Origin of the sequence: Alicyclobacillus sp. SO9 (genome assembly GCF_016406125.1) — a bacterium.
GTDB lineage: Bacteria > Bacillota > Bacilli > Alicyclobacillales > Alicyclobacillaceae > SO9.
This window is the reverse complement of sequence record NZ_CP066340.1, coordinates 1-90,030: the sequence shown is the minus strand read 5'-3', so window position 1 is coordinate 90,030 and position 90,030 is coordinate 1. Positions and strand designations below refer to the sequence as shown.

Annotated in this window: 97 protein-coding genes, 5 pseudogenes and 2 riboswitches; of the genes and pseudogenes, 28 read left to right on the top strand and 74 right to left on the bottom strand. The window is 45.9% G+C overall.

Features of this window, described 5'->3' with window-relative positions; all coding sequences use genetic code 11:
• Positions 1–254: 254 nt before the first annotated feature.
• A complete protein-coding gene (locus tag GI364_RS24780; protein ID WP_198852342.1) occupies positions 255–3,227 on the bottom strand; it encodes a Tn3 family transposase in 2,973 nt (990 codons plus the stop codon).
• Positions 3,228–3,433: 206 nt separating this feature from the next.
• Between GI364_RS24780 and GI364_RS25600 the strand changes: the two are divergent.
• Positions 3,434–3,999 (top strand): annotated as a pseudogene (locus GI364_RS25600) (site-specific integrase).
• A 90-nt stretch (positions 4,000–4,089) separates the two neighbouring features.
• Here the strand turns inward: GI364_RS25600 and GI364_RS24770 are convergent.
• A complete protein-coding gene (locus GI364_RS24770) occupies positions 4,090–5,997 on the bottom strand; it encodes an APC family permease (protein ID WP_198852340.1) in 1,908 nt (635 codons plus the stop codon).
• Between the two features lie 93 nt (positions 5,998–6,090).
• Positions 6,091–6,219: riboswitch (cyclic di-AMP (ydaO/yuaA leader) on the bottom strand.
• Positions 6,220–6,467: 248 nt separating this feature from the next.
• Here GI364_RS24770 and GI364_RS24765 point away from each other — a divergent pair.
• Complete coding sequence (locus GI364_RS24765; protein WP_198854239.1) at positions 6,468–6,857, top strand: hypothetical protein; 390 nt, start codon at positions 6,468–6,470, stop codon at positions 6,855–6,857.
• 128 nt (positions 6,858–6,985) lie between these two features.
• Here GI364_RS24765 and ytaF read toward each other — a convergent pair whose 3' ends face one another.
• Positions 6,986–7,603: a sporulation membrane protein YtaF gene (ytaF, locus tag GI364_RS24760; RefSeq protein WP_198852338.1), complete on the bottom strand. Its 618-nt coding sequence runs from the start codon at positions 7,601–7,603 to the stop codon at positions 6,986–6,988.
• Positions 7,604–7,978: 375 nt separating this feature from the next.
• Positions 7,979–8,143: riboswitch (M-box (ykoK) riboswitch) on the top strand.
• A 194-nt stretch (positions 8,144–8,337) separates the two neighbouring features.
• Here ytaF and GI364_RS24755 point away from each other — a divergent pair.
• Positions 8,338–9,956, top strand: a pseudogene (locus tag GI364_RS24755) (NRAMP family divalent metal transporter).
• A 536-nt stretch (positions 9,957–10,492) separates the two neighbouring features.
• Here the strand turns inward: GI364_RS24755 and GI364_RS25055 are convergent.
• From GI364_RS25055 to GI364_RS24720, 9 genes and pseudogenes are all read right to left on the bottom strand, one after another.
• Positions 10,493–11,071: a transposase gene (locus tag GI364_RS25055; protein WP_233096220.1), complete on the bottom strand. Its 579-nt coding sequence runs from the start codon at positions 11,069–11,071 to the stop codon at positions 10,493–10,495.
• 1 nt (position 11,072) lies between these two features.
• A pseudogene (locus GI364_RS25050) lies at positions 11,073–11,626 on the bottom strand (Tn3 family transposase).
• A 45-nt stretch (positions 11,627–11,671) separates the two neighbouring features.
• Positions 11,672–13,480, bottom strand: coding sequence for a DUF4158 domain-containing protein (locus GI364_RS25045; protein WP_233096219.1), 1,809 nt, complete (start codon positions 13,478–13,480; stop codon positions 11,672–11,674).
• Between the two features lie 23 nt (positions 13,481–13,503).
• A complete protein-coding gene (locus tag GI364_RS24745) occupies positions 13,504–14,391 on the bottom strand; it encodes a tyrosine-type recombinase/integrase (protein ID WP_198851248.1) in 888 nt (295 codons plus the stop codon).
• Between the two features lie 158 nt (positions 14,392–14,549).
• Positions 14,550–15,638, bottom strand: a complete 1,089-nt coding sequence (locus tag GI364_RS24740) for a GerAB/ArcD/ProY family transporter (protein WP_198851249.1) — start codon at positions 15,636–15,638, stop codon at positions 14,550–14,552.
• 14 nt (positions 15,639–15,652) lie between these two features.
• Positions 15,653–15,871 carry a hypothetical protein gene (locus GI364_RS24735; protein ID WP_198851250.1) on the bottom strand — a complete coding sequence of 73 codons (219 nt, stop codon included), beginning with the start codon at positions 15,869–15,871 and terminating at the stop codon, positions 15,653–15,655.
• Positions 15,868–17,091: a Ger(x)C family spore germination protein gene (locus GI364_RS24730; protein WP_198851251.1), complete on the bottom strand. Its 1,224-nt coding sequence runs from the start codon at positions 17,089–17,091 to the stop codon at positions 15,868–15,870. The genes GI364_RS24735 and GI364_RS24730 overlap by 4 nt, the downstream gene beginning before the upstream one ends.
• Positions 17,088–18,668, bottom strand: a complete 1,581-nt coding sequence (locus GI364_RS24725; RefSeq protein ID WP_198854238.1) for a spore germination protein — start codon at positions 18,666–18,668, stop codon at positions 17,088–17,090. The genes GI364_RS24730 and GI364_RS24725 overlap by 4 nt, the downstream gene beginning before the upstream one ends.
• A gap of 88 nt (positions 18,669–18,756) precedes the next feature.
• Positions 18,757–18,972 (bottom strand): hypothetical protein, encoded by a 216-nt coding sequence (locus GI364_RS24720; protein WP_198851253.1) that lies wholly within the window; start codon positions 18,970–18,972, stop codon positions 18,757–18,759.
• 262 nt (positions 18,973–19,234) lie between these two features.
• On the opposite strand from GI364_RS24720, the gene GI364_RS24715 reads away from it, so the two are divergent.
• Positions 19,235–20,443, top strand: coding sequence for an NRAMP family divalent metal transporter (locus GI364_RS24715; RefSeq protein WP_198854237.1), 1,209 nt, complete (start codon positions 19,235–19,237; stop codon positions 20,441–20,443).
• Between the two features lie 116 nt (positions 20,444–20,559).
• On the opposite strand, the gene GI364_RS24710 is transcribed toward GI364_RS24715, so the two are convergent.
• A complete protein-coding gene (locus GI364_RS24710; RefSeq protein ID WP_198852336.1) occupies positions 20,560–20,751 on the bottom strand; it encodes a hypothetical protein in 192 nt (63 codons plus the stop codon).
• A gap of 206 nt (positions 20,752–20,957) precedes the next feature.
• Here GI364_RS24710 and GI364_RS25040 point away from each other — a divergent pair.
• The 3 genes and pseudogenes from GI364_RS25040 to GI364_RS24695 form a co-directional block, all read left to right on the top strand.
• Positions 20,958–21,126, top strand: a pseudogene (locus GI364_RS25040) (hypothetical protein); the annotation flags it as partial.
• 30 nt (positions 21,127–21,156) lie between these two features.
• Positions 21,157–22,497, top strand: a complete 1,341-nt coding sequence (locus GI364_RS24700; RefSeq protein ID WP_198854236.1) for an MATE family efflux transporter — start codon at positions 21,157–21,159, stop codon at positions 22,495–22,497.
• 277 nt (positions 22,498–22,774) lie between these two features.
• On the top strand, positions 22,775–23,617 hold the full coding sequence (locus tag GI364_RS24695) for a tyrosine-type recombinase/integrase (protein WP_198854235.1): 843 nt from the start codon (positions 22,775–22,777) through the stop codon (positions 23,615–23,617).
• Here the strand turns inward: GI364_RS24695 and GI364_RS24690 are convergent.
• The 7 genes from GI364_RS24690 to GI364_RS24660 form a co-directional block, all read right to left on the bottom strand.
• Positions 23,614–24,513 (bottom strand): DUF6788 family protein, encoded by a 900-nt coding sequence (locus GI364_RS24690; RefSeq protein ID WP_198854234.1) that lies wholly within the window; start codon positions 24,511–24,513, stop codon positions 23,614–23,616. The genes GI364_RS24695 and GI364_RS24690 overlap by 4 nt on opposite strands.
• 359 nt (positions 24,514–24,872) lie before the next feature.
• Positions 24,873–25,424, bottom strand: coding sequence for a hypothetical protein (locus GI364_RS24685; RefSeq protein ID WP_198854233.1), 552 nt, complete (start codon positions 25,422–25,424; stop codon positions 24,873–24,875).
• Positions 25,425–25,560: 136 nt separating this feature from the next.
• The gene (locus GI364_RS24680) at positions 25,561–25,890 is read right to left on the bottom strand and encodes a hypothetical protein (RefSeq protein ID WP_198854232.1); all 330 of its coding nucleotides are present in this window, start codon (positions 25,888–25,890) and stop codon (positions 25,561–25,563) included.
• Positions 25,891–25,907: 17 nt separating this feature from the next.
• Complete coding sequence (locus GI364_RS24675; RefSeq protein WP_198854231.1) at positions 25,908–26,516, bottom strand: hypothetical protein; 609 nt, start codon at positions 26,514–26,516, stop codon at positions 25,908–25,910.
• A gap of 130 nt (positions 26,517–26,646) precedes the next feature.
• Positions 26,647–27,015, bottom strand: a complete 369-nt coding sequence (locus GI364_RS24670) for a hypothetical protein (protein WP_198854230.1) — start codon at positions 27,013–27,015, stop codon at positions 26,647–26,649.
• Between the two features lie 328 nt (positions 27,016–27,343).
• On the bottom strand, positions 27,344–27,751 hold the full coding sequence (locus tag GI364_RS24665; RefSeq protein WP_198854229.1) for a hypothetical protein: 408 nt from the start codon (positions 27,749–27,751) through the stop codon (positions 27,344–27,346).
• Between the two features lie 77 nt (positions 27,752–27,828).
• Positions 27,829–28,863: a hypothetical protein gene (locus tag GI364_RS24660; protein WP_198854228.1), complete on the bottom strand. Its 1,035-nt coding sequence runs from the start codon at positions 28,861–28,863 to the stop codon at positions 27,829–27,831.
• Positions 28,864–29,041: 178 nt separating this feature from the next.
• Between GI364_RS24660 and GI364_RS24655 the strand changes: the two genes are divergently transcribed.
• A complete protein-coding gene (locus GI364_RS24655) occupies positions 29,042–29,233 on the top strand; it encodes a hypothetical protein (protein WP_198854227.1) in 192 nt (63 codons plus the stop codon).
• 1,316 nt (positions 29,234–30,549) lie between these two features.
• On the opposite strand, the gene GI364_RS24650 is transcribed toward GI364_RS24655, so the two are convergent.
• Complete coding sequence (locus GI364_RS24650) at positions 30,550–31,017, bottom strand: Rha family transcriptional regulator (RefSeq protein WP_198854226.1); 468 nt, start codon at positions 31,015–31,017, stop codon at positions 30,550–30,552.
• 75 nt (positions 31,018–31,092) lie between these two features.
• Positions 31,093–31,242 carry a hypothetical protein gene (locus GI364_RS24645; protein ID WP_198854225.1) on the bottom strand — a complete coding sequence of 50 codons (150 nt, stop codon included), beginning with the start codon at positions 31,240–31,242 and terminating at the stop codon, positions 31,093–31,095.
• 573 nt (positions 31,243–31,815) lie between these two features.
• Between GI364_RS24645 and istA the strand changes: the two genes are divergently transcribed.
• The gene (gene istA / locus GI364_RS24640; protein WP_198854224.1) at positions 31,816–33,285 is read left to right on the top strand and encodes an IS21 family transposase; all 1,470 of its coding nucleotides are present in this window, start codon (positions 31,816–31,818) and stop codon (positions 33,283–33,285) included.
• The gene (gene istB, locus GI364_RS24635; protein ID WP_198854223.1) at positions 33,285–34,061 is read left to right on the top strand and encodes an IS21-like element helper ATPase IstB; all 777 of its coding nucleotides are present in this window, start codon (positions 33,285–33,287) and stop codon (positions 34,059–34,061) included. The genes istA and istB overlap by 1 nt, the downstream gene beginning before the upstream one ends.
• Before the next feature lie 884 nt (positions 34,062–34,945).
• Here istB and GI364_RS24630 read toward each other — a convergent pair.
• The 3 genes from GI364_RS24630 to GI364_RS25595 all read right to left on the bottom strand — a co-directional run bounded on the left by GI364_RS24630 (position 34,946) and on the right by GI364_RS25595 (position 36,785).
• Positions 34,946–35,611, bottom strand: coding sequence for a DUF6338 family protein (locus GI364_RS24630; RefSeq protein ID WP_198854222.1), 666 nt, complete (start codon positions 35,609–35,611; stop codon positions 34,946–34,948).
• Positions 35,612–35,671: 60 nt separating this feature from the next.
• Positions 35,672–36,418, bottom strand: a complete 747-nt coding sequence (locus tag GI364_RS24625) for a hypothetical protein (RefSeq protein WP_198854221.1) — start codon at positions 36,416–36,418, stop codon at positions 35,672–35,674.
• Positions 36,419–36,533: 115 nt separating this feature from the next.
• The gene (locus GI364_RS25595) at positions 36,534–36,785 is read right to left on the bottom strand and encodes an FxLYD domain-containing protein (RefSeq protein WP_370541874.1); all 252 of its coding nucleotides are present in this window, start codon (positions 36,783–36,785) and stop codon (positions 36,534–36,536) included.
• 413 nt (positions 36,786–37,198) lie between these two features.
• Here GI364_RS25595 and GI364_RS24620 point away from each other — a divergent pair, with 413 nt between their 5' ends.
• Positions 37,199–38,986 carry an IS1634 family transposase gene (locus GI364_RS24620; RefSeq protein WP_198850960.1) on the top strand — a complete coding sequence of 596 codons (1,788 nt, stop codon included), beginning with the start codon at positions 37,199–37,201 and terminating at the stop codon, positions 38,984–38,986.
• 238 nt (positions 38,987–39,224) lie between these two features.
• Here GI364_RS24620 and GI364_RS24615 read toward each other — a convergent pair whose 3' ends face one another.
• The 8 genes from GI364_RS24615 to GI364_RS25590 form a co-directional block, all read right to left on the bottom strand.
• Complete coding sequence (locus GI364_RS24615; protein WP_198854220.1) at positions 39,225–39,434, bottom strand: hypothetical protein; 210 nt, start codon at positions 39,432–39,434, stop codon at positions 39,225–39,227.
• A 334-nt stretch (positions 39,435–39,768) separates the two neighbouring features.
• Positions 39,769–39,987: a hypothetical protein gene (locus GI364_RS24610; protein WP_198854219.1), complete on the bottom strand. Its 219-nt coding sequence runs from the start codon at positions 39,985–39,987 to the stop codon at positions 39,769–39,771.
• A 175-nt stretch (positions 39,988–40,162) separates the two neighbouring features.
• Positions 40,163–40,507 carry a hypothetical protein gene (locus GI364_RS24605; RefSeq protein ID WP_198854218.1) on the bottom strand — a complete coding sequence of 115 codons (345 nt, stop codon included), beginning with the start codon at positions 40,505–40,507 and terminating at the stop codon, positions 40,163–40,165.
• Between the two features lie 219 nt (positions 40,508–40,726).
• Positions 40,727–40,954 carry a hypothetical protein gene (locus GI364_RS24600; RefSeq protein WP_198854217.1) on the bottom strand — a complete coding sequence of 76 codons (228 nt, stop codon included), beginning with the start codon at positions 40,952–40,954 and terminating at the stop codon, positions 40,727–40,729.
• Positions 40,930–41,415 (bottom strand): hypothetical protein, encoded by a 486-nt coding sequence (locus tag GI364_RS24595; RefSeq protein ID WP_198854216.1) that lies wholly within the window; start codon positions 41,413–41,415, stop codon positions 40,930–40,932. The genes GI364_RS24600 and GI364_RS24595 overlap by 25 nt, the downstream gene beginning before the upstream one ends.
• 102 nt (positions 41,416–41,517) lie before the next feature.
• Positions 41,518–41,778: a hypothetical protein gene (locus GI364_RS24590; RefSeq protein WP_198854215.1), complete on the bottom strand. Its 261-nt coding sequence runs from the start codon at positions 41,776–41,778 to the stop codon at positions 41,518–41,520.
• Positions 41,759–42,574, bottom strand: a complete 816-nt coding sequence (locus GI364_RS24585) for a ParM/StbA family protein (RefSeq protein WP_198854214.1) — start codon at positions 42,572–42,574, stop codon at positions 41,759–41,761. Before GI364_RS24585 ends, GI364_RS24590 begins: the two co-directional genes overlap by 20 nt.
• A gap of 312 nt (positions 42,575–42,886) precedes the next feature.
• A complete protein-coding gene (locus GI364_RS25590) occupies positions 42,887–43,042 on the bottom strand; it encodes a transposase domain-containing protein (protein ID WP_198854213.1) in 156 nt (51 codons plus the stop codon).
• An 887-nt stretch (positions 43,043–43,929) separates the two neighbouring features.
• On the opposite strand from GI364_RS25590, the gene GI364_RS24575 reads away from it, so the two are divergent.
• Positions 43,930–44,430, top strand: coding sequence for a hypothetical protein (locus GI364_RS24575; protein ID WP_198854212.1), 501 nt, complete (start codon positions 43,930–43,932; stop codon positions 44,428–44,430).
• Between the two features lie 326 nt (positions 44,431–44,756).
• Here the strand turns inward: GI364_RS24575 and GI364_RS24570 are convergent.
• Positions 44,757–45,804: pseudogene (locus GI364_RS24570) on the bottom strand (transposase); the annotation flags it as partial.
• Between the two features lie 508 nt (positions 45,805–46,312).
• On the opposite strand from GI364_RS24570, the gene GI364_RS24565 reads away from it, so the two are divergent.
• Positions 46,313–47,041 (top strand): hypothetical protein, encoded by a 729-nt coding sequence (locus GI364_RS24565; RefSeq protein WP_198854291.1) that lies wholly within the window; start codon positions 46,313–46,315, stop codon positions 47,039–47,041.
• Between the two features lie 697 nt (positions 47,042–47,738).
• Here the strand turns inward: GI364_RS24565 and GI364_RS24560 are convergent.
• Positions 47,739–47,897: a hypothetical protein gene (locus tag GI364_RS24560; protein WP_198854290.1), complete on the bottom strand. Its 159-nt coding sequence runs from the start codon at positions 47,895–47,897 to the stop codon at positions 47,739–47,741.
• A 717-nt stretch (positions 47,898–48,614) separates the two neighbouring features.
• Here GI364_RS24560 and GI364_RS24555 point away from each other — a divergent pair.
• The 4 genes from GI364_RS24555 to GI364_RS24540 all read left to right on the top strand — a co-directional run bounded on the left by GI364_RS24555 (position 48,615) and on the right by GI364_RS24540 (position 52,283).
• On the top strand, positions 48,615–49,814 hold the full coding sequence (locus GI364_RS24555; protein ID WP_198854289.1) for a hypothetical protein: 1,200 nt from the start codon (positions 48,615–48,617) through the stop codon (positions 49,812–49,814).
• Between the two features lie 657 nt (positions 49,815–50,471).
• Entirely contained in the window at positions 50,472–51,452 is a 981-nt protein-coding gene (locus GI364_RS24550; protein WP_198854288.1) for a tyrosine-type recombinase/integrase, read from the top strand.
• A gap of 197 nt (positions 51,453–51,649) precedes the next feature.
• Positions 51,650–51,907: a hypothetical protein gene (locus tag GI364_RS24545; protein WP_198854287.1), complete on the top strand. Its 258-nt coding sequence runs from the start codon at positions 51,650–51,652 to the stop codon at positions 51,905–51,907.
• A complete protein-coding gene (locus GI364_RS24540) occupies positions 51,897–52,283 on the top strand; it encodes a retropepsin-like aspartic protease (protein WP_198854286.1) in 387 nt (128 codons plus the stop codon). Before GI364_RS24545 ends, GI364_RS24540 begins: the two co-directional genes overlap by 11 nt.
• Before the next feature lie 156 nt (positions 52,284–52,439).
• Here GI364_RS24540 and GI364_RS24535 read toward each other — a convergent pair whose 3' ends face one another.
• Both GI364_RS24535 and GI364_RS24530 read right to left on the bottom strand, forming a co-directional pair.
• Positions 52,440–52,658 carry a helix-turn-helix domain-containing protein gene (locus GI364_RS24535; protein WP_198854285.1) on the bottom strand — a complete coding sequence of 73 codons (219 nt, stop codon included), beginning with the start codon at positions 52,656–52,658 and terminating at the stop codon, positions 52,440–52,442.
• Between the two features lie 376 nt (positions 52,659–53,034).
• A complete protein-coding gene (locus GI364_RS24530) occupies positions 53,035–54,312 on the bottom strand; it encodes a helix-turn-helix domain-containing protein (RefSeq protein ID WP_198854284.1) in 1,278 nt (425 codons plus the stop codon).
• A 523-nt stretch (positions 54,313–54,835) separates the two neighbouring features.
• Between GI364_RS24530 and GI364_RS24525 the strand changes: the two genes are divergently transcribed.
• The 3 genes from GI364_RS24525 to GI364_RS24515 all read left to right on the top strand — a co-directional run bounded on the left by GI364_RS24525 (position 54,836) and on the right by GI364_RS24515 (position 57,482).
• Complete coding sequence (locus GI364_RS24525) at positions 54,836–55,294, top strand: DUF2180 family protein (protein WP_198854283.1); 459 nt, start codon at positions 54,836–54,838, stop codon at positions 55,292–55,294.
• A gap of 271 nt (positions 55,295–55,565) precedes the next feature.
• A complete protein-coding gene (locus tag GI364_RS24520; RefSeq protein WP_233096224.1) occupies positions 55,566–56,471 on the top strand; it encodes an NYN domain-containing protein in 906 nt (301 codons plus the stop codon).
• Between the two features lie 771 nt (positions 56,472–57,242).
• Positions 57,243–57,482 carry a hypothetical protein gene (locus GI364_RS24515; RefSeq protein WP_198854282.1) on the top strand — a complete coding sequence of 80 codons (240 nt, stop codon included), beginning with the start codon at positions 57,243–57,245 and terminating at the stop codon, positions 57,480–57,482.
• On the opposite strand, the gene GI364_RS24510 is transcribed toward GI364_RS24515, so the two are convergent.
• Entirely contained in the window at positions 57,465–57,707 is a 243-nt protein-coding gene (locus tag GI364_RS24510) for a hypothetical protein (protein WP_198854281.1), read from the bottom strand. The genes GI364_RS24515 and GI364_RS24510 overlap by 18 nt on opposite strands.
• 453 nt (positions 57,708–58,160) lie before the next feature.
• On the opposite strand from GI364_RS24510, the gene GI364_RS24505 reads away from it, so the two are divergent.
• On the top strand, positions 58,161–58,394 hold the full coding sequence (locus GI364_RS24505) for a hypothetical protein (protein WP_198854280.1): 234 nt from the start codon (positions 58,161–58,163) through the stop codon (positions 58,392–58,394).
• Between the two features lie 33 nt (positions 58,395–58,427).
• Positions 58,428–58,715: a helix-turn-helix domain-containing protein gene (locus tag GI364_RS24500; protein WP_198854279.1), complete on the top strand. Its 288-nt coding sequence runs from the start codon at positions 58,428–58,430 to the stop codon at positions 58,713–58,715.
• A gap of 320 nt (positions 58,716–59,035) precedes the next feature.
• On the opposite strand, the gene GI364_RS24495 is transcribed toward GI364_RS24500, so the two are convergent.
• From GI364_RS24495 to GI364_RS24395, 21 genes are all read right to left on the bottom strand, one after another.
• The gene (locus GI364_RS24495; RefSeq protein WP_198854278.1) at positions 59,036–59,683 is read right to left on the bottom strand and encodes a hypothetical protein; all 648 of its coding nucleotides are present in this window, start codon (positions 59,681–59,683) and stop codon (positions 59,036–59,038) included.
• Between the two features lie 104 nt (positions 59,684–59,787).
• Positions 59,788–60,366 (bottom strand): phage baseplate protein, encoded by a 579-nt coding sequence (locus tag GI364_RS24490; RefSeq protein WP_198854277.1) that lies wholly within the window; start codon positions 60,364–60,366, stop codon positions 59,788–59,790.
• Positions 60,363–62,006 (bottom strand): hypothetical protein, encoded by a 1,644-nt coding sequence (locus tag GI364_RS24485; RefSeq protein WP_198854276.1) that lies wholly within the window; start codon positions 62,004–62,006, stop codon positions 60,363–60,365. The genes GI364_RS24490 and GI364_RS24485 overlap by 4 nt, the downstream gene beginning before the upstream one ends.
• Before the next feature lie 14 nt (positions 62,007–62,020).
• Positions 62,021–62,287 carry a hypothetical protein gene (locus tag GI364_RS24480; protein WP_198854275.1) on the bottom strand — a complete coding sequence of 89 codons (267 nt, stop codon included), beginning with the start codon at positions 62,285–62,287 and terminating at the stop codon, positions 62,021–62,023.
• Complete coding sequence (locus tag GI364_RS24475) at positions 62,256–62,681, bottom strand: hypothetical protein (RefSeq protein WP_198854274.1); 426 nt, start codon at positions 62,679–62,681, stop codon at positions 62,256–62,258. The genes GI364_RS24480 and GI364_RS24475 overlap by 32 nt, the downstream gene beginning before the upstream one ends.
• 55 nt (positions 62,682–62,736) lie before the next feature.
• Positions 62,737–63,108: a hypothetical protein gene (locus GI364_RS24470; RefSeq protein ID WP_198854273.1), complete on the bottom strand. Its 372-nt coding sequence runs from the start codon at positions 63,106–63,108 to the stop codon at positions 62,737–62,739.
• 13 nt (positions 63,109–63,121) lie between these two features.
• On the bottom strand, positions 63,122–63,325 hold the full coding sequence (locus GI364_RS24465) for a hypothetical protein (RefSeq protein ID WP_198854272.1): 204 nt from the start codon (positions 63,323–63,325) through the stop codon (positions 63,122–63,124).
• Positions 63,326–63,795: 470 nt separating this feature from the next.
• The gene (locus tag GI364_RS24460; RefSeq protein WP_198854271.1) at positions 63,796–64,056 is read right to left on the bottom strand and encodes a hypothetical protein; all 261 of its coding nucleotides are present in this window, start codon (positions 64,054–64,056) and stop codon (positions 63,796–63,798) included.
• A gap of 83 nt (positions 64,057–64,139) precedes the next feature.
• The gene (gene trxB / locus GI364_RS24455; RefSeq protein WP_198854270.1) at positions 64,140–65,183 is read right to left on the bottom strand and encodes a thioredoxin-disulfide reductase; all 1,044 of its coding nucleotides are present in this window, start codon (positions 65,181–65,183) and stop codon (positions 64,140–64,142) included.
• 40 nt (positions 65,184–65,223) lie between these two features.
• On the bottom strand, positions 65,224–65,658 hold the full coding sequence (gene arsC, locus GI364_RS24450; protein WP_198854269.1) for an arsenate reductase (thioredoxin): 435 nt from the start codon (positions 65,656–65,658) through the stop codon (positions 65,224–65,226).
• Positions 65,659–65,690: 32 nt separating this feature from the next.
• Positions 65,691–66,128, bottom strand: coding sequence for an arsenate reductase ArsC (locus GI364_RS24445; protein WP_198854268.1), 438 nt, complete (start codon positions 66,126–66,128; stop codon positions 65,691–65,693).
• A gap of 34 nt (positions 66,129–66,162) precedes the next feature.
• On the bottom strand, positions 66,163–67,455 hold the full coding sequence (locus GI364_RS24440; RefSeq protein WP_198854267.1) for an arsenic transporter: 1,293 nt from the start codon (positions 67,453–67,455) through the stop codon (positions 66,163–66,165).
• A 21-nt stretch (positions 67,456–67,476) separates the two neighbouring features.
• A complete protein-coding gene (locus GI364_RS24435; protein ID WP_198854266.1) occupies positions 67,477–67,809 on the bottom strand; it encodes an ArsR/SmtB family transcription factor in 333 nt (110 codons plus the stop codon).
• A gap of 17 nt (positions 67,810–67,826) precedes the next feature.
• Positions 67,827–68,480, bottom strand: coding sequence for an FmdE family protein (locus GI364_RS24430; RefSeq protein ID WP_198854265.1), 654 nt, complete (start codon positions 68,478–68,480; stop codon positions 67,827–67,829).
• A gap of 69 nt (positions 68,481–68,549) precedes the next feature.
• Positions 68,550–68,903, bottom strand: coding sequence for a hypothetical protein (locus GI364_RS24425; protein WP_198854264.1), 354 nt, complete (start codon positions 68,901–68,903; stop codon positions 68,550–68,552).
• Positions 68,900–69,829: an ArsA family ATPase gene (locus tag GI364_RS24420; RefSeq protein ID WP_198854263.1), complete on the bottom strand. Its 930-nt coding sequence runs from the start codon at positions 69,827–69,829 to the stop codon at positions 68,900–68,902. Before GI364_RS24420 ends, GI364_RS24425 begins: the two co-directional genes overlap by 4 nt.
• Positions 69,813–70,688 carry an ArsA family ATPase gene (locus tag GI364_RS24415; RefSeq protein WP_198854262.1) on the bottom strand — a complete coding sequence of 292 codons (876 nt, stop codon included), beginning with the start codon at positions 70,686–70,688 and terminating at the stop codon, positions 69,813–69,815. Before GI364_RS24415 ends, GI364_RS24420 begins: the two co-directional genes overlap by 17 nt.
• A gap of 2 nt (positions 70,689–70,690) precedes the next feature.
• The gene (arsD, locus tag GI364_RS24410; RefSeq protein WP_198854261.1) at positions 70,691–70,990 is read right to left on the bottom strand and encodes an arsenite efflux transporter metallochaperone ArsD; all 300 of its coding nucleotides are present in this window, start codon (positions 70,988–70,990) and stop codon (positions 70,691–70,693) included.
• A gap of 27 nt (positions 70,991–71,017) precedes the next feature.
• On the bottom strand, positions 71,018–71,293 hold the full coding sequence (locus GI364_RS24405) for a carboxymuconolactone decarboxylase family protein (protein WP_198854260.1): 276 nt from the start codon (positions 71,291–71,293) through the stop codon (positions 71,018–71,020).
• Positions 71,294–71,397: 104 nt separating this feature from the next.
• Positions 71,398–72,618 (bottom strand): NAD(P)/FAD-dependent oxidoreductase, encoded by a 1,221-nt coding sequence (locus GI364_RS24400; protein ID WP_233096223.1) that lies wholly within the window; start codon positions 72,616–72,618, stop codon positions 71,398–71,400.
• A 376-nt stretch (positions 72,619–72,994) separates the two neighbouring features.
• Positions 72,995–74,311, bottom strand: a complete 1,317-nt coding sequence (locus tag GI364_RS24395; protein WP_198854259.1) for an IS1380 family transposase — start codon at positions 74,309–74,311, stop codon at positions 72,995–72,997.
• A gap of 368 nt (positions 74,312–74,679) precedes the next feature.
• On the opposite strand from GI364_RS24395, the gene GI364_RS25025 reads away from it, so the two are divergent.
• Genes GI364_RS25025 through GI364_RS24380 form a run of 3 tightly spaced genes read left to right on the top strand, consistent with a single transcriptional unit; the run spans position 74,680 to position 75,706 of the window.
• The gene (locus GI364_RS25025) at positions 74,680–74,907 is read left to right on the top strand and encodes an ArsR/SmtB family transcription factor (RefSeq protein ID WP_233096222.1); all 228 of its coding nucleotides are present in this window, start codon (positions 74,680–74,682) and stop codon (positions 74,905–74,907) included.
• Complete coding sequence (locus tag GI364_RS24385; RefSeq protein ID WP_198854258.1) at positions 74,897–75,259, top strand: carboxymuconolactone decarboxylase family protein; 363 nt, start codon at positions 74,897–74,899, stop codon at positions 75,257–75,259. The genes GI364_RS25025 and GI364_RS24385 overlap by 11 nt, the downstream gene beginning before the upstream one ends.
• Before the next feature lie 39 nt (positions 75,260–75,298).
• Positions 75,299–75,706 carry a hypothetical protein gene (locus GI364_RS24380; RefSeq protein WP_198854257.1) on the top strand — a complete coding sequence of 136 codons (408 nt, stop codon included), beginning with the start codon at positions 75,299–75,301 and terminating at the stop codon, positions 75,704–75,706.
• On the opposite strand, the gene GI364_RS25585 is transcribed toward GI364_RS24380, so the two are convergent.
• From GI364_RS25585 to GI364_RS24365, 3 genes are all read right to left on the bottom strand, one after another.
• Complete coding sequence (locus GI364_RS25585) at positions 75,654–75,848, bottom strand: DUF4158 domain-containing protein (RefSeq protein WP_198854292.1); 195 nt, start codon at positions 75,846–75,848, stop codon at positions 75,654–75,656. The two genes, GI364_RS24380 and GI364_RS25585, sit on opposite strands and share 53 nt — an antisense overlap.
• Before the next feature lie 121 nt (positions 75,849–75,969).
• Positions 75,970–76,926: a cation diffusion facilitator family transporter gene (locus GI364_RS24370; RefSeq protein ID WP_198854256.1), complete on the bottom strand. Its 957-nt coding sequence runs from the start codon at positions 76,924–76,926 to the stop codon at positions 75,970–75,972.
• Entirely contained in the window at positions 76,919–77,311 is a 393-nt protein-coding gene (locus GI364_RS24365; protein ID WP_233096221.1) for an ArsR/SmtB family transcription factor, read from the bottom strand. The genes GI364_RS24370 and GI364_RS24365 overlap by 8 nt, the downstream gene beginning before the upstream one ends.
• A 157-nt stretch (positions 77,312–77,468) precedes the next feature.
• Between GI364_RS24365 and GI364_RS24360 the strand changes: the two genes are divergently transcribed.
• Both GI364_RS24360 and GI364_RS24355 read left to right on the top strand, forming a co-directional pair.
• Positions 77,469–77,843, top strand: a complete 375-nt coding sequence (locus GI364_RS24360; RefSeq protein WP_198854254.1) for an ArsR/SmtB family transcription factor — start codon at positions 77,469–77,471, stop codon at positions 77,841–77,843.
• The gene (locus GI364_RS24355) at positions 77,815–78,456 is read left to right on the top strand and encodes a cation efflux transmembrane domain-containing protein (RefSeq protein ID WP_198854253.1); all 642 of its coding nucleotides are present in this window, start codon (positions 77,815–77,817) and stop codon (positions 78,454–78,456) included. The genes GI364_RS24360 and GI364_RS24355 overlap by 29 nt, the downstream gene beginning before the upstream one ends.
• 298 nt (positions 78,457–78,754) lie before the next feature.
• On the opposite strand, the gene GI364_RS25580 is transcribed toward GI364_RS24355, so the two are convergent.
• From GI364_RS25580 to GI364_RS24340, 3 genes are all read right to left on the bottom strand, one after another.
• The gene (locus GI364_RS25580; RefSeq protein ID WP_198854252.1) at positions 78,755–79,213 is read right to left on the bottom strand and encodes a putative iron-sulfur cluster-binding metallochaperone; all 459 of its coding nucleotides are present in this window, start codon (positions 79,211–79,213) and stop codon (positions 78,755–78,757) included.
• A gap of 55 nt (positions 79,214–79,268) precedes the next feature.
• Positions 79,269–79,589, bottom strand: coding sequence for a YnfA family protein (locus tag GI364_RS24345; RefSeq protein ID WP_198854251.1), 321 nt, complete (start codon positions 79,587–79,589; stop codon positions 79,269–79,271).
• Positions 79,590–79,669: 80 nt separating this feature from the next.
• Positions 79,670–80,236 carry a site-specific integrase gene (locus tag GI364_RS24340; protein ID WP_198854250.1) on the bottom strand — a complete coding sequence of 189 codons (567 nt, stop codon included), beginning with the start codon at positions 80,234–80,236 and terminating at the stop codon, positions 79,670–79,672.
• Between the two features lie 250 nt (positions 80,237–80,486).
• On the opposite strand from GI364_RS24340, the gene GI364_RS24335 reads away from it, so the two are divergent.
• Positions 80,487–83,462: a Tn3 family transposase gene (locus GI364_RS24335; protein WP_198854249.1), complete on the top strand. Its 2,976-nt coding sequence runs from the start codon at positions 80,487–80,489 to the stop codon at positions 83,460–83,462.
• On the opposite strand, the gene GI364_RS24330 is transcribed toward GI364_RS24335, so the two are convergent.
• The 9 genes from GI364_RS24330 to GI364_RS24290 form a co-directional block, all read right to left on the bottom strand.
• Entirely contained in the window at positions 83,459–83,911 is a 453-nt protein-coding gene (locus tag GI364_RS24330; protein WP_198854248.1) for a hypothetical protein, read from the bottom strand. The genes GI364_RS24335 and GI364_RS24330 overlap by 4 nt on opposite strands.
• 27 nt (positions 83,912–83,938) lie before the next feature.
• Entirely contained in the window at positions 83,939–84,337 is a 399-nt protein-coding gene (locus GI364_RS24325) for an ORF6C domain-containing protein (RefSeq protein ID WP_198854247.1), read from the bottom strand.
• Complete coding sequence (locus GI364_RS24320) at positions 84,322–85,221, bottom strand: DUF3102 domain-containing protein (protein WP_198854246.1); 900 nt, start codon at positions 85,219–85,221, stop codon at positions 84,322–84,324. The genes GI364_RS24325 and GI364_RS24320 overlap by 16 nt, the downstream gene beginning before the upstream one ends.
• A 244-nt stretch (positions 85,222–85,465) precedes the next feature.
• Positions 85,466–86,278 (bottom strand): ATP-binding protein, encoded by an 813-nt coding sequence (locus GI364_RS24315; RefSeq protein ID WP_233096226.1) that lies wholly within the window; start codon positions 86,276–86,278, stop codon positions 85,466–85,468.
• Positions 86,235–87,191, bottom strand: a complete 957-nt coding sequence (locus GI364_RS24310; RefSeq protein WP_198854244.1) for a replication protein — start codon at positions 87,189–87,191, stop codon at positions 86,235–86,237. The genes GI364_RS24315 and GI364_RS24310 overlap by 44 nt, the downstream gene beginning before the upstream one ends.
• A gap of 359 nt (positions 87,192–87,550) precedes the next feature.
• Entirely contained in the window at positions 87,551–87,796 is a 246-nt protein-coding gene (locus GI364_RS24305; protein WP_198854243.1) for a hypothetical protein, read from the bottom strand.
• Between the two features lie 103 nt (positions 87,797–87,899).
• On the bottom strand, positions 87,900–88,940 hold the full coding sequence (locus GI364_RS24300; protein ID WP_198854242.1) for a hypothetical protein: 1,041 nt from the start codon (positions 88,938–88,940) through the stop codon (positions 87,900–87,902).
• 48 nt (positions 88,941–88,988) lie between these two features.
• Positions 88,989–89,279, bottom strand: coding sequence for a hypothetical protein (locus tag GI364_RS24295; RefSeq protein WP_198854241.1), 291 nt, complete (start codon positions 89,277–89,279; stop codon positions 88,989–88,991).
• A complete protein-coding gene (locus GI364_RS24290) occupies positions 89,272–90,030 on the bottom strand; it encodes a ParA family protein (protein ID WP_198854240.1) in 759 nt (252 codons plus the stop codon). The genes GI364_RS24295 and GI364_RS24290 overlap by 8 nt, the downstream gene beginning before the upstream one ends.

Here is a 90,030-nt window from a genome sequence, read left to right as displayed (position 1 = left end):
TGTGTCCCCTCCTTACATGTATACGTACACGTTTACGTTTATGATTACTATTATAATTATGAAAATGATGTCTTGTCCAACTTTATTGAATGTATACGTAAACATAAACGTATCTGTTTACATCAATATTGAGTTGCGCAGAATTTGACTTCTACGCATGTTTAGGATTATTATTATTATGGGGTACCGCCGACATTTTAACGAAAATATACGCTAAGACATTTATTGGAACAAAAATATCGCTTTTCTTTACTCTAAGGTGCTGCTGCTTGAACACGAAGCGGACGCAGTGAGTCCAGATCTCTTGGTTGACTTACGTTGAATGTGTATTCGCCTAAGAAATTAATGTGTTCCCAGCCTAGTGGGGAAATATGATGCAATAGTTCCTCCCGGAGACCACCTTGTGCCTTTTTGAATTCCATTGCTTTGGTCAAGTAAACCGTATTCCACACGCTGATCGCATTGATTAGAATATTGAGCGCACTAGCCCGTTGGAGTTGGTCTTGGAGTGCACGTTCGCGCAGTTCTCCACGCTTGCCAAAGAATATCGCTCTGGCTATAGCGTTCATCGCCTCGCCTTTATTCAATCCACGATTGATTTTCCTTCGTAGGGCTTCGCTCGAAATGTAGTCCAAAATGAAGATCGTCTTTTCTATCCGACCCATTTCCCGAAGCGCCGTGGCCAAGCGATTCTGCCGTGCGTAGGATCCGAGCTTCCCCATGATGAGCGAAGCAGAGACGGTGCCCTCCCGAATCGAATACGCTAATCTCAATACATCGTCGTAATTCTCCCGAATGACTTTTGTATTGATTTGACCACGCAGCAGCTTCTCAAGTTTGGGGAAATCAGCTGCTTTACCAAAGGAGAAGAGCTTGGAATCCGATAAATCACGTAAGCGAGGTGCAAAATGAAATCCAAGCAGGTGCGTCAAACCAAAAACCTGGTCCGTGTAACCGGCTGTATCCGTGTAGTGTTCTTCAATAGCCAAATCCGTTTCATGGTGTAACAGCCCATCAATGACATGCACCGCGTCCCTTGCGTTTGTGTTAATCACCTTGGTGTAAAAACTTGAAAACTGGTCGCTGACAAAGCGGTAAATGGTCGCTCCCTTACCATGGCCGTAATGAGGGTTGGCATCTGCGTGTAGTGCAGATACTCCTATCGGTACGCGCATGCCATCTGATGACGACGTGGTTCCATCGCCCCAATAGGACGGTAGGGCTAAGCGGTGATGAAAATTCACCAGTACAGCTTGAGCTTTATTCATCGCATCCTCGTAGAGCCGCCATTGTGCTACATTTGCCATCTGCCGATACGAAATACCTGGTGTAGATTCAGCCATCTTTGTAAGGCCTACGTTTGTTCCCATCGCCATAAGGGTGGCCATCACTACAGTGGTTTCCTCTTCGTTCGGCATACGGTTGGTGGAAGCATGAACAAACTGTTCGTGAAATCCGGTCCATTGAGCTACTTCAATCAGTAAATCCGTTAGTTTGACGCGAGGTAGCAATTCGTAGAGTGATAAGCTAAACTCTCTTGCTTCATCAGGTACGTCCTTTTCCAACCGATCTATGTGCAGTGTTCCGTGCTCCAGGTCTACACCTTCCAGCCCCTCGATGTTAGACGATACCCATTCTAAGCGTTTTGACAATGATTCCATACGCTCTTCCAGATACTCATTGGCGGATATACTCACCGCAAACCGAGCCTGAGTTGGCTCAAGCCTTGCCCAATCTTCCGTAGAGACCAGATACTCATCGAAGTCCTTGTGTTGTCGGCTCCCAACAATGGATACATCCCCGGAACGGACATAGTTTCGCAGTTCGGTAAGAACCGCCATCTCATAATAATGACGGTTAATGGTTCCATCATCGTCATAGACATGCTTTTGCCAGCGATTCGACACAAATTCAAGGGGTGCGTCTTCCGGTACTTTGCGTTTTCCGGATTCGTTCATGTCGCGGATGATGTCAACCGCTCTCATCAGGGATTCCGCAGACCTGGTTGAGCGGAATTCTAGGGACTTCAGCAACGTTGGTGTGTACTTCCGAAGTGAGTAGAACTTCTTCTCCAGCAAGTCTAAGTAATCGTAATCAACCGGTCGTGCAAGGCTTTTTGCCTCCTCCACGGAAGCAACCAGCTTGTCCCACGGCATAACGGCTTCTAGCGCGACAAACGGGTCGACTCCTTCGTTACGAGCCTTTATCAGTGCATCCCCTAAACTGGCAAAATGAACGACCTTTTCGTTGATGGACTTTCCGTTATGTTTCTGAACTTCCTCCTGTGCCTTTCTTCCCTTTGATAACAGAGACATAATCTGCCTGTCGTGTATTTCAAATGCTTGATCGGTCAGGTCTTGAATCAAATCAAGTAGGTAAGCCGCGAGTATAGCGTATTTCTTGGGGTCATTGAATCGACGGAATGATCGCGGCTCGTACCGCGAGCCAATTTTAGATAATTGTCGTAGCCGGTTTGGATGGATCCCCTGGGTATCTACTTGGAGCTTCAGTGCTCGGACATACTCAAGTTTGTCGACAACCTTTAGAAACGTATCCGGAGAGGACTGGCCAGGGACCTCCTGTAACCAAGCCAAATACGTTTTATTGGTACCAGGCACCAGGGATAGTAAGCCATCCAAACTAAGCATTTGACTGTCTGTCAATGAAGCGCTGAGTACCTTGAAAATCCTATCCTCTGTTCGTTTCCGTGCTTCCCATACGGCCCTTTCGATGGTTGCCATCGCAGGCAAGATCACTTTGCGCTTACGCAGCTCATCTAAACCAATTTGAATGAGATGCAACGGGCTGCCGTTGACCATCGCATGTTCCGTCAACAGTTTCGAGAGCCAACGATATTCGCTGGGTGTGAAGGTGGAGAATCCATACTCCCGACGAATTTCTTCTAAATGTTCATATCTCGTTGCCTCTCTTTGAAAGTAAGTTTGGAATTCGGACGCATTTACGCGAATCTGCTTGGCGACATAGCTGAGGGCTCGTTCAGGTATGTTCCGCACATCGGAAAGTGTCCAACCCAGATACCGCAGTACACACAACTGTACGGCAAACCCGAGACGGTTGTAGTCTCTGCGGTGACGTTGAATCACTTCGATATCATGCGACGTAAATGTGAAGCGTGTCCCTAACGTCCATTCATCAATGTCGTTCGGAATCTCCATGTATTTCAATCGTTCTTCTGGGGTTAGCAGCTCTCTGACACGGGTATACATCTGGAACGCCCCTATGAAAATTGGTAAAAGTAATACCTAGTGAATCATACACAACGTAGTTTTGTATGATTCGAAGAAGTCGTGAAATCCCTTGCTACGACTGGGTTTATAACCGATTTTTGATGTCTCAATTTCTGTACCATCTACACCAATCAAACTTATCATATAATAGTATACAGTAAGTACTTTTCGATGGAGGGCCACTTTTGGAATTTGTTCAACCGATTCGCGAGAAAAAACAAATCGATTCTATAAAGAAAATTCTCAAGGCTACAAACTTGAGGGATTATTGCTTGTTCATATTAGGGATTAACTCTGGTCTTCGAATTAGCGACTTACTTAAACTGAACATTCGTGACGTGATGGACGAGCGAGGTCGAGTAAGAGACCGAATTTCTATTCGGGAAACTAAAACAGGTAAAACCAAAGACTTTCCGGTTGGAGATACAGCACGTAAAGCCATCGTCGAATATTTGGGTACTCGGGCTTATACTTTAGATGATCCCTGTTTTTGTCCAGGAAAGGCGGCCAAGCTCTAAAGAGGCAGCAAGCCTACAAGATCATTAACGATGCAGCCAGAGCAGTAGGCATTAAAGAAAACATTGGCACACATACGCTTCGGAAGACTTTTGGGTACCATGCGTATCAAACAGGCGTCAGCTTAGCTGTGCTTCAGAAGCTATTCAATCATTCCGCTCCAAGTGTCACCCTGTCATACATCGGCATCACCCAGGATGAACTGGATGACGTGTACCTGAATCTGAATCTTTAGCCGTATATTTATGCGGCTTGCCCGCCGCTTTCCTTCTGGGACAAACGGGCAGCTATGGTCAAGAAGCCAGTGTGTTCGCCACAAATGAAACTAGCGGTGTAAATGATACGGTAAAGTCGTAACAACAACCTCCTTGTGACGCAACATCCAGGCACGGAGAAGAAGCGAAGTCTGCGAATGTAATGCATAATGCCACCATCTTTTGGGGACAAACTGACCGATGAGCAACTGTACATGGTCGGGTTTCCCTCCCTCATAATTTTCCAACCGCCGAATAAACTTTGACAAAGGATAGAGCAGAGAGCGGTATTCACTTTTGACAGTGACAAGTCTGCAGGGTTCTCCCCATTCCTTCCATTTCTTCTCCATCTTTTCAATGGATTCATCATCAAACCCAATGTATAGCGCAATAACGTCTTGAGTTGTACTTTGAGCAAACGAAATGGTATCAACGACCACACGATGGACTCCTGAAACAAGAACAACTGACAGAACATGATGTTTTTGAGGATGAACCTGATTAAGATCGATTCGAAGTTCATTTGCAACTTCGTCGTAATGCCGTCGAATCTTGGACGCCAAAAATATCAAGACCGGTAGTACAACCAGCACAATCCAAGCCCCAGTCGTGAACTTGGTTACGGCAAAAATAATGGCGACCACAGTTGTAACCGCGGCGCCAAAGGCGTTAATGGTTGCTTTGATGTACCATAAATTCCCTTTCACACGAAGCCATCTGATGGTCAAGCCAGACTGAGCGACTGTAAACGCGACAAATACACCGATTGCATAAAGCGGGATCAGAGCATTCGTCTGCGCATGAAACAGCTCGATCAATAAGGCTGCTAGTGCTGCCAGGACAACCATACCGTTTGAGTATCCCAATTTATCGCCGCGGATGGTGAGTGATCGTGGCAAAAATCGGTCCATCGCTACTAGAGCTGCAAGCTGTGGAAATCCTGTAAATGTCGAATTGGCGGCCAAAATAAGAACCACAAAAGTAAAGACAATGATGATTTGATAAATCAATCCATGCCCGAAGTACAACCCAGCTAACTGAGAGAGCATTGTATTGTTGGGGTTGACTGAAATTCCTTTTACGTACAATTGATAGGCAAATCCAAGTAACGTGAATGCTGTAACCAATCCGAGAACCACATAAGCTTTAATTGCTCCCGTTTTGCCCTCCCTGAAAACCGGAACTCCGTTCGATATTGTCTCAATACCAGTCAGTGCCGAACACGCAGAACTAAATGCTCGAAGCAAAAGCATCAGGCTAAGTCCGAGCGGAATCGTCCCGAAGGGTGGTGTAACAGGTTGGACAAATCCATGATGAGTTTCATCTACAAATCCAGCCCCAATTAGGAAGAGCATACATCCTGCGAAGATCATCGTCGGGTAAGCAAAAACCTTTGAGGACTCCGAGACCCCACGTAAGTTGACCAACAAGATGATGAACACACAAACCACCGACAACAGAGTTTCGTGCCCAGATAGGATTGGATACGAAGAAGCCATCGTCTGGATGCCGGATGACACCGAAACGGCGACGGTCAGTACATAGTCAACAAGCAATGCACTTGCCGCAATCAGGGATATCAAAGGTTTCTTAAAATTGTCCTTGCCTATGGCATAGGCACCACCACCATTTGGATAGGCAATGACACCCATTATGTACGATGTAATTAGAATTGCGAGCAGGATCACGGTTGATGCTGTGATCGGGATAATCATCCACTTTACATTTGGGCCCAATGGCTCCAATTCGGTGATGCCGGCCTCGGGTCCATACGCCACAGATGAGTATAAATCGGCAGCGAGAATTGGGAGTGCAATGAGCCAGTTCAGCTTGGTATGGGATTGATACAGTTCCCGTGTCCTCATCGGACGACCGACGAGTATGCGCTTTACGTTTCCAAAATTGAATAAGGCAAATGCCAGCGCAATAGTTGCAATTGAGATGACAACTGGATGAATCCAGAGAGCTTGCTTGTACATGATGAAAATGTCTCCCTCCATTTCCTTCTTGGGTATTATTGGTCTGTGGATGCATTTTAAACTAAAAACACAAAACGACCCCAGAGGGGTCAAAAAACCGCTCCTGCAACGCCGACGAAGTTAGCTGACGGGTTCGGGTGGCAAGAATCATCACCCGTCCAAATTGGATTCACCCCGATAAATGGTTCCTCCGCTCCACACAGGATTAGGCGTGTATATAACATGTCATGGACACAATTTAAATCTCGCTAGACAAAACATCAATGACTACACGCGTTGGTAAATCCGCTTTCATGCATGGTTTTCTAAGGTTTTTAAAAACTATTCAATAAATCCCTTGCGGAATCTCTTTAAATCCCTTGTTTAATGTAAATCGTCAACAATCACTGTTTGTTCACATGAGTTCAATGTAGTCCACTGTTGATGCATTAGGTCACCGTTCCATAAGATGTCATCGTGAGGTGATATGTGTGAAAGATCATAATGCTTGTGTGGAATTGGAGCTCCAAGTCAGGCGGGCACTCGGTTGGTACGGTCGATTCGGATTGGGTGGCATAGCAGATGCTGATTTTATTGAGAATGGTGGTACATATACAGCTGTAGTGGCAGCACTGGCACCGCATTATGTGCGTGCGACCATAGAAACACAGAAACGCATCAGTCAGATCATTAAGGAATGTGCCCATTTGCAGCATAAGATTACCGACGACAATGTTGAGGTTATTCGCCAATGCCGACGGTTGCGGAAGGATTCAAAAATGAGGCATGCTCCCTTCTTGAGGGGCGCATCTCGAAGAGAGACGTGCTACTGTATGGTTATACGCCGTTCGAAGCAAAGGGACTGTTGCAGAACTGGTTAGCGCCGCAAGGACTGCGTCTAATTAGCATCACAATGGTTAACCGCAACAGCATAGTTTGAAATCAGGAGATGACACAACGAAAGCCTGCAGGAATGGCAGCCTTTTTTGCGAATGGGCGGGATATCTGATCAATTAAACATTTCGATAAAGCCAAGTACAATTAACAAAACACCTGCAATTAATGGGGCATATTTACCGAAGAACCTTCCTAACACATTTTTACCAATGGAGTATCCGAGGATAATTGTCAATATACTTATGAGAAATGTTGAGATTACGGTGAGAAAAATATTGACTCCTGTGATACTTGCAGCGATTCCAGTCCCTAAATTGTTAAATGTTAATCCTAACGCCAACATAAACGCTTCTTTCGCATCAATATGACCCGATTTATCGACATCTGAGCGTTCTGCGTACTCAACCATATGAGAAAGATCTTTTAATGCTAGTTCTCTTGCATTGGTGTTATGTATTAGTTTTATAAGGCTTTGTATGACAAAATAAATACCCACAACCACAATAATTGCAGCACCTAAAACATTTGATACTGATTGTGGCATGAATTTTGCAATATACGAACCGGCTGACATCGATAAAAAGGTCCCGGTTGTTGTTACAACCGCAATGATAAAGTTTGCAATGATTCCTATCCTGATTTTCTTTATTCCATAAGCAGTACCGACAACTACATTGTCAAGATTGGAGGATATACTGAACAATAATGCTGACAAAAGAAGCATTAACATTAAATTGCCTCCTTGCATAATGGACGCACGACCACAATGATTCCCTTACATTTCAGCACTGTCATACTATGCGCAGCGAAGGAAATCGGTCCGAATTCTGATTCGGATTACGCGGGCGTAAGTCAGACGACCCCTCGATGCAAGTTATGCATACACATACAGGCGCTGAATTTCATCGGTTGTTGCTCTCGAGCAGACCAATAAGGGTTCCGTTTAGAAGTCCATATTGAACCGCCAAAATAGCATTTTTATGTTGATATCTCGACTGTACATGAGGTACAATGTGCCAGTAAAATCATCGACGGTACGTCAAGGACATTCAGGCGTTTGCCGAGAACAAGGGTATGCCAAAGTACATACCATGAACTGAATACAACCGGTCCTCGTTAGGCGAAGCGTCTATGTGAACATAAGCCGCTGCCCGGAAACGTCGAAAGACGCCAATGGGTCACCAGGTACTGCCGGATTAAGGCTTTACCTAATGTGGCTGAGTGAAAACTCTACGTTGCATAGTGCTAAAGCTCAACTAGGGGGATGTAGAGCATCTGCTTATTTTGCATGTGCAGATCCAATCCCCTGAGCAATTGCCAGGGGATTTTACATTTGCTCTTTGAAGGAGGTGGTAGGTGTAGATTCAGGTCCTAGTCATCAGCGACAATTCAATGTGTTTGCTTTGGTCATCAATTATAGGGGCTTCTGTCCCTCCTACCACACCCTCAAGGAGGTTAAAAACAATGCGCACAAATTTGGCAATTCAAGACACGGCTATACTGGACAGCCAGCATATTGGTGACATCAAAGGCGCACTTGGTACAGTGCGTGTTGACGATAATGTAACTCGTAAGAGCTGGCGGTCCCGTATACTGACCCTGCTCGCCATCATGGGTCCTGGACTCATCGTGATGGTTGGTGACAATGACGCAGGCGGCGTGGCGACCTACGCTCAAGCAGGGCAAAACTTTGGCACAAGCCTTCTCTGGGTGTTACTGCTTCTGGTACCGGTGCTGATTGTGAATCAAGAAATGGTGGTTCGTCTTGGTCTAGTAACTGGAGTTGGCCATGCCAGGTTGATTTTTGAGCGGTTCGGGAAGTTCTGGGGAGCCTTCTCAGTTGGTGACTTGTTCATCCTGAACGTCCTCACCATTGTTACAGAATTTATCGGTATCCGAATGGCGATGTCCCATTTCGGCGTTAAGCCTTGGGTTTCAGTTGCACTTGCATCCATTTTACTCATTGGCATGACGGCTACCGGTAGTTTTCGCCGCTGGGAGCGATTTATGTATGTGATGGTTATCGCCAATTTTCTGGTCATACCTCTTGTACTCATGACCCATCCAACTGCTCGCCCAGTAGTTACAGGTTTTTTGCAACGGGAGTGCATGGTGGGTTCACCTCGGACGCACTGCTTCTCATCATTGGTATGGTGGGGACGACAGTGGCACCGTGGCAGTTGTTTTTTCAGCAATCAAACGTGATCGACAAGAGGCTGACACCCCGGTGGTTGTCTTATGAGCGGTTCGATACAGTAATTGGTTCTGTTGTTGTGGTGGTTGCAGCAACTGCACTCATCGTAACGACTGCATTTGCATTCCAGGGAACCACCCTGGCTGGACAATTTGTGAATGCCGGCACTGTGATTGCTGGATTGTCGCTGCATGTTGGAGTGGTGGCCGGTGATTTGTTTGCAATCATTTTGCTGAATGCATCCTTGATTGGCGCTGCGGCAGTTACCCTATCGACTTCGTATGCGTTTGGTGATGTGTTTGGTACAAAACATTCATTGCACCGGAACATCAAGGAAGGCTGGAGCTTTTACGTGGTGTACGGCATCATCATTTTGGTTTCCGCTGGCATCGTCGTCATCCCACATGCTCCGCTTGGGCTTATCACAACTGGAGTACAAGCTTTGGCAGGCATTCTGCTCCCAAGCGCGACCGTGTTTTTGTTACTTCTGTGCAATGACAAAGCTGTTTTAGGACCTTGGGTTAATCGTCCGTGGTTGAATATCATCGGTAGTGTAATTGTCGGTGTGTTGGTTGTACTTTCGTTGATTTTAGCCATTGCAACGTTCTTTCCGAGTGTCAACGTCCAGGTATTAAGCCTTGTTTCAGCTGGCGTACTATTCGTTGGGCTTGTGGCAGCTGGCCTAGTATGGTATCGGAGGCGTTCACCAGTCAAACCGATGTACGGAGAAGAAGACCGGCACACTTGGCGAATGCCTCCGCTTGGCAAACTGCCGAAGGTAATATGGTCTCCGACACAAAAGCTCGCCATGGCGACCCTTCGTGGTTATCTGGTGATAGCAGTCATTATGCTTGTCGTAAAGATTGTTCAACTATCCATTGGAGGTTAACCAGTGCGTGAGCGGCACAACCGAATGCAATATACGATGTGGGCTCACACCTGGTCCTTGCTGGGTGTGAGCCCGTTTGTAATGTTATGAGGCGCAAGGGTTTGCGTATCGTCAACTTACCTTTTTCGGTTTCCGAACATCACTACAGCATAAAAATGGTGGATAAAACAGCGACCCCAGCGGAAGCGCCAAGCAGGATGTCAAAGTACGTTCTGAGATTTTTCCCCTAAGGTCAATCGCAGTTATCCAAAGGGTTATCCATCCGAAATGTACACCAAGAAAAATCAAGCGTTGTGTCCGAGTCATCCATGAACACCCACTTGTCTGACGAACTCATAATGACGCCTCTCATTGTGAATCATCATGGTCTCCATTACTATCCGTATTATTCTCATTTTCGTCACCCAGAATCTCTACTCCCATGCGGAACATTTCCATTTTGTATACACCGTACCGACATACTTATCGTGCAAACCAGGGTCTGTGTAGCAATGGAACAGAAAACCGGAATAAGCGATCCAGTTTATGTAACGCCATCAGAAAGAATCTGCACTCCCTCGATTTAACGGTCGTAAATCACCATGTGCAATTTCTTCTGGTAAGGTAAACGAGTATCGGCCCACCATGTTAATGTGGTCGTGTCCCACGGGAGAAAGCCGTTTTATATCAGTAAGGTCCATCATTTGACCTTGTACTCGCAAATTTTGCAAGGCCGCACTCATATACCGGGTATTCCAAAGAACAATCGCATTCACGACGAATCCGAGTGCGCCGAGTTGATCCTCCTGGCCTTCCTTGTATCGCTGATGAAGCTCTCCACGCTTGCCATAGCAAACAGCCCGAGCTAGGCTGTGACGACTTTCTCCGCGATTGAGCTGCGTCAATATCCGTCGCCGATATCCGGGATCATTCAAGTAATTGAGCAGGTAAATTGTCTTGTAAATCCGCCCGTATTCCCCAATCGCTTTCCCTAAAGTTGTCGGTCGGCCGTCACGTTGAAGAGTTCGAATCAATCGAGAGGCGGTGACAGTTCCAAGTTTCAAGGAACCGGCGACACGTAGCATATCGTTCCAGTTCTGAACAATGCGCTCCGGGTGTAAACGGTGGCGAGCCAAATCATTGAGTGGCCCATAGTTGGCACGGGATCAAGCCGCCAAATCTTGATTCTCCAATGTCAGCTAAGCGCGGACTAAATTGATACCCCAAAAGGCCAAACAGTCCAAAGATAATGTCACTGTACCCAGCGGTATCCGTCATGATTTCTTGGGGCTGTAGGACCGTTTGTTGTCCTAATAATAGATCTAGCAGATACAGCGAATCCGAATTGTTCCAGGAATGACGATGCCATTCAACCCTGTAAACTGGTCGCTAGCGAAGTTGTAATATGTCACGCCACGCCGGCACCAAAGTATTTGGGATTGGGACCCGCGTGAATCGTCCGAACCCGGTGTTACAAATCGAAGCCCATCGGCAGATGCAACTTCGCCGGTACCCCATGTCGTCGCCAACTGCAGGCCGCTTTGATATTCCACGAGTTTATTGTTCGCTTGTGTGAGCGTTTCAGCTCGAAAATAGTTTTGCTCAACCAAGTCAATCGATCCCGAGTCAAGCGGGACACCCAATTGGACGACCGGTTCCAGTCCGATGTTACATGCCTCGGCAATCAGCACCGCACAACGCTAGTCGTCAGGTCCTGTACCCTCGACCCACCTTCACTAAGTGGGTAAAGCATCTGCAAATCCGGTCCAGGTATTGACTTCAAGCAACAATTCCGGCAAGTCAATCCGGGGTAGTAGGGATTGAATTTGTGACCGAAGTGTTTGCAGAGAAGGAGGTTCCTCCAATTTGTCCAAAGCGGTCAAAACAACCGGCTCTCCCCTGAATGTTCTCCATACGGACATCTGTATTCTCAGGCAACGTTCGGCGGTTTGTTGATACGCGGTGTTCAACTTCTCCCGAGTTCTCGGACTTCCTGCTCCAGCATCTATAGTTCGATCCAACGTGCGTAAACTTGTGGACGCACTGCTTCCCAAGCCTGTCCCTGGGAGAAGTTGTGCCTTGGTCATTGTATCGCTCACTCGGATAACGAAGATGTCGTGGTGGCGCAGAGCTTCATGGATGCGAATGAGTACCCAGAACGTATAGGCCCGTTGCTGAATCTGATCATTCTCGTCATAGACTACCTGCTGCCAAGAAGTTGTCATTCCGGTGACGGGTGCCTGTGTCCAAGGGATCTTCTTCGCCCCCTCATAGTCACGTAAGAATCGCCAGGCGTCTAAAACTGGCTTTGCAGATGAATTCGCCTCGAAATGAATCATCCGAAACATCTGGGGTAAAAACCGACGAATCCCGTTGTAATGGCTAAACAACTGCGTAAAGTACACATTTTCCTCTGGCCGGCGCGTTAGGGCATCGATGGTTTGAATGGAGTCTGTCAGTACCTCAGCAGATACCCGAGCAAAAATCGTTGCCCGAAGCTTGGCATCCGGTGTCTGATCGTTTAGGAGGATTACACAGGCTTCCCGTAACTGACGTGCGGCCGCATCCAGATCGCGGATCGTTCGGAGCCGGGCCCGCTTCCCCTCTTGCTGGGTCTTGGCTAAAAGTTCAGTCATAAGTCGATCAAACAACTCCAGCAAATCGTCCTGAGCCGTAATCGCAAAAACGTTGGCAAACGCGACTAAAGTGGCCAGTTGTCGTTCCAAAGACATCCGGGATATCGCCTGTGCCCTGGCTGCAGCCGCAAAACGGGCGAGGGTGTGCAGTCGTCCTACAGGAATGTGCGACAAATCCCAAGTCGTACCTCCGTAAGAACGGACGACTGCCAAGCGTTCTAACCCTTCCAACATCCCTTTCGCCGTAAGGTTTGTTGGTGGACGGCGAAGATGGTCTAATTCGGTTTGTCGAGAGGAAACTTTCGCAGTCAACAACTGCTCTAGTCGATTACGCTCAGAGTAGTTTGGAACCTGGGCCAAGAGGCGCCAGAGCCGGGTGGCCACGCGGTCACGGATCTGGGCAATCAGCCGTGCAAGTATCGTTACACCAGGCAATAAAACTTTCTTTTCTACACACCTGGCCGTGGCTAAATCAAATAACACGCTGGGCCGTTCTGCAGTCAACCAAGCGTGGTGGTACAACCATCTCACGAATTCGAAGTGATGCGGCTGGTCTGGGAAATCGCGATATCCATATGCCTTTCGAATTTCCGCTGTGTGATCCCACCGACTCTCCGAACCACGATAACGCTCGAAAACACGAGTATTGGCCATTTGCAGTTGACTTGCGACATACCTTACAACGGATATTGGGACATCCGTGGGATCGGTTAAAAAGGTCCCTAAAAATCTGACGGTACCGAGTTGGATAGCAAACCCCAGTTGATTATGGGAACCTCGATGTTGTGTGACAAGATGGTGATCGCGGTCATCTAGCCAAAAGTAACGAGCCAGTTGTTCCGGTGTTGGCTCTTCAATCATTCGACCGTATCGGCGCTCTTGTTCTGGAGTAAGGAAATCTACAGGCACGTTTTCCTCCCTGGAGTCAGGAGTTACACCTCCATTTTGAGGCCTTCCATTGCCATTGCGCGGTCCTCGTCACTCGGTAGGCTATATCGCCGCGTTGTATCCAGTCGCTTGTGGCCTGCAAGTTCAGCCACCATCACAAGGTCGTGACCATTACGTACCAAATTGGTCAGGCAAGTATGCCGAAGCGTGTGAGCAGACAATGTGAGTCCAGCGTCTTGTGCGATTTTTCGAATTACTAAATCGACAGAGCGAATCGAGCAGCGGTTCCCACGTCGAGTGAGGAACAAAGCCGACTCTGCTGTACCCGGAAACTGAATGTGGCGATCATCTAGCCACGCCTGCAAGGATGATCGAACCGAAGCGTTCAGAGGAACTTCCCGATATCGATTTCCTTTTCCCATTCGAACCGTTACTTGCCCTTTACGTTCCGAGATCATAACGTCATCTACATTGAGTTGTACGCACTCACTGATACGTAGGGCGGTATAAAAGAGAAGCGTCCCGATTGCTTGGTCTCGAGTATTCGGTTGACGTTCAACCGCTCGTAAGAAGCGTCTTTGTTCTTCGGGAGAAAGCGCCCGTGGTGCTTGATTCGGCAGTTCCTCTCGCTCTACCTGGGGACTCCCCATCTGAAGATATCGAGCATAGAAGTGGTCAAGAGCAGCGAGAGCAAGATTCACGGAAGCTGGCTTGGCATGGTGTATCGTCTTCAGATGAGACTTAAAATCCCGCACCGCGTAGTCACGAGCGGATGATTCACCAAGCGGATCTCCGTATACAGCCGGATATGCATTCAAGTAACGTACAAATTGTTCAACCCATCGACGGTACGCAATTCGAGTATTTGGTGAAAAAGGTTGCCGATTCAACCAAGGAAGATAACCCTCAAGTACCGAGTTTATATGTGCCATCTAATCAGGTCTCCAGACGGTTCTTATTATTGGAAGTGGATTCAACGCCTTACCCCAGCAATTTCGCCGCATTATTAGAAGTATATCAGGTCTTTTAATTCGAATAAATAGTATTATTAGAATAAGCTTAGCGTGTATGTGTGAATCCATGAACTCGGTCATTGGGAACCGAATACTTTTTTCAACCGAAATGTCAGAACGGCGAATATTGGCATGAGGACCAAAGTGAAACTAAAATATGCCGGTGTCACATAGACCATAAACTCATGCAGGTCGGGCGAATTGTGAAAGAATAAAATGCTGGCTGTCCAGATGGCGATTCCATTCGGCCAAACTACATTTCTGAAGGTGGAAAGTCGAAAGGTATCCTGCATGGCTGAAGACATGGCATATAGAAACACGGAAATTTTTAAGACCATCGTAGCGATTACGCCCATTACGTAAATGGTGTCGAACCTTTGTATGAATTCGCCGATACGGATTCCCCGAATGACCTCGGCCACAGGTAAGGACAAATAGGTTATCGATGGACCCAGCACTGAAATTATCAACATCTCAACCAATACTCCAAATACGGTCAAAGATGCCCCCACGTACAACAGGTCCCGCCCAAGTGTTTTTCCACCTTTGATCGATTTCACAAATTGTAAAACGCCAATCAATTCAAACGCGAACGATGTGGCGGGCAACACAGATGCTCGAAGTACTGGGGTCCAGCCATGGGCCAACACAGGTTGGATTTGGGAAAAGTCTGCATTTTGGAAGGACAATACAACCAAAATCACGCCAATCATTAAGGCTACTGGTGTGAGAAATTCTGCCAATCGTCCCACTACCTCAACACCTTGAAAAACCCCGTACGCAATTGGAACCAGGATAGTCGCAGAAATCAGGTACGCCGGAGTTTTGGGAAGACTCGTGACTTCCACAAATACCGTAAGTTCCCGAAGCAACATGGCCGAGAAAACGAAAAAGAAAATTATCATCCAAACCCCTATTAACCGACCAAGCCAAGGGCCAAAGGCGGTTTCGAGCCCATTAGCAAGTGATTGATTGGGAAACGTCCGGATAAACACGACGCATACGATCGCGGCGACTATCGTGCCGCCAAAAAAGAAAAGAGGAACCATCCAGCCGTCCTGAATGGTAAATTGAGCGATGGCAAGGGGTAAAAGGACAATTCCAGTCCCCAATATGACCCATATCATTAAATACATCAATTGCAGTCGTGATATTTGTGTCTCCATCAAGCACCACCATATTACAAAATCGAGTACAGCCACTTCGTGATGGGTTCAAAAAGCCATTGTATCCCCCAAAGAAGGTTGATCTTCGGCCAAATATTGAAACTCACGATGCCCGAACCGAGCAGAGCAAATATGAATGCCGGTACGTTCACAATCCATTCTCTCCATGTCACCTTCTGACGAAACCCATGGACCACCAGGATGCTTGAAAAAAACAGTGCAACCCAAATCAAGGAGCAACCCCTTCCCGTCCAGCATGAGGAGGGAGTCCTTCTGGAGAGTACTCCACATCCGGAGATTTGGAAGCCAGACCGTGACGTAACAGCTGGACCTGAACGTCATAGGTCACTTGAATATGCGGAAAAAGTTCCTTCCACTGGTGAGCCATTTGTTGCCAGAGGATCGGATTTCTCTTATAGAGGACATCGGAGAAGTGGACAGAGTCCACATCGTCTTTCTGGAGCCGCGTGAATACGCGCTGCATCTGTTCCTGAAGCGTGTGATCAAGTTGGATCTCCCATTTTGAATAGGTTTGAGGCGTCGGTTTACTCCCAGGACATAACCGTGAAATTTCTGCTTGTCCACGAACATTCACGAAAAACCTGATCTCATTGCCGTGAACTTGCGGGGTCACGTTCGTATGAGTGTGTAGGATGCGATAGGTCTGACTCATATCTCCTTGTGGCGTCTCTTTATTTGTGCAAGGGATTGTGATTTCAGTTTGCTGAGTGTCCTGCATAAACCGCAACAATGCCGGAACTTCTGCAGATGTCAAATAATCTTTATACTGACCTCCATCAAAGAGCCCAATGCCTTCCGGAACAATGCCGTTTTTGGCCGTCTCCAGACGAGCCATCGCTGGAGTGTGTGAAGGACGCAGGTATTGTTTCATGAAACTTAATTGTGTACTGTTCACCGCAGTGGATTTGTGCATTCCTTGTTCGACTAGGGAACGCATAGCCGTTGCATGATAGAACTCTGGTGTGACCGAAGACGTCATCAAATCGGATGCGGTACCATCGGTGACCACAAACAATTGATTGCGCCGATAACTCCGATTCCGCTCTAAATAATCCAGAGCGCGATCGATCCCGTGTGTGGCATAGTTATGTCCGAATATAATCACGGAATTATGGGCCAAAAACAACTTTCTTGGGACTTCTTCATCCAATAGCCCGACCGCCTCTTCGATGGTACTTCCGGTTTGTTGGCGTGTAATTGTAGCTTCATCTCGCTTGCCCGTACCCGCACCTGAGCTTGGTCCACGACTATTCGCTGGATCCACGATTTCTGTGGTGACTCGAATCCGTTGATCCTGTGTTTCGTCGATACCGACGGCTAACACGATATTGAGATCATCGACTTCTCGCAGGTCTTTACATCCAGGTACTCCGAGCAATATCCCCATCAACAAAGCCGAAACGATCCACCGAGTGTGTTGTCCCATCGTCATGTCGAATCCCTGGAAGGAGGGGATGGTTTAGGAGCTCGGTTTCGTGTCGAATTGACGGATTCGTAAAACTGTGGACGCTGGTTCATGGCCCACCAGGGCGCTCGGATGAAGGTGTCACGCATCTCTGGCCATGAAAATGGGGCAAGTGGTGCCATGTACGGAACACCAAATGACCGTAAGGAAACCATGTGGATGACGAGGACTAATCCTAATGCGACGATGCCGTATAAACCCAACAGCGACGCCACGATCATAAACGGATATTGAAGAATGCGGTTTGTATTGACCAAATCCTGCGATGGAGTCGTATAAGATGCCACGCCCGCAGCTGCCACAACAATCACCATGCCAGGAGAAACAATACTCGCATTGACTGCCGCATCCCCGATAATGAGCGTGCCAACGATACTCACAGATTGTCCGACCGCTCGCGGCAGACGTAGACCCGCTTCCCGGAGAGCCTCAAAGGTAGTTTGCATGCCTATCGCCTCGACGATGGTCGGGAAAGGAATTCCTTCGTGCTGGGCCTCCAAACTAATGAGCAACGGAGTTGGAACGAGGTCTTGATTATACGAAAGTAATGCTATATAGAGTGACGGAAGCAACAAAGATGACCAGTACATGGCATGACGAAGAATCCGTAGAGGCAGGGCCGTCATGAAGTGTCCGTAATAGTCTTCTGCAGAAATCAACCCACCTACAAAAACCACGGGTACCGAGATAGCCGTGGGCGTTCCATCGATCAAAAAACAAATTCTCCCCTGTAACAACCCCGCTACCGTACGGTCCGGCCGTTCTGTAACCTCCGTCAATCGAAAGGGTGAAAACGGTGCATCACCAATCATTTCCCGAATTTCATTGGCGGAGATGATACCATCGATTTGAATCCGCTGTAGACGCTGATGGGCTTCCTCAACGAGGCCGGGTTTGACAATGCCCTCCACGTACAGCAACGCCAACTGTACATTGGTTTTTGTCCCCACCGGCAGGGTTTCAATTTTGAGTTTCGAAGTCCGCAGACGTTTGCGAACGAGCGCCAAGTTCGTTTGCAAGCTTTCAATAAATGCCTCCTGGGGTCCCTGGATGGTGGGTTCGTTTTGAGAAGTCTCAATTGCACGTGCGGGGAATTTGTTGACATCCACCAGCAAGGCTCCCGATTGCCCATCCACCAAAGCCACGACTTTTCCCTGGGCAATGGCCTGATGAATCGCAGAGATTTGAGAGGTCTCTTCCGTCATCAGGGCGTTCAAGGTGTCCTTCAATGCAGGTAAGGTAACTTTGCCTTGTTCATATCGTGTTAAGGGTTCCATCAGAGTGCGCTGAGCAGTCTCCTGATCGATTAAGTTGCTGATAAACACCAGACACACAGGTACTCCCTGAACATGCAAGTGCTGATACTGCACATCTGCACACTTTGCCCATTCGTCTTGAATCAATGCCAAGGACTCTTGCAACTCAGAAGGAATCTCTGCCGGATCATCAGATACATTCCAAAACGAGATGTCCTGTAGCTGCTTTCTCAACGATCGTCTTTTGGATTTACTACGAAACTGTAACCAAGTGGTTTTTCTTCTCATGGCAACCCCTCGTCGGATTCAACAGTAAGATTAGAGGATGATTCGCTTCGTCAAGTCGGCAACTCCCGGCTTTCATGTGTGAAAATTCTTAGTGAATGCTCTGTTTAACCATGTATAGGTGGTCAACAAGGGCCTTAACTGCGGCCAAGGTGATATAAATGTCTATAAGTCCTGCAAACAAAACAATCAAAATCAACCATGAATAATGCGGGTCCGTTCGAACGGCCTCTTGCATACGCTTGGAAATATGAGCAAATACCAAGCTGCTCATGGCACTCGCAGAAAACAGAAGCCATGCCAACATTTTTCTCGCCGTCCCATGCGGATGACCTTATTGTGTGATTATTATTATCCAATGAAGGAATAAATACACATTTTCTTTGAGGTAAAACGAAAGGCATAGAAAGCACAAGAAGTAGATGCGATTTGTGCAGGTATCCAGAGTTGGGGATTTCGGTGTCAATTGCAAACTTGCTTCAGGAGTACATGACACCTTAGTTACTCCTGGAAAACGGAGGATTGCGACTATTTAATGTTCTGTTGATGAAATTTACGGTAAGACCGAGATGTTACGGAAGAACAACCCATTAGCAAACATACATAAACTGGATCGCTTATTCCGGTTTTCTGTTCCATTGCTACACAGACCCCTCATTGGCATGACGGCTACCGGTAGTTTTCGCCGCTGGGAGCGATTTATGTATGTGATGGTTATCGCCAATTTTCTGGTCATACCTCTTGTACTCATGACCCATCCAACTGCTCGCCCAGTAGTTACAGGTTTTTTGCAACCGGGAGTGCATGGTGGGTTCACCTCGGACGCACTGCTTCTCATCATTGGTATGGTGGGGACGACAGTGGCACCGTGGCAGTTGTTTTTTCAGCAATCAAACGTGATCGACAAGAGGCTGACACCCCGGTGGTTGTCTTATGAGCGGTTCGATACAGTAATTGGTTCTGTTGTTGTGGTGGTTGCAGCAACTGCACTCATCGTAACGACTGCATTTGCATTCCAGGGAACCACCCTGGCTGGACAATTTGTGAATGCCGGCACTGTGATTGCTGGATTGTCGCTGCATGTTGGAGTGGTGGCCGGTGATTTGTTTGCAATCATTTTGCTGAATGCATCCTTGATTGGCGCTGCGGCAGTTACCCTATCGACTTCGTATGCGTTTGGTGATGTGTTTGGTACAAAACATTCATTGCACCGGAACATCAAGGAAGGCTGGAGCTTTTACGTGGTGTACGGCATCATCATTTTGGTTTCCGCTGGCATCGTCGTCATCCCACATGCTCCGCTTGGGCTTATCACAACTGGAGTACAAGCTTTGGCAGGCATTCTGCTCCCAAGCGCGACCGTGTTTTTGTTACTTCTGTGCAATGACAAAGCTGTTTTAGGACCTTGGGTTAATCGTCCGTGGTTGAATATCATCGGTAGTGTAATTGTCGGTGTGTTGGTTGTACTTTCGTTGATTTTAGCCATTGCAACGTTCTTTCCGAGTGTCAACGTCCAGGTATTAAGCCTTGTTTCAGCTGGCGTACTATTCGTTGGGCTTGTGGCAGCTGGCCTAGTATGGTATCGGAGGCGTTCACCAGTCAAACCGATGTACGGAGAAGAAGACCGGCACACTTGGCGAATGCCTCCGCTTGGCAAACTGCCGAAGGTAATATGGTCTCCGACACAAAAGCTCGCCATGGCGACCCTTCGTGGTTATCTGGTGATAGCAGTCATTATGCTTGTCGTAAAGATTGTTCAACTATCCATTGGAGGTTAACCAGTGCGTGAGCGGCACAACCGAATGCAATATACGATGTGGGCTCACACCTGGTCCTTGCTGGGTGTGAGCCCGTTTGTAATGTTATGAGGCGCAAGGGTTTGCGTATCGTCAACTTACCTTTTTCGGTTTCCGAACATCACTACCAGCATAAAAATGGTGGATAAAACAGCGACCCCAGCGGAAGCGCCAAGCAGGATGTCAAAAGTACGTTCTGAGATTTTTCCCCTAAGGTCAATCGCAGTTATCCAAAGGGTTATCCATCCGAAATGTACACCAAGAAAAATCAAGCGTTGTGTCCGAGTCATCCATGAACACCCACTTGTCTGACGAACTCATAATGACGCCTCTCATTGTGAATCATCATGGTCTCCATTACTATCCGTATTATTCTCATTTTCGTCACCCCAGAATCTCTACTCCCATGCGGAACATTTCCATTTTGTATACACCGTACCGACATACTTATCGTGCAAACCATTGGCGCTCTTGCCATGATTTTGTATGGTATGCTACTCGCCAAGAATTTTCATTTGGAAAGACGTACGCCGCTTATGGCGGGATATTTATAGCAATGGCTGTGTTTTGGGGATGGTTTGTTGACAAACGCACGCCTGATCACTGAATGGATTGGTGCTGTAGTGTGCTTGGCAGGTGTATTGGTTATGCTCGTCAAGAGATGACTGTGTTGATACATGGAAAGGAAGATGGAATTGAGTGTTGTCACGACAATTCCGCGACAAGCCCAGCGGGTGTTCCAAATCGCACTGCCTGCTATTTGTGAATCGTATCTGCAGAATTTACTAGGGGTAGTCGATACGTTCTTCATTGCCAAATTAGGACTAATTTCCATTGACGCCGTTGGCGTGACCAACGTCTACAGTGCCAAGTACATCGGAGTATTTACGGCCGTCTCGGCAGCACTTTCCGTGTACCTATCGCGCGCCGTTGGTGCGAAGAATCTTGAACGTGGTCGTTCAGTGATATGGCACGGATTTGTTATCGCGTTAATCATCGGACTCATTGTATCCGTGATTTCGTTTTTGTTCGCGATACCACTCTTACATATCATGGGTACGCGAGGGACGTTGCAAGCGACGGCGCTACCATATTTCATGATTGTTCTCGGGATCTCACCCTTAATTGCATTTTTTACTGCTCAATCTGCTGCGTTTCGGGCTCTTGGTCTAACGAAAGTTCCACTTCGTGTGGGACTGGAGATGAACGTCTTGCACGTCATCCTCGATTACGTGTTGATTTTCGGAGTTGGGTCCTTCCATGGTTTGGGACTTGAGGGAGCAGCCATCGCGATGGTGATTGCTCGCTTGTATGCACTGATTCGCCTATGGGTTAAGTCGCGGCGCGTGGAAGCACTCACATTGCATGGGTCCGACTTGACGCTCTCGGGATCATTGAGTTGGAGCATGATCAAGTTCGCCGTGCCCGCCGCATTAGAACGTCTATCCATGCGTCTTGGTCAAGTTGTTTATTTCGGTCTCATCGTGCGCATGGGTGTTGACGTCTATGCAACACATAACATCGCTGGCACGCTCACCACATTTGGTTTCACTATCGGAAATGGATTCGCGGTAGCGGCAACCGCTACGATTGGGCAAGCGATCGGAGGCGGCAATGAATCGGATGTCAGGATATATCGCCGTTGGAGCTATATCGAATCAGCAGTTTCCATGACGGCAGTGGCGATCTTGTTATGTCTATTCAGCCCGTGGATTGGACTGCTGTTTACTCATAATCAACACGTCATTCATCTGTTGTTTATCATCCTGGCAATCGATATCTTCTCCCAGCCATTCCTGGCTGCTGTTTTGGTCGACACTTCTGCAATTCAAGCTGGCGGAAACAGTAGGTTCCCGATGATAACCACAATGATAGGTATTTGGGTGATTCGAACACTCGGGGTTTACGTTTTCGCCTGGCGTTTAGGATTTGGCTTACCCGCTGTGTGGGTAAGCATCGCATGCGACAATGCACTCCGTGCAGGATTGTTCTTGTGGTATCGCAGAACTCGGAACTGGGTGCAGAAATTAGCATGATACCGAGACGCCAGTTCAGCACCCTACTGTTGTTAGCTTAAAATTCATTAGAAAATTTATTGCGCATAAGGGGGCGTTAGCGCAAGATCGGCCGTCACACAAATACGAATGAATATGCGGAACGCGGTGTATATATACCGTGTTTCTTCATGTTTCAGGGAACTCTTAGAGTAGGAAAAGCTTGCATTCACGTTCCAATAAATGTCTTAGCGTATATTTTCGTTAAAATGTCGGCGGTACCCCATTATGAAAAGGCAGTATTTGAGGGGCGATAACCTTGAAAAATTATTGCGTAGAAGTCGTTGACCGTTTTCGAGAGGAACAGATCGAGAAAGGCAGAAGTGAATTGACAGCCAAGACATACACAAACACCCTCTGTAAATTCAATGAATGGCTGCTGCAAAACGAAGGCGACATTAACAACCTAACGAGACATGACATCCAGTCTTACATAAATCACCTGGACTCAATTGGCCGGAGTGCTTCGACCATACAGAAAACCTTTGCGGCCCTCAGTGTATTTGCGCGATTCCTCAAGCGTTCAGACATCATTGAGAACATCCGTGTTCCGGAATTCAGAAAGCAGAACAATGTCGCCCCAAAGTCTCTAGAGCGTAATGACAAGAACCGCCTACTGAGGGAGATAGAACGAGACGGTAACCTTCGGAATATATCCATTGCATACATGTTGCTTCATACCGGCCTGCGAATTTCCGAACTCTGCGCGTTAGACGTTGAGGATGTCGAGATACACGAACGTAGCGGCCAGGTAATTGTTCGGCATGGTAAGGGTAATATTGCTCGTAAAGTGCCACTATCAGCTGAGGCACGTCATCACTTATCCAAGTACTTAGAATCTCGGGGAGATAAGAATACCGCGTTATTTATGTCCAACGAGCGTAAACGTATTAGTGTGCGTACAGTCCAGTACATGCTATCTAAACATGGTGTACATCCTCATCAGCTGCGTCACACGTTCTGCCATGACTTGGTTGGTTCCGGAGTTGATATTTCTACCGTGGCTGAATTGGCCGGACATAGCGACATCAACGTAACGCGTCGATATAGTAAGCCCACACAAGCAGAATTAGAAAAGGCCATTGAACAGGTGTTCTCTTAAGATTTCTCGGCAATCACTTTCTCAATCATCTTCAGCTGCTGCTCAAGTTCCGACAGACTCATAGTCCAACCGACAGCATTTCCAGATTCTACAGACCTACGCATTTTATCTTGTAGGGCCTGCAATTGGTTTAACGGCATAGCTTGATAACGATTGCGATACCCTTGTCTCTTTCTCTCCGCTTGAGACGCAATGTCATACTTCGTGGCCTGCTGCTTCGATACATTCTCAATTAACCACGGTACAGCAGTTCTCACTAGGCGCTCCGCATTTCCAAACGTACGATGACCACCCCGGCCGCCAGAACGAAATGGGCATACAAAGGGACGGTTCCCACCCCTCTGATTCAATCTTGTATGTTTATCTTGTGTGTTCCTGAACAGGCCATTAATGTAACTGTTGTGTGCTTGGCTCAGCACCTCCTGCGTAGCTTCCACCTGTGATGATTCCTCATTCCATATCATCTCTATCTGATCCCGACTCAATTCTCCACTATCATTCATTTCTATATGACTAACAGAATGCACAGATGCAGGCATCTCCACTTGTACTACAGTATCAATTGCAGATGAGTGCTGTTGATTAACCTTCGACCGGTTCTGATATGCAGACAATCTTTCTTCTAAATCCCGAACTTGTCTTAGAAATTGCTCCTTCTCACGTTCCAAGCTCTGTATCTTAGATTGCAGGACAGCTACATCTTGTATGTCGTCTTGTGAGTTATCGTCAGTAGGAAGCGTCTTACCAAAATATTTGCTACGCCGACGACCGTCAATGACTTTAGTCCCATAGTAATAAGGACCATGCCCGGGACCTTCTGAGCAGGTCTTACATCCTTGTTTCCCACACTTTCGATATTGAGCGACGATACTCCAGCCTTCGTACTGCACAGCCATAATATAAGCCCCTTGTGTGTTTCTTGTGTTACTAGTATAGACATTCCTCACAAGAACATACAAGAACGCTCTTTAATCTTATATACATTTCTCTATTTCGTACATCAAATCAAATATCACATTTTGTCGATTGATGTTTAAACTGGGGTGCTATCGCAAATATTAAGAATATGGGGAGGAAACATTGTTCTGAGTAGGAGGTTATAAACTTGAAACGACCAAACTATGAATTGTTAAGCTTACTCGTCGCAATCCTATCCGTTCTCATTGTCTTCTTTCAGTTACACGGGTAACGGTCATACTGCCCTGGTTCCAATGCCGGGGCAGCCAGTTTCTTTCCGTTCGGTTCGGTAGACGAATCAGAGCAACGAGACTAACTTCTGATGCTCTTTGGGTGTTGTCCTAAAATAGACGCTCATCTCTATTCCGTTCAATTCCGTGGTCATGACCGACACTGAATTGTTTCTGCGTCTTCCACCGATTAACGCGCCGACGACGGCTCCAGGAAGATCTCCGACTAAATCTCCGAACCCGGCATCCAATGCTGCACGACCAAGACTTCTTTTTGATTGTTCGACCCATTGTACGCCGGTAACTTTCACTTCATTTCTGCCGACCACAATCGTTTGAGGGCGTGTGCTCTTTTGTACCCTGATGTAACCCTTCTTCACGTTCGGAAGGCCTGTTATATAGTACAATCTAACCCATCCAGGCGTAAGTGCCAGCATGTCTCGAAATGAGGATTTTAGATCGTGGCCGATCACTCTTAATTGAGCCTTAGCTTTTTCTTGCCTCTGTCTCCTTTCCTCTGGAGTCCCTGGTATCCTATTCTTTTTTATCGTACGAACAACAAACCAAATTAAAAAGATTACAACGAGCATATCTACTAACTCAAAATACAACCACCCCATCGTAAACACCCCGCATTCAAAGTTCTAACGTTTTATATGCCATAATGATAACCCATATGAATACAAATCAGGTTTATTTGCTCATTTTCCTAAAGAGTTATCCGTTTTCCTCTACAAGCCTGCGTCCTCGAACATTTCATTTGGTATCGCTCCATTCGACTCGTGGATCTTGTTTTGGAGTACGCTGAGGATTAAAACGATCAAGAAGTGACCAGTTTTCACTATTTAGAATTGCTGCGTATAGGTTCAAAACGTTCTCCCTCGTCAATCTTCCACGTAGGGAATCCGGTAGGTTGTCGCTATCCTCTAGCCACATCTGCACTGTTCGCTTCGGTTCTCTTCGATCCATACGTCCAAGCGGAATGTCCGGACACACTCGAACCTGTTTGTATGCCGACCGGCGAATGTACAGATACGTGCGATAGCGTCTCTTCTTTCGTGCCACATGGCGCCGTACCAAATGCATCTGTTCTTTACCCTCCCTTATGAAATCCCTAGGATGCGTTCAGCGCCATTGGTAAAGGCATCCTGATAAGTTTGTTCAGCTTGCATCAGCTGCTGGCGCAACCGATTATATTTACTCGTATGCATGCCTGTTGGTCTGCAGGGTGTCGGTGCATTTGGATAAATCATATCTCCTTCCGCGCCCATCTTGCGCCGGATACGTTTGACACCTTCCATCGTCTCTCTAGTTGGGTCGTGCGTGGCCTGGCAGCTTTGATAGGTGAGGTTGTGGCATTCTCGACAACGAAATGCGCCATCATGTAAATACAGTTTGCCTACACGTGAAAAACATCCAGGGCATTTGAACCACGGCCTGCCCCCTCCATAGTTGCAAATGGTATGACTGATAGCGACGGTTTCCTTTACAGACTCCTTCACGCCACGTATATGAGTATCGTATTCTAACGTCAATTCGTCGCCACTCACTGTGACAGTCAATTTTGGTGTGCGTGGAGCCTTCCACCCCCAAACAAAGCCAATGCCGTCCTGTAACACGTTCGCACGATTAAACCGGTTCACGTCGATGGAGAGACACTCTCCTGTTGTCCTTCGACTATTGCCTCGGTATCCTGATCCATATCCGCCCATGCTGCAACTCCTTTGGCTCTCAGATTCACCTAAATCATTAGAGAAACCCTGTATTTTCATTCGCTTTTCTCCGTAATTGTCCGATATGCATCATTAATTTCAATCAGCCGTTGCACATCCCTTTCGCCACTTAGATTCCACGTTTTACAGTTCCGCTCCATGTCTTCCGAAGGTTTTCCTGAGAGCCACACATTGGGCACCGTCTTGGATCCATAGGTTCAATCCAATCAACCCACCAGACATGTCCACGGGAACACATATAACCGCGTACGGTTAGCGATTGTTCCTCCATAATCTTCTCCATGCGCGCTTTACGAAGGCTCTCAGGCGGTTCTAAGAGCCGCATCAGCCAATCTCTTAATGCCTGCGTTAGCACCTGTGTCATACTGCGTTCTTCGCGTTCAGCAACATCTTTCAAGGCTGCATGTTCGCTATCTGACAGATAAACCGTGACTCGGTTGTCACGACGATCCGCAACATCTTTCTTTGGACGTGGCATGTGCTGTTCTCCATTCTATAAACAATGTTATTTACCTTATAATTAACTATATGCTTATGCGGGTTGTTTTACAATGTTATTTACCTTGTTAAACATCGTGCAACCTCCATAAGACCGTCCAAATAGTAAGGATGACCAAGAAGCTGCGCGCCCCCATAGGGGGTGTCGGAATAGTCGGATGTGCGATTTCATGAGGATTTCGGTTACATCGGAGTACATAAGGTACACACAGTGCAGTGCTTGACCATATGATACATGAAGTGGAAAAACTGAATCTATTGCGGTTCCCCAATCTTATTTTTTCAGTCCAAAATTGAAGACACCATGATTAGGACGCGGAATTGGTAGGAATAGCGCTAGAAGGAATATACTTGCCCATGAGTTGATTTGACCATGTGTTTTTAGCGGTAAGAAATCCATTTTTCTCAAGCTCGAATTTATAGGTGATTTTCCCGAGGGTGGGAGAAGGGAGCGTCCAATTAATCAGGTGACTTCCGTTCGAACCTGGTGTGACAACGATTTTTCCAGGTAGTTCGTTGGACTTATAATAGCCTCCATCGCCCGCATCATGTTCGACAAGGTACTTCATGTTGTGAGGCGCACCAATTTCATTTTTGGGGATAAAGTTAAGAAACCGCTGCTCGAATCTTTGAGGACGATGGTCGTACCAATAAAAAAAGGAGGCCAATACGATGAATGTTCCTAACCCTAGTTTCCAACTGTACTTTTGCATCATGCATCCGTCCTTGTCTCAATTAACGCTCTTTAGGGCGTTAAACAAGTTAACCGATTCATGCAATTGAATGGTGTCGATTATTCTACATGTACGATAAATTGTATAAATGAACTATCCCTATTGTTCTCTACTAAGAATCGATATTCTCCAGGCTTAAGCGGTCCTGTTTTAAGTGATGATTGAATATCTGTTTCGGCTATGAATTGCCCCTGCAAAAATCTACCTACAGCCCTGTTGCCTACAACATTGCTGATGCCCCCGGGGCCTTGTAGATCGTTATAAATCGTAGCATTTAACATACTTTCGGTATTAATGGCTACAGACGTACCTGATTTCACTGTAATGGTTGTCAGCCCTGTAGTTGGATCCTTGGACTGATTTTGAAAAGTCCCTAATACATCCGATATCGAGGATGGAGCTCCGTTGGCGTTCAAAGTTAAAGAGACCTCTATGTAAGGAGAGTTACTTTCTTCAAGTGGTATAAGTTGGCTTTGTTGTTTAATCGAATCTGTCATTGCTAAGTGATTTTTAGGACTGTATCGAAGAAGCCTTGCGCTTGTTCCGTCAAAAAGCGCAATCCCTTGCATTGAACCGGGGTCACTGATTGGTTGAACTGCTTTAGCCATTTTCGAACTAATCGATTTCATCCCCGAATAGGTGCCCATCGTATATGAGCCATCTGAAAACACGTGTCCATTAGAGTCAACAAAAACGTCTGCAGAATAGGGATTGCTTGGGGCCATTCCCCCTAATGCACAAAGTACAACAGGCATTTTAAACCCATTGAAACTATATGTTTTTAGAGTTGGGGTTCCGTCTGAAAAACCGGTCTGAGGTAAATCTTGTGACGACAAGATACTAGGACCTTTTTTACCTTTTTTGTAAATTGCAGCGATCAATGTGTCTGCATTCCCTCCCTTGGAAGGACGGAACACGCCAAGGAATAGCTGCCCTCCCAAATCCTTTGAGACCATTGGTTTTGTTTTATAGCCGGCCGGGAGGTTAGCGGCTGTTGTCTTAGATACCTGTGAACTTAAAGGATCACAACCGGACAGCCCCAACGATAGACCCAATGTACAAGTAACAACTATTCCCATAACAATTTTATTCAAAGGCCATTATCCCTCTCTATATTCCTACGTCTAAAACACCCTTTACCACAATATCCATTATTCTACTCCACCCTAAAAGCCTTTGCATTATACATGCAATTGAACGCAGTTGAATGGAATAGAAAGATTGCGCTATTGTTGGGACGCGATACCATGCGCTTGTGAAAGAGGGAATCCTATGCGCTACTCGTTCTACCAGGTCTACAGCGATCCAACGGTTTATACGCTGCCGATAACAGAAGAACTTGAAGCGGCCATCCAGAAGTTTGCGAAAAGAAGCAGAGTGCAGATTGAGTCCATTAGCCGAGAGGACGCCTGGATGGTTACACCTGATAGGACAAGCGTTCGATACCGGATATCGCAAATGTGACGACGATTTTCCTTGATTTGTAACGATGATCCGTTGACTGATCAACTTACGCAGGCGAATGAGAAGGAGAAGATTTTGCGCTAGGGATTGGGGTCTTTTGCAAGTCCTACACCTAAATGAGCAATATTAAATCCCATCGAGAGTATGGCTCCGATAAACAAGTGCTCAAAAGGATTACAAACGATGTCATAATCCTGCGTATCCACCCATGAAGAAAAAACATTTATGATTTGCAGAGAAATGCGGCAGCGTATTTCCCGATTTTACGCGCGCTTGATAGGGAGGCGCGAGCGTGATAGCCTCTGAGTTTCTGAAGCCGTGAGTCCTTCCAACCTATATACGATCGCAGAGGCTCCATCTCAAGCAACTTCCTTAGCACAGATAGATATAGCGTTTTATTACTGGGAATTCTAACGCCGCGTTTCTCTGCATTTTTAACTTGCGGAAAACAAACAGTTCAATTATTGCTAATTACTTCTTCTTGGATGGTCTGCAAATCGTCACAACAATAGTGATGTGGTGAAACAATATTGTCAGAGAAGCCACATTAATAACAATGTGCATTTTTATCACCTCCGACTATATTTCTGGAGATCCCAAATTCGATCCAGAAAATAACCGTGGTTCCACCACAAATAGCCTTAGATCTACCTCATAGTCCGTCAGATCACCCTTTATCGATAGTCATATTCATCGTAAACAACACATTTTCACTGTGACTGTGTACAAAAGAGAGACCTAGTGTAGGTCTCTCTTCTTTAATCCTTAATTCTTCCAAAAAGGGACTTACATGGATAGGTGAGATGACATCTGTGGTCATCGCGGCAGTATGCGAAGGTGGGGCGTCTGCTAGAACAGAACATTGGGGCGTGATAGAAGATGCAGATGATCATGGCGTTTGCAGCAATCCTATCCGGCATTGTTCTCTTTAATGGAATTAGAGGTGCAACAAGCCGGATTAAAGCGGAGTTTGGCCAGTGACATATATTGTGCATCACGGGACCTTCGGGTCCTTTTTTGATGCAACCATCGTCAATTTGTCCACGGTTAAATTCTCTCCTCGCGACCATACGCAAATTGCGTAGAGTTCCATCAACGATAGAAGAGGAGGATCCAAAGCTGGACTCACCTGAAGTGTTATCACCCTTTGTAACCTGCTTATCTGCTGCGCCAATAAAATAGCCGCCCATGAAGGCGGCGTAAACGTAATATATATTTTCATAAGGGGGTCAAATGTGAGCGAACTCACTTACTGATTTAGAGTATAAGAACCTTCTATTACAGTCATGTTACACTGATATTGTTTTCTGATGGAATCACAACTCTCTCTTGTTCCTGCGATAAATGGGACCACCGAAATGGGTAATAGTTCCATAAGCAATAGAACAGGTGGATCCAAAGCTGGACTCATCGCGAATACGCAAAAAGCGGAACCGCCAATGTCTCAGCCACATGGCCATATCACTTCTCCCCAGAATCGGGGAAAAGCTCATTGCTCGTAGGCTTGAGTTGCAACTCTCTTTCCCTCTGGTCGTCTTGTTTGCAACCATGTCGCAACCTTTGCGCGTGATGTCGTAGCGCTTCAAGGTACGTCCGGTGGTGTCTTGGTAACTCGTTTCGAGGAAGAAGTCACTCACCTTAAAGTTAAGGTCAGTAACAAGGACTTTTACAAAGCCGTCTATCTTTGCAATGAGGTTGTGGTGTCTCGTTTCCGTCACTCTTGCAACTTCCCGACTATCTGCAACAAATTTGCCACCGCGTGCTACAATCCTGCGTTCGTTCATTACTGCATCTCCTCTCACATAGGCTTGTCTAACTTTTTCCTCGGGTAGTGCCGAAGCACGTACCCTATGCAGTTGTTAGGCTTCTTGCTTCATCTCTCGTTCACGCTGTAATTCCTCTTTTGCGTATCTCATCGCGATACGAGCTGCGATCTTCCAAAAATTATCTAGCGCTTCTTCGCTTGGTTCGTTGGTGCAATGAACGCCTAGTCGTTCACACTCAGTCATTCCAATTCTCCTTTCGTAAATTCTTCACACAGAAGATTATCGACGGGTTACATGAAGTTCGATATTCTTGCATTGCCTCCATTTAGAAATATTGCGGTAACTGTGGTTAAGGCAGCGTACACCTATACACGCTGCCTTTTCCCATGTCATATTAATGCGGGGATTATAGCGAAGGTAACGTCTGCAAGTACCTGCTTGATACCTACTTGCGGTGAAGAATTGATCAACCCCCAATTTTGAGGTCTGAGTAAGAATGGCAATATACTCCTTGATGTCTCTGAATAAAATTGAGGCCCTCAGACCAACCATTTTAGCGAATCCTTCTAGGATACCAAAGCACTTATTCTATGCGGCTACTAGTCTCCTGTTCCCTCTGCTCCCGCGCTTGCTGCGCCAGACGCTTTCTCCTGCGTGCTAATCCACGGAGGAGGATCGGAATGATAAGGGCCGATGTGTTCGCTAATATAAAAGTTGACCACGTGGAGGTACCTTGACAACCAAAAAGTTGACCACCCCTCAATCCAGTTCCTGTACGCTGTAGTTGGGTAACGTTAGGCGGACAGGAGGAAAGGAATGTACGGGATGGTCGATAAAGAGTATATCAGGAAAAAGCACTATGTTGAGGGTTGGTCTATTCGGGAAATTAGTAAGAGCTGTAAAGTTGCTCGCCAAACGGTGCGTAAGATGTTGAAAAATTCGGAGATTCCACAGTACACATTGACGAAGCCTCGTCCTCGTCCGGTGATGGAACAATGGCTACCAATCATTGAAACTTGGCTGCGTGAAGATGAAGCGCCTAGCGTCCCAAAGAAGCAGCGGCATACATCAGCCAGAATTCATGAACGCCTTAAAGAGGAGTATCCGGAGGAGTTTACTGCTGCTGAATCCACCGTCCGCCACTGGGTAGCTCGTATCCGCAATAAGAAGAAAGAAGCCTTTATTCCACTGACAGCTGATGCGGGCGAACTAGCGGAAGTCGACTTTGGTCATGTTGTTATAAAACTAGGCAACGAGACAAAGAAAGTCTGTATATTTGTCATGCGGATGCGCAGTAGTGGTGTTCCTTTTGCTCATGCTTTTCACACAGAAAAACTGGAAGCGTTTTTAGAAGGGCATCGCTTGGCTTTTGAATGGTTCGGGGGCGTGCCTGGGGATGTCCGTTATGACAATCCCAAGACTGCAGTCACGAAGATCTTAGCGGGACCTTTGAGAGAGGAACATCAGCTTCTGTCCAGTCTACGAGCACACTACCTCTTTGACAGTGACTTCTGCCGACCCGGGGAGCCACATGAAAAGGGAGGCGTAGAAAACAGCGTCGGTTATGTTCGTCGCAACACTTGCGTCCCAGTTCCAGACGTACCGGACTTAGATGCGCTGAACGCCCAACTTCTAGATTGGTGCACCAAACAGCGAGACAAGCGCTGGTCTGAGTGGGAGCAGGAACAGTTGGCACTGCGCCCGCTTCCCACACACCCTTATCGTTGTGCCACAGCCCATCCTGTGGTTGTAAACAAACTCTGTCTCGTAAACTTTGAACGCAATCGATATTCTGTGCCCAGCATCTATGTGGGCAAGACTTTGACGCTCATGGCATACGCCGAGCGCATAGAAGTGCTGGACCGGGAGAGAGTGGTAGCCACGCACGTCCGTTGCCACGATAGGAATGAGACATTTCTGGAATTAGACCATTACCTCCCCGTCTTAGCCTACAAGCCCCATGCTGCCACGCACGCCGCTGTTGTCCGTCAATTACCAGAAGTATACCAACGTATCCGTCGTAGAATGACAGCAACCCGTATGGATGGGTACAAAGACTTTGTTGCGATTCTACAACTACATCGGACGTTTTCTCCCCAGGACATATTGCGTGCCATTGAAGACATTGGTCCAGATGTCGTCACCGCCGATCAAATCCGTGCCAAGCTCCTCCCTATGGACGCCGCAGCCTCTGTATTCACGGTGCCAGATGAACTCAAACAATTTCGGACGATGAAACAGAATCCTGCACGATACGATTCCCTGACGAAACGGGTGATTCACTAATGAGTGAGGAAATTTACAGCGCCATGATTGATATTCACTGCAAGGAACTGAAAATGCCAGGACTGCGTAAAGCCTATGCAGCATTAGCGAGAGAGGCGATAGACAAGAACCACTCAGCCCTTCAATTTCTTTCAGCCTGCCTTTCCGAAGAAGCTACATCCAGGCAACAGAACCGATTGCTAACTTACACACGGCAAGCCAAGTTTCCCGCTCAAAAGACGCTGCAGGATTTCGACTTCTCAGCTATACCAGCATTGCCTAAAGCAAAGATTGTAGGTCTCGCTGAGGGACAGTTTATTCGAGATAAAGAGAATGTTGTTTGCATGGGTGGTTCTGGAACGGGCAAGACGCACATGTCGATTGCGCTTGGTATGGCTGCGATTACAGCAGGCTACCGTGTTCGATTCATCTCTGTAATGCAGCTTATCCAAGAACTTCTGCAGGCAGAGTCTGAGTACAGATTGCCTCGATACCTGCGTACTTGGGACAAGTTTGACCTCGTCATTTTGGACGAACTCGGGTACGTTTCGTTAGAACAAGGCGGACCATTGCTGTTTCAATTCTGTGCGCATCGCTATGAAAAGGGGAGTCTTCTGATTACAACGAACCTTGAATTCGCCCGCTGGACAGACGTTTTCCATGATGCAACGCTGACAACAGCGCTGTTGGACAGGCTTACTCATCACTCTCATATTCTACTGTTTGAGGGGGAATCTTTTAGATTTCGAGAGAGCCAGAGTCGACAACAGATGACTGTGTCGGGGGTGGAACAATGAGGATGGCAGAAGGGCTCTAGTGAGAAGAGTGAAAACAATACAGTATCCCAGGAACGAGCCGATGCAAGCACAGACGCTCTTTCTTTTTAACAACAAGTAACTCGACACTTGACAACACTGGCTACGAGAGTCTATTCATAGCCGGAGCAGTTCTACTCAGGGTGGTCAATAATTCGGTTAGCAAGGTGGTCAACATTTCGCTTGACGAACACAGCCGATACCTCTTCGCTGAATACCACTCTTTCTTTAGTCTCTGCTTGCATGTCGTCACCTCCTGTTCAAGTGGTATGACTTAACGTTTTGCAACTACTGGGATTATCTACAACAAATCGGCTTCCTCGTGATATAATATTAAACTTGTGCCTTGCTACATCTCTACATCTACTCTCAGTTATCCGGATAGCCGTACCAGCCATTCCAGAAAGTCAACTCTGCGAATGCGTGTACGTTTCGCACTAATCGGCACTGTTTTAAAATCTTCCCGTGCCATAGCGACGTCCTTGGAAACAGGACACCACAGTGTTTTAATGGTGCTACGCTATATTCAAGAGGGCTCACTGTTTACCGATAACGCTGCTGCCAATATCGGACTTGAGTGTAGGAGTGGGCTGGTAGTGTGGTGAGAGTGAGACTAAGTTAAGCCTTAATTTTTACAAAGTATGTAGTAGAACGTGTATTATAAACTGTAAGTTTGTAAGTTTTTTTATTTTATGGGAGGTATGATGATGCCTGGGGAAAATGAAAAACGAAAAGTGAAACACGAAGACACTTTTGAGAAAAGCCGGGGAAAGCATACAGAGGAATCAGACAGAATTTCGGAGCAAATTCGGGAGCTGGACACAGAGAGTGATACTCAAGAAGACAATTGAATTAGTATGGGCGGATTAAGATGACCCTTTGTCCGCCCGCAATTTTTTAAGTGCTTCTTTTTCTTGATTCAAAGTAAAATACTCATATACTGTATTTGTTGCTGTATTGTAGTACGTTCTTATTGGGTAACGCAGATATTTGTTCAGTCGCACCATCTCGTCTGTATTTTTTAGAAGTAGCCCGTTCTCAGATTCCGTTGAAGTAGACCAGCGGTCCAATGTCCCTAAATACGGTTGTGTTGGATTTGCTAAGTTAATAACCCGTATTAATGCTTCTTCACGATTTCCGGAAAATGTTTCCCACACCGATGTGGAATAACTAAACGAGTCTTTACCACGTAACAAATTAATCAGGAACTCCACAAGTGAGACACCCAGTTTCCCATACATATATCCCGCTATCAACGCAACAATAGATGCCGTTCCAAGATACCAAATTGCATGATACTTAGGTGACAGCCCGAGTATAAATGTCTGAAGTCCCACGTGCGGTCGTAGTATCCATACGTATAAGCGCCAGACAACCAGCATGATTGGGACACTCCACGCAATTCCGAATAATGTTTTTTCGTAATCCGACATCTTTTTTGCAGAAGCTTTTCCAAAGTGATCAGCAACTGTCATCATTAAGATCCCTGGGAGAACAAAGAGAATTGTGGAAAATATACTATTCTTCGTCACACATCACCTCACTTAAATTTCTAATGATTGTATTTCCACATATCATCCAATGTTTTATTTCTATATGCCTGATTTCTGTACTGGTATCGTTTTAAGTCCAAATCTCGCTAGAGTAGCAACTACTGTGTTGAAATACCAGTCTGGGGCTAATGGTGGAATATAGACATTTTTGATCAATCGGCGCAAGTCAATTGGAACGTAGACTCCATTTTCAGTCCAGCGATATCCCAGGGATTCATCTTGTTTTCTCATGTTAAACAATACCGCACGAAATTCTTTCTCAGAGCTAAAATAGTTACGTTTTTGAAAGAAATGAAATACATGACTTGATGGCGTGATTTCATCAGTCTGATAATCCAAGTAGAGCATTTTTCCTAGTATAAAATCCCCATTATACTGCTGAAAACATTTTTCAAAATTCTTATATGTAGTCTGTATTGCAATGCCGTTTTCACGTGCGCCATAGGCTTGCCACATGGAAAAAGATTCGTCATCATTCATATGCCAACAACTGACATAAGCCAATCTTCGAATCTTCTCGTGATATTCGAGGTATTCTTCCATGTGCCCTTTGGTTATTTGCGATGGTAATGTACTTAATTCTTGTTCGATTCGTTGGTAACTTCGAGGAGGAGGAAGGCCTTCTCGGCGGTCGTTAAATAAGTCTGCACGTGGGAAATACAATGCACGCTCACTTAACATATTGATAAATTTAGTGAAATCCATATATCTCCATAGTTTCTGCGTTAGTTTTTGTGGCCTTAACTGTTTAACCAACTCCTCAGCTGTATATAAATGTCCTTTCATTTTAACCCCACCTTCACAAGGCAACGGGACTAAAGCTTACTCTCGTTGCCTTATTCAATTTCAACGCTCCACGTATAGGTATGAAAAATGGCCTACTTACCTATCTCCAGTAATTTTATTTGTGATATTCCACATATGCACTTGCATTAGCCACTTGATGAAAACTAAACGGAATTCCAGAAGAGTTATCCGTAATATTAAATTCATGCTGGCCATCAGGCGCTAACACTATTGGATCTGAGTTGCTCTTAACATTACCTAACAATTTATGTTGACTGTCAAAACATTCAAGTTTGATACTGGTTATATAAAGTGTGTGAGCAGTATTGTTATGTATTATGCCTTGAAGATGGGATTCTGCGCCCACATATGCGTTTGCAGAAGAGCTGGAAGTGCTACCGAGGTTTGCATTTCCGCCCGTTTGTTCATTCAGATTGGTAAAGCTAAAGCTACCAACTGTAAAACTTGCTTGGAACTCACCTTTTCCTGTGACTTTATAGACGTGAGGGTGAGTTGCGTAATAATAAAAACCCGCGGTTGCCCCAAAAAGAACAATTAGTCCGACAACAGATAAAACTCATCTTTGACAGTTTAGCTGTGGAAAAGTAGGTTATCAGTATCCCGAAGCCGCGCCGTTGCGCGGTTTTTCTGTTGATAAGTTGTGTTTTGAGCTCAAAAATGTAGGTCAAAATGTGTTTGGACAGTGGATAACTTTTTCCTTGTTATAAAAGTATTTATATTGTATAATTGTAGGTAATATTATGAGCGGTGGTGAGCCCAGTGTTCGCACAAGTTGTATCCACAAAACGCCCCGATGGTCGTACCTACAGGTATATGCATATTGTTGAGTCCTATCGCGAGGGAAAAACCGTTAAAAAGCGTCGGATTGCCAGTCTTGGTAACATCGATAACTACTCTGAGCAAGAGATTGAGCAGTTTATTCGTACCCTTGAATCGCTCCTACAGAACCGTACCTCTGGTTCGATTGAGGACTTTGACCCCAAGTCGACCCTCTCTTTTGGCGTTCCCTACGTGGTTCAATTTTTGTGGGATCAGCTTGGGTTGACCAAGGCGATAGAGACCGGACTCAAAGACCGTCAGGTCACCTTTGACGTAGCTCGCTATGTAAAGGCCATGGTCTGTAACCGTTTGATGAATCCGTCTAGTAAGTTGGATTTGTTTCATACGATTGAGGACATGTATCTTCCGGAGGAGGAAGGTGAATCCTGGCAGTTGCAACATTTCTATCGTGCGCTGGATCACCTGATGGATATGAAGCCCGAACTGGAGACATTTATCTATCAACGACTCACGGACCTCTTGAACTTTCGTTTATCGCTTGTACTCTATGACCTGACCAGTACGCACCTCAGTGGCCACCACTGCCCAATTGGCAAGCATGGATATTCACGAACCCACAGGCCGGACCTGGAACAGGTCGAGCTGGGTCTGCTTGTGACTCCGGATGGGTTGCCAATTACCCATGAAGTCTTTGCGGGAAACACGCCGGACAAAAAGACCGTCAAGGAAGTTCTGGAGCGTTTGAAGAAAGACTTCTCCGTTGAACAATGTGTGTTCGTCGGAGACCGCGGTATGGTCACGAAAAAGAACACGGAGTTGTTGGCGGCGCTTGAGTATCCCTATATTGTGGGCTACCACAAACGTGGCCGCGTGGTTAGCGACACCTTATTGGCACAGTACGGTGACCTCTCTCTCTACACTGAGCTGCGCGGAAATCTCAGCTATCTCGAAGTGCCCGCATCTGCAGTGGAAGACGATGAGAAAGGGCAAGATGCGCGCTATATTCTCTGCTACAATCCGCTGAAGGCGAAGGCGGATGAAGCCTTCCGCACATCGGCATTGGAGGAAGCGGAACAGGCATTGGTGGACTACCAGACGTGGTTGGACAAGCCCCATCGCGGGCGAAAAGCAAGTACACAGTCCATCATGCTCAAAGTCAGTGACATCCTCACCAAAAAAGGTGTACAGGGGTTCCTTGAGGTGGAGTTCAGTGAACAGAAGCTCTCCTACACATGGAATGAGGCGGCCCTCGCCAAAGAAGCCTTACGCGACGGAAAGTTTGTGATTAAGACCAACACGTTGCTCCCTGCCGAACAGGTGGTTACTTCCTACAAAACGTTGATGAACGTAGAGCGGGCTTTTCGAGAGATCAAGAACTTCCTGGATGTAGGGCCGGTGTACCACTGGAATGAAAAACGTGTGCGCGGGCACATCTTCGTCTGCGTACTTGCCTATCTGTTCGAGCAAGAGATCCAAGTGATGTACCGACGTGGGTGGGCGCAGCAAGAGCAAGAAGCAGAGCAGATGACCAACGCAGACGAGCGCGAGCAACGGCTGGAGGAACTGAATGACCGTTGGTACACAGGCGAGCGAATCATGAAAGACCTCTCGCGTTGGCACGTGATGAAAGCCGAGTTTCTCGGGAAAGAATTCCTCAGCGTTCCACCGCCACCACAGAACCTAAGCGAGGTCCTCAAGGCACTGGGTATCCCGCTTCCTGCCAAGGCAATCCAACTACGCAACACGTCTTCAGGCACACTCGTTTAACGAGAATCCCATCCTTACGGCCCCAATCCGTTTGGGGCTATTTGTGCTGTAGGGCAAAATCCCCCCTACAATCCCTTGCGGGGTCTAGGGTGCTGTCAAGGATGAGATAAAACCAAATTAGATTTTTTCACACATGTAAGCCTCCCTCGACCAATTTGTCTTAACTGAGACTTTCTAAATTAACTTTCCTCGTTTCCCCTGATATAGATCGATGCATATACATCCCAAATAGACCACTTCACTTTACGTTACCAAGCTCCTTTCTTACCCAATTCTCACCATCCATTCTGTTCCTAAATGATCTACTTGTATCTTCGTGGTGTTCAATACCGACTATATCGATTCCGGCTACGGTAATATCATCTATGCTGAGGACATATCCGACGTAGGTGAGACCATCATGTTCTATCGTGTCAATAACTTCTGCAGACCAATATTTATTTTCCACATTTATCTCCCCCTATCAAATCATTACACATTATCCTTGAATGTCCTCTTGAGAAATCGTATGAATATAATAAATTATCCATCTCATGTATAGTGATAAGATTCAATTATCGCTATACCATTCAGACAAAGCGACCCTGTACATGGTTAATCCCCTTATTCCGCCACTCTCCGTATTTGTGTACATGCTCGAGCGATTCCATGTACATTGAAAATTCAAGCCTGGTAAGGCTTTTTAGAGAGTGTGTACACACTCTTTATCCTGCGCTTTCGCACGCTTCGCAGAATACAAAAAAAGACCGCCATAAGGCAGCCCTTTTAGGGTGAGGCTCATTTCATTTTACATTCTTAAGTACATATAGTTCCTTATCGTGAACGCCAATGCGCTCGGCGAAATACTCCGTGGCTTTTTCAACAGAAGTCACTTTCGCCTCCAGAACTTCCTGGCCGTGACGGAGCGCTTCGCTGATTTTCTTCGTCTCATCTATCTTATCGGAGAGTTGGTCTACTTTAGTTTCGAGCCTGGTTAAAAACTCTTTGAGTTCTGGATCCATACTGGACAACTCCTGCCTAAGTAATTGCCGTAATCATACCACGATTTCCGAAATCATCCCATCCCATGCGCTCTGCAGCGAGTTTTAAGTGACTCAAAAAAATTGACCGCCTGAATGCACAAGCGGCCGTGGTATAGGCTCAAGAGTGTCAACTGCCCCAGCCATCGCCTAGAACCTACAAGATAACAATTCTTTTATTTGATCCAAATTCAATCCTTCCCCGGTCAGTATCTGCGGTATATGGTAATTCAGGAACCCCGAACATAGCACCAGACATCGTGAAGAGTTTTCCTTCGTTACAATAATAAATACATTCATGAGCTGCTCCGTCAGGAGAAGTCCACGTCACGTTTAGTGTGTTCCCACCTACAAGCCACATATCGCCGGCAGACGTTCTGTAGTTTGCTAGGGAAGGATCAATATTTGGTATCATTTGATCCGGAGTAAACATAGTGATGTCCTCGTTGGATTCAATTACGCAGCCGCCCGGCAAGTCAAAACTTTTTGCTGTTTTTCTCAATTAAATACTACCTCCTTCTGTGAAATGTTAATTAAACATATCTACATACTATGCTTGTTAGTTGTAATTGGTGCTGAATCGTTTCATTATCACTGAGATTGTCACTCTCCCCCTTTTAACATGATGGCCTTCATTGAACGAGCCTCACATAATATATGATGAGGGCTGCAATTTTTCTTGAAAAACTAAATGAACTTCTAAAAATCCGTGGTCGTCTCTTCAATTTCTCTCAATAAACATCTGCGCAGCCACCCTTGTCGATTCTTCAAAGTGCTGCCGTACATACTCGTCAAGAATCTTCGCGATTGCTTTCTCAGTCATTTCATCCAGTTCCCAACGCTCTGGATAGTCGCCTTTCTCCAGGTAATACACTTCTTCGCACATTCCACGAACACGCTGGTAGATGATGCGCTCCACTCCGACTACCTTTTGGGAGAAGACGCCCATAGGAAGGACCCCCTTTTCAGACTGTATGGACTCCGGAACTGAAACTGTGGTGCCACGAGTTGAATCACACGCAGATCTTTACTTGCCATCGTCAACAGCGCAGCCACAGCATGGGCACGTTGCTTTCCAAGCGCAAAAGCAATACGGTCTATGTCTTCTATCTCATATGGCATGAAACGGACGTACAGACGTTGTACAGCCTTTCCGACAGGTGCAATCAGGTGTCGTATGTCCTTATAGTCATCGTGTCCCGGCCACACCGCCTCTCTGTGCTCTAATGAACGCCAGAAGTATGGAGCCATCCGATTCAGCGTAGGAACGTCATTTGCGGCCGTCAGAGCCAGCAGGCGGCCTGTTTCGCCTAGTGTGCCGTTCAGATGGCCACTCACGTCCTGGACAACCTCGTACACCCCATTCAGCACATGCACACTGACACCGACTTTCTTATCACTTCTACTCAACCGATATCCCCTCTTTCAATCGGAAGTTCGCCAAATAGGCCCGCGATTCACTCGCAGAGTCGCAAGGTCTTCTCCTCTACTCCGTGCGGTCAGGGATTAGTGCTAGAACAATGCACTGACTGGATCGAAGTCGTCAGGGACTGGTTCATGTACTGGCTGGTGAGGCTGCAGTGTGGGGTTCGTTGATTGGTATGATTGGACGCTTGGAGTGGTTTCACCGGCGAGCCACCGTTTCACGGCTGCGCTGAAGTTGGTCAGTTGTTGGCTACGTTCCAGGAGTGCACGTTGATATGGATCCTCGATATTAAAGCTGACTGTACGATTGACGATAGAGCATTTGCTGCTACGCTTTTGCGGTTTCAAGGGCATGCACCCCCAACTCATAGAACGCTTGAGCGTTGCGGTAATAGGCGTCTTCATCTGCCTCGACATCACTTGTGTACTGCTGAAAGTACTCCTGCAGCTGCGATGCTTTACCGCCGATCAATACGATAGGTGCCAACGTTCCAAGACGCCTGGACAGTTCCGCTACGGTCATACGAGAGAACATGGACAGGCTGATGTTCTGCACCGTCTCCAGCCCATAGTCCAGACTTCCGCTTACTCGGTCTATCCAGCGCCCATTCTCCATCGTTGCAAAGTTCACAGTTCGACTTCCGCAATCTACGATGTGATACCGTCCCGGCCGGCGCATAGCCCATCCAGCTGTTGCACATTCAGCTGCTACTTCGCATCGAACGATATCAAACTGTTTCGTCTCACCGTTGACGGCTATCTCATGACTGCCCAGCAGCAACTGCTTCATACGTAACTTTTCGCCGGCTTGATGATTGCTGATAGGCTCACCGGTTACCAGGAACACTGCAGACTTATTCGGCAGCACACGATGCAGCGCTGTGAGCACAAATATCTTCGTGTCCATATGGGCCTTACTACTAATCATCAGCTGCGCTCCAGATACAGATTCATCCTTGGCCACATCTCCCACGTAATAGCGCTGGCCAGCGTAACCAACGACTAAATCCGTTCGTTGCATCTTACGCTCTAACTTCAGATCGCGATACTCACCAAGAATGGACGGGAACCAGTCTCTTGCACCGTCTGTCACAACCTTTGTACTACTTCGACCCGAATCTACGGCAATCAAGCGTATTGACACTGACAACACCCCTGTCACTGGATAGTTCAGTGACTAATCACTGATGACTAAGGTATATGGTGTCGAAGCTTGTCTATATTCCTTCCCAATAAAAAAACAGACTGCTGATCAATCTGCAGGTTCCTCTTTGTTTTCACTTACTTTACAACTGTTCCTTTAAAACACCGCACCAATTGATCTCGCTTTATCCCTTCAGCTCCGCGCTTCTTCTTCATGTAAGCGTCAAACCATGGGTACGTCACACTATCAAACTGAATTTGAGAGAATATAAATACCCCACCGGCTATCCGGCAGGCTAGTTCCGCTGGGCTTTTATCGACAATTTCGAACTTGCTCTCGTAAGTCATTGGACCAGAGCAGTAGATGGCTTACAGTGTCTGTAAAGCTCTCGTCCAGGTTTGGTAATTGCTCACACAGGTACTCCAGATAAACAAATAGATTGAGGCCATTTTCCTTCGCTGTTTCCACGATGCTGTATGCAGCGGAAGTAGCTCTGCTCCGCTGCGTGTGTTACTAAACAACCAAGACTTTCTTCCCAAAAGGAAAGGCTTAATGGACTGCTCGCTTTCGAAAAAATCCTTAAAAACCCTTGTCGTTACAATGTTTTTGCATTTTTTATTTGGCTATATGATGGTCCTTGCAGTGACTTTTGGATGTGCGTTCTTCTGCTGTGGCAACAGTCCGTCCAACAGCCATCAAAACTCGCTGACCCATGACAATGGAGCCTGTGTGAGATGCATCAGGCCACTGAACTCATCCTTTCTCCAATCAGCGATAATGAATCCAGAATCCGCTATACTGGCAGTGCAGGATCTTCAGCTTGTCCCGACTTCGGTGTCCGGTAAGTCGGTGACCTCGCAGCCACCTCCTACACTAAGAACCGTGCGTGACGTAGGGTAGACCGCCGACGAGGTGTGCGTGATGTGACGCATACGAAAGAAGAATTACAAAACATCGGTGAACAATTTGACGAGGAGAAGCACAGGAAGCACTTAGACTATTTCCTTACTGAAGATGCATTCAAATGGTAACTCTTTAATACTGTGTGAAAATTATTCTGCATTTGAAAGTGAGCATCCTAAAATCAAGGTAACTGACGATCACTACCGCCCGCCAACAACATAGGTAGGCGCTTTTCAAACACTTGAAATTTCTTTTGTGCGTTCCCATTCACCACATACAACATTATCCAACAATATGCATTGAGGTTTCATGTCTCTATGTTCTCAATATGCTACACTGATGTAAGTAAAGGGCAGCAGACTTTTAAACAACACCAATACTGGAATTTAAATAGTTCATATATGAAAATATTCAAAATTGTAATTCGTGGAATCACAAAGGAGGTATATTCATTGAGTCAGTCAGAAGAGGATTCATATTTGCAGCATACCAAGATGCGAAACTATGTTATAGCTTACGAATTGATTCTTTCATTATTGTATGTGTGGTCAACTTTTGAAGCGTATACGTATGATGCAAAAGCACGAAATGGACAATGGTGGATATATGTCTTGTTGGTTGTATTATTCGCAGTATTCGCGAATTCTGTTCGAAATATCGTAATCATGAATGTCTTTACAGCCATTGGTTTGCCTATCTTTTTGCTAACTCCAGCAATTCAGCATGCAGGAAGCTATTCATTATCTTTCCAGCCATTTATAGGATGGATTGAATTGATCGTCTTTACCCTTGGTCAATCTCTTCTAGTTCGTATTATTAAGAGATTCGTTCCGAAATACATGACCTCTCCCACTCATCTGAAAATCGGTGGAATCGTAATGGTTTTATTTACGTTGATAATGACTGTAATAACAATTGTTACTCCAGTAGCCGTTAATGGTGCTTTTTCGTAAATATTTGTTATAGTTCATTCTCTGCAATAGAATTACTTTGATGAAATTGTTAAATTTAGTTTAGTCCAAAAAATCGTAATTCCGGGGAATGGCTAAGCGCTGGAGATCAGTGTGTGAAGTCGAGGGGGAAGGTAGATATTTTACGGGTACTGTCTTTAGGAAAAGACAACCTGACATTTGACAAACAGATATCCCACATAATGAAAATCGGTCTTACGACCAATTTTTGGAGTAATAGCCGGGGTACCGCCAACAAAATGACGTAAAACCCACGTTAATACATTGATTGGATCACAGAGTATTGATTTCTCAACTCTAAGGATTTTCTATCGGGTTCGAAGCGGCCGCAACGTATTCTTGGTGTTCGGATGATTTGTATCGAAGCTGTATTCTCCAAGGAAATTGATGTGTTCCCATCCTAATGGGGAAATGTGATTGAGCATCAAGTACGCCCTTCTTGGCTTGTAATTATGTCGCCTGAGTCAAATAGACGGTATTTTCCAAACAATAATAGCGTTAATCAAGATGTTTAAGGCACTTGCACGTTGGAGTTGATCCTGTAAAGCTCTCTCTCGTAGTTCCCCGTGTTTCCCAAAGAAAATGGCTCTGGCCAATGCGTTCATCGCCTCTGAGTCCTCGGTGAATCCTACGTCGCATGGCTTCACTTGAAATGCAATCCATGATGAAAATGGTCTGTTCGATCTGTCCTATTTCCCGAAGAACTGTGGCTAAGCGATTCTGCCGTGCGTAAAACCCGAGCTTTCCCATGATAAGTGAAGCAGAGACCGTACCCTCTCGAATCGAGCAGGGACAATCGTAATACATCATCGTAATTCTTCCGAATGACTTTTGAATTAATTTGACCACGCAGCATTTTCTCAAGTTTGGGGAAATCCGCTGCTTTACCAAAGGATACGAACTTGGAGTCAGATAAATCACGTAATCGGGGCGCAAAACCAAATTCAAGCAAGGTGCATCAAACCAAAAATCTGGTCTGTATAACCGACTGTATCCGTGTAGTTGTTCTTCAATTGCCAAGTCTGCTTTATAGTGTAAGAATCCATCAATGACATGCACAGCGTCTCTTGCGTTGGTGTTAATGACCTTGGTGTAGAAATTTGAAAACTGATCACTGACAAAGCGGTAAATGGTCGCGCCTTTTCGATGCCTGTAATGAGGACTGGTATCTGCATGGAGTGCAGATTCCTCTATCCGTACACGCATACCATCAGATGACGACGTGCTTCCATCTCCCCAATAAGACGGTAGGGCTAAGCGGCGATGAAAGTTCATCAGTACACCTTGAGCTTTTTTATTCATCGCATCCTCGTAGAGCCGCCATTGTGTTACGTTTTCCATTTGCCGATTTTGAATGGGCTATTGTAAGGGTTACAAAACTCCGGATGGAATCTATAGTATGCCGAGAAGCGCAGGAACGAGTCAACGAATGTCCGCTTTCCATTGTTGTCAATAGACATAATTAGTCTGCGAAGCTCTTGTTACTCGTCAGAATCGCATACCGCATAGTAGAACTACAGAAAACCGCAGCATAAAAGTGTAGAGTTAGCCTGTGTTTTTAGTTGGCGGGAGGTATGTATGCACTCGCCACACCACTCTACTAATTGTGTTTGATAAAGACCCTGAGTGGAGAGAAAGAGGATGCTGGAAGTGTCACCACACGAGTATATATATGGTAGACATAGAATGTGTATTTCATCTCCAAAATGTTTTAATATACCCATTATGATGTATTTTTAAATAATTTTAAAAAAATATTTACATTCGACATAAATCGACAAAAATATGAAAATTTTAGTGATAATATATTGTTACTGATAAAAATAAGTATATTTACTAAAAAATGAAGACAAGGAGAATGTTAATGAAGAAGTTTAACAGGGGTTTGTTGGCGTCGATTACAGGATTATTTATTCTACCAATTCTTGCAACCACAGCATTTGCTAGTACTAGCCAATCGTCTACATCTGCTAAATTGCGTGCAGAGTCAAATGTCAATCGACAAATGGTTTTGAAATGGGCCGCTAAGAACGGAGTACTTAATGAATTTAAAAGCAGCCACTCTGTAAAGGTAAATTCAAAAAATTCAACTTTGGCTATACTACCTAATACTGCTGTCGCCGGTCCAGGAGGAGGAGTAACTCCTGTAGCTGGGGACATTTTGGTAACGAATGATACTTCAAGCGCAGGGCTAACAGGCCATGCGGGTATAGTAGTAGATAGCCAGGGGGATGTTGAAACAATCAATGGTCCTTTGGATTCGCCCATCATCCAGTCTTGGTCCAGTTTTTGGAGTAATAATAATTACCAAGTTGATGTCGTACAGCCTAATAATGCTAGCGAGGGACAAAATGCTGCAAATTGGGCAATAACGTGGATATATGAAAATGGATCTTCCACATATTATAATCTAACACCAAACTTGTATACGACGGCTGCTGGAGATGCAACCTATTGCTCTAAAATTGTATTTGATGCTTACTACTATGGAGCAGGTATCACACTTAGCCACACCGGTAGCTATTGTTTGCCATATGATTTGATTAACATGCCGTACATGCCTGGATTTCAGGAAGTCTATGTAGGATTTTGAGGTTGAAAGTTTTATGATATAGACTAATTTACTAAGGTCAATTGGTTCTTATTACTGATGAGGATCAATTGACCTTTGGTAAAAATATTAGAAGGATCTTTCGGCTTCATTTACCCTGTCATTTAAGCACGCCCAACTCGCTGCACAGCCGATCGGATTACACCCTTTTATTTGGACATAGTTCCTGCTTTCTAGCGTTGCCAAGGCTGTTTTGTGTTTCTGCAACTGAATTTTTCATTCACTACTCAAGCGTTCCTCTCCACTGTCGGTAGCTAACCAAGACTCAATTACTATATTCTGTCGAGGTCGAATTCGATTATACTCATCATGTTTGACACCTATCGACATAAAAACCCCTCCCGCCTAGTGTATAGCTCAAAACTTTCAGGAAACTACGTATAAGACATACACTCTTTACAAACCCCCAAGTGCATGTCATTACCATGTTTCCGCTTAAGTCCTGTTTTAAAGACACGATACATAGATTCTTGAGACTTTTCTTCTTTACACCAAACGCAGCAACACTTTGCAGTCATTGCTATCCCTCTTCTCATCCACAATGATGAAACAACTCTACGATCAATAATTTATAAAAAATTCATTTAAATAACACTTTCGTATAATATTTGGGTGAAATATATTTACCTTTCGTCTGCAAAATCAAGGTGCCACGGGTCACTTTGATTTTTATAGTGACTTATAATAGCAGAGTATCCTCGGGAGACTCTGCTTTATGTAAACTCCATTTGACGACGTATGCCCGACTTAGACCGTTCACCAGCATCTGTTTTGCTACCAGTGGATTTGCTGCATCCGGCGCCTTCCTCATAACCATCAGCTTAGCAGAATGCTGCACACCCTTCCGTCCAAAGGTCATCGAACTCCGTTCGCCGCCTTCGGACTCCTTCAGAGAAGAACCAGTTATAAAATATCAAAAGCCCCCGGGGGACTCTTGATATTACGTAAACTTAAATCTCATTCGTCCATCTACATCACTGGAAATCATGAGCCCTTCTGAATGGATGTTTTTAGGCCGGTCGCGTTCCGCTCCCTACTCTCTGAGTGTTTGTAGACGGTATTTGTGAAATGAGCAATCAATAAAACTAGCCAGTTCCCAGAGGCAGCGCCTTATCAGAAAAAGTTCCTTTTTCTTACACACGTCCGTGGTTTATGAAAAGAGGATGGAGGTCAATTCACAACAGAAAATCCGTGGATTCGCTGTGCAAGTCACCTTGCATACTTCCAGCTCACCCAATTATATACTCCTGTCATTTATGTGCGTTTTAAGGCCGCTCGCGTACCACTCGCTTAGTCTTCGGAATTTCTGGACTCGGTTTGTAAATAGAGCCTCAGTCAAAAATCGGACTTCTCTAAGGATGGCGAGTCATCGCAAATGTTTCCTTTTCCTACCACATGCTTCAAAGTTGTAAATTGACTACGGTTCTCAATTTACAACTCAAATCCGTCACTTTTAGTGCTGATAAGGGCAACAAAACATCTAATTTATTTCCATTTTATCCACACAGATTTTAAAATAGAATATATTACATCTAACAACTAAGTTGGGAGGAGTATGTACACAATTCAAATAAGAGAGGGTGTAAATGGTCATATGAGCCACGTGTTTTTGGCATTGTTCCTAATTTCTTTCACAGCCTTCATTATCGGCCTTATAAAGCCAGCGGTCGTAGTACGTTGGGGGGCTCATCGCTCACGAAAAATGTCTTCTCTGATTTATGGTGTTGCGCTCATTGTCTTCTTTATCAGCTTTGGTGTTTCATCTCCCCACGAGACAACAAGTTCACTGCCAAACAGTAATGTAACATCTAAATCAAATGCTACTGCTCCTGGTACAGCAAAAGACAATACAACGCAATTCTCACCGAAGCAGAACAACACGAATTCTTCCAGCCCTGACAACGTAACGAATTCATCGGCATCAAATGTATCAAATACAAGTTCCACTTCAAAGAAATCAACTACGAAGACATCTTCACAACAACCAGCATCTAACACATGTCGTATAAATTGGTCTGCAGGAGTTTATCATACTTACCGATTCAATCTGCTGAGTAAGTGTAAAACCGTCTCCGGTACCGTTGAGATCGTGAGACATGAAGCCGACCATGACTATCATCTAGACATTAAAGTTGACTCTCAATATAAAAATTTATTGGCCAGTGGCAATTATAAGTATCAACATGGATATTTAGTAGTCGAGATTATCCCAATGGATCAGCCATATGTAACAATTCCACAAAAAGGGCAACACGCTACATTCACTGGAGCTTGGGTTGATGACAAAGACCATGGTTGGAATGAAATCCACCCTGCCTGGTTAGTCAATGGGAAAGGAAAGATAAGCTACACATCTACAGCTGCAAAGAAATCAGTGATTACCGGCATTTGTGGAAACGGAGACAAAGATTGTCCAACATCCAGTTCAAACACTAACTCCGGCTCTTCCAGTAGCGGTTCTTCAAAGACATCTACTTCATCGAGTGCTTTGGCCATTACATCATCGAATCTTTTTGTAAGCCCGGGACAATATGCATCCGTGACAGTTAAAACTAAACCTGGGGCACAGGGACAGATTGAAGTGGATTACAAATCAGGTCCAAGTAAATCGAGTAGTCTTAATCCGAAAGCAGCTAATGGCTCTGGATATATTACTTGGGAATGGAAAGTCGGAACGAGGACATCATCCGGAAATTGGACGGTAAAGATTTCTGCAGGCGGAAAGACGATACAGACAACCTTGCATGTCAAATAAACAAACTCTAACCTTTACCTTCCGATAACGGTTACTTCTCGGAATCAAATGGGAAAGCAAAATGTAATGTAAAATAAAAACAACCATAAAACCCGTTTATTGACAAATAAGATTCCTAGAAGTACTATAAATCCAATCCTAAATAGACCACTCTAAGGCAGTTAAAGATGCCGATGCTGCCTCGTTAATGAACCGTGATGCACGTGTTCTTTCCAACGACAGGGTCTGTAAGCGATTGTGAGAAGCTAAAGGGAACGACGAAGAAGATGCTCAGAACAACACAGAGTGATCGGTCGATCACCGTGTCCAGAGTTATGGGGGATTTTTCAGAAGTGTTTTGTCGGCTACGCGCCAGGAAACCGCTGGATACAATCCACCCATAGTGAGGTATGCGGTTGATCGCCGGTCCTCTTTTCTTTTATAGATATTTCGAAAGAAAGGAGTGACCACCCATGGGCAGCACAGAGAAACAGCTACGGGGCATGCGACACAATTATTCAACGCCGATAACAATTAAATATTGGTCTGAGACAGTAAACAATTTTGGGGTAAAAACCCGCACCGCCAGTGGGATTGTAGCCAACAAGAAATCTGCAAAACCACTGAAATGCACGGCGAAACACATTGGGCAGAGTCTGCCAACAGGAGGGTATTCCTATGACACATCCTAGTAACAATGACGGGCTTTACAAAAACCTTCTCAAACAAGTTGAGGCAGTCACTAAACACATTAATGAGGGTGCCTTTCAATCTAGAGCCCGAAACAAAACAGCCGCAAATGTCTTTATACAGTTCTTGGCCGAGGAGTTCCGGCTACAGAAAATCGCAAACATTAAACCCAAACACATAGAAGCTTGGGTGCAACACATGCTCGATGCAGACAAGGCAACATCCACAATTATGAGCCACTTGTCCGGCGTCCGGCATGTGTTAGATAAGACCCCTGTATACAAAGGACCATTTCCTGAAAATAGCGAGATCCTCGCACTCCAACACATTCCACCACGCGCATATACAGACGTGGAACGCGCATGGGCAGATAGCGAATACCGACAGATGATCCATTTGGCCATTGTACTAGATGAAATCAGTGTCGCACGTGTCATGCAGCTTGCACACGAAATCGGCCCTCGGATCCATGAAGCTCTACGAATTGACTATGCAGATGCACAACGCTCCCTTAGAACTGGCGAGTTAAAAGTAAAGGGTAAAGGAGGAAAAATTAGATGGATTTCAATTGAATCTAAACCAAGAGTAATGAAAATGCTTCAAGAAGCAATGAAAGACAGTAAGCCTGGTCGAAGGATTTTTACAAATGGAAAATCTGTAGAGGAAATGATAAAACACATTCAATACTTCATTCGCAAACACCGCGGCAAATTTGAACTCGATTCTCGAATCCTTCAAAAACGGGATGGGTACTACTTGCGCCAGATGGGCAAAAAATATGGATATAAGCCTCACATCACGTACCATGGACTGCGGCATAGCTTTGCCAGGCGAACATATTTGGAGCTACGCAAACAGGGGGAATCGCACTTCCAGGCATGCAAACGGGTCTCTCAACTCCTTGGCCACGAGAGAGAAACAATAACCAACATTTATCTAGGCGAACTCAGAGGCGGAAAACAACAGTAACTGTCGAGGGGCCTTAACATACAATGTTTTTCGTTTCATGACGCGACCTCATCTATGAGGCCCTCTAAACTATACTTAGACTGTCGAATTCTGTATCTAACAAAGGGGTGTCGACAATCTTGCTGATACCCTTTTCAATAAGACGGCATACTGCGTAAAATGTAGATACCAACAAACCAATGAAAGAGGGTGCGCATATGCAGTGGTCAGAAGTGAGGAGAATGTTCCCTGATCAGTGGGTCCTCGTCGAAGAATTAGCTTCCCACTATGATAACGATAAAGTTTGTGTAGATGAAATAGCATTTATTAAAGCGATTCCAGACGCCAGAGAGGCTACAGACGAATTGTTTGCGGCCAAAGGGAAGCGTTTTGTATATCACACGTCAAAAGAACAGATTGCCATTCGGGAGATTACAAAACCGATGGTAAGAAGGAGCATAGCTGGTGGAAATTAAACTGGATGGTGGCCTTGTTCTGTGCTCTCTGACATTGCAACATCATGGAAAGCAGCAGATCATCAACAACATGGTCCTTGATACTGGTTCCTCTGAAACACTGATTTACAGACACGCTGTTGAAGATCTGGACATCCACCTTGAAGACGAAGACGAATTTGTGTTTATGCGCGGAATCGGTGGACGAGAGACGTCCCTCCGTAAGCAGGTCGACAAAGTTGAATTTATCGGATTCACAGCTCAAGGGTTTAGAGTGGACTTTACAGACGTAGACGACAACTACATTAACGGATTAGTCGGACTGGACCTACTCACAGCCGGCCACTTCATAATCAACTTAGATACAATAACTCTTGTACCAGCAGCGCATACTTAATGCACCATCCAATGCAGTCCCTATTATTTCCTCGCATATTTACCTTATCAACGACACACTATCCATCAGTCTACATCAGTCGTTGATGTTTATATGTATACCATATTCCTCGTGAAATCAGCCTCATCTTGATATCTATCGAGATTTGTCCTAGTTTTAAAGCTTCGGCCATATACTGTTAAGTCGAACACCCAAAGCATCTGCTAACAGTTCAGCTGTTTCTCGATTCGGACGCTTAACATGACCATTTCTTAAAGCTGATATCGTCGCCCGGGATACACCGGACGAATAAGACAACTCTTTCACCGTAAAATCCCGTTCTGCCATAAGAACCCGAAGCCGAGCAGCTGGGTCCCTCAACATCAAACCTAGCATCTTCATCCCCTCCACTAGCTTGTCTACTAGTAGGATGGACAAACAAAACAGAAACTAAACTAGAACTTCTTCCACTTCAATAAATTTCTTGTATCCTGCAAAGCCTCATCCTTCAAGATACGTTCACGCACACGCTCCTTAGGAGTCCAACAATTAAACTGATAAGAAGGCTTAGTATCATAACCCAATCGGCTACAATACATGAGTAATTCACCTCGATCTCGTCGCTCCGACCGAAAATAAACACAAGACGCACAACAATGATAACGTGAGGTACCCAAAATAAAACCCTCCCTACTCATCTAACTCACACAGATAGCTGGTTAATCTAAAGCCATGGCTACGCCCATAATTTAAAGAGCACAACCCTGAACACCTAATTATTGTTAGAAACTAGCCTGTGAACTTCTGACGAAGAACACCCCAACTGAGCAGCAATACGTCTTATACTCATTCCGTCTGAGCGCATTTCTAGAGCCTTGTGACGTCGCTCTTCCGCCTGCTGGATGTATTCCTCTCTCGTAAGCTTGCCAGCGGCTCTACGGCCTTTCTCGCGTCTCTCGTTGTTCCTGTCATACTTTATGCGCCGTCCGATAATCGTATCTAGTTGTCGTTGTTCCTCGTCAGTTATCTCTAACCAGTCGATCAGCTTTGCATTTGTAATGTTGTACCCAGCCCCTGGATAACCTCGTTCCTTTGCTACCAGATTTGCTTCAACGTCGTTCTTTGCCTTCCACGCTTTCTCTGCACTCTTTGTGGCCCGGACTACTTCCGGCTTGGGCAACGGTGAGATAAACTGCTCGTTCAACTCCACTGTATTCTCAAGCGCTTCCTTGGGGTCTGTTAAAAAACAGCAGCTCCAGTACCGATACAGGAACAATATAACCTCTCGTGAGCCTTCTACATCCCACTGACGTAGCTCACAAAGCTTTACAATGTCCTTTAGTCGTGTATAGTGCAGCGAATACACACGGTACATCTTTTGGTGAATTCGCGCTTCCTCTTTGTTTCTCTCGCGTATCTTAGCTGGCGACAAAGGCGGCAAGTATTCACGCTCTATATCCCGTAACACATATCGGTAATCATGCCGGTATTGCACCAAGACAGGTTCGTGGCTCTTTGAATTCACGGTACCGGCCACTCTTAGGATACGAGCCGCATCCGACGCCTTTGCGTCTCCACCGAACTGAGAGAGCTGCCGTACCAGGTAATTCTCTATAGCTTGCCACAAAGGGAGCGCTTGAGAAGGTACCGGCTCCAGCAGCCACACTAAAGCAAGTCCGCGGCCGGAGTGAATGATGAGATTGGGGTCAGGTACTTTGTCTTGGAACAAATTCGCCTCTAGGGACCCAATAACCCATTCGGGATCAAGATTAAGCAGATAGCAATCCACATCCACGTAGAGCGCCCTGAGCTCGCGTATGTACTCAATTTTCCGAGACGGCCGATAGAATGTATTCTGCGAGAAGAACGCGTCCACCCCAAGCCAATCAGCTAGCACTCCGGCTATATCATCAACCCTGTAATGGTACTGCTTGTACACATCTCCTTCTTTACGAGACAATGTAATCCATCCGTCAGCGCCGGCATGATGTCGTAACACATGCTCTAACGCTGCTTGTTCCGAGACCTCCGTTAACGGCTGCTCACTCACGAATTCACCTCCTTGCCAGACAATAAAAAATCCGGACCTCGTGAATATGCCCGATGCATACCATGAGATCCGGACTGAAACTCGTCCTTTTTCGCTACTTTTCGCTCTTGTTAACAACGGCTCTGTTGTTATACAATGTTAGCGAAAACAACGCTTCTCAGTTTGCAGCTGAGTCTGCGTTCAAGCGTCTCTCGATGGTCGCTCATCGAGGGGGCACGTGCCTCACACAAGGTTGGCGCCTGGTGTGGGGCTTTTGATTTGCCCATCCGTGCTATTCGATTAAGTTAAATCTACCATCACAGGTAGCATCGATCAATAGGACCAGTAGATTTATATTCTTAGGCCACGAAATTTCTCTTGGCTGTTAGATCTATTGGACCATCATCCGAATTTGCAAAACACCTTCCGTTTGCCTGCTTTCTCCACTCGATTTTATCTTTGTCAAAGAATCGGAGGAACAAATCTATTTTGGTTGAATGTACCAGTGGATTTGTAGAATTTAACATGAAGTGGAGGAGTATGTTTGAAATGTTCAAAGCATAATGATACAGACGCTGTTTCTCAATGTATTGATTGCGGGAGGGGTCTATGTACGGGATGCACTAATAAATTTAGTATTCCAATTTGTGACCAATGCGAATTATCTCGAATTCAAGCGGATAGAAAGACGTTTGTTAGAAACATCGTTATCATGATTGTTCTCTTTGTAGTTGGCCTTTTGGCAGGACAAGGATTTTTTGAACGCATACTTGAAGGATATTTCTTTGCAGGAATCCCCTGGGGTTGGAATATTCTCACTAGAATTACCCCTAGAATGTTTCTGTTTATGTCTTGGATGGGATGGATATTTTATTTTGCAATAAAACTCTTCTTGGCAATGATAATAGGAATGTTTGTTACACCTTACCAAATATATAGAGTTATAAGTGGTTTAAAGCAGGCAAAAAAGATGAGTGATTATACAGAGGGTACTTTAGTTTAAGGTCATAGCATCATATTTGAAAATAGAGACAGTCATCACCCTGTCTCTATTTTTGATTTTGGTATCTCCACCCAAGAAAGTCCAACATATTAACCCTTAATGACTTCTACGCAACAATTTTCTTTTCTTATTCATCCTAATCAACATCACAACTGATCAATTTATCCCCACAAGTTGCGCAGAAGGAAGGTTCTACGCAGAATGTTAGTCCTCTCGTGCACCATTCCACATCAGACCTGTTGTATAATACTTCTAAGAATGGAGGGATTCTATGGATGATAAAGCATTACCATTTAATTCAGAACCTGAGATGTCGTCTTTCTTTGAAAATTTTTTTGGTACAGCAAAGAAAAGTTTTGAAGACCAAAAAAGGGATAACGTCGCAATATATGTCGATTATGACAACGTATATTGGACCCTTATGAATTCATATGGTCATGACCCCGATGATTCAGAACTCACCAAGAATTTGTTTGCTCAACTCTGGGAATTTTATGGACAAGACCATATTCGAACGTTCCGATCCTATGCCGATTATGAAAAAGTCAAGACGAGCCTCACCAGTTTACAGAGAAAGAGAGTTCAAATTCGTCACGTGTACTCAAATGACAAATCTGGTGACTATCGAAAAAACGCTTCCGATATTGAAATGAGCATCGATGTCATTGAAAGTACATATAAGGATTCAAATATATCCTGTTATGTAATTGTTACTGCCGACAGCGATATGATACCTGTGCTAAGTCGTTTGATGTATAAAGGAAAGAGAGTTGAACTCTTTTATCTATCGAGTGCTGCACCTAAACATATTGACATGACCAGGTTTGCTCATCACAGCGTTGATTTATTAGAGTTCTTGAATGTAGAGATTCAACAATACGATGTTGAAAAATATGCGTTCGATTCATTAATGTTTATTGAAGAATGGCATCAGCAATTTGGACACAAAACAGATCGTTGGCTAGGAACATCGTGGTTGAAAGTACGGTTTCAAGAAAAGTTTTCTATTCCATCAGATGTTGCCAGTGAAGTAATTGAATACTTACAGTCTACAGGAAGTATATCTACTGAAAATAGACCTACAGATAAGGGATCCAAGCCAAGTATTTCAATTACTGAAAATGGGAGAAAGATCATTACAGAACTCAGAGAAGTAGCTCCAACAGATTTGACTTAGTCAGTATTTTAATCTATATTTTAGATACATTTTAATTCGCTTTGAAAAAATTCGCTTGAAACGGCAGGGGCCATTCCTCTGCCGTTTCCTTTTATTCAGAGCAAGGAACTAGCACGGCACAAAAAATGGTTACTCCACACACAATACTCGCTAAGCCTGTTTTTTCGTAAAAATATCGGTGGTACGACAAATGATTTCTGGTGGCACCTCCCCTTGAATTATGTCACCAATCGTGACCTGTTTCGCACCTTGAAAAGGGGGATGTTTTTCGATTTGAAGGGGGTCCATTATAACAAGAAGTATCACGACGAATGGTTCTTGTTATAATTCTTCTGGTGGGTTCGCCTATTTTTTAGCCCCTCATCCGTTGCCACCACTATACTTACATCACGTAAGTACGGTACAAAAAACAGCGATTTTTCCACGGGAAAAGAGGCACTATGCTCGTGTAAAAATACGGGTTGCTTTCGCTTGGTCTCCAACGGTCCCTTAATCGTTCTCTTTCCATCCTCATATTCATGATTATGTTAACTAGATCTCGTGACTATAACCACTTTGATCATTCTCCACCTCTATTGAGTGAATACAGTAGTTGTACACTCAACAACCCCGGTGGATGGCAAAATTCATGTAAACTTCCACTGTTTTGATATAATTGGAGTATTGAAATTATACTTTCGTTCATTGCGTTGGGCTTCGCTCCCGAAGGCCAGTAGGCCCATGGCGCACTTTGCGTTTCTGGCGAAAAACATACAGTCGGGGGTGGTACTTATGGCAAAATTGGTGAACGAATCGTTTGAAGGGGTTAATGTCGGAATCGGCATAGCAACTTTACGCTTTAAGAACCCAATTAAGTCCTTTGCTTCCATCGCCAGAAGGCTGAACAGAATGAACGATAGTGTTATATCACCGCAATCCAAAATGGCTCTCATTACACGTAAAAAAACGAGGACCGCATCTGGTGCAGCCCTCGTCGAATCTCATCCATTTGATTTAGTGCGAGCTTCTTAACAGCCTCGGCATTGGCATGTTCTCGTTTACAAATTCGACGACCTCGAGAATTTGGTTATATGCATCGCTCTTATCGTAAGCTTCATCAAAGGCAAGTGAGTGCATGACATCCGCCAATTGACCTACCACATCAGACTTGAAGGCAAAGTCCGTTAGAACTCTCTCCGATACAGTCACACCCTGCAGTTCATCGGGTCCCTTGATAGATTCCACCTGTTCTGACATTTGAATTCCTCCCATGTTGGTTTCTTGAATTCGATATGTCTTATCAATTAAGCACGGTTTCTCTTGTGTTAGATTAAACCAAGGCACGCTAGATATTCATTGCCTTCCGTAAGTCTGACAATTCAGGTGTATGGTCCTCAACAAGCTTCATCAATTTCATAACATCTTTACAAATTTCCACCTTCGTGTACATTTCATCTTCGACCACTGATTCCATCAAATCCGAGAGTCCATTCATCAACTGCGTTGTGAAGCAGAAATCCTGCAATAATCCTGTTTTAATGTCAAACGTCCCCTTCCCTTTGTATAATCTGCTTCTTATATTTCAATTATACAATGATTATTTCGTTGTGTCAACGATATAAAACGAAATACAGGTCTTATAAGTGATATATTTTGTTTACTAACGATTATATCGTTGATATGATGTACATTGAAAGAAGGTGCGTTAGATTGACTAGAGAAATGAATCTTGCTGAAACCGATATGAAGCGCGTATTAAAAATCATGATGGCCGAAGCCGGGGTGGATAGCCTGGCGGATACTGCGCGCAGCCTCAACATCAAAGAGACCACCTTTCGGTCTGCAGTAGCTAACAACTCCTTGCGCGTTGCAGATTTTATGAAGGTTGCTGAATTTATGGGGTACGAGGTAATAGTTAGATCGAAGGATTCAAATCTGTCATAACCAAACTTCAGTGATGGACTGGAGGTAACGTTGATGAGCGTCGAAAAATTTCTTACCGAACTAACGCAGTTGACTGAACTCCTAGAGAAGGTTACAGACAAGTTGGAACGCATAGCTTCGACCCACTCCGAAGACCACGAGTTTCCTGCTGTTTTAAGAATTCAAGATGCTATGAAGATTCTCGGCGTAGGTCGCAATACGATGTACAAGTTAGTCAAACAGCCTGGATTTCCAGCTAGACAGTTTGATAAGGTCATTCTGATTCCACGAGACAGATTATTTGAATGGTTAGATGAAACAGGAAGAGGTCCAAGTAACTGAGCACTGTAAGGCCGCACCGTTAGTAATTCGCTAGCGATGCGGATTCCGTCTTGAAGCAGTACTTCCTTCCCGGTTTAAACACACTGTTGACCAGCACATCAGTAGTTGCCACACCCCTTACGTTTCCTAATGTGGCGCTAAATTCGCTTTTCTGTTCTGTCTCATTTTTAACTCTTTCACGCGCGCGAGGATGTCAACATTAGTCAACAGACGTGCCCCTAGCGCGCGCGGAAATATTAACATTTGCTAACAGCGTAGCTAACATGTCACTTAATTCACTTTCTGCAGCTGCCGCCGTTTTAAGGTGTCAGCTGTGTCATCTAAAATAATTGCTCGAATTCCTTGCGTTCCATCATCGAAACCTTCCCATTCGAATAGACCTTCCGAGGCCACTGCAGATACTTCATATCAACGACCGGTTCGTAGTAGCATCGACAATCCCAACACGCGGGCAACTCCGGTATTTTGGATATTGGGTATAGAACATCTTCATATCCTTGACACACGGGGCACACACGTTCATCCTGACAAGTTCTCCATTTGACAAATGCTGTTCCCATCTCGTTGGCCCATTTCTCTAAATCTGATCTTTGGCGCCATCTATTCATTTCGTGGCGAACATAGACCGCCGCGCACTCCCTTTGCAAAGCGTCTGCAGTCGGAGGATTGTCATAGTGTTTCAACACAGTTTCTCTTAGTTCTCCTGGAAATATCAGTTTGGTTGCGTGAGAGAATGCAATCTCCAAAAAGTCGTCAACTAATGACTCCGGACGTACCGTCCAATATTTCATAAGTAAATGCTGAAGTCTTTTCCTAGTCTCTTTCGGCACCCCTAAATGAACGAACAGTTCCATATTCCTAGGTAACTTAGGCCGATCTACTTTTATTCCGTGTCCGGAGTGACTAAACGCTTCTCTCCAGCCACTTGACGTCTCTTCTTGACCACGTTTCCTCCTGAATAATTTCATAAATACCTCCTACGCATCCATGTTACTCCAGATATTCTGCTAGGCACCGTCCGTTCCTGTACATATCCTCAAAACATGGAGGCGCACTGAAGTCAATCATATTTCTACAAGCCGATTCCGTTTAATAAATTACCAGCTTGCTTTAAAATTGAGTCGGGTACTTGTTGAGGCTGCCGTGTACCTTTGTTTGAAGAGTTTGTCACCGCTGGATTGGCACTTATTTTCACAACCGTGACAGTAGCCACAAGTACCTCTTTCAGGTCCACTGTGGCCTTCAGGCTATGCACTGTTGTGTGGTCTTCTTGCGCTGTCAGTGTCTCCACAAGCATGTTTTTGTATAGTCCCAAGCGCGTGTACACCTGGACCGGTATCCGCAACTCCTGCAATTGTTTGAGCACTTCATAAGCCTGCACAGAGCGAGATGATCCGTTGTCAAACTGACCCGGTATAAAACTCTGCGCTACATCTGTCATGCCGATGCTGAGACTCAATCTCCTCGGCTGCAAGTAGGCGTTGTCAGACAGCGTCGATCCAAGTTGGACCGGATGGCTTGTGATGGTCAATGTACTGCTGTGATTTGTATGCAGAACCGCATCGAAAAACCATCCGCCTATATTCGTCTTGGCATACACATAACTCCTGATGGGTTCCTGTGTTAAGTCCAAAATTGGCGACTGACTCATCCAATCGCCCCCCGGATATTATAGAGATGTCGATTGTATCCATTCGCGACACTGGCACCAATGGCGTTTGCATTACTGCCGTAGATATTGTTGGTCTGATTCGCATGAATGGTTGTGCTGTTGCTCACCGAACTGGACGATGCTCCGTAAGCGTAGGGAGCAGATGCAACTGTACCCTGGACCGCAACTTTCAATTTGTTCAGTTGTGGGATGCTGATGCCTGGGATGTGGTCGATAAATCGAATCAGTTTGTTGATCTGCGTAATCATCCCATTAATGGCTTTGACAGCTTCGTTTTTGATCATATGCCAGACGGCTACGCCTATTTTCTCCAGTTGCCCAAAGTGCTTTACAAGCTCGATGATGCCCATGGCGACCCATCCAGCAGGACCGAGGAACGGCAGAATGTCCATGACGTGTTTCTTGATCCAGTTGAGCGCATCGCCTGCTGCTCTTTTTACAGCCTTCCAGTGCTTGATAAGCTCAATGATGCCTATCACCAATCCTGCAATAGCTGCAACGATGGCTGCGATGATAATGACAGCCAAGTTAGAATCAACTTCCACATCAAAAACTGCCATCAATGCATTTGCTGCGCTCTGGACGGCTAGATAAGCTCCTTGTGCCTCTGTTGCGGCTATGATCGCAGCTTCATAGATCCCCCACATGATGGTTGTAGCTTTCAATATGCCCTTATAAATCACCCATGCAACGGTGAAGCTGGCCACGGCTTTGCCGACTTCTTTAAGGGCCCCTTTAATTTTCATGAGCTCGTTCCAAAGTGGCGTTAATGCCGCCTTTTTGGGGTCTTTAAGGTAAGTTAGGAAATCTTGCAGCAGTAGAAGGGCAGCGCCAAGTGCCATCATGAACTTTCCAAAGGGGGTTGTATTCATTGCCAGGCTAATAATGGCGATTGCCGCCGCCGCTTTCTTTGCCCATTTGGGCAAATTGTTGGCAAACGATTTCACTTTGTCATAAATCTTCTTTATGGCTCTGGCTATCTCTTCACCTGCAGTTACGAAGGAATACATCACGGCTGCAACACGTTTGGTCCATACCGGCATGCCTTTCACGATCATGTGATTTACAGACTTCAACGCAGAATGAATTTTGGTCATCGGACCACTGAAATACTTCACGAAATAATATCCAATCCACTGCAACGCATAATACGCTTCAAGTCGCATCTGCCTCAATTGCAACTGCACACCTTGAATCTGCTGCATTTCATGCTGATAGTTCCCCGGAGTCCCCATCTGTGAGGCTGCTGAATGCAGTTGCCGGTACTGTTGCATCAGCGTAGGACTAAGATATAAATCCTTCAAATTGGTGCCCATGGCTTTCAACGTAAGTGAGAACGCATTTGCCTGCTTCTCCGTCGTCCATAACTGCCGACTGAGAATTTGCATTTGGATGTTCTGATCTCCAAGCCCGTTAAGAAACTTTGCAGTTGCTGCTGCAGCTGTTACCCCAAATGCCGCCATGGCCGCGCCTGCCTTAGTCATTCCCTTCACCGTATTACTAGTGAATTTGCCAAGCCCTTTCTCCAATTCCCCAACAGTCTTTTTCGTCTTTTCATATGAACTCTTATCGACGCTAAAACCGAGATCCACCAAGTAGGATTTTATTGTTTCAATCACACGCTCACCTCCAGTTATTTTTCAATCGGTACCTCTAGTTCTGCTAATCGATCCCTAATTTTTTCACCTTTCTTAACCAACTCATCCGATTTTTTAATTAAACCAAGGACTTTTTTCCTCCATCTGGAGCTCTTCACACGCGAAATATCGGCTCCCTTCGGTGTAAGTCCCAAGCGCTCCATTTCGGCTTTGATCCCCCAAATTTCTTCAGCTGTATCATTAAGCTCACATGACAATCTAAAGACTTCTTCATTCGTTGATTCCTTCTGCAATCCAAACATCACTAGCAACTCCTTTCAGTTGAATGTAAAAGCCCCCAGGTGAGAACCTGGAGGCTTCTGATGTGCTTATTTTTTGTTTCGATAATGTGGGTTGTATTTCTCTGCCCATTGACGTCCAATTTGGCCGCTCCCGTTCGTATGCATCACTTACGGACCGCAAGTCAATTGCATTTGGAGGAAGAGAATTCTTTTCTATTTGTTCTGCTAAGTCAAATTCCGACTCAGTACTATGAATGCCGTCAGTGTCAGCAAACTCAAATTGCGGCTTTTTATTCTTCTGTGGTTCCTCTAACCGCTCAATACGCTTCTCAGCGACCTTGATTCGCGCCATGATCCATTCCATTTCGTCCTTCTTACTGAGGTTATCTGGCATGTCTGCCATTGCTACTGCCATTCTTAATCAATCCTTCCGTTATTTGAAATAGGGTTGGTACAAATCCTACAGATGGTCAAACCACCTCCTTTGCCTGTTCAACTGATAATGTTTTTAGATTGAATACCATGTCTGAGGTGGCTTCCAGCGGAACCAGTGACAGGCTGCCCGATTGATAATCGACATCTAAAAATTGTCCTCGAGAATAGATGCGAATGGTCTTTTTTCCGAGAGTTTTTATCACGCTGCGCAAGGAGTAGTACTCAACAGTCATTTCATGTCCATCGAATTTGACAACAATAACGGGATATTTGCGGCGTTTCTTCTTCCGCGTGACTTTACCCGTCAATGTGTCTGTGTACTCCGTAATTTCCTCAATTTCGAATGTCTTCGGAACAGGAGCAAGTGACTTTAGTGCTCGATACAGTGCATGTGCTTGTACTTCCAAGTCTTGACCCCCCTCATTTAACGAGATGTAAGTGACGTTCACGGTATTGACCAGGAGCGTCAATCATCGGACCGACCAGGACTTTTTCAAGCTCATGTCCACATTCAAAGCAGAATGTATCTTCCCTATCTCGTTGCTCATTGCAGACGTTGCACCACATACCAGGTTCGCAATCCTTATATTTTTCTGTGCCGGCAAGCATCCATAGGTCTTTCATTGCGATGTCCTCCTTTAAAATTCGAAAGGACCACCTCATTGAAGAAGTGGCCCACGCTGAATCAAAATCCATATCTGGCTTCTGACCGATTGTTCTCGAGTCCCTTATCCGAAGAAATCAGAAATCATGTTTCGTCCGGTTTGCTTCTTGGGGTACCGCCAACAAAATGACGCAAAACCCACGCTAAGACAATTTATGGATTCGAATCTTCGTTTTTTTCTACGCTAACATTAAGAAACGCGGTTTTGAATATACCGCGTTTCGTGTATTTATACGGTCTCTGTGCCTAGGCTTCTGTCGCATTCGTCCCCCTTTAGTCCAATACCATTTGCGTATGATCTAGTCATTTTTTTAATAGCGAGTTCCTACCCCATAAATGCTGTAAGACTTGTGCTATTACATGGCTTAAAAACACGGCCCCATGACCTGCATTCATAGCGCATAGGTCATTGGGGCCGCATGAATCGTAATTAGACTTCCTTGTTACAAGAACTCAGGTTCTTTTCTATTTCTTCGAGTTTTACGTTACCTTCAATCTGGATTCGGACTTCACCGTCTTGGCCAGCAACATCGATTTTCGTAATTTGCTCCATGAACGTTGGTGTACAGCAACTACACGAGCCCGTTGAACACTCTTCGACCATCTGTAATGTCTGCTTCACAGTCACATCGCCGGAGAGTACAACCTCTACTCCCTTTTCCCCTTCACATACAGTACTAATCTCATTCATTTTGCTCATCCTTATCGTCCCTTCTAACTTTTTTCGACGTATGCTCAGTCTTAAACCTGTACTCACACAAACCAAGGCGCCAGTTAGGCTTGACTCTGCGTCACGTTAGCGGGTTCTGCGTCAGCCAGGGATTCGATGTAGTGATATGCGGTCATGGCTGCTATCGCGCCATCGGAAGCGGCGGTGATGATTTGGCGCAGTCCCTTCGGGCGCACATCCCCAGCGGCGAAAATGCCCGGAATCGACGTCTGCATATCTTCATCCGTGATGATATAGCCGTCTTGGTCAAGAATTTCCTGATGTGAGATGAATGACGTCATGGGTGTAAAGCCGACGTAAATGAACACCCCATGCATTTCAATTTCTTGTTCCTCTCCAGTCTCAACATGCTGAATCCGGATTCCACTGACTCGATTTTCGCCCAAGATCTCCACAACCTTGTGGTTCCAGATGAAGTCCATTTTTTCCGAAGAAAAAGCCCGTTCTTGTAATATTGGCTGCGCCCGTAGTTTGTCACGGCGATGAATCACCGAGACAGATTCACCGAATTTGGTTAAGAATGTGCCTTCCTCAATGGCGCTATCTCCTCCACCTACAACGGCAATTTTCTTGTTCTTGAAGAACGCACCGTCACATACAGCACACCAACTAACTCCGCGTCCGCTCAAACGATCTTCACCAGGAATACCCAGTTTCTTCGGCGTTGCCCCCGTCGCGATCAGCACTGCTTTCGCTTTGAATTCGCCTTCTGAGGTAAACAGGGTCTTGGGATTTCCGTGCATATCTATCCTCTGGACATCGGCCATCTTAAATTCCACGCCCAGATGATCCGCATGCGCGAGCATCGACTCGGATAATTCTGGTCCCAAAATCATTTGCATGCCTGTATAGTTCTCGACTTCCAAGGTGTTTTGCATTTGTCCGCCCGGTAATCCCTTTTCAAGAATCAGCGTCCTTAAGTTTGCCCGTGCTGCATAAACCCCAGCCGACAAGCCTGCGGGACCCCCACCAATGATCACTAAATCATACGTCTCTATAGTCTGCTTCACGGTTGAAACCCCAAAGAGTATGGATTCCACTCCCTGTTCTTTGTTATGAAGTGCACCGTTTTCTCCTACTGTGGTCATCTTGGTCTCTCCTATCTCGACCCACTTATAGGTAACTGCCTTAAGACTGCGGTGTCTTGGTGAGTTCAATCATAAACTCACGAACGCGGTCCCGTATGGCATCTCGGACCTCCCGAAACTTGTCCATGATTTCTTCCTCCGTACCCGTGGCCCGCGCGGGGTCTTCATACCCCCAGTGCAGGCGTTTCACGTGGGGCGGTGTCACCGGACACTTGTCATACGCATCACCACATAAGGTAATGGCATAGTCAGACTGGTTCAATACGTCGTTATCGATTAAGTTCGACGTATGATTAGACATATCTATCCCAGCTTCTTGCATCACTTGTATGGCTCTTGGATTCAGACCATGTGCTTCGATTCCGCCACTCAGTACGGTTACCTTATCCCCAGCAAAATGACGTGCCCAGCCCTCGGCCATTTGTGAACGGCACGAGTTTCCCGTGCAAATAAAGTAAACAATCGGTTTTTTCATATCCATCTCTCCTTAAGCAAATTTAGATGCCATCAAACCGTTTCGTGAATTCCCAATCGGTGCAAGAGCCCTTTTACGTGCCTTTCAATCTCATCCCTTACCTTACGGAAAGATTCCATGTCTGGTTCTGAACCTACCTTTGGAACGGGGTCCACAATATCCCATTGCTCATTTTGAATTCCAAATGGGACAATGGGACACCGTTCATGGGCTTCTTCACATAGTTTCACAATGAGATTGGAATCGACGAAGGTTTTCATGTTGAGCGTCTTCGACTTGTTTTGCGAGATATCGATTCCAACTTCTTTCATGACCTCGACCGTCATCGGGTGAATTTCCTTTGCTCCGTCCACACCCGCGCTCGATACGGCGACACGGTCCCCGCCGTATTTCTTCGCGAAAGCTTCTGCCATTTGACTCCGAGCACGATTGAAAATGCAGATAAAGTAGATTTTGACTGGTTCACCCACCTAACATCCCCCCACAATGCTTGACGAATCTACTCTACCCAAGGACCCTCATCCAGAGATATAGTCCGGATAAAGTTACAAACAAGACCGGCACGGTTAAAACAATTCCGGTCTTGAAATACTGCCCCCAGGGGATACGGATTCCTTTCTTACCGAGAACATGCAACCACAACAAGGTTGCTAAAGACCCAATCGGTGTAATTTTCGGTCCCAAATCGCTGCCGATGACATTGGCATAGACCAGTGCCTGGTGCATGATTCCAACGGTTTGTGTTGAGTGTATGGCCAAGGCATCAATCATAACCGTAGGCATGTTGTTCATGATGCTGGACAATAGGGCCGCAAGGTAGCCCATCGCCAGAGTTCCAGCGTACAAGCCACCGGTCGTGGAGGACTGGATCACGTGACCCAAAATCGTGGTTAGGCCCACGTTACGAAGTCCATACACCACCACATACATCCCAATCGAAAACACCACAATGGCCCAGGGGGCTTCTCGAATGACCTGCCAAGGTTGAATAACCCTTGTCCGAGCTCCAGCAAACAGAAACACGATGGCGATGATCCCTGCGACGACGGAGACAGGAATGTGCAACAGTTGTGTAACGATGTATCCTGCCAATAGAATCATGAGAATGACCCATGAGGCTCGAAACATTCCCTCGTGAACAATGGCCTCACGCGGTCGACTTAAGTAGGCAGGGTCATAGGATTTTGGAATGTCTTTGCCAAAGAACAAGTACAACATGAGGACACTCGCGAGAAAGGCGAATAGGTCGGGTACCACCATGTGGAGCGCGTAGTCTATAAACCCAATGTGAAAATAATCTGCTGAAACAATATTCACCAGATTACTGACCACAAGCGGCAACGAAGTCGTATCAGCAATGAACCCGCTGGCCATAATAAACGGGATCATTCGTTTCATATCAAACCGTAGCACGCGCACTTTTTCGAGTACGATAGGGGTTAAAATCAAAGCGGCCCCATCGTTCGCAAAAAACGCAGCTACCAGGGCTCCAAGAACCGTGACGTAGAAAAATACCTTACGCCCATCTCCTTTTGCCGCATGGGCCATTTTCAATGCTGCCCATTCAAAGAACCCAATCTTGTCCAGAATCGTAGAGATAATAATAATGGCAACGAACGCGAGTGTCGCATCCCAGACGATTCGCGTTACTTCCACCACATCCTTCAAGGTCACGACCCGGAGTACAAGAGCAAGTATCGCGCCCCCAAGTGCACTCCACCCTATCGACAAACCCTTAGGCTGCCAAATGACCAAAACCAATGTCAACAGGAAAATCCCAAATGCCAGGTAAACCATGCCGTCGCTCCTAACCGGTTCCTATAAGGTGCACTGCACCCGTAATCCTTTCGATTTTAAGAGCTCAATCTCATTCTCTACATCGGGCAAGGTGTCTACAATGTTCTGCAGTAACGAGAACTTCGAGTTGTCCAAGGAATAGTAGACCCATTGTGCTGTTTTGCGTTCTTTGACCAGTCCTGCTTGTTTTAGTTTACGCAGGTGTTGTGAGATCGCCGGTTGAGACATGTCAAAAATGGCGACCAGTTCACATACACATAGCTCTTCAAGCGCCAACAGGGCTATCATGTGTAGCCTCGTTTTATCTGCAAGGGCCTTGTAGACTTCTGCTAATTCTTCAAATGTGCTCGTCAATGGTTGTTCACCTCTGTTTACAGAACATCTTTATATAGAACATCCGTCCGTGTGCCTTTGTGTACATAAGGCACGTCTTCCCATACAAAATCAATCTCACGCACAACATAGTGCTCCTCTGGCCGCGACGGAAACAGGCTGTTTCGTAGCCAGTCCTCTTGCAGTTGTTTGAGAGTCGTCACGGCTTCACTTTTTTCCTGCTCCGAAAGGGTAGGAAGTCGCGACTCCATGTCCATAATTTCGCGTGGAAAAAATCCTTCTTCTTCCACAACTTCAACGGTCTTTCCTGTGGAACCACGTTGGACGATGTACCATACTCCCGGTCGACTGCGCACATCTTGCGTTCCAAAACGCACCCGTCCTCTCGTGAGGTAGGCACCTACATCCCCGAGACAGGGGCTATTTCGAGACAGAAAGCGCAAGTCTGTTCGGTCCACCACTCCGTCAGGGAAAAGAGACTGCAAAGCGAGTGACATGGCGTACATTCCGCGAAAGAGACCATCACAGGGGTGGCCGTGAAATCGAACGAGGTCGATTCCGTGAATTTGCTTGATTCCTTTAGCGTACCGGCCATGGCTCGATTCTGTATCTCGCACTTGAAAAACCGGGAGATAAGGTGCGGTCTGCGCGTCTACACTCCAGTACCATAATTCATCATCCATTTGCGTCATTCCATCCACACTCTCCAAGACCTTTGTTGGACAAAAAGGCCCGACCACTCCAGTCGGGCCTTATTCCCCTTAGAACGTTAACACGGTATATCCTTCCCGTGCGTAACGGGAGAAGGCATCACGGGCAAATTCCAGGTTAATGCTGTACTTGGTGGCGGGATCCGTCAGTTTCCAGTTGTTCACTTGATTCGAGCAAGCGCCAACGATAAGACCCGCTTCCTTTAGTTCGGTCAAAGTCTTGTCTACTTCTGGTGGAACGGATTCGAGTAACTTTACGGCCCCCGTGAACAAGAAGACCTCCACGGCATCAATTTGATTTTCTTCCCTCGCGTCAAAAATCCGTTTGGCTACATGCATCCCCGACGTTACCTTGTCCTTTTGGTCCCATCCAGAGTTAATCACTATCGCAATTTTCCCACTCATCGTATCGTCTCCTTCGATGTTTCAATCATTTCATTCGCGAATCGTTTCAAGAGCTCCGCGCCAATGATTTCATCGTCTTGCAAGGTCGCAACAGCAATGGTTCGGTTAGTGTTGCGTTTTTTCAATCGGTCAATGTGCCCCATTTGCAATTCCAAGCGCTTACCAAACAAGCGACTGGTCGCAGCCTCTTCGGGAAGTACTTGATTCACTATAATGCCTTGCGTGTAAATGTGGGTTCGTTCTAAATCCGCAATCGCTCGCTCCATTTCCGCAATGGGCGTCGATTCCGGCAACGTGACGAACAACATCCCCGTTTCATCTTGATCTTGCAACGTACGAATTGCTGTATTCATCCGAGCCAATTGAGCATCGTCCAAAGCCGCGGTTTCTGCCGTAAAGGCATCCTTATGCTCTAGCTCTTCTTCGTAATCCCAAGACAACTGCAGAAGGCGGACGGTGTGACCCGTCGGGGCCGTATCAAACACGGTCACATCAAACTCATCACTCAACACGTAGTCAAGAAATTCCTGAAAGACAGCCACTTCTTCTGTGCAGGGGGAATTCAGTTCTTCACTGACGCGTTCGACGGTCTCCGTGTCTTGAAACTGATGTTCCAGCGAGTCCAGCACTTGATGACGGTAGGCGTCAAACGCCACCTTTGGGTCAATTCGTACCAGCCATAGATTCGAGCCGGAAATTTGACGTGGGACTGAGGTAACCGTTTCACCGAACACGTTCCCGATGTGAGCCGCGGGATCGGTGGTCACAAGCAACGTTTTGAAGCCTTGGTCCGCTGCAAACAACGCCGTTGTAGACGCGAGCGTCGTTTTTCCTACGCCCCCTTTTCCAGCCAGGAAAATTCTCCGGCGCTTATCGCCCCGAGGCAGCAGTAGGTCGGCAGGGAGCTGATCATAGTTGAATGGCATGTTGTAAATCCCTCCCGACTTGTTCCAACATCGCGATCCCTTTGACCTCATCTGCATAGAGAGGCATGTACCCAATCGAACCTGCAAAGCGAGACCTCAGGTCTTGAATAAACGGTTCTTGCTTCTGCCACCTGCGACTAGAATACGGGTGGGTCCGTTCGTCTTCCGGGATGACCCCGTTCACAATCGCGACCTGATTTGAAATCTCCAGTTTCTGTAGTTCATTTGCGGAACGCAGCATCTCATCCATCGGCAGTCGGGCGGGCTGTGTGACAAACACAAACGTAGTTGTGTCCGAGTCTTGCAGCGCGCGCACCGCGTTGTCATATTGTTCCTTGGATGCCGCAAGCGCATCCACACTGCCGATACATGTCTGCCCGCTTCCTTGCGTACTTTCCTCAATGTGTAAACTCCAACTGCTCGGCAATTCCAGCAAGCGTAGTGTGTGCCCTGTGGGTGCCGTATCAAACACCACCCATTCATAGTCAGGCTGATGCATACAAGCGATAAACTGGTCAAAGGTTGCGATTTCCTCCGTACAAGGCCCACTCATCTTTTCTTCCGCAGCCTGCACGAACTCTTCCGGAAATAACTCTCGAAGAGGAGCCAAGGCCCGGTCTTTATAGGTCTGTAGGGCTTGATTCGGGTTAATCTCCTGAATGAACAAATACGGAACGCCTTGAACCGCTCGGGCTTCGAGACCCACTTCTTGCCCAAACACGTCTCCTAAGTTCGAAGCCGGATCCGTGGTGACGAGCAGCGTCCTCGCACCTTGCTTCGCTAACATGACGGCCGTTGCGGAAGAAAGGGAAGTCTTTCCGACACCGCCTTTCCCGGAAAAGAAAAGATACTGGGTCATGATTAGGACTCCCTTGCTGCAAACAATTCATCCATTTGCGGATAGCGACCCATGGATCGAATTTCCCCATCCACAGTGACTATCGGTAACACTGTCAAGCCTTGCTTCAACATGGTTTCATATACGTCCTTGTTCGAAGTGAACGCCGCCGAATCCCGGCTCAGCATGTGACGGGCCACGGTGTGGCCGTCCGTCTTGAGCTTCTCCACCATCTCACCTACGCGAATTAATTCCGGGTCTGGAGAGGTACCACACACCCCGGTCGAGCAACACATTTCAGGATCAAAAAAGTCGATTTTCATTCCCGAATCCTCCTTCAAATATCCAAATTAGGAGCAACAGCTTCCCGAGCCACACCCGCATGACGAACCTTCCGTCACCACGTTCAATTCCTTCTTCCTGGAACGGAACATGTCCTCCGCAAAGTCATCCGCCCTCATGGTGGCAATGAGCTGGACCTGGCGAACCAGAGCAAGGATTTCTTGCAAGTCTGCATGACGCGCCCCAAGCTCTCTTGCTTTGGGTACGTGATACTCCAAACAGGAAGTACATCCCACAGCCACGGTGGCCGCCACCTGAATCAGTTCCTCTGTGAGTTCATTCAATCCGAATGACCATCTTTGTAATGTTATATAAAAATATACTTATATACTATGCGACAAGAATTCATTTTGCAAGACCAGTCGGAAAAATCCTTTCCTGTCGCGTGCTATTTTTGAAAACGTTCTAGGTATACATTGAGCAGACGTTGTGCCAGTTGTGGGGGCATCTTTCCTTTGAACTTCACCATATACGTATCAAACGAAGACTTCATAAGATGTGACATGGCACTGTGATAGGAGATGTCAGTATTACCTCCCCATAGGGTGTTCGAGCGGATTAGCATGGCCTTCCCGCGCCCCATGTTCATGATACAGAATACTTCTGGTTCATAGTCGTAAGTCTCTCCGTATCCTGTCATCCGTTGGCGGAGCAAACTAGCCACCAAATTTCCCTGCTCTACGGCGAGATGCCCAAGCTTTGGCACCGTTCGTGACGCCACATCACCAATGGCGAAAATATTCTCGTAATCGAGGTGCTGAAAATTTTCATCTGTAGGCACAAAACCGGCTTCATCTCCTAGGCCAGATTGCGTAATGACGTCCGGTCCGCGATACGTAGGGATTAAGACGGTCAGGGCGGAGGAAAGCGTTGACCCATCCTTGAACACGACATGGTCTTTTTCGATTCTGTCGATGACTTTGTTGGTGACGACCTCGACTTCATGTTTCCTGGCCAGTCCTTCAAACGCCTCGTGAACTCTGTCGCCCACATCTTCAAAGAAAATTTCTGCCGGGCTATAGCAGATGATGCGAGCTTGATCTCGAATTCCACGCTCTCGCAACTCACTGTCAATCATAAACGCGACTTCCCCAACTGGGCCTTCACAAGCCGTTTCCAGATGGGGGACATCTTTGACACGTGTCCCGGACAGCATAGGCGCAGACCCAATCAGGATGTTTCCTTGCTCGAAATTCTCTATGGCCTCATACAGTCGAGGAGCGAGGATATCTGTACATACGGAATAACCGTGTTCCCTGAAACCAGGTACAGACTCAAAATCCTTCTTTCCACCCAGTGCAATCACGAGGAAATCGTACGGCACCTTTACTTCATCGTCCAAATACACCTGTTGCTCCCTCGGGTCAATCCGGTGCACTCGACTGCGTATGAAGTTCCCATACGACTCGATGACGGGCCGCAGAGGGAAAGTGATATCCCGAATGTCCTTTTCTCCTAGTGCCACCTCGGGAAGAGAGGGTTTCACCAGGAAGGTCTCTCGCTCATCAATGACGGTCACTTCCACATCCTGCGAATCCATCCACGATGAGACGTGATGGAAAACAGTCAATCCCCCGAATCCAGCTCCGATAATCACAAGTTTTTTCACAAAATAACCCCTCACCTTAATTTTTGGTTAAGTTTGCGCCTTTCAATGGGGAATCATACCAGGCAAAGGAAGCTTGTTGTCCATAGTCCAAACGTACCATTGAGAAAATGGTTCATTGTGAAACTACAAAACTAGAAATATAGTTATATCCTGAAATATTCATAGCGATGTGAAAAGGACAGTGAAAATGGATGAGATAGGGACTTTAAGGCGGCGGGTGGCCGGGATTCGACGCTTCTGCGTACTGAGGGTGGCCAAACGATTTCACTAGTACCCCGCGGGCTATGATATGGATCAATGTGGTGTTGGATGCGGACGCAGTTCCCCCTTGTTTGGTACTGGCGGTTTCTAATGGTCAGGGCTGAATGTCATTGTTTCAAGTGAATTTGGGTATTCGATTCACGTTGTGTAGGGTCTGAATGAATTCCTTTCGATAGACGCATGAACTGCACAGTTTCCATGTCCAGTATCGACCGGAATACACCAGCTTTCCCGCAATTTTGACCAGCTTGTTTCGCAAGGTCTCCATTCGGTTGGTTCGTATTTTTCCTGGCAGACACAAACGGCGAAACCAGTTGTTGATGTTGTATGCGAGCATGGCGATTTGCAGTTTGACGGCGTTGGACGCAAAGTCGGTGCTGCTCATTTTGTCGCAGGCAAGCCCGTTTTTCGCTTCCTTGATGAAATTCTCCATATGTCCACGTTGACAGTAGAAACGAACTACATTCTTAGGTTGCAGCGCCATATTGGTGACGATGAAGGTGAACTGAAACAGAAGCTCTCCGGCAGGGCGCTCCATCTTGACCACCACTCGGCGAGCTTTTGTCCAACTGGCAGCCTGGTACATGAATTCCCGATAATAGACTTCACGCTTATGTACGTTGTTCGGGTTAAGCAATGAGTTTGCCTTGGCCTGTGCAATGGACTGTAGCCGGGGATTCGACTTGAGGCGGATGACGTACTTATGACGCTTGGCTTCTATCAACTCAAATAGATCAGGATCGGCAAACCCGCTATCCCCTCGGACGACAACCAGTGCGTTCGGCGCCCATTTTTCATAACGACTCAGAATGGGGCCCATAAAGCGAACCGCTTGACGGGAGGTATATACATTTCCAGCACGCAGCTCAGCACCAAGGCAATCGCCCGTCAATCCGTCAAAGCAAAACAACGGATGAAACCCATGCTGCTGATAGTGGGCATTGAAATTCGCTCCGTATTGGTTGCCGTAGGCTGCGAAACCGGAAGAGTCCACGTCGCATACGAATTGCTTTCGGGGTTCGATCTCATACACACGTTGCTGCAACGTTTGATTCACGCTTTCCAGAGATTTGACTGTCGAAATGTCCGCCTTCTCAAAGAAGCGAGACATGGTGGGTTGTGAAGCTAACCGGTCTTTTCCAAACAACGTCGTCAGCAATGGCTCCACAGCCAAATCATCTGCATGGTCGTCGGTGTGGTAGCCTGCAATGTGCTGGTATACCTTCTGTAGCACAACATCGCTGTTCGGATGGTCTCGATGCGAAGCTGAATCATGAACAACCAATTGGCTTCTGACAACATCAGACAATCCAATTCTATGATCGAACTCCATGTACAGAAGCAGACCTGCGTCTGAGGTCAAATCCCCACCGTCGAAATTTACTCTCATCCTTGGGTTGAAGTTCATAGTGAATCCTTGTACGCTATTCATGAAAGAGCCCCCTTTGTGTGTTTGGATTCGCACCTTAACACTACCAAAGGTCGGGCTCTTTTCCTATGCATTCACGTCACCTTTTGGGTGAACCATCAAATTCCTCGCAAAGCCGTGCACTGCTTGCATTCATCGCCCCTTCGAGATCACGCTATGAATATTTCAGGATATAATTGCCCACGAGACGAGGGGACGCATATCCCGAATGATCAATTCCAGCCATGGCGATTGTCCGTCGGCGAAGAAATTGAGGAAGTCGTCCGAGTTGCAGAAAGAACCTATCCCATCCTGATTCAGGATACGGAATTGGAAGAGCTCGCCCTCTTTCATAAGGCGCTCGGGGACGAGACACGGCTCAAAATTGTAGCATGTTACTCGTTCAAAATGTCTGTCTGTGTGAAATCGTGGAGGGATTACAGATCCCGACCTCGACGATCAATCACCACTTGAAGATTCTCGAACGAGGTGGGGTGATAAAAGGACGGCGGGAAGGGAAATTTACAGTCTATTCCCTTGACGAAACCAAATTGGACCGGATGCCATTGGTTCACCATGAGGACAACCAACTTCGAGGAGGAAATGAAGATGAAGATTGAAGAATTGCTTTCGGCGATGGAAAAAGAAGGCGGCGCACGCCCGGTGACGATGGAGCTGCTCAGTCAGTTGGACGAGAGTGCCGTTTTTGAGCATGCCAGTAATAAGCAGTGGTTATTTAGCAAGACCGCCATTCCAAACAAGTACAAACTCTTGATGAGTATCACAGCAGCGGCAGCAGTCGGACAAGAAAACTGTATCAAAACCTACGTGAAGAGTGCTTTACGACAAGGGATACAGAAAGATGGAATCATGGAAGCCTTACTTGTGGCGCGATTTGTGAGCGCGACAACCGTCATCTCCGCTTCCGTAGACGCCATGAAACTTCTCGTAGAGGATGGTCAAACGAACTAGAAAAATAAAAAACAACAACTTTTTTGGGGGTTCAGCGTTATGACAAATGGGTTGCTTGTCATCTTAATAGCCTTAATCGTGGGGGTTGTAACGACGTATCTTAAAAATACCATCGACCGTATTTTCTTGGTATTGCTATTGGTGCTTTGGGTGGGATTCGGCATTCAGCAGGCCGTCGTCATCAACGCACTGGTCATGCTCTTGGCCTCGTTGCTGTTCTTTCGCGGAGCGAGACCACAGCTATTCCAGTTACCTGGCGCAGTGAGATGGAGCGTTGTGATTCTCTCCTTCGTCGGGGGTATCGTGGGACGATGGCTTGGATTGCATACGTCCAGTCGCGGCTTACTCCTCATTCTCGGCATCTATGCCGCTTTCGTCGGACTGCGTCTCTTGATTATCGAGCACTCCAAGCGACGTGTTCAATTGTCGTCATTGCAGGGAGAATAACCTTTTCTTGTCGGAGCAGCGATATCACTGATTGGATTAAATCCAGCGCATGATCATTTTCTGATGCCTGCTGCGTGAGACGTTGAAATACTCGCCGATACACTTGAATGGAAAAGGGCTGATATTCGTAGGTGTGCCGAATTTCCTTGAGATGGTCCCGCCCGGTATTCTCACGTGTCGCATATGCAGTTCAAAACGGCGGATGCACGTGAATCTGTTGGGCTGCATAACGAATAATCTTTCCTGACATGTACTACACCCCTTTAATGATGATGTTCCGTTTCCACCGTGGCACAAAGCTCCGAATTATCATGGGGATGTTTTGCATCTTCCGTTTGAACGGTCACATGACCGATATTCATATGGACCATGCGATGCTCCAGGTCTCGTAAAATTTTTTGACTGTCTCTGATAGACATACTGCCATCCAACACGATATGACACGACATGGCATTTTTTCCGCTCGTGATACCCCATACGTGTACATCATGTACGTCATGAACACCTGTAACTGCTTTGATTTCTTGAATGACTTTCGGTAAATCGATCCCTTTCGGTGTACCTTCCATGAGAATCCCGACTGTTTGCGTGACAATTCTCCATGCCCCTGAGGCAATTAACAAAGCAATGAGAACACTCAAAATAGGGTCTATGACGTACCACTTCGTTACCATAATAATCAAACCACCAACGATAACACCGGCAGAGGCGGCCGCATCCCCCAGCATGTGCAAAACAGCACTTTTTACGTTGATGTTTTCTTCGTTTCGCATTCCAAGGCCAAGATACAAATTCATCAACAAACCAATGCCGGCACTGATGAACATCCAGGTCGGGGTAACATGTTCGGGATGGTTGAATCTACCGTAGGCTTCCCACAAAATCCAGATGGTAATGAGGATAAGCGTCATTCCATTAATGAACGCAGCTAAAATCCCGGCTCTGTGGTAGCCGTATGTCATTTTTTGATTAGATGGCTTTTCTGCCTGCTTTAAGGCAAACCAAGAAAGTCCGATGGCAGCAATGTCTGTTAAAACGTGTCCGGCGTCTGCTAGCAGAGCCAAGCTATGCGACAGTAAACCACCAACTACCTCGGCAGCCAAAATCACTACTGTCAAGAAGAAAGCCGTTTTCATTTTACCAGCAGGCGCATGGCTGTGAAATACATCTCCATGGTCGTGATCATGACCGTGGTCAGGACTATGATTATGGCTACTCATACACTCTCTCCTCATCACGTTCTACGTGAGAAATATGATCAATTCCCATTTGTAATAAGCCTACGATGTGGGCATCGTCACAGGTGTAGTACACCGTATTTCCATCTCTTCGGCTCTTTACAATTCGCAACGTCCGCAAATACCGCAGCTGATGCGAAACAGCCGATTGTGTCATGCCCAATACCTCCGCCAAGTCACAAACACAGAGTTCTCGTCGGGTCAGGTTGTGCAGCATACGGATTCGTGTCGGATCTGCCAATGCCTTAAATGAGTCCACTAAACTTTGGACCGCAGATTCACTAAGCTGTGTAGGCATACAATCCGCAACGGCATCCGAATGTACCGATAGCTCATCACAACAATCCTTTTGTAATTGTGTTGCCACAACACTCACCTCATTTATCAACATGAACATATACTCATATAGTCATTATAAGCATCGAGCGCCGCTATGCAAACATGACATTTACCCGATACCAATTGTGGGTGTGTCACATTCGTGGCATACTATATTCAAACAGACATTTGAATGAAGGTGAAAAATGATGATTAAACGCGACATGTGTCAAGTCGAATGCGTGGATATGTCTAAGGTGGAGAGGCTTCGCTCTGCCATACCAGAAATCGATTATCCGTCTTTGGTTTTCAAGGCATTAGCGGATGCCACACGTCTCCAAGTGGCCTATGCACTGGCTCAGGATGAACTATGTGTCTGTGAGGTTGCAGCACTACTTGATATGACCGTTCAGAACGCATCGCATCACCTTCGGCGGCTTAAAAATGCCGAACTCGCAACGTATCGGAAAGAGGGGAAACTCGTCTATTACAGACTGTCACCAGCGGGGTCTCTAATTTTGAATACAGTGCAGCATGGCCAAGGGGGAGAAAATGTTGTCAGTTCAAGCTTTGCAGGTTAAAAAGGGAATTAACATTGAGATTGTCAGCATCCTTTGGATGATTGTTGAAGCGGCAGTAGCAATCGGAGCTGGAATTGCTGCACATTCGTTGGCACTTACAGCGTTTGGGGCTGATAGCATCATTGAACTTGTAGCAAGTGCAATACTCCTCTGGCGGCTTTATGTTGAGTCAAGTGGCGCAAGCCTTGCACGTGTAAAGCAAGCCGAGAAGAGGGCTTCATGGGTTGTTGGAGTTGCCTTAATTGCTCTGGCAGTTTATATCGTTGTTTCAGCCGCATACGACCTGTGGACACGTTCCGGTTCGGAATCAAGCATGCTTGGGCTCGCACTTGCAATCGCTTCGGGAATTATCATGCCGTACTTGTCGCGTGCGAAAAAGAGAATTGGTACGGAAATCGGCAGCAAGGCACTTCGGGCGGATGGTTCCTGTAGTATCGTATGTGCGTACATGGCTTGGACGCTAATTGTCGGACTTATTTTGACCGCTTTGGTCGGCTGGTGGTGGCTTAATGCCTTGGCTGGATTGGCATTGGTGTACTTTGTTGTGAAAGAAGGCATTGAGGCGATTCAAGAGGCACGTGGCGTCGAGGATACTTGCTGTTGTTGCCATTGATTCAAGGTATATGATGTCTTTCAATTACTGTTTTACGGCGGGACTCGATGTCATCTATGAATGGGCGTTAGGGTCTCGCTAATACTAAAACTGAGTAATCTAGGATATATACATATTCGCCCACTTCTAGCGTTGTAAATCCGCGTTTTGTTGTCGGTACCCCTGAATTAACCTTAGTCCCAAAACACAGAAGGTGGAAAATAAGAGTATTTACGCTTGGACAAGTACAACTTTACAGGGATAATGCGTCCGCTTTGTTCAAGATTCTGATCTACAAAAGGCGTCCTACTTGATATTCTCAGACGCTGGCTTTGCCAAGACTACGAACATATGCCGTAACATTCCCTAAGCAGCAGCTTCCTTGGGGATTGTTGACCTCGCATCCACAACGATTTGCTTGAACCTGTTCACTGACGTGGTTGCTTGGCTGCTTCTGCTGTTGGACAGCCTGTTCTAGTCGTTGTCTAGTCCATCCAAAGCAGTAGCAAACCGGTACATCCAATCCAGCATCCTTCTGAAAAACTGGCACTTTCACGTCTTGCCTTCGAAACTTCTGATTATCGGAAAAGTAAACGATGTCGCACGAATGATTGTGGCAAAACCCATAGGAGGACTGGGGATCAATTGTTTCTAAAGCTGAGGGTATGAGTAACGCTTTTAGCGTAATTATTTCAACGGCTTTACCCTTTTGTTTACATTCGGGACAAAGAAAATTGTTATCCCTCGAGGGGGTTGGAATAGCACAACAATCATCCATTTTCGATTCCCCTTTAACTATTTCTTACATCCATTATAGTTTGTGCAACAAGGGGCTACCTTTTCATCAACATGACAGCCACACCCACAAGACAAATCCCTGCACCAAGCCATTCGCTCCAGTCAGGAAACCGCTTATCAATGAACCAGCCCCAGAGTACCGCCATCGCTATGAAAATCCCACCATAGGCAGCGTATGTTTTGCCGAACGAAAATTCTTGACGGGTAGCAATCACACCGTACAAAATCATCACAACTGCTCCAATAATGCCGACCCAAAGTGACTTCCCGTTCTTCAGCCATTGCCAAATAAGATACCCGCCACTAATCTCGGCTAAACCAGCCAAGACAAACAGAAATATAGCTCGAATTACCATTTTGGTATCTCCAATTCCTTATTGCATTCTTCTCGTTTGTCCCATAGGGAAGGCGGTGGGCAAACCGCATAAATATACGGCTAAAGATTCAGATTCAGGTACACGTCATCCAATTCATCCTGGGTAATGCCGATGTATGACAGGGTGACACTTGGAGCGGAATGATTGAATAGCTTCTGAAGCACAGCTAAGCTGACGCCTGCTTGATACGCATGGTACCCAAAAGTCTTCCGAAGCGTATGTGTACCAATGTTTTCTTTAATGCCTACTGCTCTGGCTGCATCGTTAATGATCTTGTAGGCTTGCTGCCTCTTCAGAGCTTGGCCGCCCTTCCTGGACAAAAACAAGGGATCATCTAAAGTATAAGCCCGAGTACCCAAATATTCGACGATGGCTTTACGTGCTGTATCTCCAACCGGAAAGTCCTTGGTTTTACCTGTTTTAGTTTCCCGAATAGAAACTCGGTCTCTCACTCGTCCTCGTTCGTCCATCACGTCACGAATGTTCAGTTTAAGTAAGTCGCTAATTCGAAGACCAGAGTTAATCCCTAATATGAACAAGCAATAATCCCTCAAGTTTGTAGCCTTGAGAATTTTCTTTATAGAATCGATTTGTTTTTTCTCGCGAATCGGTTGAACAAATTCCAAAAGTGACCCTCCGTCGAACCATACTTACTGTATACTATTATATAATAAGTTTGATTGGCGTAGATAGTACAGAAGTAAAAACATCAAAAATCGGTTATAAACCCAGTCGTAGCAAGGGATTGCACGACTTCTTCGCATCATACAAAAGTACATTGTGTATGATTCGTCAAGCGTTCCTTTACCAATTTTCATAGAAGGTCTCAGACACTGTATAACAAATAAAATCTATCGGAATAAAGGATGAAGAACCGTGCCCAATAGGAGAGCAAGGGAGTTACTGACTTCAGAACAACGTTTGGAGTTTATGTCCATACCAGACCATCTCACCGACTACGAGTTGGGAAGTCATTTTACGTTGTCTCCCGATGATCTTGAAATCATTAAACGTCACCGAAGAGCTTCGAATAAATTAGGCTTCGCACTGCAACTTTGTGTTCTTCGCTTTCCAGGATGGACATTGTCTGATGTCCACCACATAGCCGATTCCGTTGTGGACTACATTGCCAAACAATTAGACGTCTCGCCAAAAGAGTTGGGCGTATACGCCGAGCGGGAACAGACAAAGCATGAGCATCTTAATGAAATTAGACGGGAGTTTGGCTTTCGTAATTTTACAATTCATGATTACCACCATGTGTCTCAATTACTATTGCGACGCGCTATGGAGAACGGAGATGCTGAATATTTAATTCAAGCAGTAATAGAAGAGTTTAGGAAACAAAAGGTCATTCTCCCTGGAATGACTATCATAGAGCGACTCGTGTGGGAGGTCCGACAACGAGCCGAAGAAAAGATCTTTAAACACCTTGTAACCGCGTTAACAACTGAGCAGATGGAAAAGTTGGACCACACGTTATCCCACATGCCTGAAAGCAGTAAAACGTACCTGGCATGGCTTCATGACATACCAGGCACTAGTTCCCCAGATTCATTTCTTAAAGTAATTGAGAAGCTCGAGTATGTCCGACAGCTACAGTTGAAAATTGATACAAAGGGAATCCACCCAAATCGATTACGCCAACTTTCCAAAATCGGTGCTCGATACGAACCACATTCCCTGAGACGATTTGACACCTCGAAAAAATACGCTATTTTAATCGCCTATTTACTTGAATTGACCCAGGACTTAACGGACCAAGCATTCGAAATTCATGACCGTCAAATCATGTCACTTTTATCTAAGGGTCGGAAGGCCCAAGAAGAAATCCAGAAACAGAATGGTAAATCGATCAATGAAAAAGTCATTCAGTTCGCCAATCTGGGGGAGGCACTCATAAAAGCGCGCAATGAAGGGATTGATCCTTTCGTGGCACTAGAGACTGTGATGCCTTGGGATAAGCTTGTATCCTCTATTGAAGAAGCCAAGACTTTGGCACGTCCTATTGATTACGACTATTTGGATTTACTTGAAAAAAAGTTCTATACACTCCGTAAATACACCCCAACACTCCTGCAGTCACTGGAATTTCGCTCAACCAAGTCCGGAGAGCCTTTGATGAAAGCCATCGAGATTGTACGGGACATGAATGAAACAGGTAAACGTAAGGTGCCTGAAGGTGCTCCCCTTGAGTTTGTGTCGAATCGCTGGCAAAGCCATGTCTATGACGATGACGGAACCATTAACCGGCATTATTATGAAATGGCGGTTCTCACGGAATTGCGAAACTATATTCGGTCCGGTGATGTCTCCATTGTTGGAAGCCGCCAGCATAAGGATTTTGATGAATACCTCGTTTCCAAAGAAGATTGGGAGCAGATTAAGCTAAATCAGACAAAATTGGCTGTTAGCATGTCGGCCGATGAATACATAGAAGAACGGATGGAATCGCTATCGAAACGCTTGGAATGGGTATCCTCGAATGTCGATGAGTTGGAAGGGATAAACCTGGAGAACGGGAAACTCCACATTAATCGCTTGGAAAGAGATGTTCCAACTGAAGCCAGGGACTTTAGCGTGTCATTATACGAATTGCTGCCACGCATTAAATTAACTGATCTTCTGATGGATGTAGCTAGGTGGACTGGCTTTCAAGAACAGTTTGTTCATGCTTCAACAAACCGCCCGCCTAACGAAGAAGAAACCAGGGTGATTCTGGCCACTCTTATGGCGATGGGAACAAACGTTGGGCTCACCAAGATGGCTGAAGCTACACCCGGTATTTCATATCGGCAGATGGCCAATACCGCACAATGGCGACTTTACGAAGACGCAATGAACAAAGCACAGGCTGTTTTGGTTAATTTTCACCATCGCCTGACCCTGCCTTCTTATTGGGGCGACGGTACGACGTCCTCTTCGGACGGAATGCGCGTCCAGATTGGTGTGGCCGCGCTTCATGCAGATGCCAATCCGCACTATGGTACCGGAAAAGGGGCTACGATTTATCGATTTGTAAGCGATCAGTTTTCTAGTTTTTATACGAAAGTGATTAACACGAACTCCAGAGATGCAGTACATGTTATCGACGGACTTTTGCACCATGAGACGGATTTGGCAATAGAAGAACACTATACCGATACTGCCGGATATACTGACCAAGTCTTCGGTCTAACACATTTACTCGGATTCCGATTTGCCCCTCGACTGCGGGACTTGGCCGATTCTAGATTGTACACAATTGGTAAAGCGAATGAATTCTCCAAACTAGAGAAACTGTTGCGCGGTCAAATCAATACAAAAGTCATTCGGGAAAATTATGACGATGTGCTGCGATTGGCACATTCAATTCGAGACGGCACGGTCTCGGCATCACTCATCATGGGTAAACTCGGTTCATACTCGCGGCAAAATCGTTTAGCTACTGCACTTCGTGAGATGGGGCGGATCGAAAAGACGATTTTCATTTTGGATTACGTTTCAAGCGAATCCATGAGACGAAGAATTCACCGAGGGCTAAATAAAGGTGAGGCGATGAACGCATTGGCCAGAGCCATCTTCTTTGGGAAACATGGGGAACTACGTGAGAGAGCCTTACAAGATCAACTCCAGCGCGCGAGTGCATTAAATATCTTGATTAATGCGATTAGCGTATGGAATACCCTCTATTTGACTAAGGCTACAGAATTCCAAACGAAGAAAGGGATACTTAGCGAAGAACTCCTAAATCACATTTCCCCATTAGGATGGGAGCACATCAATTTTCTTGGAGAGTACACTTTCAATACAAATCCACCGACTAGCGAGAATGCATTACGACCGCTTAGAACCCGAGAGAAAGAAACTTAGCGTAGAAAAAATCGGATATTTAAATCCATAAATTGTCTTAGCGTGGGTTTTGCGTCATTTTGTTGGCGGTACCCCTTCTTGTGCATTGCTCCGACTGCCACCATATAAGCAAATCCGATTCTTGATAGGTACGGACTTGCGAAACAGTCGCACATAATCAGGTTGTTGAAGTCGTCGCGTCCGAAATGGGTACCCGTGTCTCTTTGTAACATCTCTTGTGCTACGAAATAGTTCCAGGTTCCATCATCGGCATATCGCTTGCGCAGTGGGAACACGCTTAGAAACTCTGCAATTGGCCTGAATTGTAAGTGTTGCTCAATCAGGGCAATGTGCTTCAGAACGAATTCAGGACTGTTCTTAGCAACGTTTGACGCCACCGTATGGCTCTCTAATACCCTCCCGAGCTTCACCAGGTGCACGTATGGGTTAAATGTCTTCGGTTGATTCATAACGGATGCTCCTTCCGTTGTCGCTTGTTATGCACTTTGATTGGACGCAGCACTAACAGGACGCCATTCACGAAGCCAGTCAATTGCGGCGTCAAAGTGCTTCAGGCGCGTATCACGATAGGATGCAACACCGAACGCATCTTGATATGTGCGCCACAACCACGAGTAATACTGGGGTCTTTTCACCTTGTATTGCTCTTCGTCCGGAAGGAGTTGTCTAATGCGTCTGCTAGCTTCACGCTGCAACACCCGAGCCTGTCCACTGTCGATGGTTGTGAAGCGATCCAAGCGATCCTCGACACCTGAGATACGCTCATTAAAACTGTCCATTTTGCCTGTGAGACGATCTACATGCGCTATTGCGGACTCGTGTAAGTCAATGAGTTTGCCAATTCGCTGATCGATTAAAGCTAGACTGTTTTGCATGCTGTGATTTCCTCCTCGGTATTTAGAGTCATTGCGTTGTGCCAATCCGTTATTTGCTGCCTTACAACCTGTTCATAGTCATTTAGAAAGTCGTGTAGGTACTGAGACGCTTCCTTGTTTCCGTCTAGTTGCTGATACAGAAACAGCGCCGCGCTGTGATTCCATCCAACGGCCTTAAGTTGTTCCTGTAGCAATCTCTTCAGTTCTCTCATCTGCGCCTTCCTATCGCCATCCCGGACGTCCTGAAGCTTATGTTGATAGTCGGCACGTATTGAATCCATTTCACCAGTCAACTGTGCAATACGAGTGTTCATTTCTTGGTTCTCTTGAAGCACATCCTGGTAATCGGGCGGCGCCACTTCTACCACCTTGGGTTCAGGATTCTTCTGCCGTTTCAACTCTTCATTCTCCTCACGAATGGTCCTCGACCGCTCAATCAGAGAAACATTTTGTTCTTCCATCTCTTTAGCTCGCTGTTCAGCAGCCTTCCATTTCCGGACTGCCTCTTGAGTCTCCCGAGTCGTCATTTGCTCAACCGTCTTTGTTTCTCCTGAAGAAAACGAATGAGGTGTTTGCAGAAATTCATCTGCAGAACTAGGACCTAAATCCAAGACGGAAAGAACCTGTGTCTGAGACAAATGCGACAGCGCTGTCGTATTTCGTATTTGGGTTGCCAGTTGCGCACCTTTCATAAAACGCTGAGCGCTTCTGACATTCATTCGAGCCTGATTATCCAGCCATTCAATCCACTGGCCATGCTCAAGCGACTCCTTAACTCGTATCAGCCGTTTCCCGATCTCAATCATGCTGAATGCTGTCTGAGCCTTCAGGAACTGTATCTCATCAGCTATCTGTTGCAGGTCTGACGAAGCCAGTTGTTCCAATATCACCCCTCCTTGTAGAGCGCGATCAGCGCATTAAAAAAGCCATCCTGTATGCGATGACTGGATTCAAGCTATATTCTTACCGGCTTACACTGCGCGTCTTTTATTACATCTCTCAAACTAGGCAAGTGAGAAAGTTGGGCACCAGCCTTACATGTGCAGGCCGCTATATAGTCCAGCGGCTGACCTTCCACATATTTGCGGTACGGAACCATCCCGCCTCCCTTGCATAATCTACACCAACTCACACAACCGCCTTCTTTCTCCAGTCGGAACCGTCCATCTTGATTCCCTGGCACATCTCGAGAAGTCGGCTTGTTAGCGCGTCTCCGACATTCTGGTATCTCTTGCGAATATCAGCGATTGAAACGTTACTCGTCAGCACCAAACTTCGGTTATTCTCATAACGGCTGTTGATGATTTCAAACAAGGTTTGTTCGGTCCACTCCGTCACCTTTTCTTTGCCGATGTCATCAATCACAAGTAAGTCGCATTGAGTCAAGCGGTTAAAGACGTCAGCTTCCCGTTCCTTGCTATCATCGAAGGTATGGCGAATCTGGCCAAGCAATGAAGTGACCGTCCCGAATACGATCCTGAACTCTTGCTCCAGAAGCTTTAGAGAGATAGCAGCTGCTAGATGTGTTTTGCCCACGCCGACGGGTCCACTCAATAGAATCCCACGGCCGTTAGAAGGACTAAAGGTATTGGCATACTCTAATGCAAACTCATATGCCTTTCTGTTTTCGTCAATAACCTTGAAGCGTTCAAAATCGCGCTCTAGCCATCTAGCAGGAATCATGCTTTGCTTTATGAGCTGTCTAATCTGGTGTCGGTGCTCTGCAGCATCGTACTCGTCCATACGTCTCTGTAGCTCTTTATCGTATTTTTCTTTGTGCTTCACAGCTTCTGGACACTTGCAGTGAGATGACCCAAAGTCCCTCACCTTACCGAATAGCTCATGTACATGTCTTGGTAATGGTTTTTGGCAGAACTCACAGCATTCTTCTCCAGCATCATTTGTAAAAGCCGGCTTCGATTGCAGCCCAATCTTCTCCATCTCGTCCTCGATCATCGCTTTGATTTGAAACTGTTCCATAAGGGTCCTTACCTCCGTTTCTATTGGCTTGGTTTTCTCGTTTAGGTCCGTAGGCCTCAGTTTCATGCTGTTGAGCTGATTCAACATCCTTAATTCCCGCTTGCAGCCATCGGCGCAACTTGTTTACTGCGAATCCCTCGTCTTTACCTAATCGATTAGTAACATTGAGTGCCTCCTGGCCAAGCTCTTTAGGCAGCTCTTCTTTCATTAGAAGTTCAGCCATGCTGTGAGCAGTAGCCTGAGATATCCCATATGGAGCAAACAGGTCGTTTCCATACTTGAGCATTTCGACTAGATAGTCATGAGATGGATTACGCTTCCCGTTGCTGATGCTGATGATCTTTTTATCAATATAGTTATCCTTAGTTATCAGCACCCCTTCATCCTTAGAGTCACGCGGGATTGAAGGCAAATCACATGACCGTTTTGGGCCGGAATTGCTGACCGTTTTGGTCATATCATCCTGCACCTTTTGGTCATCCTGACCATTTTGGGCATGACCGTTTTGGTCAGGTTTACGTCCGATATTAGCTTTCAACAACATTGCAAAGTCTTTCTCAACTTCGGTATCTGGTGGATCAATCAGCCACTCGTCATAATCCTTGTTAATCCAATACATATCAGCGTCCCAATCAATAACCCTAAGCTTTCCAAGGCCGTTCAGCTCGCCGCGCACTTTATTTGCTGGAACTCCACAAATACTGAAGTGGCGACATAGAGGTATGGATGCTGTTTTGTGTCCACATCCGTATGAGAGCCGAATAATCAGGTCTAGAATAGCCCTCTGACGCTTTGTGAAGTCGCGCATGAGTATTTGAGTGTAGAGCTGGTTACTGATGCGTGTATGGCTATCTGTAGGCTGTGGCGAGGCCATAGAGCACGCCTCCTTGTTTCTTTAACAGAAGCCATATATTCCAGATGGAATGTGATATACTACGTTTAGAACTTTTTTGTACGGATTCAGTCCCGGAGCGCACCGGGGCTTTTTTGTTGTACATGCAAATCCTCCTTTCTCAAGTCGCATAAATTAGACAAACGGTTCTGTATCGGGATCTCTTATCGTTCTAGTTCCTGTCACTAACCTTCAGGATAAGAGTTTCGCAGCTTGCTTTGGTGTGACCCGCCTGGTACCTTAGATCGCTCCCAGTACGATTGAAAAGGTGCCTCAGCCGCTAACGTTTTTCTGGTCCGCTCCGACCTATGATGTTTTCAAGGTACTGTCTCGTCCCTTTCCTACGCCGTTATAAACTGCGCCTTCAGTTCATCCGCTTGAGCCTTGCGCCACTGGTCATATTCCTTAATCAATTGGCCGCCGTCATAACCTAACGACACAAGACCGGCCAGCAGCTTTCCCTTGAGATTCTTAGAGGTTCCGTTTTTGGCCTGGCTGATTAATGAACCGTCACAACCGGTCAAAATAGCCAGCTGTTTGTAAGAAATGTTTTTCTCTCGACAAACTCGAACAATCGGGTTTTCCATGAACATCTCGCTCCTTTGCGAATTAAATAAACTCCTTACCTTGAGGATAAGGAGTAGGAAGCGCATGTTCAGGAATTTAGGGTTTCATGGATAATTCCGGAAATCAGAAGTGTTTAGATGAAATGCCAAGTAAGGAAGCGATGAGAGGAATTTGCTTTCTGATGGTATCAGGGGCTGCCCCGATATCTCCATCAATGTCTTGGTCTAACAAGAATTGAGAGATTTCTTCGTAACTCATCCCACGGATATGGAAGAGGACGAACCACTCGAAATGTTCTCGTTTCGTTTTTAGTCGTTCCACTTCATATTTAGACTGCCTTCTCCATTCATGTATTTGGTTCTTGTACTGTTGCTTGTAGTCTTCGAACAGTTCATCAACAGCGTTCTCGAAGTCATCCCAATCATCACGTTGTGGGTCAAAGGCAGCTCGTCTGCGTTGGTTTATCGGTGCCTCCGGACTGAAACTGCTAGCTATAACTTCTTCTGAATCCAATTTGTGTCGATTGCTCTTTTTTATATGGGATCGTACATCCTGAAATGTAGGGATAAACTTAAAAGGATATTGATCTTCGAAAAATGCCCTTGATAAAGCAGGCGTAAAGTCAATCCCATGGGCAAGCGACAGTTTCGGATGATTGCTCTTTTTAGATGCCATAAGGGCTTTTTGAAGTGCCAATCTCATTTTACCTTCAGTAAACCCATTAACTTCTTCTGGGATTTTTGCATTAGCTGCAAAGAATTCTGCAGGTAAATCATTTTCCCACATCACACCCATAACATAACTACCAATAGCTCGAATACTCATATGCAAATATGCCAAGGTTCCAGTTGCGTCTTCATCCAAATGATATTTATTCGCCCACTTGGAAAGAGCCGAATAGAACCAGTGGCACTCTTCGTTATCAACTTTAGCAAGCAGTTTCCACCATTCTTCTGGCGGCCACCAGGACCACAGTGTTCTCCCCACTGTTGGTGTATAAAAAGGGGATATATCACGTAACTCCTCCAGCATCTCGGGAACAAGACTTTCAGCTGAAAGTAAGAAAGCAGTAATAGCTTCAACATGAGCTGCACTGTTAACAGAATGAGCTGCGTTTAGATTCAGACCATTGGAATCAAACCAAAACTCAGAACGTTTGGGCATTCCTACACCTCTTATCCCATTACGTTATATCAACGTTTACGTATACGTTTACACTTTTAGATATTTTCTCAAAGCATCATTTACAATGCGCGTTTTTTCTCCCTTTTCAACTCCAGATACCTCATTTAGAAGCTCCAAAAGGTCATTTTCAATATAAAGAGTCGCTCGGCTATATCGTTCTTCAAACTTCTTTCGCCTCTTGTGTACGTTTACGTTTCGGGATACGTTTTCGTCACCTAAGTGTTGATTAGTTTCGCCAGAATCGTCTATAAGACTGTAGGGGCTAGACGTTGCTTTACGCTTCGATTTATTTTTAAGTTCCTCCATGCGATTAGACACGTTGCAGCAGCTCCTTTACTACATACTTATATTGCCTAACGGCATCATTAATTTCAGTGTTACCGTTGAATCCCTGAATGCTTAGACGTCCGGTGGCCGCTTTACGCGTGACGATGGACTTAAATACTAAGTCTGGATACTCTTCTTCTACCAGTTCAGAGAGTGCCTTTGAATCCACTCTTCGCTTGTCAATTATTGCTCTCAATATCCCGGCTATTTTCAAATTGGGATTGACCATCTTCTGCACATGCTCTGCAGTCTCAATAAACCGGCCCAATGCCGAATAACAGAACTGAGACGTTTCAAACATGATAAGTACTGCATCACTAGCAGCCAAAGCATTAATCGTCTGGTCTCCTAATGCAGGAGGGGTGTCAATAATCACATAGTCGTACCGGCTGACAATTGGTTGAAGGGTTTCTCGTAAAATGAGGGAGCGATTGCCTTTATACTCTGTATATAACCATCGACTAAAAGTGGCCAACAAATCATCCGCTGTCAGCATGTCCAGAGACTCGGAGACCGTATGTATGTATTCTGATGCATCTTTACCCTGCATGGCTTCTAACACGGTTTGTTCATGAAAGTCATATATATCCCGTTGCGTAAGAAGTTCTGTGAGATTACCCTGGCTGTCTAAATCAATGGCTAGGACTTTAAATTTCTGACTCAAAAGATACGCAATCACACCGGCAGAAGTGGTCTTGCCGCTGCCGCCTTTTTGCACTGCTATTGATATGACCTTCGTCAC

What these genes read in the sequence shown, in the direction of transcription:
- GI364_RS24780 (WP_198852342.1), bottom strand. Translation starts at nt 3,227, where the DNA reads ATGTATACCCGTGTCAGAGAGCTGCTAACCCCAGAAGAACGATTGAAA.
- GI364_RS24770 (WP_198852340.1), bottom strand. Translation starts at nt 5,997, where the DNA reads ATGTACAAGCAAGCTCTCTGGATTCATCCAGTTGTCATCTCAATTGCA.
- ytaF (WP_198852338.1), bottom strand. Translation starts at nt 7,603, where the DNA reads ATGTTAATGCTTCTTTTGTCAGCATTATTGTTCAGTATATCCTCCAAT.
- GI364_RS24745 (WP_198851248.1), bottom strand. Translation starts at nt 14,391, where the DNA reads ATGGCACATATAAACTCGGTACTTGAGGGTTATCTTCCTTGGTTGAAT.
- GI364_RS24740 (WP_198851249.1), bottom strand. Translation starts at nt 15,638, where the DNA reads ATGGAGACACAAATATCACGACTGCAATTGATGTATTTAATGATATGG.
- GI364_RS24730 (WP_198851251.1), bottom strand. Translation starts at nt 17,091, where the DNA reads ATGACGATGGGACAACACACTCGGTGGATCGTTTCGGCTTTGTTGATG.
- GI364_RS24725 (WP_198854238.1), bottom strand. Translation starts at nt 18,668, where the DNA reads ATGAGAAGAAAAACCACTTGGTTACAGTTTCGTAGTAAATCCAAAAGA.
- GI364_RS24720 (WP_198851253.1), bottom strand. Translation starts at nt 18,972, where the DNA reads ATGTTGGCATGGCTTCTGTTTTCTGCGAGTGCCATGAGCAGCTTGGTA.
- GI364_RS24715 (WP_198854237.1), top strand. Translation starts at nt 19,235, where the DNA reads ATGTTACGGAAGAACAACCCATTAGCAAACATACATAAACTGGATCGC.
- GI364_RS24710 (WP_198852336.1), bottom strand. Translation starts at nt 20,751, where the DNA reads ATGACTCGGACACAACGCTTGATTTTTCTTGGTGTACATTTCGGATGG.
- GI364_RS24690 (WP_198854234.1), bottom strand. Translation starts at nt 24,513, where the DNA reads ATGGCTGTGCAGTACGAAGGCTGGAGTATCGTCGCTCAATATCGAAAG.
- GI364_RS24685 (WP_198854233.1), bottom strand. Translation starts at nt 25,424, where the DNA reads ATGGGGTGGTTGTATTTTGAGTTAGTAGATATGCTCGTTGTAATCTTT.
- GI364_RS24680 (WP_198854232.1), bottom strand. Translation starts at nt 25,890, where the DNA reads ATGCATTTGGTACGGCGCCATGTGGCACGAAAGAAGAGACGCTATCGC.
- GI364_RS24675 (WP_198854231.1), bottom strand. Translation starts at nt 26,516, where the DNA reads ATGGGCGGATATGGATCAGGATACCGAGGCAATAGTCGAAGGACAACA.
- GI364_RS24670 (WP_198854230.1), bottom strand. Translation starts at nt 27,015, where the DNA reads ATGCCACGTCCAAAGAAAGATGTTGCGGATCGTCGTGACAACCGAGTC.
- GI364_RS24665 (WP_198854229.1), bottom strand. Translation starts at nt 27,751, where the DNA reads ATGATGCAAAAGTACAGTTGGAAACTAGGGTTAGGAACATTCATCGTA.
- GI364_RS24655 (WP_198854227.1), top strand. Translation starts at nt 29,042, where the DNA reads ATGCGCTACTCGTTCTACCAGGTCTACAGCGATCCAACGGTTTATACG.
- GI364_RS24650 (WP_198854226.1), bottom strand. Translation starts at nt 31,017, where the DNA reads ATGAACGAACGCAGGATTGTAGCACGCGGTGGCAAATTTGTTGCAGAT.
- GI364_RS24645 (WP_198854225.1), bottom strand. Translation starts at nt 31,242, where the DNA reads ATGACTGAGTGTGAACGACTAGGCGTTCATTGCACCAACGAACCAAGC.
- istA (WP_198854224.1), top strand. Translation starts at nt 31,816, where the DNA reads ATGTACGGGATGGTCGATAAAGAGTATATCAGGAAAAAGCACTATGTT.
- istB (WP_198854223.1), top strand. Translation starts at nt 33,285, where the DNA reads ATGAGTGAGGAAATTTACAGCGCCATGATTGATATTCACTGCAAGGAA.
- GI364_RS24625 (WP_198854221.1), bottom strand. Translation starts at nt 36,418, where the DNA reads ATGAAAGGACATTTATATACAGCTGAGGAGTTGGTTAAACAGTTAAGG.
- GI364_RS24610 (WP_198854219.1), bottom strand. Translation starts at nt 39,987, where the DNA reads ATGGATCCAGAACTCAAAGAGTTTTTAACCAGGCTCGAAACTAAAGTA.
- GI364_RS24600 (WP_198854217.1), bottom strand. Translation starts at nt 40,954, where the DNA reads ATGGGCGTCTTCTCCCAAAAGGTAGTCGGAGTGGAGCGCATCATCTAC.
- GI364_RS24565 (WP_198854291.1), top strand. Translation starts at nt 46,313, where the DNA reads ATGAAGAAGTTTAACAGGGGTTTGTTGGCGTCGATTACAGGATTATTT.
- GI364_RS24555 (WP_198854289.1), top strand. Translation starts at nt 48,615, where the DNA reads ATGTACACAATTCAAATAAGAGAGGGTGTAAATGGTCATATGAGCCAC.
- GI364_RS24550 (WP_198854288.1), top strand. Translation starts at nt 50,472, where the DNA reads ATGACACATCCTAGTAACAATGACGGGCTTTACAAAAACCTTCTCAAA.
- GI364_RS24545 (WP_198854287.1), top strand. Translation starts at nt 51,650, where the DNA reads ATGCAGTGGTCAGAAGTGAGGAGAATGTTCCCTGATCAGTGGGTCCTC.
- GI364_RS24535 (WP_198854285.1), bottom strand. Translation starts at nt 52,658, where the DNA reads ATGCTAGGTTTGATGTTGAGGGACCCAGCTGCTCGGCTTCGGGTTCTT.
- GI364_RS24520 (WP_233096224.1), top strand. Translation starts at nt 55,566, where the DNA reads ATGGATGATAAAGCATTACCATTTAATTCAGAACCTGAGATGTCGTCT.
- GI364_RS24515 (WP_198854282.1), top strand. Translation starts at nt 57,243, where the DNA reads ATGGCAAAATTGGTGAACGAATCGTTTGAAGGGGTTAATGTCGGAATC.
- GI364_RS24510 (WP_198854281.1), bottom strand. Translation starts at nt 57,707, where the DNA reads ATGTCAGAACAGGTGGAATCTATCAAGGGACCCGATGAACTGCAGGGT.
- GI364_RS24500 (WP_198854279.1), top strand. Translation starts at nt 58,428, where the DNA reads ATGAGCGTCGAAAAATTTCTTACCGAACTAACGCAGTTGACTGAACTC.
- GI364_RS24495 (WP_198854278.1), bottom strand. Translation starts at nt 59,683, where the DNA reads ATGAAATTATTCAGGAGGAAACGTGGTCAAGAAGAGACGTCAAGTGGC.
- GI364_RS24490 (WP_198854277.1), bottom strand. Translation starts at nt 60,366, where the DNA reads ATGAGTCAGTCGCCAATTTTGGACTTAACACAGGAACCCATCAGGAGT.
- GI364_RS24480 (WP_198854275.1), bottom strand. Translation starts at nt 62,287, where the DNA reads ATGTTTGGATTGCAGAAGGAATCAACGAATGAAGAAGTCTTTAGATTG.
- GI364_RS24475 (WP_198854274.1), bottom strand. Translation starts at nt 62,681, where the DNA reads ATGGCAGTAGCAATGGCAGACATGCCAGATAACCTCAGTAAGAAGGAC.
- GI364_RS24465 (WP_198854272.1), bottom strand. Translation starts at nt 63,325, where the DNA reads ATGAAAGACCTATGGATGCTTGCCGGCACAGAAAAATATAAGGATTGC.
- GI364_RS24460 (WP_198854271.1), bottom strand. Translation starts at nt 64,056, where the DNA reads ATGAATGAGATTAGTACTGTATGTGAAGGGGAAAAGGGAGTAGAGGTT.
- trxB (WP_198854270.1), bottom strand. Translation starts at nt 65,183, where the DNA reads ATGACCACAGTAGGAGAAAACGGTGCACTTCATAACAAAGAACAGGGA.
- arsC (WP_198854269.1), bottom strand. Translation starts at nt 65,658, where the DNA reads ATGAAAAAACCGATTGTTTACTTTATTTGCACGGGAAACTCGTGCCGT.
- GI364_RS24440 (WP_198854267.1), bottom strand. Translation starts at nt 67,455, where the DNA reads ATGGTTTACCTGGCATTTGGGATTTTCCTGTTGACATTGGTTTTGGTC.
- GI364_RS24430 (WP_198854265.1), bottom strand. Translation starts at nt 68,480, where the DNA reads ATGACGCAAATGGATGATGAATTATGGTACTGGAGTGTAGACGCGCAG.
- GI364_RS24425 (WP_198854264.1), bottom strand. Translation starts at nt 68,903, where the DNA reads ATGAGTGGGAAAATTGCGATAGTGATTAACTCTGGATGGGACCAAAAG.
- GI364_RS24420 (WP_198854263.1), bottom strand. Translation starts at nt 69,829, where the DNA reads ATGCCATTCAACTATGATCAGCTCCCTGCCGACCTACTGCTGCCTCGG.
- GI364_RS24415 (WP_198854262.1), bottom strand. Translation starts at nt 70,688, where the DNA reads ATGACCCAGTATCTTTTCTTTTCCGGGAAAGGCGGTGTCGGAAAGACT.
- arsD (WP_198854261.1), bottom strand. Translation starts at nt 70,990, where the DNA reads ATGAAAATCGACTTTTTTGATCCTGAAATGTGTTGCTCGACCGGGGTG.
- GI364_RS24395 (WP_198854259.1), bottom strand. Translation starts at nt 74,311, where the DNA reads ATGAATAGCGTACAAGGATTCACTATGAACTTCAACCCAAGGATGAGA.
- GI364_RS25025 (WP_233096222.1), top strand. Translation starts at nt 74,680, where the DNA reads ATGTTACTCGTTCAAAATGTCTGTCTGTGTGAAATCGTGGAGGGATTA.
- GI364_RS24385 (WP_198854258.1), top strand. Translation starts at nt 74,897, where the DNA reads ATGAAGATTGAAGAATTGCTTTCGGCGATGGAAAAAGAAGGCGGCGCA.
- GI364_RS24380 (WP_198854257.1), top strand. Translation starts at nt 75,299, where the DNA reads ATGACAAATGGGTTGCTTGTCATCTTAATAGCCTTAATCGTGGGGGTT.
- GI364_RS24370 (WP_198854256.1), bottom strand. Translation starts at nt 76,926, where the DNA reads ATGAGTAGCCATAATCATAGTCCTGACCACGGTCATGATCACGACCAT.
- GI364_RS24360 (WP_198854254.1), top strand. Translation starts at nt 77,469, where the DNA reads ATGATGATTAAACGCGACATGTGTCAAGTCGAATGCGTGGATATGTCT.
- GI364_RS24355 (WP_198854253.1), top strand. Translation starts at nt 77,815, where the DNA reads ATGTTGTCAGTTCAAGCTTTGCAGGTTAAAAAGGGAATTAACATTGAG.
- GI364_RS25580 (WP_198854252.1), bottom strand. Translation starts at nt 79,213, where the DNA reads ATGGATGATTGTTGTGCTATTCCAACCCCCTCGAGGGATAACAATTTT.
- GI364_RS24345 (WP_198854251.1), bottom strand. Translation starts at nt 79,589, where the DNA reads ATGGTAATTCGAGCTATATTTCTGTTTGTCTTGGCTGGTTTAGCCGAG.
- GI364_RS24330 (WP_198854248.1), bottom strand. Translation starts at nt 83,911, where the DNA reads ATGAATCAACCGAAGACATTTAACCCATACGTGCACCTGGTGAAGCTC.
- GI364_RS24325 (WP_198854247.1), bottom strand. Translation starts at nt 84,337, where the DNA reads ATGCAAAACAGTCTAGCTTTAATCGATCAGCGAATTGGCAAACTCATT.
- GI364_RS24315 (WP_233096226.1), bottom strand. Translation starts at nt 86,278, where the DNA reads ATGGAGAAGATTGGGCTGCAATCGAAGCCGGCTTTTACAAATGATGCT.
- GI364_RS24310 (WP_198854244.1), bottom strand. Translation starts at nt 87,191, where the DNA reads ATGGCCTCGCCACAGCCTACAGATAGCCATACACGCATCAGTAACCAG.
- GI364_RS24305 (WP_198854243.1), bottom strand. Translation starts at nt 87,796, where the DNA reads ATGGAAAACCCGATTGTTCGAGTTTGTCGAGAGAAAAACATTTCTTAC.
- GI364_RS24300 (WP_198854242.1), bottom strand. Translation starts at nt 88,940, where the DNA reads ATGCCCAAACGTTCTGAGTTTTGGTTTGATTCCAATGGTCTGAATCTA.